Annotated in this window: 102 protein-coding genes, 1 tRNA gene and 1 rRNA gene; 54 read left to right on the forward strand and 50 right to left on the reverse strand. The window is 43.2% G+C overall.

What is annotated here, in order from left to right:
- Positions 1 to 749 precede the first annotated feature (749 nt).
- Positions 750 to 1,046, reverse strand: coding sequence for a thiosulfate sulfurtransferase GlpE (gene glpE, locus GFB48_RS10720; RefSeq protein WP_163935190.1), 297 nt, complete (start codon positions 1,044 to 1,046; stop codon positions 750 to 752).
- A 128-nt stretch (positions 1,047 to 1,174) separates the two neighbouring features.
- On the opposite strand from glpE, the gene GFB48_RS10725 reads away from it, so the two are divergent.
- Positions 1,175 to 1,912: a tRNA-uridine aminocarboxypropyltransferase gene (locus GFB48_RS10725; RefSeq protein ID WP_163935193.1), complete on the forward strand. Its 738-nt coding sequence runs from the start codon at positions 1,175 to 1,177 to the stop codon at positions 1,910 to 1,912.
- A 562-nt stretch (positions 1,913 to 2,474) separates the two neighbouring features.
- Here the strand turns inward: GFB48_RS10725 and tdh are convergent.
- The 8 genes from tdh to gmk all read right to left on the reverse strand — a co-directional run bounded on the left by tdh (position 2,475) and on the right by gmk (position 10,979).
- Positions 2,475 to 3,518, reverse strand: a complete 1,044-nt coding sequence (tdh, locus tag GFB48_RS10730; protein WP_163935196.1) for an L-threonine 3-dehydrogenase — start codon at positions 3,516 to 3,518, stop codon at positions 2,475 to 2,477.
- On the reverse strand, positions 3,515 to 4,714 hold the full coding sequence (locus GFB48_RS10735) for a glycine C-acetyltransferase (protein WP_163935199.1): 1,200 nt from the start codon (positions 4,712 to 4,714) through the stop codon (positions 3,515 to 3,517). The genes tdh and GFB48_RS10735 overlap by 4 nt, the downstream gene beginning before the upstream one ends.
- Positions 4,715 to 4,861: 147 nt before the next feature.
- The gene (locus GFB48_RS10740; protein ID WP_163935202.1) at positions 4,862 to 6,511 is read right to left on the reverse strand and encodes an AMP-binding protein; all 1,650 of its coding nucleotides are present in this window, start codon (positions 6,509 to 6,511) and stop codon (positions 4,862 to 4,864) included.
- Positions 6,512 to 6,717: 206 nt separating this feature from the next.
- A complete protein-coding gene (trmH, locus tag GFB48_RS10745) occupies positions 6,718 to 7,398 on the reverse strand; it encodes a tRNA (guanosine(18)-2'-O)-methyltransferase TrmH (RefSeq protein WP_163935205.1) in 681 nt (226 codons plus the stop codon).
- Positions 7,399 to 7,490: 92 nt separating this feature from the next.
- Complete coding sequence (locus GFB48_RS10750) at positions 7,491 to 7,874, reverse strand: RidA family protein (RefSeq protein ID WP_163935208.1); 384 nt, start codon at positions 7,872 to 7,874, stop codon at positions 7,491 to 7,493.
- 15 nt (positions 7,875 to 7,889) lie between these two features.
- A complete protein-coding gene (gene spoT, locus GFB48_RS10755; protein ID WP_163935211.1) occupies positions 7,890 to 10,001 on the reverse strand; it encodes a bifunctional GTP diphosphokinase/guanosine-3',5'-bis pyrophosphate 3'-pyrophosphohydrolase in 2,112 nt (703 codons plus the stop codon).
- A gap of 17 nt (positions 10,002 to 10,018) precedes the next feature.
- Complete coding sequence (gene rpoZ / locus GFB48_RS10760; protein ID WP_163935215.1) at positions 10,019 to 10,300, reverse strand: DNA-directed RNA polymerase subunit omega; 282 nt, start codon at positions 10,298 to 10,300, stop codon at positions 10,019 to 10,021.
- A gap of 58 nt (positions 10,301 to 10,358) precedes the next feature.
- Positions 10,359 to 10,979, reverse strand: coding sequence for a guanylate kinase (gene gmk / locus GFB48_RS10765; protein ID WP_163935217.1), 621 nt, complete (start codon positions 10,977 to 10,979; stop codon positions 10,359 to 10,361).
- A 157-nt stretch (positions 10,980 to 11,136) separates the two neighbouring features.
- On the opposite strand from gmk, the gene GFB48_RS10770 reads away from it, so the two are divergent.
- The 5 genes from GFB48_RS10770 to GFB48_RS10790 all read left to right on the forward strand — a co-directional run bounded on the left by GFB48_RS10770 (position 11,137) and on the right by GFB48_RS10790 (position 14,678).
- Positions 11,137 to 11,997: a virulence factor BrkB family protein gene (locus GFB48_RS10770; protein ID WP_163935220.1), complete on the forward strand. Its 861-nt coding sequence runs from the start codon at positions 11,137 to 11,139 to the stop codon at positions 11,995 to 11,997.
- Positions 11,987 to 12,544, forward strand: a complete 558-nt coding sequence (locus tag GFB48_RS10775; protein WP_163935223.1) for a YbjN domain-containing protein — start codon at positions 11,987 to 11,989, stop codon at positions 12,542 to 12,544. Before GFB48_RS10770 ends, GFB48_RS10775 begins: the two co-directional genes overlap by 11 nt.
- 2 nt (positions 12,545 to 12,546) lie before the next feature.
- Positions 12,547 to 12,981 carry a D-aminoacyl-tRNA deacylase gene (dtd, locus tag GFB48_RS10780; protein WP_163935226.1) on the forward strand — a complete coding sequence of 145 codons (435 nt, stop codon included), beginning with the start codon at positions 12,547 to 12,549 and terminating at the stop codon, positions 12,979 to 12,981.
- Positions 12,982 to 13,110: 129 nt separating this feature from the next.
- The gene (locus GFB48_RS10785; protein ID WP_163935229.1) at positions 13,111 to 13,353 is read left to right on the forward strand and encodes a DUF2960 family protein; all 243 of its coding nucleotides are present in this window, start codon (positions 13,111 to 13,113) and stop codon (positions 13,351 to 13,353) included.
- A gap of 107 nt (positions 13,354 to 13,460) precedes the next feature.
- The gene (locus GFB48_RS10790) at positions 13,461 to 14,678 is read left to right on the forward strand and encodes an OmpP1/FadL family transporter (RefSeq protein WP_163935233.1); all 1,218 of its coding nucleotides are present in this window, start codon (positions 13,461 to 13,463) and stop codon (positions 14,676 to 14,678) included.
- Positions 14,679 to 14,721: 43 nt separating this feature from the next.
- On the opposite strand, the gene GFB48_RS10795 is transcribed toward GFB48_RS10790, so the two are convergent.
- Together GFB48_RS10795 and GFB48_RS10800 are read right to left on the reverse strand one after the other, a co-directional pair.
- Positions 14,722 to 16,251: a YifB family Mg chelatase-like AAA ATPase gene (locus GFB48_RS10795; protein WP_163935236.1), complete on the reverse strand. Its 1,530-nt coding sequence runs from the start codon at positions 16,249 to 16,251 to the stop codon at positions 14,722 to 14,724.
- Between the two features lie 9 nt (positions 16,252 to 16,260).
- A complete protein-coding gene (locus GFB48_RS10800) occupies positions 16,261 to 16,797 on the reverse strand; it encodes a YSC84-related protein (protein WP_163935239.1) in 537 nt (178 codons plus the stop codon).
- Between the two features lie 87 nt (positions 16,798 to 16,884).
- Between GFB48_RS10800 and GFB48_RS10805 the strand changes: the two genes are divergently transcribed.
- The 4 genes from GFB48_RS10805 (at position 16,885) to GFB48_RS10820 (ending at position 20,272) form a co-directional block, all read left to right on the forward strand.
- Positions 16,885 to 18,285 carry a protein adenylyltransferase SelO family protein gene (locus GFB48_RS10805; RefSeq protein WP_163935242.1) on the forward strand — a complete coding sequence of 467 codons (1,401 nt, stop codon included), beginning with the start codon at positions 16,885 to 16,887 and terminating at the stop codon, positions 18,283 to 18,285.
- Positions 18,286 to 18,334: 49 nt separating this feature from the next.
- On the forward strand, positions 18,335 to 18,622 hold the full coding sequence (locus GFB48_RS10810; protein WP_163935245.1) for a DUF3630 family protein: 288 nt from the start codon (positions 18,335 to 18,337) through the stop codon (positions 18,620 to 18,622).
- Positions 18,619 to 19,602: a serine/threonine protein kinase gene (locus GFB48_RS10815; RefSeq protein WP_163935248.1), complete on the forward strand. Its 984-nt coding sequence runs from the start codon at positions 18,619 to 18,621 to the stop codon at positions 19,600 to 19,602. The genes GFB48_RS10810 and GFB48_RS10815 overlap by 4 nt, the downstream gene beginning before the upstream one ends.
- Before the next feature lie 64 nt (positions 19,603 to 19,666).
- Complete coding sequence (locus tag GFB48_RS10820; protein ID WP_163935251.1) at positions 19,667 to 20,272, forward strand: thiol:disulfide interchange protein DsbA/DsbL; 606 nt, start codon at positions 19,667 to 19,669, stop codon at positions 20,270 to 20,272.
- Between the two features lie 367 nt (positions 20,273 to 20,639).
- Here GFB48_RS10820 and GFB48_RS10825 read toward each other — a convergent pair whose 3' ends face one another.
- Positions 20,640 to 20,873 carry a cell division protein ZapB gene (locus GFB48_RS10825; RefSeq protein WP_163935254.1) on the reverse strand — a complete coding sequence of 78 codons (234 nt, stop codon included), beginning with the start codon at positions 20,871 to 20,873 and terminating at the stop codon, positions 20,640 to 20,642.
- Between the two features lie 230 nt (positions 20,874 to 21,103).
- Here GFB48_RS10825 and GFB48_RS10830 point away from each other — a divergent pair, with 230 nt between their 5' ends.
- The 3 genes from GFB48_RS10830 to GFB48_RS10840 all read left to right on the forward strand — a co-directional run bounded on the left by GFB48_RS10830 (position 21,104) and on the right by GFB48_RS10840 (position 24,718).
- Positions 21,104 to 22,699 carry an ABC-F family ATPase gene (locus tag GFB48_RS10830; RefSeq protein ID WP_163935257.1) on the forward strand — a complete coding sequence of 532 codons (1,596 nt, stop codon included), beginning with the start codon at positions 21,104 to 21,106 and terminating at the stop codon, positions 22,697 to 22,699.
- 924 nt (positions 22,700 to 23,623) lie between these two features.
- Complete coding sequence (locus GFB48_RS10835; RefSeq protein ID WP_163935260.1) at positions 23,624 to 24,124, forward strand: hypothetical protein; 501 nt, start codon at positions 23,624 to 23,626, stop codon at positions 24,122 to 24,124.
- A gap of 117 nt (positions 24,125 to 24,241) precedes the next feature.
- Positions 24,242 to 24,718: a DUF4265 domain-containing protein gene (locus tag GFB48_RS10840; RefSeq protein ID WP_163935263.1), complete on the forward strand. Its 477-nt coding sequence runs from the start codon at positions 24,242 to 24,244 to the stop codon at positions 24,716 to 24,718.
- A 526-nt stretch (positions 24,719 to 25,244) separates the two neighbouring features.
- Here GFB48_RS10840 and GFB48_RS10845 read toward each other — a convergent pair.
- Together GFB48_RS10845 and GFB48_RS10850 are read right to left on the reverse strand one after the other, a co-directional pair.
- A complete protein-coding gene (locus GFB48_RS10845) occupies positions 25,245 to 27,443 on the reverse strand; it encodes a TonB-dependent hemoglobin/transferrin/lactoferrin family receptor (RefSeq protein WP_163935267.1) in 2,199 nt (732 codons plus the stop codon).
- A 188-nt stretch (positions 27,444 to 27,631) separates the two neighbouring features.
- On the reverse strand, positions 27,632 to 28,270 hold the full coding sequence (locus tag GFB48_RS10850) for a TetR/AcrR family transcriptional regulator (protein WP_163935270.1): 639 nt from the start codon (positions 28,268 to 28,270) through the stop codon (positions 27,632 to 27,634).
- A gap of 77 nt (positions 28,271 to 28,347) precedes the next feature.
- Between GFB48_RS10850 and waaA the strand changes: the two genes are divergently transcribed.
- Positions 28,348 to 29,613: a lipid IV(A) 3-deoxy-D-manno-octulosonic acid transferase gene (waaA, locus tag GFB48_RS10855; RefSeq protein WP_163935273.1), complete on the forward strand. Its 1,266-nt coding sequence runs from the start codon at positions 28,348 to 28,350 to the stop codon at positions 29,611 to 29,613.
- Between the two features lie 4 nt (positions 29,614 to 29,617).
- On the opposite strand, the gene GFB48_RS10860 is transcribed toward waaA, so the two are convergent.
- Positions 29,618 to 30,376, reverse strand: a complete 759-nt coding sequence (locus GFB48_RS10860) for a 3-deoxy-D-manno-octulosonic acid kinase (protein ID WP_163935277.1) — start codon at positions 30,374 to 30,376, stop codon at positions 29,618 to 29,620.
- 99 nt (positions 30,377 to 30,475) lie between these two features.
- Here GFB48_RS10860 and GFB48_RS10865 point away from each other — a divergent pair, with 99 nt between their 5' ends.
- The 3 genes from GFB48_RS10865 (at position 30,476) to GFB48_RS10875 (ending at position 33,746) form a co-directional block, all read left to right on the forward strand.
- The gene (locus GFB48_RS10865; RefSeq protein ID WP_163935280.1) at positions 30,476 to 31,504 is read left to right on the forward strand and encodes a glycosyltransferase family 9 protein; all 1,029 of its coding nucleotides are present in this window, start codon (positions 30,476 to 30,478) and stop codon (positions 31,502 to 31,504) included.
- A gap of 30 nt (positions 31,505 to 31,534) precedes the next feature.
- Positions 31,535 to 32,593 (forward strand): glycosyltransferase family 9 protein, encoded by a 1,059-nt coding sequence (locus GFB48_RS10870; protein WP_163935283.1) that lies wholly within the window; start codon positions 31,535 to 31,537, stop codon positions 32,591 to 32,593.
- Between the two features lie 190 nt (positions 32,594 to 32,783).
- Positions 32,784 to 33,746 (forward strand): hypothetical protein, encoded by a 963-nt coding sequence (locus GFB48_RS10875; RefSeq protein ID WP_163935286.1) that lies wholly within the window; start codon positions 32,784 to 32,786, stop codon positions 33,744 to 33,746.
- On the opposite strand, the gene GFB48_RS10880 is transcribed toward GFB48_RS10875, so the two are convergent.
- The 8 genes from GFB48_RS10880 to GFB48_RS10915 all read right to left on the reverse strand — a co-directional run bounded on the left by GFB48_RS10880 (position 33,747) and on the right by GFB48_RS10915 (position 41,940).
- The gene (locus tag GFB48_RS10880) at positions 33,747 to 34,817 is read right to left on the reverse strand and encodes a glycosyltransferase family 4 protein (protein ID WP_163935289.1); all 1,071 of its coding nucleotides are present in this window, start codon (positions 34,815 to 34,817) and stop codon (positions 33,747 to 33,749) included.
- On the reverse strand, positions 34,814 to 35,941 hold the full coding sequence (gene wecB, locus GFB48_RS10885) for a non-hydrolyzing UDP-N-acetylglucosamine 2-epimerase (RefSeq protein WP_205597721.1): 1,128 nt from the start codon (positions 35,939 to 35,941) through the stop codon (positions 34,814 to 34,816). Before wecB ends, GFB48_RS10880 begins: the two co-directional genes overlap by 4 nt.
- 68 nt (positions 35,942 to 36,009) lie before the next feature.
- Complete coding sequence (locus tag GFB48_RS10890; RefSeq protein WP_163935292.1) at positions 36,010 to 36,810, reverse strand: hypothetical protein; 801 nt, start codon at positions 36,808 to 36,810, stop codon at positions 36,010 to 36,012.
- Complete coding sequence (gene rfbC, locus GFB48_RS10895; protein WP_163935295.1) at positions 36,811 to 37,356, reverse strand: dTDP-4-dehydrorhamnose 3,5-epimerase; 546 nt, start codon at positions 37,354 to 37,356, stop codon at positions 36,811 to 36,813. It lies immediately after the preceding gene.
- The gene (gene rfbD / locus GFB48_RS10900; RefSeq protein WP_163935298.1) at positions 37,357 to 38,235 is read right to left on the reverse strand and encodes a dTDP-4-dehydrorhamnose reductase; all 879 of its coding nucleotides are present in this window, start codon (positions 38,233 to 38,235) and stop codon (positions 37,357 to 37,359) included.
- Entirely contained in the window at positions 38,232 to 39,110 is an 879-nt protein-coding gene (rfbA, locus tag GFB48_RS10905) for a glucose-1-phosphate thymidylyltransferase RfbA (RefSeq protein ID WP_163935301.1), read from the reverse strand. Before rfbA ends, rfbD begins: the two co-directional genes overlap by 4 nt.
- Positions 39,110 to 40,231, reverse strand: a complete 1,122-nt coding sequence (rfbB, locus tag GFB48_RS10910; RefSeq protein ID WP_163935303.1) for a dTDP-glucose 4,6-dehydratase — start codon at positions 40,229 to 40,231, stop codon at positions 39,110 to 39,112. The genes rfbA and rfbB overlap by 1 nt, the downstream gene beginning before the upstream one ends.
- A gap of 5 nt (positions 40,232 to 40,236) precedes the next feature.
- Positions 40,237 to 41,940, reverse strand: a complete 1,704-nt coding sequence (locus tag GFB48_RS10915) for a glycosyltransferase family 39 protein (RefSeq protein WP_163935306.1) — start codon at positions 41,938 to 41,940, stop codon at positions 40,237 to 40,239.
- A gap of 140 nt (positions 41,941 to 42,080) precedes the next feature.
- Here GFB48_RS10915 and coaD point away from each other — a divergent pair, with 140 nt between their 5' ends.
- Positions 42,081 to 42,554, forward strand: a complete 474-nt coding sequence (gene coaD / locus GFB48_RS10920; protein WP_163935309.1) for a pantetheine-phosphate adenylyltransferase — start codon at positions 42,081 to 42,083, stop codon at positions 42,552 to 42,554.
- A 9-nt stretch (positions 42,555 to 42,563) separates the two neighbouring features.
- Here coaD and mutM read toward each other — a convergent pair whose 3' ends face one another.
- Positions 42,564 to 43,376: a bifunctional DNA-formamidopyrimidine glycosylase/DNA-(apurinic or apyrimidinic site) lyase gene (gene mutM / locus GFB48_RS10925; RefSeq protein ID WP_163935312.1), complete on the reverse strand. Its 813-nt coding sequence runs from the start codon at positions 43,374 to 43,376 to the stop codon at positions 42,564 to 42,566.
- An 8-nt stretch (positions 43,377 to 43,384) separates the two neighbouring features.
- Positions 43,385 to 43,807, reverse strand: coding sequence for a hypothetical protein (locus GFB48_RS10930; RefSeq protein ID WP_163935315.1), 423 nt, complete (start codon positions 43,805 to 43,807; stop codon positions 43,385 to 43,387).
- Positions 43,808 to 43,867: 60 nt separating this feature from the next.
- On the opposite strand from GFB48_RS10930, the gene GFB48_RS10935 reads away from it, so the two are divergent.
- From GFB48_RS10935 to polA, 3 genes are all read left to right on the forward strand, one after another.
- The gene (locus GFB48_RS10935; RefSeq protein ID WP_163935318.1) at positions 43,868 to 44,707 is read left to right on the forward strand and encodes a PfkB family carbohydrate kinase; all 840 of its coding nucleotides are present in this window, start codon (positions 43,868 to 43,870) and stop codon (positions 44,705 to 44,707) included.
- Positions 44,708 to 44,796: 89 nt separating this feature from the next.
- Complete coding sequence (locus tag GFB48_RS10940) at positions 44,797 to 45,432, forward strand: 7-cyano-7-deazaguanine/7-aminomethyl-7-deazaguanine transporter (protein WP_163935320.1); 636 nt, start codon at positions 44,797 to 44,799, stop codon at positions 45,430 to 45,432.
- Positions 45,433 to 45,821: 389 nt separating this feature from the next.
- Positions 45,822 to 48,572, forward strand: coding sequence for a DNA polymerase I (gene polA, locus GFB48_RS10945; RefSeq protein WP_163935323.1), 2,751 nt, complete (start codon positions 45,822 to 45,824; stop codon positions 48,570 to 48,572).
- A gap of 164 nt (positions 48,573 to 48,736) precedes the next feature.
- Here polA and GFB48_RS10950 read toward each other — a convergent pair whose 3' ends face one another.
- On the reverse strand, positions 48,737 to 49,219 hold the full coding sequence (locus GFB48_RS10950; protein WP_163935325.1) for a WbuC family cupin fold metalloprotein: 483 nt from the start codon (positions 49,217 to 49,219) through the stop codon (positions 48,737 to 48,739).
- 174 nt (positions 49,220 to 49,393) lie between these two features.
- Here GFB48_RS10950 and GFB48_RS10955 point away from each other — a divergent pair, with 174 nt between their 5' ends.
- From GFB48_RS10955 to GFB48_RS10965, 3 genes are read left to right on the forward strand one after another with little or no spacing between them, the layout of a single operon-like run.
- Complete coding sequence (locus GFB48_RS10955) at positions 49,394 to 50,284, forward strand: acyltransferase (RefSeq protein WP_163935328.1); 891 nt, start codon at positions 49,394 to 49,396, stop codon at positions 50,282 to 50,284.
- Positions 50,285 to 50,286: 2 nt separating this feature from the next.
- On the forward strand, positions 50,287 to 51,201 hold the full coding sequence (locus GFB48_RS10960; RefSeq protein WP_163935331.1) for an acyltransferase: 915 nt from the start codon (positions 50,287 to 50,289) through the stop codon (positions 51,199 to 51,201).
- Complete coding sequence (locus tag GFB48_RS10965) at positions 51,179 to 51,967, forward strand: methyltransferase (protein WP_163935333.1); 789 nt, start codon at positions 51,179 to 51,181, stop codon at positions 51,965 to 51,967. Before GFB48_RS10960 ends, GFB48_RS10965 begins: the two co-directional genes overlap by 23 nt.
- A 239-nt stretch (positions 51,968 to 52,206) precedes the next feature.
- Here the strand turns inward: GFB48_RS10965 and GFB48_RS10970 are convergent, their stop codons facing one another.
- Positions 52,207 to 53,097, reverse strand: coding sequence for a hypothetical protein (locus GFB48_RS10970; RefSeq protein WP_163935335.1), 891 nt, complete (start codon positions 53,095 to 53,097; stop codon positions 52,207 to 52,209).
- A 178-nt stretch (positions 53,098 to 53,275) separates the two neighbouring features.
- Between GFB48_RS10970 and recG the strand changes: the two genes are divergently transcribed.
- The 4 genes from recG to GFB48_RS10990 all read left to right on the forward strand — a co-directional run bounded on the left by recG (position 53,276) and on the right by GFB48_RS10990 (position 57,363).
- Positions 53,276 to 55,348 (forward strand): ATP-dependent DNA helicase RecG, encoded by a 2,073-nt coding sequence (gene recG, locus GFB48_RS10975; RefSeq protein WP_163935338.1) that lies wholly within the window; start codon positions 53,276 to 53,278, stop codon positions 55,346 to 55,348.
- Between the two features lie 44 nt (positions 55,349 to 55,392).
- A complete protein-coding gene (locus GFB48_RS10980; RefSeq protein WP_163935341.1) occupies positions 55,393 to 56,241 on the forward strand; it encodes a DUF3014 domain-containing protein in 849 nt (282 codons plus the stop codon).
- Positions 56,222 to 56,557, forward strand: coding sequence for a hypothetical protein (locus GFB48_RS10985; protein WP_163935344.1), 336 nt, complete (start codon positions 56,222 to 56,224; stop codon positions 56,555 to 56,557). The genes GFB48_RS10980 and GFB48_RS10985 overlap by 20 nt, the downstream gene beginning before the upstream one ends.
- 95 nt (positions 56,558 to 56,652) lie before the next feature.
- A complete protein-coding gene (locus GFB48_RS10990; RefSeq protein WP_163935346.1) occupies positions 56,653 to 57,363 on the forward strand; it encodes a glutathione S-transferase family protein in 711 nt (236 codons plus the stop codon).
- Between the two features lie 31 nt (positions 57,364 to 57,394).
- Here GFB48_RS10990 and GFB48_RS10995 read toward each other — a convergent pair whose 3' ends face one another.
- Complete coding sequence (locus GFB48_RS10995) at positions 57,395 to 59,032, reverse strand: electron transfer flavoprotein-ubiquinone oxidoreductase (RefSeq protein ID WP_163935349.1); 1,638 nt, start codon at positions 59,030 to 59,032, stop codon at positions 57,395 to 57,397.
- Positions 59,033 to 59,188: 156 nt separating this feature from the next.
- Between GFB48_RS10995 and GFB48_RS11000 the strand changes: the two genes are divergently transcribed.
- Complete coding sequence (locus tag GFB48_RS11000; RefSeq protein ID WP_163935351.1) at positions 59,189 to 59,857, forward strand: TIGR01621 family pseudouridine synthase; 669 nt, start codon at positions 59,189 to 59,191, stop codon at positions 59,855 to 59,857.
- Here GFB48_RS11000 and GFB48_RS11005 read toward each other — a convergent pair.
- Positions 59,838 to 60,764, reverse strand: coding sequence for an alpha/beta hydrolase (locus GFB48_RS11005; protein WP_163935354.1), 927 nt, complete (start codon positions 60,762 to 60,764; stop codon positions 59,838 to 59,840). The two genes, GFB48_RS11000 and GFB48_RS11005, sit on opposite strands and share 20 nt — an antisense overlap.
- An 86-nt stretch (positions 60,765 to 60,850) precedes the next feature.
- Between GFB48_RS11005 and GFB48_RS11010 the strand changes: the two genes are divergently transcribed.
- From GFB48_RS11010 to GFB48_RS11020, 3 genes are all read left to right on the forward strand, one after another.
- Positions 60,851 to 61,540, forward strand: a complete 690-nt coding sequence (locus GFB48_RS11010; protein ID WP_163935357.1) for a pseudouridine synthase — start codon at positions 60,851 to 60,853, stop codon at positions 61,538 to 61,540.
- Positions 61,541 to 61,597: 57 nt separating this feature from the next.
- Positions 61,598 to 62,062 carry a hypothetical protein gene (locus GFB48_RS11015; RefSeq protein ID WP_163935359.1) on the forward strand — a complete coding sequence of 155 codons (465 nt, stop codon included), beginning with the start codon at positions 61,598 to 61,600 and terminating at the stop codon, positions 62,060 to 62,062.
- 72 nt (positions 62,063 to 62,134) lie between these two features.
- Positions 62,135 to 62,578, forward strand: a complete 444-nt coding sequence (locus GFB48_RS11020; RefSeq protein ID WP_163935362.1) for a DUF3291 domain-containing protein — start codon at positions 62,135 to 62,137, stop codon at positions 62,576 to 62,578.
- Between the two features lie 76 nt (positions 62,579 to 62,654).
- Here the strand turns inward: GFB48_RS11020 and GFB48_RS11025 are convergent, their stop codons facing one another.
- Both GFB48_RS11025 and typA read right to left on the reverse strand, forming a co-directional pair.
- Entirely contained in the window at positions 62,655 to 63,560 is a 906-nt protein-coding gene (locus GFB48_RS11025; RefSeq protein WP_163935365.1) for an acyltransferase, read from the reverse strand.
- A 193-nt stretch (positions 63,561 to 63,753) separates the two neighbouring features.
- Positions 63,754 to 65,577, reverse strand: coding sequence for a translational GTPase TypA (gene typA / locus GFB48_RS11030; RefSeq protein ID WP_163935471.1), 1,824 nt, complete (start codon positions 65,575 to 65,577; stop codon positions 63,754 to 63,756).
- 414 nt (positions 65,578 to 65,991) lie between these two features.
- Between typA and glnA the strand changes: the two genes are divergently transcribed.
- The 7 genes from glnA to GFB48_RS11065 all read left to right on the forward strand — a co-directional run bounded on the left by glnA (position 65,992) and on the right by GFB48_RS11065 (position 73,429).
- Positions 65,992 to 67,401 carry a glutamate--ammonia ligase gene (glnA, locus tag GFB48_RS11035; protein WP_163935368.1) on the forward strand — a complete coding sequence of 470 codons (1,410 nt, stop codon included), beginning with the start codon at positions 65,992 to 65,994 and terminating at the stop codon, positions 67,399 to 67,401.
- Between the two features lie 94 nt (positions 67,402 to 67,495).
- On the forward strand, positions 67,496 to 68,005 hold the full coding sequence (locus GFB48_RS11040) for a DUF4124 domain-containing protein (RefSeq protein ID WP_163935371.1): 510 nt from the start codon (positions 67,496 to 67,498) through the stop codon (positions 68,003 to 68,005).
- Positions 68,006 to 68,096: 91 nt separating this feature from the next.
- A complete protein-coding gene (glnL, locus tag GFB48_RS11045) occupies positions 68,097 to 69,143 on the forward strand; it encodes a nitrogen regulation protein NR(II) (protein ID WP_163935374.1) in 1,047 nt (348 codons plus the stop codon).
- A 9-nt stretch (positions 69,144 to 69,152) separates the two neighbouring features.
- On the forward strand, positions 69,153 to 70,562 hold the full coding sequence (glnG, locus tag GFB48_RS11050) for a nitrogen regulation protein NR(I) (RefSeq protein WP_163935377.1): 1,410 nt from the start codon (positions 69,153 to 69,155) through the stop codon (positions 70,560 to 70,562).
- 284 nt (positions 70,563 to 70,846) lie between these two features.
- Entirely contained in the window at positions 70,847 to 71,539 is a 693-nt protein-coding gene (locus GFB48_RS11055; protein ID WP_163935475.1) for a response regulator, read from the forward strand.
- On the forward strand, positions 71,536 to 72,897 hold the full coding sequence (locus tag GFB48_RS11060; protein WP_163935380.1) for an ATP-binding protein: 1,362 nt from the start codon (positions 71,536 to 71,538) through the stop codon (positions 72,895 to 72,897). The genes GFB48_RS11055 and GFB48_RS11060 overlap by 4 nt, the downstream gene beginning before the upstream one ends.
- Before the next feature lie 55 nt (positions 72,898 to 72,952).
- Entirely contained in the window at positions 72,953 to 73,429 is a 477-nt protein-coding gene (locus tag GFB48_RS11065) for a tRNA (cytidine(34)-2'-O)-methyltransferase (RefSeq protein WP_163935383.1), read from the forward strand.
- Between the two features lie 4 nt (positions 73,430 to 73,433).
- Here GFB48_RS11065 and GFB48_RS11070 read toward each other — a convergent pair whose 3' ends face one another.
- The 5 genes from GFB48_RS11070 to GFB48_RS11090 form a co-directional block, all read right to left on the reverse strand.
- Positions 73,434 to 74,222: a PepSY-associated TM helix domain-containing protein gene (locus GFB48_RS11070; protein WP_163935385.1), complete on the reverse strand. Its 789-nt coding sequence runs from the start codon at positions 74,220 to 74,222 to the stop codon at positions 73,434 to 73,436.
- Positions 74,203 to 74,652, reverse strand: coding sequence for an FMN-binding protein (locus GFB48_RS11075; RefSeq protein ID WP_240464860.1), 450 nt, complete (start codon positions 74,650 to 74,652; stop codon positions 74,203 to 74,205). The genes GFB48_RS11070 and GFB48_RS11075 overlap by 20 nt, the downstream gene beginning before the upstream one ends.
- Before the next feature lie 134 nt (positions 74,653 to 74,786).
- Entirely contained in the window at positions 74,787 to 75,953 is a 1,167-nt protein-coding gene (locus GFB48_RS11080; protein WP_163935388.1) for a porin, read from the reverse strand.
- 122 nt (positions 75,954 to 76,075) lie between these two features.
- Positions 76,076 to 76,636, reverse strand: coding sequence for a tRNA-uridine aminocarboxypropyltransferase (locus GFB48_RS11085; RefSeq protein WP_163935391.1), 561 nt, complete (start codon positions 76,634 to 76,636; stop codon positions 76,076 to 76,078).
- On the reverse strand, positions 76,636 to 77,832 hold the full coding sequence (locus GFB48_RS11090) for a multidrug effflux MFS transporter (protein WP_163935393.1): 1,197 nt from the start codon (positions 77,830 to 77,832) through the stop codon (positions 76,636 to 76,638). Before GFB48_RS11090 ends, GFB48_RS11085 begins: the two co-directional genes overlap by 1 nt.
- Before the next feature lie 139 nt (positions 77,833 to 77,971).
- Between GFB48_RS11090 and GFB48_RS11095 the strand changes: the two genes are divergently transcribed.
- Positions 77,972 to 78,286, forward strand: coding sequence for a hypothetical protein (locus GFB48_RS11095; RefSeq protein ID WP_163935396.1), 315 nt, complete (start codon positions 77,972 to 77,974; stop codon positions 78,284 to 78,286).
- A gap of 64 nt (positions 78,287 to 78,350) precedes the next feature.
- Here the strand turns inward: GFB48_RS11095 and GFB48_RS11100 are convergent, their stop codons facing one another.
- The 5 genes from GFB48_RS11100 to ftsY all read right to left on the reverse strand — a co-directional run bounded on the left by GFB48_RS11100 (position 78,351) and on the right by ftsY (position 83,138).
- Entirely contained in the window at positions 78,351 to 79,058 is a 708-nt protein-coding gene (locus GFB48_RS11100; protein ID WP_163935399.1) for a hypothetical protein, read from the reverse strand.
- A gap of 100 nt (positions 79,059 to 79,158) precedes the next feature.
- A complete protein-coding gene (gene rpoH, locus GFB48_RS11105) occupies positions 79,159 to 80,001 on the reverse strand; it encodes an RNA polymerase sigma factor RpoH (RefSeq protein WP_163935402.1) in 843 nt (280 codons plus the stop codon).
- A 114-nt stretch (positions 80,002 to 80,115) separates the two neighbouring features.
- Positions 80,116 to 81,069, reverse strand: a complete 954-nt coding sequence (ftsX, locus tag GFB48_RS11110) for a permease-like cell division protein FtsX (RefSeq protein WP_163935405.1) — start codon at positions 81,067 to 81,069, stop codon at positions 80,116 to 80,118.
- Positions 81,070 to 81,738 (reverse strand): cell division ATP-binding protein FtsE, encoded by a 669-nt coding sequence (gene ftsE, locus GFB48_RS11115; protein ID WP_163935408.1) that lies wholly within the window; start codon positions 81,736 to 81,738, stop codon positions 81,070 to 81,072.
- Positions 81,739 to 81,752: 14 nt separating this feature from the next.
- Positions 81,753 to 83,138 carry a signal recognition particle-docking protein FtsY gene (gene ftsY / locus GFB48_RS11120; protein ID WP_163935411.1) on the reverse strand — a complete coding sequence of 462 codons (1,386 nt, stop codon included), beginning with the start codon at positions 83,136 to 83,138 and terminating at the stop codon, positions 81,753 to 81,755.
- Between the two features lie 173 nt (positions 83,139 to 83,311).
- Between ftsY and rsmD the strand changes: the two genes are divergently transcribed.
- The 4 genes from rsmD to GFB48_RS11140 all read left to right on the forward strand — a co-directional run bounded on the left by rsmD (position 83,312) and on the right by GFB48_RS11140 (position 86,877).
- The gene (rsmD, locus tag GFB48_RS11125; RefSeq protein WP_163935414.1) at positions 83,312 to 83,902 is read left to right on the forward strand and encodes a 16S rRNA (guanine(966)-N(2))-methyltransferase RsmD; all 591 of its coding nucleotides are present in this window, start codon (positions 83,312 to 83,314) and stop codon (positions 83,900 to 83,902) included.
- A 64-nt stretch (positions 83,903 to 83,966) separates the two neighbouring features.
- Positions 83,967 to 85,526 carry a metal transporter gene (locus tag GFB48_RS11130; protein ID WP_163935417.1) on the forward strand — a complete coding sequence of 520 codons (1,560 nt, stop codon included), beginning with the start codon at positions 83,967 to 83,969 and terminating at the stop codon, positions 85,524 to 85,526.
- 15 nt (positions 85,527 to 85,541) lie between these two features.
- The gene (locus GFB48_RS11135) at positions 85,542 to 86,279 is read left to right on the forward strand and encodes an NRDE family protein (RefSeq protein WP_163935420.1); all 738 of its coding nucleotides are present in this window, start codon (positions 85,542 to 85,544) and stop codon (positions 86,277 to 86,279) included.
- Between the two features lie 61 nt (positions 86,280 to 86,340).
- Positions 86,341 to 86,877, forward strand: a complete 537-nt coding sequence (locus tag GFB48_RS11140) for a lysophospholipid acyltransferase family protein (protein WP_163935423.1) — start codon at positions 86,341 to 86,343, stop codon at positions 86,875 to 86,877.
- On the opposite strand, the gene GFB48_RS11145 is transcribed toward GFB48_RS11140, so the two are convergent.
- The gene (locus GFB48_RS11145) at positions 86,861 to 88,081 is read right to left on the reverse strand and encodes a mechanosensitive ion channel family protein (RefSeq protein ID WP_163935426.1); all 1,221 of its coding nucleotides are present in this window, start codon (positions 88,079 to 88,081) and stop codon (positions 86,861 to 86,863) included. The genes GFB48_RS11140 and GFB48_RS11145 overlap by 17 nt on opposite strands.
- A 262-nt stretch (positions 88,082 to 88,343) precedes the next feature.
- On the opposite strand from GFB48_RS11145, the gene GFB48_RS11150 reads away from it, so the two are divergent.
- A complete protein-coding gene (locus GFB48_RS11150; RefSeq protein WP_163935428.1) occupies positions 88,344 to 88,751 on the forward strand; it encodes a TonB-dependent receptor in 408 nt (135 codons plus the stop codon).
- A 44-nt stretch (positions 88,752 to 88,795) separates the two neighbouring features.
- Positions 88,796 to 89,245: a PaaI family thioesterase gene (locus GFB48_RS11155; protein WP_163935431.1), complete on the forward strand. Its 450-nt coding sequence runs from the start codon at positions 88,796 to 88,798 to the stop codon at positions 89,243 to 89,245.
- Here GFB48_RS11155 and GFB48_RS11160 read toward each other — a convergent pair.
- Positions 89,232 to 90,359: an ectonucleotide pyrophosphatase/phosphodiesterase gene (locus tag GFB48_RS11160; RefSeq protein ID WP_240464861.1), complete on the reverse strand. Its 1,128-nt coding sequence runs from the start codon at positions 90,357 to 90,359 to the stop codon at positions 89,232 to 89,234. The genes GFB48_RS11155 and GFB48_RS11160 overlap by 14 nt on opposite strands.
- Before the next feature lie 232 nt (positions 90,360 to 90,591).
- On the opposite strand from GFB48_RS11160, the gene GFB48_RS11165 reads away from it, so the two are divergent.
- The 3 genes from GFB48_RS11165 to GFB48_RS11175 are packed head-to-tail and all read left to right on the forward strand — an operon-like array spanning position 90,592 to position 93,916.
- Positions 90,592 to 92,046, forward strand: coding sequence for an alpha/beta hydrolase (locus GFB48_RS11165; RefSeq protein WP_163935436.1), 1,455 nt, complete (start codon positions 90,592 to 90,594; stop codon positions 92,044 to 92,046).
- A complete protein-coding gene (locus GFB48_RS11170) occupies positions 92,046 to 92,780 on the forward strand; it encodes an ATP-binding cassette domain-containing protein (RefSeq protein ID WP_163935439.1) in 735 nt (244 codons plus the stop codon). Before GFB48_RS11165 ends, GFB48_RS11170 begins: the two co-directional genes overlap by 1 nt.
- Positions 92,780 to 93,916 carry an ABC transporter permease gene (locus GFB48_RS11175; RefSeq protein ID WP_163935443.1) on the forward strand — a complete coding sequence of 379 codons (1,137 nt, stop codon included), beginning with the start codon at positions 92,780 to 92,782 and terminating at the stop codon, positions 93,914 to 93,916. Before GFB48_RS11170 ends, GFB48_RS11175 begins: the two co-directional genes overlap by 1 nt.
- A 22-nt stretch (positions 93,917 to 93,938) precedes the next feature.
- Here the strand turns inward: GFB48_RS11175 and GFB48_RS11180 are convergent, their stop codons facing one another.
- Both GFB48_RS11180 and GFB48_RS11185 read right to left on the reverse strand, forming a co-directional pair.
- Entirely contained in the window at positions 93,939 to 94,367 is a 429-nt protein-coding gene (locus tag GFB48_RS11180; protein ID WP_163935446.1) for a GNAT family N-acetyltransferase, read from the reverse strand.
- Between the two features lie 80 nt (positions 94,368 to 94,447).
- Positions 94,448 to 94,843: a hypothetical protein gene (locus GFB48_RS11185; protein WP_163935449.1), complete on the reverse strand. Its 396-nt coding sequence runs from the start codon at positions 94,841 to 94,843 to the stop codon at positions 94,448 to 94,450.
- 71 nt (positions 94,844 to 94,914) lie between these two features.
- On the opposite strand from GFB48_RS11185, the gene GFB48_RS11190 reads away from it, so the two are divergent.
- Both GFB48_RS11190 and GFB48_RS11195 read left to right on the forward strand, forming a co-directional pair.
- Positions 94,915 to 95,121 carry a hypothetical protein gene (locus tag GFB48_RS11190; protein WP_205597722.1) on the forward strand — a complete coding sequence of 69 codons (207 nt, stop codon included), beginning with the start codon at positions 94,915 to 94,917 and terminating at the stop codon, positions 95,119 to 95,121.
- Positions 95,122 to 95,189: 68 nt separating this feature from the next.
- Positions 95,190 to 95,414 carry a hypothetical protein gene (locus GFB48_RS11195; RefSeq protein WP_163935451.1) on the forward strand — a complete coding sequence of 75 codons (225 nt, stop codon included), beginning with the start codon at positions 95,190 to 95,192 and terminating at the stop codon, positions 95,412 to 95,414.
- Positions 95,415 to 95,422: 8 nt separating this feature from the next.
- Here the strand turns inward: GFB48_RS11195 and GFB48_RS11200 are convergent, their stop codons facing one another.
- Complete coding sequence (locus GFB48_RS11200) at positions 95,423 to 96,874, reverse strand: dihydrolipoyl dehydrogenase (protein ID WP_163935453.1); 1,452 nt, start codon at positions 96,872 to 96,874, stop codon at positions 95,423 to 95,425.
- A 263-nt stretch (positions 96,875 to 97,137) separates the two neighbouring features.
- On the reverse strand, positions 97,138 to 97,869 hold the full coding sequence (locus GFB48_RS11205; protein WP_163935455.1) for a glutathione peroxidase: 732 nt from the start codon (positions 97,867 to 97,869) through the stop codon (positions 97,138 to 97,140).
- Positions 97,870 to 98,025: 156 nt separating this feature from the next.
- On the opposite strand from GFB48_RS11205, the gene oxyR reads away from it, so the two are divergent.
- Together oxyR and GFB48_RS11215 are read left to right on the forward strand one after the other, a co-directional pair.
- Positions 98,026 to 98,901 carry a DNA-binding transcriptional regulator OxyR gene (gene oxyR / locus GFB48_RS11210; RefSeq protein ID WP_163935458.1) on the forward strand — a complete coding sequence of 292 codons (876 nt, stop codon included), beginning with the start codon at positions 98,026 to 98,028 and terminating at the stop codon, positions 98,899 to 98,901.
- 54 nt (positions 98,902 to 98,955) lie between these two features.
- The gene (locus GFB48_RS11215) at positions 98,956 to 99,714 is read left to right on the forward strand and encodes a hypothetical protein (protein WP_163935461.1); all 759 of its coding nucleotides are present in this window, start codon (positions 98,956 to 98,958) and stop codon (positions 99,712 to 99,714) included.
- Here GFB48_RS11215 and GFB48_RS11220 read toward each other — a convergent pair.
- Complete coding sequence (locus GFB48_RS11220) at positions 99,707 to 100,759, reverse strand: bifunctional transcriptional activator/DNA repair enzyme AdaA (RefSeq protein WP_163935464.1); 1,053 nt, start codon at positions 100,757 to 100,759, stop codon at positions 99,707 to 99,709. The two genes, GFB48_RS11215 and GFB48_RS11220, sit on opposite strands and share 8 nt — an antisense overlap.
- A gap of 177 nt (positions 100,760 to 100,936) precedes the next feature.
- Between GFB48_RS11220 and GFB48_RS11225 the strand changes: the two genes are divergently transcribed.
- A complete protein-coding gene (locus tag GFB48_RS11225; RefSeq protein ID WP_163935466.1) occupies positions 100,937 to 101,824 on the forward strand; it encodes a bile acid:sodium symporter family protein in 888 nt (295 codons plus the stop codon).
- Positions 101,825 to 102,689: 865 nt separating this feature from the next.
- On the opposite strand, the gene GFB48_RS11230 is transcribed toward GFB48_RS11225, so the two are convergent.
- Positions 102,690 to 102,766 (reverse strand) — tRNA-Asp (locus tag GFB48_RS11230).
- Between the two features lie 83 nt (positions 102,767 to 102,849).
- A 5S ribosomal RNA gene (gene rrf, locus GFB48_RS11235) occupies positions 102,850 to 102,965 on the reverse strand.
- Between the last annotated feature and the right edge of the window lie 45 nt (positions 102,966 to 103,010).

Genomic DNA, 103,010 nt, shown 5'->3' on the forward strand with positions numbered 1-103,010 from the left:
CCGTTATTGGTCACTAGAAGTATTTAAGAAGACTCTCCACTATGCTTTTTCTGCCGCGAAGCGGCTTCGTTCAACAAATTGCTCAAGTCGACAGCTAACGTTTGGCGGTTTTGGTTCGGTCAAATTCAGTGATTATGGTGGATTTGTTTAAATATCGTGATGGTTAGCTGCAACTTAGCAAGGCGTTAGGTTTACAGGAATGTCGAAGCATTAAGATGAATTTGAGTAATAAAAAACTACTTATCAGTTTATTAATTACCATTATTACTGGAGCAATATTTTGGAAAATAGCGAAAGATGAAATTTTCTATCTTTGCTCCAATTTTTCGGCTGGAGTAACGAAATCAATTGTAATTAGACAATTAAATACGGCTAACCTATCTAGTTACATGAACACTTCTAATGATAGCGGTTCGACTATTGTATTTAGTAGTAAGGTTTATTTCGTTAGCAATCAATGTGTTATAAAGTTAGATGAAAGTGAGAAAGTTATACATGCCAGCTTTATGTAAACCTAACAAGTGGTTGCATCCGACACCTAAAGCTCCGCTCCCTTCTGGATGCTGTCGCCACCGCGACTCCAAGCTAGAAAAGCTAAACTCTAATCAAAACAGCCGAGTGCAGCAGAAAAATGAGAGGTTCTGCACCCTCATATGTGCAATAACAAGGCAGCAAATGCTTTTAGCCCGTGGAGTTTAGCTTGCCTAAATGACTCGGGTAAAAGCATTAAGCGAACGCAGTTAGTGTGCTTATGAGTAAGCAGAAAAGCCGCCGTCTAGGGAATAGGTGTCTTCATAGCCTAGACCAATAAGATACTGTGCTGCTTGCTTTGATGAGATGCCGTGGTAGCAAACCACTACCACTGGATCATCGAATTCGCTGACGGCCATAAAATCTTGCATGGTTTCGTTGCTTAGGTGAATGGAACCTTCAATATGACCTTCGTTGAAGCTTTGGGGATCACGAATGTCTACAATATGTAGATTGTCATGCTGTTGCATCATTTGTTGTAATTGTTGTTGGTTAATGCAGGTAAAGGTTTGCATATACAGCTCCCACTAATTAAATTTTTTGGCTATTTTACCCACAAATTCGGCAATAGGCGATTGCTGCGGCTTGATTTTTTACTCCTAGGATTTAGCATGTGCGCTTTGATAGCACATTAGGCAGATAAATGACCCAATTACACGCAGTACAGCGACTCTTTTTAGAACGTAAGGCTAAATCTACTCGCCCTTATCTGGCTCGTGGTGCGGGCATTGATCGCTGTCAAGCTTGCCAGTTATCCAAAGCCTATTGCCAGTGCCATATCCGCCAGTCGTTAAATTCTGATGTCGCTTTTTTGCTGATCATGCACGATGCCGAGGTATTAAAGCCAAGCAACTCTGGCCGCCTGATTGCTGATATGATCCCTGATACCCACGCTTATATTTGGAACCGCACCGAGCCCAATGAAGAGATGCTAGCGTTGCTAGAAAATGAGGCTTATCAGCCGTTTTTAATTTTCCCCCACGATTATGCGGTTGATGGCCAAGCTAGGGTATCCAGTGTCACCTTAGAATCCGGTAAAAAGCCATTGTTTGTGATGCTCGATGGTACTTGGCGCGAAGCCAAAAAGATGTACCGTAAGAGTCCATACTTACAACAAATGCCAATGCTGTCGTTCCAACTGGATGGGCCTATTACTCGCTATACCCTGCGTGAGGGCGTTCGTGACTTCCAAGTCGCCACCGCCGAAATTGCCAGCTTAGCCATCGACGCCGCCGGCGAACCGCAAAACGCCAAAGCGCTACAAACCTGGTTCGAAATCTACTGCGAAGCCAGCTTCAGCGCCGCCACCAAACCCACCAAAAGCTACCGCTTGCCCTTAGAGCAACTGCAACAAGAATTTCTTACCCAAATCAAAAACTAAAAAAGCTCCCGAAGGAGCTTTAATCAATAAACTTTAAGATAACTAAAAAAAAGTAGTGGCGAATCTCAAGTACAAAAGCTAGATCGCTAGGCGGCAAGCTTTCTCAGCCCTATGAGCTTAGTTCGCTAAGTGATTAGGGTGAGAAAACGCAGCCAACAACGCGAGGTTGCTTTTTACGAAGAAGAAAGCCCTAAAATAATTTAGGACTTCCTCTAAATCATAGTGCCAGTAGCAAGGCTACAAGCTTTGACAGCCCGGGGAGCTTAGCTTGCCTAAGACTTAGGTGCCAATGCTCAGGAAACGCAGCTAATGGTGCTAGGATGACCCAAAAATATCTGCAATCTCATTGGCTGAGAAACAAGGCACCCGAGGGAGCCAGCCCGGGGAGCTTAGTTTACTAAGTGACTCGGGTGGCGAGCGAGGGTAACGCAGTTAATCAGTCTAGGAGGCCGCAGAAAATACCTGCAATCTCAGAGGCTTTAGAGCAAGGCGGAGATGATTTTTAGCCCTGGGAGCTTAGTGCGCTAAGTGACTAGGGTAAAAATCATCGACAACGCAGCTATTAAGCTTCTGAGGCCGTAGGTGGCCAGGTGAGGATGACCTTTCCGGAGGAGCCTGAATCCATAACATCAAACCCCTTCTGAAACTCATCAATATCAAAATGATGGGTAATAATCGGGCTGATATCTAAACCTGACTGAATTAAGCTGGCCATCTTGTACCAAGTCTCAAACATCTCGCGGCCGTAGATGCCTTTGATGATTAAGCCTTTAAAGATCACCTGTGACCAGTCAATCGACATATCGCTGCCAGGAATACCTAGCATGGCAATTTTACCGCCGTGATTCATGGTATCTAGCATGCTGTGGAATGCCGATGGCACCCCAGACATTTCTAAACCCACATCAAAGCCTTCGGTCATGCCCAGCTCATTCATGACGTCTTTTAGGTCTTCTTTGGCCACGTTAACGGCGCGGGTAGCCCCCATCTTGCGGGCTAAATCTAATCGGTATTCGTTAACATCGGTCACGACCACATGGCGTGCCCCAACGTGCTTAGCTACGGCGGCAGCCATAATACCAATTGGGCCGGCACCGGTAATTAATACATCTTCACCTACTAAGTCGAAGCTTAGGGCGGTGTGTACGGCATTACCAAATGGGTCAAAAATTGAAGCGAGATCGTCTGAAATATCTTCTGGAATTTTAAAGGCGTTGTAAGCTGGGATCACTAGGTATTCAGCAAAACTGCCCTGACGGTTTACACCCACACCAAAGGTGTTGCGGCATAGGTGAGTACGGCCAGCACGACAGTTACGACAGTGACCACAGGTAATGTGGCCTTCACCAGAAACACGGTCGCCAATGCTAAAGCCACGTACTTCTTGACCCATGCCTACTACTTCACCCACGTATTCGTGGCCGACAATCATAGGCGCTGGAATAGTCTTTTGTGACCACTCGTCCCACTTGTAAATGTGCATGTCAGTGCCACAAATGGCAGTCTTACGAATTTTAATTAATAAATCGTTATGACCACATTCTGGCATTGGTGCATCCACCATCCAGATGCCTGGTTCTTTATGTAACTTGCTTAGGGCTTTCACGCGATCACTCCTAGCTCTTTACCCACCTTAATAAAGGCATTAATGGCATGTTCAAGCTGGTGCTTGTTGTGTGCCGCCGACATTTGGGTGCGAATACGAGCCTGGCCTTTTGGTACTACCGGGAAAGAGAAACCAATCACATATACGCCTTCTTCAAGCAAACGCGCCGCAAAGTCCGCCGCTAGCGCTGCATCGCCAATCATTACCGGAATAATGGCGTGATCGGCACCCGCAAGGGTAAAGCCTGCTGCGCCCATACGGTCGCGGAAAATTTCGCTGTTGCGACGCAGGGTTGCCCGTAATTCGTCACCACCTTTAAGCATGCGCAGCACTTCAATAGAAGCCGCAGCAATGGAAGGGGCTAATGAGTTAGAGAACAAGTAAGGGCGTGAACGCTGGCGTAACCAATCGATCACTTCTTTTTTCGCCGAGGTGTAACCGCCTGATGCGCCGCCGAGGGCTTTACCTAAGGTCCCGGTAATAATATCAACACGACCCATCACATCGCAGTGCTCATGGCTACCACGGCCTTGCTCACCCACAAAACCTACGGCGTGGGAATCATCCACCATCACTAAGGCATTATATTTATCTGCCAAGTCACAAATGGATTTAAGGTCAGCAATCACACCGTCCATTGAGAACACACCATCGGTGGCAATTAACTTATGACGGACACCCGCTTCGTCTGCAGCTTTAAGACAAGCTTCTAGCTCTTGCATATCATTATTGGCATAACGGAAGCGCTTAGCCTTACATAAACGCACACCATCAATGATTGAGGCATGATTTAGGGCATCAGAAATAATCGCGTCTTCCGGGCCTAATAACGTTTCAAATAAACCAGCGTTAGCATCAAAACACGATGAATATAAAATGGTGTCTTCCATACCTAGGAATTCACTCATATCACGTTCAAGTTGCTTATGGATATCTTGGGTGCCACAAATAAAACGCACTGAAGCCATACCAAAGCCATAGTTCGCTAAACCCTGTTGAGCAGCAGCGACTAGACGCGGATCATTGGCTAAACCAAGATAATTATTGGCACAAAAGTTAATTACTGGTTGGCCACCAGCAACATTGATATTGGTATTTTGCGGCGAGGTGATCACTCGCTCTGATTTATAAAGGCCTTCAGCCTTTACTTGCTCAAGTTGAGCATTGAGTTGGTCATAAAAAGCGGCGCGCGTCATAGGGATCCCCTCATAAAAAATTAGTCACGCTTAACGGTGCTATTTTACCGAGTTTTGTGAGTCGTCACAGTATTTTTATTTAATCTCGCTCATTACTTTTTCTAATAACAAAAACCCCTGATAAACAGGGGCTTATAGTTAACCATATTAGATTTCGTCTTGGAACTTGATTTGCTGCTTGCGAAGACCATCAACTATTGGATTGAATTTCTCTTCCAAAACATGTCGTTTAATCTTCAATGTTGGGGTCAGAATGTCATTTTCTATTTCCCAATTTTCCGATACGATTACTAATGCATCTAAAGTCTCATGTGACTCTAAAGTAGGATTAACTTCACTAATGGTTTGTGCCAATGATGCACGCACTTGTTCGCGGTCTTGCTTTTGCGCGGCTTCCGACAGTTGCACCAGCGCGATAGGGTGCGGTAAGCCTGAACCAATCACACAGGTCATTTCAATTAAATGGTTCTGCATGATTTTACGCTCGATAGGTACTGGAGAAATGTACTTACCTTTGGCGCTCTTGAAGTTATCTTTAACACGGCCAATAATCTTGACGTAGCCGTCTTCATCTAACTCGGCGCAGTCACCGGTTTTCAAAAAACCATCAGCCGTGAAAGTATCAGCGGTTTCAGCTTCTTGCTTGTAATAGCCTGTCATTAAACCTGGGCTCTTAAATAGCAGTTCTTGGTTGTCACCAATTTTTACTTCACATTCAAGGCCTGGTTTACCCACAGTACCAATTTTTGCTGGGTTAAATGGGTAGTTCAAGGTCGCGTAAGCGCCGTTTTCACTCATACCCCATGCTTCAGTAATATTCATACCAATACGCTGGTACCACTGCAATAGCGAAGCAGGAACAGGAGCGCTACCACAACCTAGCACGCGAGCATCCGCTAAGCCTAATTCGGCACGAATTTTTTTAGCCACAACACCTTTAATAATTGGCAGCTTAAGCAGCAGCTCTAACTTTGAGTGGCCAATCTTGGCAATCACGTTCTGTTGGAATAATGTCCATAAACGTGGCACTGATAAAAATAGCGTTGGCGCAGCACGCTTAACATCGTTGACAAAAGTGTCTAGCGCTTCTGCAAAGCCGATAGTACCGCCATAGTAGAATGATGCGCCTTCAATGTAGGTACGTTCGGTAATATGGGCCAATGGAAGATAGGATATGACGCGATCTTCGGTTGTGGCCGCTAAATCCTTTGCAACCATTGCGCTATTATGGCCGTGGGCGCCATAGGTGTGCATCACTCCCTTAGGGTTACCGGTAGAGCCTGAGGTATAGATCAACGTCATCAGTTCGTCTGCTGCTAACCCTGGGTAACTTTCAGCGGCCTCAGCCATAGCCTGCATTTGCTGCCAAGAGTACTGACAAGGCATTGTCGGATAGGGAAAATCCATACGCAGAATGTTGCCAGGAATCGCTGCTTCTTGCTCTTGGTAATGATCTAATTTACCTATGAAAATAGCTTTAGCTTCACTGTGCTCAATCACATAACTAATGGTTTTAGTATTGGCCGTTGGATAAATTGGCACAGAAATAATGCCACCCATCATGAGCGCGATGTCAGTAATAAACCATTCAGCACAGTTTTTTGAAAGAATGGCTACCTTATCGCCTTTGTGGATGCCAAGCTGATTTAATCCAGCCAACAACTTCAATGCCTGCTGCTTTACTTCACTCCAAGTATAATCTTGATACTCACCATTAATTGGCTGACGAAGGTAAGTTTGTTGTGGCTGAGTTGCGACCCAGTGCTCAAACATTTCTAGGATTGGTTTGGCTGACATTTTGTTACACCCTGATAGTGGAATTTTATAACCTATAATTGATGCCTAGTATGGAGCACGATTATGCATAATCCATATTCACTAATAAGCTCAACATCATAGTGTTAACAGACACACCATAATTGTAACAGAGTGGTGACGATTTGGTTGCTTAATTAAAGATTTTGACTGACTCTGGTACAACCAGAATCAGCCATAGAATGCATTTATGCCTGCTGAATACGTTGCCACCAAGCTTCGTCGGCGACAATTTGGCCTTGGTCATCCAGTTCCGGGTAAGGCAGCCCTTTTTGCTTGCATAATTGGGCAAAAATTGGGTGGCCACCTTCAAATAGTATTCTGTGGCAAATCTCAGCATCTAAGCTACGTTTACCGTACATTCCAGCATTTTGACGTTGTCTTTGTGCTTCATAAAGGATCAGCGCCGAAGCTACTGATACGTTTAAAGACTGCACCATACCTTCCATAGGAATAATGATATCTTGATCCGCAAGGGCCAGCGCTTCGTCAGAAATACCGGTTTTTTCTTGCCCCATGATAATGGCGGTCGGCTTGGTATAATCAATTTCCCTAAAATCGACCGCAGTTGCCGACAGATTAGTGGCTAATACCTGCATGCCTTGGGATTTAAGCTCGGTGATTGCTTCATTGATATTGGCATGCCTTTGTGAATCTACCCACAGCTTAGAGCCACCAGAGCTGTTTCTGGAAACACGGAAGCTTTCATCATCCAATACACAATGCACCTTAGAGATACCTACCGCATCTGCGGTTCGCATAATGGCGGCAAGGTTATTTGATTTATGTACCATCTCTAAACACACTGTTAGATCTGGCTGACGGTTATCAAGCATTTGATTAATTCGAGCAAAACGTTCAGGGCTCATTTCAATACCAATTTCATTTATATAACAATAAAGGCAGCCACAGGCTGCCTAAAAAACTTTTTGTACGGGCGCTAATATAGAGTCAACTGCCCCTACACAATTAGCACACCGTCCATTTCAATTAATGAACCCTTAGGTAGGGCAGCAACACCAATCGCTGCGCGGGCAGGGTAAGGCTGTTCAAAATAACGCGCCATAATCTCATTTACTTTAGCAAAGTTAGCTAAATCCAGCATAAAGATATTCAACTTAACGATGCCAGCCATAGAGCCACCTGATGCTTCACATACCGCTTTTAGGTTTTCAAACACTTGAATAACTTGCTCTTCAAAGTCATCACTTACCATTTCCATTGTCGCTGGCACTAATGGAATTTGGCCCGATAAATAAACTGTGTTAGCTACTTTAACGGCTTGAGAATATGTGCCAATTGCCGCTGGGGCATTTTCTGTCGCAATGATGGTTTTGTCACTCATGTTAGTTCCTTTAATTTAGTTTCTAGAGATTCTAAGTACTTCAGGTAGAATTCGAATTTGGCGCATAACATTAGCTAGATGAACTCGATTTTTAACCCCAATAAGTACATTAATCATATACACTCGACTGTCTTTTTCTTCAGTGCTTAAGTTATGAATGTTGGCTGCTGATTCTGCAATAATTTTTGTTAATCTAGCTAAAGTGCCTGTGTGATTAACAATTTCGATGCGAATTCTAGCCTGATATTCGGATTCTTCATCTTGCTGGGAAGCCCACTCCACCGGGATATATTTATTCGCCTCTGATTCATAACCGCGAATATTCGCACAAGCTTCCATATGCACTACCAGCCCCTTACCTGGACTGACGTGGGCAACAATATGATCTCCCGGTATTGGCCTACAGCATTTTGCAAAGTTAACCAGCATGCCATCTGCACCACGAATAGGTAAGTTATTAGCTTCATCTTCTATATCAAAACTATTTTCTAGTTTTTTACCCAAAAGCATCTGTGCAATCACGATACTCATGGTGTTGCCTAAGCCGATATCGAGCAATAAATCATCAAGGTTATCATGCTTGGAGCGCTCAATAACCTCCTGAATTAATTGGGGTTCAATATCTTCAAGCTGCACATCACCTAAAGAGTGACGTAATAATCTCTTACCGAGAGAAATTGCATCTCTGTCTTCGAGGTTCTTAAGTACATGGCGTATTTTAGCCCTTGCCTTACCGGTTACTACAAAGTTCAACCAAGCAGCATTAGGTCGCGCCCCCTTGGCTCGGACAATTTCAACGGTTTGTCCAGACTCTAAAGGCTGACTTAATGAATAAGGTTGGCGATCGACCTTGGCACCAACACAGGAATTACCGATATCTGTGTGCACATGGTAAGCAAAATCAACAGCGGTAGCACCAACGGGTAATTCAATGATCCGACCATTGGGGGTAAATACATAAATTTCTTCAGGGTAGAGATCGGTTTTCACGTTCTCTACAAATTCAAAGGAGTTACCCGCACTTTGCTGCAAATCAAGCAATGATTGCATCCACTTACGAGCACGTCTTTGTGCAGTCGTATCTACTGGTTCACTGCCTTCTTTATAGAGCCAATGGGCTGCAACGCCTTTATCCGCCATTTGATCCATATCCTTAGTACGGATCTGGATTTCTACCGGCACACCATGCGGTCCCAATAAAGAAGTATGTAAAGATTGATAGCCATTCACTTTTGGAATCGCGATATAATCCTTAAATCGACCTGGACGAGGTTTAAATAGGCCATGCATTGCTCCCAATGCTCGATAACAATCCTCAAGCTTGTCGACGATAATACGAACCGCGTATATATCCATAACCTCTTGGAATTGCAATTCTTTTGAGCGCATCTTGCGATAGATGGATAGTAGATTCTTTTCCCGACCAAGTAGTTGATAATTTATCTGCCATTCCTGTAAGCGAGCATGGATTTCGGCTTCAATGTTATCGAGTAACTCTTTCCTATTACCACGATCTTTTAGCACCCGCTCTTTAATGATTCGATGGCGCATCGGGTAATAAGCTTGAAAACCCAAAAACTCCAGCTCATTTTTAATATCATGGATACCTAGGCGGTTTGCGATGGGCGCGAAAATCTCAAGGGTTTCACGGGCAATACGACGGCGCTTATCGGGTCTTAAAGAGCCTAAAGTACGCATATTATGAGTACGATCGGCCAGTTTGATTAGAATAACCCTAATGTCTTGGGTCATCGCCATGAGCATTTTGCGAAAGTTTTCAGCTTGAGCTTCCGCTTTATCACGAAACTTAAGTTTATCTAACTTCGATACGCCCTCGACGAGTTCCGCAACCGTTTCTCCGAACAACTCAGTTAGCGACTCTTTAGTGATGTGAGTATCTTCGATGGTGTCATGCAGTAGAGCAGCCATAAGGCTTTCGTGGTCGAGGCGCATTTCCGATAGTATGCGCGCTACGGCCACGGGATGGGTGATGTAGGGATCACCACTGGAACGCATTTGCCCTTCATGGGCATCACGAGCAACGACATAGGCGTGCTCAAGTAGCGCTACTTGTTCAGCCTCCAAATATGTTGACGCAGATTCTTTAAGGCTTTGAAACAAGTACAAAGGTGCAACTCCTAAGGCTACAGGCTAGTGCGGCCCTCAGCAATGGCAGCTACCGCAGCAATTTCTGCCGCTTCTTGTTCGCGCAATGCTTGGCGATCTTGATTATCTAAAGTATCAGCGTCCACTAAACCTTTTTCAATCTCGCGCAGGGCGATAACGGTTGGTTTGTCATGCTGCTCATCAACCATTGGGTCTTTACCTTGTACAGCGATCTGGCGAGCGCGGCGAGCGGCAACTAGAACCAGGTCAAAACGGTTACCAATTTTTTCAACGGCATCTTCTACGGTTACACGGGCCATGATGCAAGAACTCCTGTTATTAGGGGGTAAAATGACGCGAAATTATACACGTACTCAATTAGTCTGCCAACAACTGTTTTATCATAGTTTGATGGCGTCGACTTTGTGATTTAGTTGTTAACTTAGTCGCCTTGAGAATGGTTTGCAAGTCATTCAAAGCATTATCAAAATCATCATTAATGATGAGGTAGTCATATTCCGAGTAATGGGACATTTCAGAAATGGCCTCATCCATACGAGCAGCAATCACTTCGGCGCTGTCTTGACCGCGATTTTGTAATCTTTCGGCTAAGCTCTCTTTGCTCGGGGGCAAAATAAAGATACTGACGGCCTCAGGTTGCAGTTTTTTTATTTGTTCAGCTCCCTGCCAATCAATATCCAAAAATACATCGACGCCATTCGCTAATTGACGTTCTATACTTTGCTTCGAGGTACCATAAAAATTACCAAACACCTCTGCCCATTCATAAAATTCATGTGCAGCAATTAAGTGTTGAAAACTGTCTTTATCAACAAAATGATAATGCTGGCCATCCACTTCCCCAGGGCGAGGCTCACGGGTGGTATGGGATACAGAAACTTGTGCTTTTAGGGTTTCTTTTCTCAGTAAGCCATTAATTAGGGAAGACTTACCCGCGCCGCTTGGTGCGGAAACAATATATAAAGTGCCTCGGCTCATGTGGATTCTCGAAATGCGCTATAAAATGAAATATGCATAATTTATTTGCACGTTAGACGAATTATATCATAGCTTTATATTATAAAGCTTGCCTAAAATTTGTCTTTAAAAAGCACCGTAGGTAAGTTATCCACATCACCCATTATTAGGATTTTTAATGATTGAACAATGGCAGCAACACTTTCACCTTTGGATAAAGCAATTTAACCACTTTTGCCATCACCTTTGGCACAGAATTGGCGATGATCAGGTAAAAACGTTATCTGGCCATCTCGCCTTTGTCAGCTTGTTATCCTTAGTTCCCTTAATAGCGGTGATGGTCTCTGTATTGTCAGCATTCCCTGTATTTGCCGACCTAAGAGAAACCATAGAAGGCTTTATCTTTCAAAATTTCTTACCAACTACTGGCGCCAATATTCAAAGCCATTTAGGGCAATTTGTAAGTAATGCTTCCAAAGGCGGTGCCGTCGGTATTATTGCGTTAGTGGTGGTGGCACTGCTGCTTATCGCCACCATAGATAAGGTATTAAATGATATTTGGCGAGTGGATAAAACGCGACCTCAAATTACCTCTTTTGCAATTTATTGGATGGTGCTAACGTTGGGGCCAATTTTAGTTGGAACCTCAATTGCCCTCTCTAGCTACCTACTGGGCATGGCGATGTCGCAAAATAGCCAGCTAGGCTCTGGAATTTCTCTGTTACTTAAGTACCTGCCCTTTTTCTTGTCTTGGTTGTCATTTATTTTGCTTTATATGGCGGTACCAAACTGTAAAGTCAAGTTTAAACATGCGCTAACCGGAGGTCTTTTTGCAGCCATTATGTTTGAATTAAGTAAGAAAATTTTCGCGATTTATGTCAGTCTTTTTCCAACTTATGAAGCCATTTATGGCGCCCTAGCAGCGATCCCTATCTTATTCCTTTGGGTGTATTTATCCTGGGGAGTTTTACTTATCGGAGCTGAAATTACTGCTTCATTAACTGAATGGAGAAAATCTTTTGCGACACATGAAAATTAACACAATATTGATTCTGTTGAGTGCGCTTATCAGTGGTTGTGCCAGCACTCAACCTTCGACTCGAACCGATGTCATCGAGTTTTTAGACTCAGCTCCGCAACAGGCGGTAGATAAGCTTTATCAAGGCTTGCTGCACCATAATTACCTTGCTCAAAAGATTGAAGGTAAAGGCGTAGTAGTACAGTTTGATAGTACTCAAATGATCCTACAACCAGCGATCAGTAATCAAAAGGATGGCATTGATAGAATCGTAGTGAATCAATATTTTGGCGTTCACCCAAAATTTGTTGGTAATCGTCAATTGTTGGCTCTCGTTGCCAATTTAAATCGCCAACTGACTTTTGCTAAATTTGTATTTACCCAAGGGGGTCAAGTGATCCTAGTACAAAGTTCAATGACTTTTATTGAAGACCTTGACTTGGAGGAACTTAGGCGCTTTATGTTATGGGTAGACGAAGGCTTGAGACAAGTAGGCACTAACTTACCTCCTCAAATGGCCACCATTATCATCCCATTACCCCTTATGAAATCAGGACAAGCCTTATAACCATGATTGCACTTATCCAAAGAGTCGCTAACGCTAAAGTAGAAGTATCAGGTAAAACCATAGGCGCAATTGACCAAGGGCTATTGGTTCTTTTAGGGGTTGAGAAGGGCGATACCAAAGCTCAGTTAACCAAGCTTGCTGATAAAATTATGCATTATCGTTGCTTTGAAGATGATGCTGGTAAGATGAATCAAAATGTCCAGCAAATAGGGGGGGCATTATTAGTTGTGTCACAATTTACCCTAGCTGCGGATACTCACAAAGGATTACGACCTAGTTTCTCGAGTGCTGCAGAGCCTGTCATTGCAGAGCAAATGTACCTCGATTTCATCGATTACTGCTCACCTAAAATTACCACCGAAACAGGCTGTTTTGGGGCTGACATGCAGGTCAGTCTCATCAATGATGGACCGGTAACATTTCACCTAAAAAGCTGATTAACTGACAGGTCTGATGAGTAAATAACAAAAGCAGTGCTAGTATTCGCGCCACCAAAATTAGTAGGCAGGTTTTTTACGTCTAAACTTGTCAGATGGGCACATGTTTAATCATTTTAAGGGGAAACTGTGGCGTTTTTTATTGAATATACTTTCAAGGGTAAGAATAAAACCATTGGCTTTGCTAATGATAGGCACCACGATATGTTTTCTGCTGTTTGCAAAGAAGAAGGATTAGATCTCAATCTTTACCTTGATATGGAACAGCAATTGCGTATGAGCACCCGTGACAAAGTGGCCATCAGGAACTTTCGCGACAACTACTTTAAAAATTTGGGATTAACCAAAATACAAGTAATTCGCAAAGAGTAAACATTTAAAAGTCCCCTAGTTTTCAAGGGGATTATGCAAACTTACTAAATACGCCTACTCTTAGTGGGTTAAGTTTGCCTTTAATCAGATATAGGTGATGAGGTACTATGAAAAAGTTAACTCCAATTACACTTGCAATAGCAACTGCAGTAATGGGAACTTCAACAGCATACGCAGCAGGTTTCCAAACAACAACTCACTCTGCCACCGGCATGGGTCGCGCTAACGCGGGTGAAGCAGCAATTGCTGACAATGCTGCGGCGTTAATCCGTAACCCAGCGTTAATGGCTATGTTTAAAGAAACCCAATTTTCAGGTGGCTTAAACATTGTTGACCCGAAGACTAATTTGACCAACATTAATCATTCAGGTCAGCCCCTACCAGATCAAACCAATATTACTGCTGTCACTCCAGTACCAAATGTTGCTTGGGTTATGCCAATCAACGATAGCTGGGCAATTGGTGCTGCTGCATTTTCTAACTTTGCGACAGGTTCTGAATACAGCAAAGACTTTAATAATATGGGTGTTGCTGGTCTTTTTGGCGGTAAAACACAAGTTACTACAGCCAATCTAAACTTCTCTGCTTCATATCGTATAAATGAGCAACTCAGTCTAGGTGCTGGTATCAATGCCATATACGGTGTGGGTGATTTCATGCGCACCGCACCCGCTCTAGGTGGCCTTGCTGATGTTAACTTCCAAGGTGATGGTGTCACTTTTGGTTGGGACGTGGGTGCTGTATATGAAATTAATGCTGATCACCGCTTTGGTGTGAGCTATCGTTCTGGCGCAACCATTGAAGCCAAGGGCAATGGTACTTTTAGTGTTGTTGAACTAAGCAGCTTAAAATTAAATCTGCCTGCAATGGCTGAGTTCTCTGGTTTCCACCAAGTTGCTGACAAATGGGCAGTTCACTACTCAGCCCAGTGGACAGGTTGGAGTGCCTTTGATGCGGTTAATTTCTTCGCCGGTGATGATTTAGCTTATGCTAAGCAATATGGTTGGGAAGATAGCTACCGCGCAGCTCTGGGTACGACTTACTCTTTGAACCAAGATTGGACCCTACGTGCAGGTCTTGCTTACGATAAGAGCCCTGTTCCAGATAGCAAGCGCAGTATTTCTATTCCTGATTCAAACCGTGTTTGGTACTCAGCTGGTTTTGGCTACAAGCTAAATGAAAAGTCAAATCTTGATTTTGGAATTACTTGGATTGATGGTGAAGCAACTCAAATCAATGAAGCAATTCCGGATCTCGCAACTATGTCAGGTATTACTCAAACTGACGCGCTTATCTACGGCCTACAATACAACCGTAGCTTCTAAGCAAACAGATAGGCAAAAGGCGCCCATTGCGGCGCCTTTTTTATTAATAATGTTGGGTCAATCGTAACAATAACTTATCCATAGCTCGATAACTTAAAGCCTGTAAAATATGCTCCCTTTGCACACTTTCCTTATCAGATAAATCCATAATACTGATCGCTACCCGCTGCAAACGGTGATAGCTTCTGATTGATAAGCCTAGCTTCTCCACTGAGCTTTCTAAAAAGTCCAATTCAGATTCGGGTATTAAATCTAACTGCGCAAGTTGTGTTCCGCTCAATCGAGTATTTAAACAGCCCTGGCGACTGAATTGCTTCTCTCTGGCATGATTAACCCTCTCCAGCAGACCACTATCATCTTCGATTTTTTGTGTTTTTTCCCTTGCCTGCTTTAAGCTGCCTGGCGGCAGTTGTGGCACTTCAATTGACATGTCAAAGCGATCTAAAAATGGACCAGATAATTTGTTTAGATATCTTAAAATTTGTTCATTGGTAGCCCTAGAGTTTTCATCAGCAGAACCACATGGACTTGGGTTCATTGCGGCAATAAGCTGAAACTGAGCAGGGTATTTATGCTTATGGGCGGCTCGGGATATATACACTTCTCCTGATTCAAAAGGTTCCCGCAGACTATCGAGAACGCTTTTGGAAAATTCGGTCAACTCATCTAAAAATAGTACCCCATTATGGGCTAAAGAAATCTCACCGGGACTGGCATGGGGACCACCACCTATTAACGCAACCGCGGAACTAGTGTGGTGTGGACTTCGAAATGGAGGCTTCAACAAATCACTAGGGTCAACCTCATAACCACTAATAGAATGTATTGCGGCGGTTTGTAGCGCTTGGGGTAAGTTTAGTGGTGGCAGTAACCTGCTGAGGCTGTTAGCGAGCAAAGTTTTGCCGGTTCCCGGAGGCCCTAGCATCAGCATATGGTGACCACCCGCAGCAGCAATCATCAGCGCCTGCTTTGCATGGGACTGGCCAATAATATGACCAAGCACCTGGGTCTGAGTCAAATTGGACTGTGGGTAATTAAATTCGGTATTTCTCTCTAAGGTTAATTGTCCTGTTAAACCGTGACATACACTGATTAATGACTCACATAATTGCACCTGATTATATTGTGCTAGGTCGTTATCAGCCGCATTCAGTTTGGGAATATATAAGTTATGCTCGGCATCTTGTGCGGCTATGATGACCGGCAACACTCCCTTGCAGTGGCGCACTTCTCCTGCTAACCCCAGCTCACCAATAAATTCGCTATTCTCGATACAAGAGCAAGGTAATTGTTTGGAGGCAACTAATATACCAAGGGCAATGGCTAAGTCGTATCTGCCACCAAATTTGGGTAACTCAGCAGGTGCCAAATTAACCGTGATCCGACGCATTGGAAACTCTAATCCAGAATTAATAATGGCACTTCTGACTCTTTCTTTGGCTTCTTTGACTGAAGCTTCAGGTAATCCCACCAAATTAAATGCTGGTAACCCTGTGCTTAGGTGCACTTCGACTTCAACTAGTGGCGCCGCGACTCCAGCTTGCGCTCGAGTGAATACCTTGGCTAATCCCATTGCAGTTATTTAAAATCCTTCGTAACTAAATGTTTGCCCACCAATAGAGGCTTCGTACATCAAGCCCCCTTTAGCTATGGTGAACACCGCCATACCATTAACATAATGACCAGTCGCATTGGTCTTACCTGCACTGGCAGAATTACCCATGCTGCCGGCATGGGCATTGGCTCCTATAGTAATCGCCACCGCTGAAGCCTGAGCGCCAAACTCAAAGCTTCCACTGACAAATTCATCAAAAGCGGCTTTATTCTTAAAGAAGATAATTTCACTGTAAGCTTGGCCACCAAGCTGAAAACCAAAAGTTATTTGCGTTAAGCTGGTTTTACCTAGCGGTTTGCCTGCTTGATATACCGTGCCTTCACCGTAGGCCCCACCTAAGCCAAAACCACCTTTACCAACCGTTGGGAAGATGGCATAGCCATAAGCACTGCTAAAATAGCTCGCTGTTACCGTTGCCTGCTTGAAGGTTGCAATCGTTTCAGCTTCATCTGCACGAGATACCAAACTTATCAGCGTTGCAACTAATACCAAAAGTATTCTCATTATGATTACCTGTTATCGGTTCACTTCAAGTATAGTCATAAACTAATTTAAGCGATTAAGCTTGATCATGAATTGGGGGTCGCAGACATGCCTTGGCGCTATAACTATCTCACAGCATTACCCCATTTATGTTCTGAAGAGATCCCACAAGGGCTAACTAAGCCAGCTTGGATTCTGCAAAACCAGCAACTGGCTGACGAACTGTCTATCGACTTGAATGCCCCCCAGTGGTTGACACTATTAGCTGGTAATCAACAACGACATAAAAGTTATGCGCAAGTCTATAGTGGTCACCAGTTCGGTAGCTATACCCCTAAACTAGGAGATGGTAGGGGCGTATTTCTTGGTGAGCGACAGCACCAACAAGGTTTTTGGTATGAAGTTTTTTTAAAAGGTTCAGGCACTACCGCTTATTCTAGGCATGGCGATGGCAGAGCCACCCTGAACGCTTGTATTAAAGAATTTTTAGCAAGTGAGGCCATGTACCATTTAGACATCGCCACCACACGAAGCTTAGGTGTCATTCAAGGTAACAACAAGATCATGCGGGATACTCAACATCATGCAGCGATCACTGTTCGCGTCAACCAGAGTCATATTCGCTTTGGTCATTTTCAGTACGCTCGCTGGGGCATGCACAACAACCCTCAAGCCCTGCAACAATTATTAAATTTTACGCTGCGTGAATTTTTTCCTGAACTTGCTTGTGATCAACAGGGGTATCAGGCATGGTTTGCAAAGGTCGTAAAGCGCACTGCCACATTGGTGGCCAAATGGCAAAGTATTGGGTTTACCCATGGGGCAATGAATACCGATAATATGGCCATTTTAGGCGATACCATTGACTATGGCACCTTCGCCTTTTTAGACACTTATAATGAAAGCTTGATTGCCGACCCAAGTGATTATGAAGGACATTATGCTTTTAATATGCAACCCGCTATCGCCTTATGGAATCTGCGAAAATTAGCTGATGCCGTCGATACCCTCATCGATGGCGAAGCCATGCAATCAAGCTTAAATCAATTTCAGCAGCACTTAGTCACGGCGTTTTTAGACCATATGTGCCCAAGAATGGGTTTAGCCCGTCACCTTGGTGACCGGCAACTACTCGATGTTATCGACACTTGGCGTTCGCTATTGCAACAGGCAAAGCTCGATTATAGTTACTCGATGCGACTACTGAGTCAGTATACGGGCAGTAATAGCCAGCAATTATGGCCGCAACTAACACAATTGGCCCCCATGAAATCCTGGTTGCAACAATTCCATCAATTGGTTAAAGCTTTTGACAGCAACTGGCGCCAACAACGGCAAAATTACAACCCTGCGGTTATTTTAAGAAACGGTTATTGTCAGCAAGCTATTGAACAGGCTAAAGTTGGTAACCTAAAGCCTTTGCAGGATCTTTATGTCGCCATTCAACGGCCTTATGATGAGCCGACCCATGCGCCCTATTTAAGTCAGCCACCAGCTATTTCAATATAAGGCTAGAACGACTCCCGTAACCACTAATCAATCAAAACAGCAATAAATTATGAAATTTTTAAGATATGATGCCGATCACCAGCAACTTTTATTCAGTGTAGATGTCGATAAAGTAGATGATCCCAAACAATTGCTTGAATTGGCTTGTGAGCAATTAGGGCTACAACTCCTTAAATATGAGCATGGCGCCGATCGAGCATTTGCTTTAGTTGATTTTGAGGGCTGCAACCTTGAATGGCACTTTGAGCATTATTCCGAAGTAATGTGGTTACATAGCGATACAGAGGAAGGTGCTGACAACCTTAACTTTTTAGCCAATTGGCAGCAAAGAATATGACCGCACAATTTGATTACCAAAATTTAAGTCCTGATTTAATTCTGTATGCCGTGGAACAGCTAGGGATCTATCCAGAAACAGGACTGCTTGCCCTAAACAGTTATGAAAACCGCGTCTACCAGTTCCGCTGTGATCGAGGCAATCGTTATGTGGTCAAATTTTATCGCCCCCAACGCTGGACTCAGCAACAAATTCAAGAGGAACTTGATTTTGCAGTTGAACTCGCTAACCAAGAAGTGCCCATTGCGGCACCTATTGCTATTGATGGGCAAACCCTGCATCAATACCAAGGTTATTTTTTTGCTTTATTTGCATCGGTTGGTGGGCGCAGCTTCGAAGTGGATAATTTCGATCAACTTGAAGGCGTTGGACGCTTCTTAGGCCGCATTCACAACATTGCTCAAAGTAAAAGCTTTCAATTCCGCCCCACGGTCAGTGTGCAAGAATTTGGTACCCAAGCGCTCAGCTACTTAAAACAACAAGGACAATTACCCGCGTTCTTAGAAACACCGTTTTTTACTATAGCAGAGCAATTGCTAAATAAAGCCCATGAAGGCATGCAAAGCGTCAACTATAAAAATCAGCGTCTGCACGGTGACTTACACCCAAGTAATATCTTGTGGACGGCCGATGGCGCAAGCTTTGTCGACTTAGATGATGCGAGAATGGGCCCCGCCATTCAAGATATTTGGATGATGCTTAGTGGCGATAAAGCGAATCAATTAGCGCAACTCGACACCATAGCGGAGGCTTATGAGGAATTCAGTCAATTCCCCCATCAACAACTGGCGTTAATGGAGCCTTTGCGTGCTTTAAGAATGTTACATTATGTGGCGTGGTTGGCCAGACGAGCTAACGATCCTGCATTTATTCAGAGCTTTCCTTGGTTTTATGAAGATAAATATTGGGAACAGCAAATACTAAGCTTCAAAGAACAATTAGCCGTTTTAGATGAACAGCCTTTATCTTTGAGGTTTTAGACTTAGTGCTATTTATGATAAAGTTTTTTACAACAACTACTCCACATGATTTAAGGATTTAAGGATGAAAAAGTTTTTTGCTATTGCTCTTGCGATATTGCTTACTCCAGCAGCTGCTTTAGCGCAATTTAAAGAAGGTGTGCATTATGAAGTACTGCCTACAGCCGCCACCAAGACGCCAGAAGTTAAAGAGTTTTTCTCTTTTTACTGCGGCCATTGTTTCAGTTTTGAAACTGGCCAGTTACCAAAACTAAAAAGCAAGTTAGGCCAGAATGTTAAATTTGAGCAAAGCCATGTAGATTTCATTCGTGGCAACATGGGGGTTGAGGCCACCAAAGCTTTATTAGTCGCCCGCCTGACTAATGTAGAAAAAGACTTTAAAAAGAAGTTTTTCCAAGATATTCACATTCAACGTAAGCCTTTTAATAGCGTTAATGACATTAAAGCTTTATTTGCAGAAGTTGGTGTCGATGCTAAGACTTTTGATGGTGCCTACAATTCATTCATGGTTGACCAAGGTCTTCGTCAAATGCAACTAGCTCAAAAACAAGCCCGTTTAACCGGCGTACCAAGCTTCGTTGTAAACGGCAAGTATAAAGTATTGAATTCTGGCGCCAAGAGCTGGGATGAAATACATGAAATTATTCAGTACTTGACCACTAAAAAATAATTTTCTCAATACTTAGCCAACTGCTTACCTTCAAGGATGGTTTGTGACCTAAACCATCCTTGCCATAACATTTTGATTGAATTGCACTCGGTTCGTTTACTGTCTTTCCCGATCCCTGGTATTGCGATACTTCTGTAAGCCCTCCATCTCAGCAGCAATAATGAGTTTTGAAACTGCAAGCGGCTAAAGCGAGCAGCCTTTGAGTAGGTCTTGGGTCATTAAGGTCAGCTTTGCCGATTGGTTGTTATACCCAAAGGACTGGGCCACGATAAGTCATGGCATTCCAAAAAACTTTCAAAAAAAATCCCTAAGCAGTGGCTTAGGGATTTTTGTATAACAGACAGGCATTTGCTTACTTTTTTATTCGCTATAATGCGTCTTTGACTTCTTCGTTCATACGAGTAACTAACAAGCCAATAGAATCCTTAAATTGTTGCAACTCGGCATTAATGGTTTGTGATTCTGTTTGTAAAGCTTGGTTCTGTAAGCGTAACTGCTCGTTTTGTCGTCGTTCTTCCTCAAGCTCCATTTTTTGTAACTCAATGGTATCTAATGCTGCTTGGATTTTCGTTTCTAGTTGACTTAATAACTCTAAACTCATAATGCTATTCCTTAGTAAACACTAACTTATTGATTGTATCAGGGAAATCAATACTTCAAAGAATAAAATGGTATAAATTGTCATTTAAAAGATTAAAAACACCTCAGTTAGTCCTTGTTGCCACATAAATCATAAAAAATAGGCTAATCTTTGAAAGCAATGGCGAAAAAATGTATAGTGCGCCGGTTTATCAGCAATCACGCTGCTCATTCCATAAGTAGGATCGTCCCTTGATTACAGCATCTAATATCACCATGCAATTTGGCTCTAAGCCATTATTCGAAAATGTTTCAGTTAAATTTGGTGGCGGCAATCGCTATGGCTTAATTGGAGCCAACGGTTGTGGTAAATCCACATTTATGAAAATCCTAGATGGTACCCTAGAGCCTACCGCTGGTAATGTTTCTGTGCCGCCCAATACCCGTGTTGGTAAACTAAATCAGGATCAGTTTGCCTATGAAGAATTTTCCGTAATTGACACTGTAATTATGGGCCATAAAGAGCTTTGGGCAGTGAAGGAAGAGCGTGATCGTATTTATTCTTTGCCAGAAATGAGCGAAGAAGACGGCATGAAGGTGGCCGACCTGGAGACTGAATTTGCCGAAATGGATGGCTACAGTGCCGATTCAAAAGCAGGCGAACTGTTACTTTCTGTAGGTATTCCTACCGAGCAGCACTACGGCCCAATGAGCGAGATCGCCCCAGGTTGGAAACTGCGTGTACTATTGGCGCAGGCGCTATTTTCTGATCCAGATGTATTACTACTGGACGAACCGACCAACAACTTGGACATTAACACCATCCGTTGGTTGGAAGGCGTCATCAACGACCGTAAGAGCACCATGGTTATCATTTCCCACGACCGTCACTTCTTAAACTCAGTATGTACCCATATGGCGGATATTGATTACGGCGAGTTAAAGGTTTACCCAGGTAACTATGATGACTTTATGAGTGCATCAACCCAAGCTCGCGAGAAGCTACAAGCTGAAAATGCCGCTAAAAAAGCGCAAATTGCTGAGCTACAAAACTTTGTTAGCCGCTTCTCTGCCAACGCTTCTAAAGCGCGTCAGGCGACCTCTCGTCAGAAGCTGATTGAGAAGATCAAAGTGGAAGACATGAAGCCTTCAAGCCGTGTTAGCCCATACATTCGCTTTACCCAAGAGAAGAAGCTGCACCGTTTAGCCCTAGAAGTAGAGAACTTCAGCCACGGCTTCGATGGTGAATCATTATTTGCGGCGTCTAATTTTATGATTGAAGCGGGTGACCGTGTGGCTATCATCGGTGAAAACGGTGTCGGTAAGACGACCATTCTAAAATGTCTAATGGGTGAATTAACCCCTAATTCAGGCATGATCAAATGGTCTGAAAACGCCACCCTAGGTTACTACGCTCAGGATCATGCCCACGAGTTTGAGCAAGACATGAACCTATTTGACTGGATGAGCCAATGGCGTCAAGAAGGTGATGACGACCAAGCGGTACGCGCTATCCTAGGTCGCTTACTGTTCAACCATGATGCCATTAAAAAGTCAGTTAAGGTGTGTTCGGGTGGTGAGCAAGGCCGCCTGTTATTCGGCAAGCTAATGATGCACAAAACCAACGTGTTAATTATGGATGAGCCGACGAACCACTTAGACATGGAATCGATTGAATCGATCAACTTAGCGTTAGAGAACTTTGAAGGCACCATTATCTTTGTTTCCCACGACCGTGAGTTTGTATCGTCAATTGCCAAGCGTGTAATTGAAGTAAAAGATAATAAGTTAAATGATTTCCACGGTACTTATGCGGAGCTGTTGGCTTCACAGGGCATCGAAGGGTAGATTTTTTAATAGGATTTCATCCTATTGACCTTGTTGTTAAGGGTATGGAGCTGCGCTCCATACCCTTTTTTTGTTTTCTTTTTAAGCTGCGCTTAGCTGGTGTGGTTTTCATTATTTTATTTCGGGATACCGATATCGGTTTCTTTTTAAAGCTGCGCTTGGCTTTTCGAGCTGGGAGTCGCGGTGGCGACGGCACGTCAGGGGAAAACAACAGCTTAATACTTCAGGCATCCCTGCCTTACGCCCTCCGGGTCTGCTAAAGCAGCACAAAATTGTTCCTGACAATTTTGTCCCCGACACCCCCTGAGCCGCCCCTTACTTTGCTTAACCAGAATTTTTCATTCGTCATTACGCTGACGGCTATATTCGCCATCCTTGGCTCTAACTAGCCTTACAGGCCATCCATGGCCTGAACAGCTATTTCTCAATCAAATTCTTCGCAAAGTCAGAGGGGAATTTGAGTAACAATACGGTTTCAAAGCCGATACTCAAACACGCTTTTGCCCCATTCCGAGTTACGAGTATCGAGCAACGAGAGCGGGCTTCGCCCTTCGAGGGATGAGTTATGAGCACATCGAATAAAGACAAATTGTCTATTACTAACAGGTGAACATTTCCACAGTTATTACTGTTCCGCAGATTAATTGGTGGCAAACATAGCCTAAATAAGCTTTTGGAAGGCTCGATAATCTTCCAATATTTAACTAAGTTATTGATTAACTTAAAAGTAGCCAAGGTATGTAGGGAAACCCTACATCAACAGGCTTGTTTTGCCGGGTGTGATTTTTAGTTTTTCCAATCTTCGCTGTAAATTTGTACTTTATTTCAACAAGTTAAAGTGACATAGTATTTGTAAGTTAAATTTTGTGCGGAAGATTATCGAGCTTCCGCTTAATAAGCTGTTAGAAATCAATCAGGATTAGCATGGACATCAATTGGCAGGGCTTAATCACGGGCGCAATAACAGTTTTTGTGATTACGTACTTTACAAAAAGAGCTACCTTCGCTGCGCAAGAAGGTGAATTAAAGTTCGGGCTATTTATAAAGGGCTTGGGCTTGGTCTGTTTGTTGTTTTCGGTAGTTCCATTTGTTGTATTAATAACTGGAAATTATCAGGTAGAGAAACCTGGAGAAACAACAGCTCTTATTGGTTTAACCATAGGCTTTGGCGTCGGTGCTATTTATACCATGGCTGAAGGGTTCTTTGTAAAAGGCACTTACGATGATACTACGATTCTCTTTTCAACTCCTTGGTCTGGCAAGAAAAGCGAGAAATGGGATGATCTTGAATCAGTAAATTTTAATGGCTGGTGTTATTGGTATGTGCTCAAATTCAAGAGCGGGAATGTAATTCGGTTGTCTTCATATTTGGGCGGTCATGGCTATTTATTAGAATTTTTGCAGGACCGTGGTTATGATTTCTAACAAGTTGCTGCACGCTGACACATATTGCTACGCTCGTTTTTGTGTGTCGCTGCGCTCCATAATACACAAAAACGCTCTCCCCAATATGTGCAGGTGAGCAAGGCGTTAGGCATCTAAATGAGAAACGAAGGATTAGTTAAAGTTCACGTATCTTTACCCAATCACTGGATGATTGGTGGCGAGTCTATGTGGGCAGAGCCGCTAGGGAATAATATTTATCGGCTTGAAAACGTTCCATTCTTTTCGTACTCGTTAAACTTCAATGATGAAGTAAAAGCTTTTGAGGACGATAACGGCATATTGGAAATTGAAAATGTCATAGCAAGAAGCGGTAACCGCACTCTCAGAATTATTTTTGACAAATCAATTGATAGAGATAAACAAGATTTTTATATTGAAAAAATTCGCGATTTGGATTGTTCATTGGAAAGATGGGATGAAACATACTTAACTGTCAATGTTCGTAAATCTGCTTGCTATTTAGATGTAATCAAAAAGTTTGATATCTGGGATGCGGAAGATATTTTTGCTTATGAAACATGTGACGAGCAAATTCCAGGATCCTTCGATGCTGAGCCGAATGACGATGCCTAACAAATAAGGATAGGCCGCAAAACGCTTGGCTTGCGCTCCTTCGTCGCTAATTTTAGCCAAGCATTTATGCGCCCATTAGCAAGGCGTTACCTCTCAAATCGTAAATCATTTTTGTCCAAAACTGAGTTAGGCTGAGCCACTATTGATAACGAACCGCTACTCAATTCACCCCTTCATTCTGCGCTTAATTTGATTGAGTTAATAGAGTTGCTAGGCATGGATGCCTAGTAAGAACTGTTGGAGGCAGGACGCCGAATCAGTTCGTACTCGACTATTAACGAGTGAAAAATTAAGACGAAGCAGATTGCGGGGGCAGGAGGGGAGTCCAGAGGGGAAAACTGGTTTTCCCTTCTGGGTGCTGTCGGCACCCCGACAAGTCCGTGGATATACTAGAAAAGCCAAGCGCAGCTTAATAAGAAATCAAACAGCTACACCTTATAAAAACCAACCACTAAATCAGAACAGCAAAGTAACCAGTGCCACCGTCACCACGATAACAAACAGGTCATAGGACGAAGTCCTATAATTAGAACTTATAACCCAACTCAATAGAAAAATGACGCCCTGGTTGGGTAAAGCGATCCAGTTCTTCAGCGCCTTGTTCAAAACCGCGAATATCTTGGAAATACCAGTATTTGGTATCGAACAGGTTATAAACCCCAGCGCGAATGGTCATGTCCTTCATTGGCGAAAAGTAGGTGGTAATGTCCATCACCGCATAGCCGGGGGCATTGGCAGGGGGGGCCGATTCATTGCTGTCACGACTTTCTAGCAGATCATAGGCCTTAGGTGGCTTCACGTCGTTTTCCCAGCCACGGTAGTCGGTACTGGCTGCCATGGTTAGGTTCATCGCCATGCCCCAGGTTTGTGCTTCGTTGTCGTAACCTAAGCCAAATACCGCTGACATAGGGGCAATGGAATGCAGCTCTTCACCGGTACGCTGATTGTTACCCTTAGAATAAGACACGCTTAGGCGTGAGTAACTGCCCTTAGGTAAGCCCACAGACTTGGCTAAATCGAGTTGGCCTTTAAATTCAGCCCCATAGATCTCAGCCTTGGCAATATTACGGTTAGTAAAAATGCCATTCGGGTAATCTGGATCGGTTCTATCAACGATCATTTCAATAAAGTTATGGTAATCGTTGTAGTAAGCAGACACTTCAAAGTGTGCCGCTGCTTGTTCATGGCGTAGACCAAACTCGTAGGTGCGGCTTTGCTCAGGCTTTAGCTCTGGGTTTGCTATCACTTCCCAGTCAGCCCCCTCAATGTTGTAGTACAGCTCGTTTAAATCTGGCGAGCGGAAACCTTCTGAATATTGGAAGAAGTTACTCCAGTTTTCATTGTAGTGATATACCCCGCCTAAACGGGTAGTAAAGGCATTACTGCGGTGATCTTTTAATTGGTTATTGCCTTTAGGGCGGGCAATATATTGGTCATAACGAACCCCAGCGGTCACCACTAAATCGTCATCTAAAAAGAACATGTTGTCCTGTAAAAATAGGGCGCGCTTTTCTGACTCTGCGGCAGGGGTTTCTGGATTCACCACATCGACGGTGCCACTGTCAAAGTCATGGTTTTTGTAATCTAAGTCGAAGCTTTTACGGATGTAGTTCGCCCCGTAAGTCAGCTGATGGCGACCATAGTCAAAGTTCAGTTCTTTATCGAGTTGTAATTCAAACTGCAGGCTAGAGTCATCACCATTACGCTCACGGTTGCGATTACCGAGTAGCTCAGTTTTATCATAGGAGTTGTGCTCACTGCGGCTGGCTTGGTAGGACAACTGCCAAAACAGCTTGTCGAACATGTCGCTATTGCTGTACCAGCGGTGGTTTAAGCCTACTCTAGCGCGGCTGTCGCGATCTTCACCGCGGGCGTTAGTATAGGTTAACCCTGGGAACCAGCTTTCCCCTTCTTTAGACAGCTGGGTAATGCTTAAATCTTTCCAGTGGAACTCATTGATCAAACCCAAACGGTGATCATCATTAATATGCCAATAGTTTTTAATTAAGAAATTATGGCTTCTAAAATGCAATGGATCCGCCTGGCCTCGGGCTGGGCCGTTAATGTCTTTGCCACTGGAATGGGTTTTGGTTTCATGGCCATTACGCAGGGTATAGATCATCAAACCTTCCCAGATGTCGGCGGATTTGGCTAATTCTAAGGTTTGCTTAAAGCCATTATTTACCCCTGAATAACCGGTTTTTAGGTTAATCGCATAATCTTGGCCTGCCTTGATCACATCTTGTGGATCTTTGGTTTTTAGCATCACCGTAGCGCCAAGGGCATCACTACCAAATAGACTAGAAGAAGGCCCTTTATTAACTTCCATGGCAGTGAGGGTGTCAATCTCATAGACATTGGCGCCTTTGTTCATCACATCGGCACCTGGGTTATAGGCATTCGGCTGCTCGACACCATCGACCATCAATTTAACCCGATTGCCTTCCATCCCACGAACATTAAAGTTACGGGTACCAAAGCGACCTCGGCCATTAGTCATCACCCCTGGCTCATACTTAACCGCATCAGCAAGGGTTTGTGCCATCTGCTTTTCGAGTTGCTGAGAATTAATTGCCGAGATACTGGCAGCAACATCACGCAAAGCTTGGTCACCACGGGTGCCCGTTACCACAATCACATCAAAGGCTTTTTTAGGTTCAGTTTGGTCTTGCTGCTCGGTGTTTTGTGCAAGCCCCCAAGGACTGGCAACGAATGCAGATAACATACTAAAAAGCCTAAACTTCATCATGGATAACCTAAAAAATAAATTGCTCAGAATAACAATAGCAGAGACAGCTAAATCTGAGATAAAGATAGCTCACTGTGTTTGAACTGGCCACAGTAGCAATTGATGTTATTTAAACAAGCAGTTAGGTGTAAAAATGAGGCCTTTGGTTTATGAGTTTACATAAGCTAATCCATAGCCAGATGATTAAAGTGCTGTGCCAGCTGTTTAAACTCTGCTTTGGCATCACCGACCGCATGCAACTGGAACAACTTAATCACTTTTTCGACCCCTTGGTAAACCCACGCCTGCTGGGGTTCTGAAGTATTGGCTTGAGATAACTTGTAGTTGAGCCAAAATGCCACCAGCATGCGACTGGTATCAGCAAGTTCAAATGCTTCGGTTTCATTTAACCTCAGCTTTTCTTGGCGCACTAAGTCCTTTACCATTTTAATGGCTCGTTCCACTAACTCATTTTGTAGGCTCTGGTATGCAACTTTAAGCTCATCATATTGGCTTAGCAGCTCAGTTAGGTTGAAGTATAAAAAGCGATAATCCCAAACCGCATGGAACATTAACTGAAAATCACTCCTTAAAGCGCCAATCTCATAATTCTTAGTCGACGGCGTTAAGAAATGTTGCTGCAGAGAATTTTGATAACCTTCAAAGATAGCCAGAATGATCTCTTGCTTATTAGAAAAATGATAGTAAAGATTACCTGGGCTCATTTCTAGGGCAGAGGCTATGTGATTGGTTGTTACATTTCGCTCGCCTAATTCATTAAACAATGCTAATGATTTTAAAATAATTTTATCTCGAGTCTTCACTTATCACTTTCCATGATGATTCTTTATGCAAAGCTATGTTAACATTAGCAACAAATGATACCAATAAAGCTTTACCCATGGCGCGGATAGTATACAGCACCCTCCTATTTATCTTAACTCCCTTGTTATTAGTGTATTTGCGGTCACGTTCTAAAAAAGACCACGCTTACAATAAGCGTAAATCAGAACGTTTTGGACTCAAAAAGCTTCAACAAACCGATTTACTGATTCATGCTGTTTCTATGGGGGAAGCTCAAGCAGCATTTAAGTTATTGGAAAAAATAAACCATCATTTTCCGCAGCTGTCAGTCACATTTACTTGTTCATCACCTACCGCATCAAGCTTGATCCAAAGTCAATTAGGTGACAAAGTTCAGCACTGTTACTTACCCTTTGATGTCAATTGGTGTGTTAAACGTTTTGTGAAACAAGTAAAACCGAAAGCTTGTATCATTATGGAAACTGAATTGTGGCCCAACTTGATCCATCAACTAAAAACAAATGGTTGTCATGTTGCCTTAGCCAATGGCCGCCTATCTGAGAAATCGTTTCATCAATATCAAAAGTTTTCCCGGTTAACCGCGAATATGCTGAAAAAAGTCGATTTACTATTGGTGCAAACTGACACTGAAGTAAAACGCTTTGTTAATTTAGGTGCAGACCCGCAAAAGTGCCATAGCTGTGGCAGCATTAAATTCGATATTAGCCCCAATAAACATCAAGCTGCGCTAACTAAAATTCTCAAGGCCAATTTAAATCGCCCTGTTTGGGTTGCAGGCAGTGTTCATCCGGGCGAGTTTAAATCTATGCTAAAAGCCCATAAAAAGCTTTTAGAAACTCAGCCCAACGTTTTATTAATTTTATGCCCTAGGCATCCAGAGGCTTTCTCAGAAGCACAGCTGGATATTATCGCCTCAGGTTTAACCTATACTAGCCGCTCAGTAACCGCGAAATTACCTAATGACGTAAATGTTATCCTTGGGGATAGCATGGGTGAGCTAATGGGATTTTATGGAATTGCCCAAGCTGCGTTTGTGGGAGGAAGCTTAATCAACAATGGTGGCCACAACCCTCTCGAACCGGCCGCTTTTGGGATCCCTGTCAGTGTTGGCCCATACCATCATGATTTTCTAGATATCGTTGAACAACTCGAGCAAACTGGTGGGCTTCAGGTATGTCCATATGTGGATAGTTTCGAACACTGGTTGTTATCAAACTTTGAAGACCAGCAACTAAGACAAAGCCGAGGCTTGCAAGCGATGGAAGTGGTTGCCCGTAATCAAGGCGCTAGCCAAAAGCAATTTGATGCTTTGTTACCGGCATTAACCACCGCTGCGGGCTAATCCCTTAAATAGATTGGTAACCCGCTAATAAGTGTTGCCAATCTGACTCTTGCCAGTGAAACAAAGGTAATTTGGCTTTTTGTTTGCGTAATGAACGCAAAAGTCTGTCTAAATTCGTTTGCTGCCAAGCCCCCGGTTTAGCTTTAAAGTGGCAGTTATCAAAATCGATTAAATATATCTGCTCACCATCGAATAAAATATTTTTAATATTTAAGTCACTATGAAAAACTAATTGTTGATGAAACTGAGCAATGGTTTTCCCCAACAAATGCCATGTCGAAGCCGCCACTGGTCCTTGCTCACACCAGGCTAACATATCTTGAGTATCGGCAATTCTCTTAATAATAATGTCACCTGTTACCCATAGGCCATTTCGAATACTCATCGCCGCCACAGGCTCAGGTACCGGTAAACCTAATTGGTACATTTGTTCTAGCATGGTAAATTCAGCCAGCGCACGAGAGCTCTCGAAACCTGTAAACAAGTACTTATCTTTACTGAATTTTTCCATTAAGCCACCACGATAGTAATGACGCAACACCCATTGCTGCTCTCCATGCTCGATAAAAAATGCCTGAGAACGCCCAGATGAATGGCCAACTACTTTGCCCTGTTGCTGCCAAAATTGTGGCTTAAACCAAGATTGATTCAATTGCACAGGTGCGAGTGTTGAACGTTTAATTTTAATAGCTTGCACTGGAATGTCTTTATTGCCTAAAGAGACTATTCTAACTAATTTCTTACTATTTTGTAGCCGTGGCATAAAAACTATTTAAATTCAGATGCCTTGATGGGTAAGTTTCATTAGCCTTTAGATGGCGGTTTATGGATAATAACCAACAAATTTCTGCAAGCTTTTATTATGAAAGAATCCATCTGCTTATTTAGGTTGTCAGCCATTGGTGATATTTGCCACGCTGCAGCTATGATCAAAGCGCTAAAAGCGAATAAACCCAATGCCAGTATTACTTGGATTATTGGCAAAATTGAATATCAACTCGTACGACATATTGAAGGGGTTGAGTTCATTATTTTTGATAAGAGCAGAGGTAACAAAGCTTATTTTGATTTATGGCGCACCCTAAAAGGCCGTAAATTTGATGCGCTGCTGCTTATGCAGGTGGCTTTACGTGCCAATATCGCCAGTTTAGGTATTCGCGCCAAGCGCAGAATTGGCTTTAATAAAGAGCTCGCCAAAGAAGGCCATTCTCTGGTGATTAATGAGACCATTGATAACCCAATCAAGCCCCACGTTCTCGATGGCTTTTTAGCCTTTGTAAGGCGACTTTGCCACAACCCTAATATTCAATTTGATGGCTGGGACTTGCCTATTCCAGAAGATAATCTGCTACAGGCTAAACAATTACTTAACTCAGAAAAACCCGCGCTAGTGATTTGTCCTGCTGCCAGCAAGGCTGAGCGTAATTGGTTGCCAGAGCGTTATGCGCAAGTTTGCGACCATGCCAGTGCCAACGGTTACCAAGTCTATATCTGTGGTGCCCCTACTGAACTTGAAAAGCAATTAGCGACAGACATCATCAGTCACTGCCAACAAAAGCCTGTCAATCTAGTAGGTAAAACGCCACTGCTAACGTTAATGGCTGTTTTAAAGCAAGCCAAAGCTGTGATTGCCCCAGATACCGGACCATTGCATATGGCGGTGACTCAGGGCACCAAAGCCATTGGCTTATATGCCCACTCAAACCCTGATAGAACTGGCCCCTATTTAAACCGAGAATTAACGGTCAGCGTATACCAGCAATGTATCGAACAACAAACCGGGCAGCCCCTAGCGGATATCCCGTGGGGCAAACGTGCTAAAGGCGAGCAGTTAATGGAATTAATCAGTTGTGAACAAGTGATCAATTCCATGGCCAAAATAACCAACTAAAATTAATAAATATTGCTATTGGAAGCCCCCATGTCTGAGCCTAAACGTTTCTTATTTGTGCCTGTATCATCCAAAGAAGGCATCGGCGAATATATGCGCTCGCTGATTATTGCTGATGCCATTAAACAACAGTGGCCAGATGCGCAAATCCAGTTTGTGCTATCACAGCAGGCCCCCTATGCCAGCACTTGCCCTTACCCAAGTCTAATTACCGAAAAGTCACCGACTAAGCATGTAAAAGAAGTTAATCAAATTGTCGATGCTTTTAAGCCTGATGCCGTCTTCTTTGATGCTTCTGGTCGTAAAGCTCAACTGAAGCATGCCTATTTAAGTGGTGCTAAGGTGATCTTTTTGTCTCAGCATAAGCGCAAACGAGCAAGAGGTATGAAGATCAGCCGAGCGAGGTATACCCATTTACACTGGGTAGTACAACCAGATTTTGTCATTGGTGATATTCACCCATTACAAAGGTTGAAACTAAAGCTGTTTGGCTTAAAAGAACCAACCAACATTGGTGCCGTATTTGCTCAGCCACAACCACAACAAACTCAAAAGTTACAACAAAAGCATGGCTTAGAATCTGGCAAATATCTGATTTTCAATGCTGGCAGTGGTGGTCATTTGGCGCCAGATGGCTCGTTAGCCGCTGATGTGTTTTATCAAGCCGCCAAACAAACCACCGCCCAAACAAAACACAAATGCGTGATGGTATTCGGCGCCAATTACCCTAATGAACTGCCCCAAAATGATGAAATCATTTGCATTAGTTCGTTGGATAACCAAAGCTTTATTAACCTTTTAAGTGACAGTGCCGGCGCAGTGTTAAGTGGCGGTGACACCTTCTTGCAGTCGGTGGCTTTAGGGGTGCCCACATTAGGAGTTAAAGTCGCCAAAGATCAAGGACCAAGGGTTGAGGCTGTTTGCCACCGCAGGTTATCCCGTGCCAGTTTATGCAATGCGGTTGAGATAGCTAAACAAACTGGAAATATGCTCGCTCAAAGCGACTCAAATGTGCGTAAATCCCAAAATGGATTGGACTTTGCTATGGCTGATTTAGTCACACTATTGGCAAACAAACAGCACAAGTAACCTATAGCTTTTATACTAGATATAATAAACTTGGCTATTAAGCAAACTTAACTATTAGCCGCACTATAATTTAGAAATTGGTTGCACAATTATTAGCATAGGCTACATCACATTCAAATTAATGAAGATGGGCAAATTGCTCTATTGGCGTTTTGTTACACATCTAGTCAAATATGTATTTAGGTAACGCATGGGTAGTTTTACTGTTAATTTATCAGAATTAGATAGACCTAGAAAACCTGGCATTAGTGGCATTATGCGCATTAAAAATGGGGAAGATTTTTTGGCGCTAACGATCGAGAAGCATCTGCCATATTATGATGAAATCATCGCCTGCTACAATGATTGCAGTGATAATACTGTTACTATTTTGAAGCGATTACAACATAAGTACCCTAATAAGGTAAAGGTCTTCCACTATGAGCCCAAGGTTTATCCGCTGTTTAGTGAGGAGCACGCCAGTGCTGACATGAGTGACATTCATAGCATGGCAAATTACTATAACTATGCTTTGTCTCAGGCTAATTATTGTGTGGCCACCAAATTAGATGATGACCATTACCCAGTAGAGGAAACGCTAGCGTCGTTGATCAACACCGTTCGTAAAGATATTGCAGAAGGAAAGCAGAAACTTTATACCTTTTCTGGCATTAATGTGGCTGATGACGACAATAAAACAATCGGCATCCCAATGCACGCCCCTATCGTAGGTACTGGTGATCACATGTATTTTCCTGTCTGCTCAAATATCTACTTTGAACAAGGACCTGAGTTTGAGCACTTTGTGTTTAAAGGGCGTAAACTTGAAAAGAAATATTATGGGCTTGCATATATTCACTTAAAGTTTCTTAAGAAAGACTTAGGTTACTTAAACCTTCCTATGGAGAAGCAACTCGCGTTTAAGCAAATGTTTATGGATGCGGGTGGCCTAGCTCGCTTCGATCGCCAGGGCATGCAAAAAGTTTTAGAGCACTTGAAGGGGGCGCACTGTCGTGCAGAGTTATTCTTGTATGATCTTTTATGCTTTAAAAAGCTTCTTTATCTGCTGTTCAAGAAAAACCCTCCCCTAAGAATCGAGAGAATTCAACGTTTCGAATCTGACTTTAATTCATTGGATATCAAAGCACTATTAGAAGATATGAGAGCTGGCTGACTACAAGGTCAGCCACCCTTTAAGCTTACTTTTAGCGATGTTTGCATCATTTTTGATATTTTCAAGTAGCTGCTTGTTATGTAAGCAAATAGTATTTAGCTTATCCTGATGAAGCTCTCCTTTTATAAAATCTTCAACTGATACATGCTGGTATCCATAATCATTAAAGTCACCTATATTTTTTGATAATGTAATAGGCACTACATTACACTCTATATACTCAATTAACTTTGTGGGGCAGGCTACATTATTAACGGCAATATCATCACGTAAAATGAACCCATAATGTGACAATTTAAGTTCATTAATCACTTGATTTTTAGATACGCTGGCAATGTTTACGTTATTTAAAGCTGCGATTTCAGGATAACGTTTTAAGAATTTTTTCTTTGAACGCTCAGGAAAGAACAGATTAAATTGGTAATTATTAAATTGTTCTAGTTGGCACGCCTTTAACAAAAGAATCGCCTCGCACATCATGGGGATATTTTGCCAAGCATGAAGTCCGCCAGCATAAGTAAAGGTTAAATGGTTATTTGTGTTGTCTGTCGTGGTATGTATTTCATCATCAAATATCGGCACAACAATACCTGCGGCAATATCAAAAGATGGATATTTTTTTTGATAATGTCTGAGCATATTATGAGTTACAGCAACAAAGTTTGTTACCTTCGTTAACGCATCGCTTTCATAAGCGGTAAAGGCTTTAGCTTTTGAGTTTTTTCCTGACAACTCAAACTCTTCTGGAACGATACCATGTAGATCCAGAATTGAGCGCTTTCCCTTAAGGTGATGTGAAACAAAACGATAATTAAATAAGGAGTGAATGTAGACCACATCTGCTTGTTGGATTAGTGACTTAATTTTAAAGTAGTGTACAAAAAAGTTGAGTTTGTACACCGTAACCCCTGGTTTCGGTCTATTCACCTGTTGATGTATATGCCTCTTATAGGAAATATCTAGATAAATCCTGTCAGTTGCAGCAGCCAATTCATCAATGGCATATATTCTTTGCATCATCCCTTCTCGGGAATTTTGCTCGTTAGGGTATTCAGCTATAAAAACGATCATAGCGAGGCCTCTTCTAGGATTGCATCAATAATACGCGTGCATGCATGCCCATCGCCATAAGGATTATGTGCAACACTCATCTTTTCATAATGGTTTGGATCATCGAGTAATTTACTGACCTCTTTGAATATACTATGTTGTGAGGTGCCTACTAGCTTGACGGTTCCTGCTTCTACAGCCTCTGGTCGCTCTGTTGTTTCCCTCATGACCAGAACGGGTTTGCCGAGCGAGGGAGCCTCTTCTTGAATACCGCCAGAATCCGTTAAAATAAGATATGAACGGTCCATTAAATAGACAAAAGGAAGGTAGTCTAAAGGTTCAATCAAGTGAATGTTGTCTTGTCTACTTAAATAAGTTTCAACGGGACCTTTAACATTGGGATTCAAATGCACGGGATATACAAATTCGACATTTTTATATTGCTGCGCTAACTGCAAGATGCCTTGGCAAATGTTTTTAAAACCATCACCAAAACTTTCTCTGCGGTGTCCGGTAATTAAAACGATTTTGTTGGCACTATTGAGAAATGAAAATTTTTGCTGGAGTGTGTCTCTAAGGCGTGGATCTTCAGTTATTTTACGTTTAGCCATTAACAAGGCGTCAATAACAGTATTTCCTGTCACAATAATGGATGAAGGCTCAATGCCTTCTCGGAGTAAATTAAGCTTTGAGGTCTCTGTGGGCGCAAAATGCAAGTTTGTAATGGCTGCTGTCAGCTTTCTATTGCCCTCTTCTGGCCAGGGAGAATAGATATTATTTGTTCTTAAACCAGCTTCAACGTGTACAACTTTAACTTGATTATAATATGCAGCTAACGATGCAGCAAACGTTGTAGCAGTGTCACCGTGAACAGCGACATAGTCGGGCTTAAAATCTTCGATAACGTCTTTGAGACCTAATAGTATTTTGGCGGTTATATCGTTAAGTCCTTGCCCAGATTTCATAATATTAAGGTCATAATCTGGGGTGATATCAAAAATAGATAATACCTGGTCTAACATTTCACGATGTTGTGCAGTTACGCACACCTTGCCTTCAATCTTGCTATTCGCAGTAATTGAAAGAACGAATGGTGCCATTTTAATGGCCTCTGGCCGAGTGCCGAAAACTGTTAAAACTTTCATAAAAACAATTTTTTACCTTAAAGTTGTGTGTGGTAAACCATCAAGAGTATCGCTTCAGTTCATGGTTTCTAATTTTTTTGTTTGATTGAATGCCAACGCCTGCGCAACCTATTGAGTGAGCGCATCCAACGGTATGGATGAAACGAAATAAGCTGCATTCCCTGAGCTTCAGCAGCAGCTGAGAGGGTGATCTCATTAATGATGGCATATAGTTTCATTCGCTTAAGCTGCTCACTAGCACCTGCGTTATACCAGCCCTTGTTCGCTGTCGGGAACATATAATCTTGTAAATGCTTAACCATCCCTTCACTGGAGTCTTTTAGATCGATCACTTTATTAGTCAAGGTGATATTTGAGTGCCAGTTATAATGGGGGATTTTATCAAATGGTAAAAGTTTTTTTATTTCTTTAGAGTTGCAGGAAAATAGATAGGAAGCCATCCAGCGCTTTACCTGCAGTCCCATCAATTGCTCATTATTCTTAAACTTCTTAATATCGCCGATAATTTGATTATTCTGTTGCTTATCAATGGCTCTGCTGATTAGCTCAACATTTATCCATGAAAATGGCCAGTGTTGACAAAAAGTATCATTTACAAAAATGACCTTATGGAACAAAGAAGGATCCTTGATACTGTCCCAACCTTCATCCCAAGCAGAAAATTCCCAGCCGTTATTTGTCCCTTTTATGACCTTAATTGATTGGCTTTGAAACGACAATGCCGCGCTGTATGCCTTATCATTATTAGCAACAATAACCAATTCAAAAGGTAATGCCAGCTTGTCCAAAATTTTACTGATCCAAGTAATCGCATCAGCAACATAATTAGGATAATAACAAACTAATACGGCAAGATTTTTTTTACTCATCTATAATCCGAGGCTGGTTTCAAAGTGAATGCCATGCTGATCTTTGGCGGATAGAAGTGGTGCCTCTTGTAAAGGCCACTCAACACCGATACTGGGGTCGTCCCACTTAATCGATACTTCTGCGTTCGGGTTATAGTAATCCGTACACTTATACACAAATTCTGCCTTATCACTTGTCACATAAAAGCCATGAGCAAAGCCCTCAGGCACCCATAGCTGGCGTTTATTTTCTTCTGATAAATACACCCCAACCCATTGACCAAAGGTGCTTGAGCCTTTGCGCATATCGACAGCAACATCAAATACTTCGCCGGATACCACACGCACTAATTTACCCTGAGTGTTTTCAGTTTGGTAATGAAGACCACGAAGAATACCCTTTGCTGACTTAGAATGATTGTCTTGCACAAAAGGGGTGGGTTTACCGGTAACCAGTTCCTCAAACTGTTTTTGATTCCATGTCTCCATAAAAAAGCCGCGCTCGTCACCAAACACGGTGGGTTCAATGATTTTCACATCGGCTATTTTGGTATCTATTACTTTCATTTAGCAATATTCCTTAATTTGCTCTAGCGCTAACTGCCAATCACTAGGGTTAATGGCAAACGTGGTCAATATCTTTTCGCAGTTTAAGCGGGAATTGGCTGGCCTTGGCGCAGGCAATGGATAAGCGGTTGCCGGTATTTCTTTTACCTTAGGAAGCGCCTTTAAAGCCCCGTGTTTGCCAGCAGCGTCAAAGATAGCGACTGCAAATTGATACCAACTGACATGGGGGCTACCTGAGAAATGATAGATACCCGATGGACAGCTTTGGTTAGTATGTACTTGTTTGGCAATATTAATTAGGGCCGCTGCAATATCACCTGCATAGGTTGGACCTCCATATTGGTCGCCAATAATGCCAAGCTCATCGCGGGATTGCCCCAGTTTCAGCATGGTTTTAACAAAGTTATTGCCATGCTCACAAAACACCCATGCCGTACGCAAGATAATATAGTTATCACAGTGTTCAATAACGGCTTGCTCACCGGCTAATTTACTTTGACCGTAAACCCCTTTAGGGTTCGGCGTATCGATTTCTTGGTAAGGTGCTGCTTTATCACCATCAAACACGTAATCGGTGGATATATGCAGCAGTATTGCACCTACTTTTTTAGCAGCCATAGCAAGATATTTAGGGCCCAGCTCATTAATGGCGTGTGCAAGTTCAGGTTCCGACTCAGCTTTATCCACTGCAGTATGAGCGGCAGCATTAATAATGATATCTGGTCGAAATGTGTCTACTGTGCTAATTACGGCTTCTTCATTTGTAATATTCAAAATATCAGAACCCGTACTTAAAGCCGTAATGTCTGCATGACTCTGTAATTGTTTCTGTAGGCTATAACCTACTTGGCCATTCGCTCCGGTAATTAATAATCTCACCTAGCTTCTCTCACTAAACGTTCTAAATACTGACCATACTCATTTTTCATCATTGGCTTAGCAATATGTAATAATTGCTCATCGGTTAGCCAACCATTTCGCCATGCAATTTCTTCTAAACAAGCCACCTTTAAACCTTGAACATTTTGAATAGTTTGTACAAAGTTTGATGCTTCATGCAAACTTTCATGGGTGCCGGTGTCTAGCCAAGCAAAGCCTCGCCCTAACAATTCCACATTTAAATTACCTTGCTTAAGATACATTTCGTTTAATGTGGTAATTTCGAGCTCACCACGCTCAGAGGGCTTAACCTGCTTTGCCATTTCTACGACATTGTTGTCATAGAAATAAAGGCCTGTAACAGCATAGTTAGATTTGGGCTGCAGTGGCTTTTCTTCAATCGATATTGCCTTCATGTTTTCATCAAACTCGACCACGCCGAAACGCTCTGGGTCATGTACTTGATAACCGAAGACCGTTGCCAGACCTTGTTCTGTTAACTCGTTTGCCCTTTTGAGTTGCTGTGAAAACGACTGGCCATAATAGATGTTATCCCCCAACACTAAACAGACGGAATCATCGCCAATAAATTCTTCGCCAATGATAAAAGCTTGAGCGAGACCATCGGGACTTGGCTGAACAGCATATTCAAAGTGAACCCCAAAATCCGAGCCATCACCGAGCAAGCGCTTAAATCCTGCTTGGTCTTCGGGGGTGGTGATGATTAAGATATCTTGTATACCCGCCAACATTAAAGTGGATATCGGGTAATACACCATGGGCTTATCATAGATAGGCAGCATCTGTTTTGATGTGCCACGGGTTAACGGGTATAAACGTGTGCCACTGCCGCCAGCAAGTACAATGCCTTTCATTATGCTTCCCCTTCTGCAATAGCACCTTCGATACCCAAACGCTCACGTTGGTAGCTACCATCTTGCACATTCTTGCACCACTGGGCGTTATCTAAATACCATTGAACGGTTTTTTCTAGCCCTGTTTCAAAGGTCTCTTCTGGTGCCCAACCCAACTCACGCTGCATTTTACTAGAATCAATCGCGTAACGGCGGTCGTGCCCTGGGCGGTCGGCAACAAAGGTGATTTGCTCATCGTACTTCGTTTCTTTGGGAACCAATCTATCCAATGTGGCGCAGATGGTTTTTACTACTTCGATGTTTTGTTTTTCATTATGGCCGCCAATATTGTAGGTTTCACCTACCTTGCCTTCCGTCACCACCTTGTACAAAGCCCGAGCATGATCTTCGACATACAGCCAATCACGGATTTGATCCCCTTTGCCATAGATAGGTAACTCTTTGCCTTCTAACGCATTTAGAATTACCAGCGGAATAAGCTTTTCAGGAAAGTGATAGGGCCCATAATTGTTTGAGCAATTGGTCACAATGGTCGGTAACCCGTAGGTTCGCAACCATGCCCGCACTAAGTGGTCACTGGATGCCTTAGACGCCGAATAAGGGCTCGAGGGTGCGTATGGGGTCGTTTCTAAGAACATTGGAAGGTTCTTTTTCTCACCACACGCTGAAGGCTCTTCATCTACCCATTCGTCGGGGTGAGGCAGGTCGCCATACACTTCATCGGTAGAAATATGGTGGAAGCGAAAGGCTTGCTGCGCGTCTGTATCTAGCTGATTCCAATAAGCGCGTGTCGCCTCTAGCAAGGTATATGTACCTACTACGTTGGTTTCAATAAAGGCGGCGGGGCCGGTAATTGAGCGATCAACATGACTTTCAGCCGCTAAATGCATGACAGCGTCGGGCTTATGAGCAGAAAACACTCTGTTAAGCTCTGAGCGGTCGCATATGTTAACTTGCTCAAATTGATAGCGCTCGCTGGTATCAATTGATGTCAGAGACTCTAAGTTTCCTGCATAGGTAAGACAATCAAGGTTAACAACACTGTCATTTGTGTTTTCAATAATATAACGAACAACAGCTGAGCCTATAAAACCTGCACCACCCGTAACTAAAATCTTCATAAATACTACTTATTCTCTATTGCTTTAACCCAGTAGAGGCCTTCACCTGTTTTATTGGAGCGAGGGTGCCCTTCAGCTACTATCTGCAACTCTTCCTGTGCTAGATAGTCAAAAAATGCCAACGCACCCTCTGCATTAGTATCTGTGTCTATAATAATAGATTGATATTGAGGATCATTTCCGCGAACTATGTCTAATATTCGTTGTTCATCTTCAATTAACATAATTTCCCAATCGCCATAAAGCTTTAACGCCGCCAGGGTGGTTTCTGAAAATCCATAAGCGGCAATGGTTGGGCGCTCAGCAACAGGGATTTGCTCAACAAATTTGATGGTATCAGCACGCATAGATTTAGCACTATCAATACCAGGAGCTGCTACTGTCCACAAACCGTAATACAGTACAAAGGTCAATGCGGCGGTCCATTCCAGTTGATTGAATTTCTGCTTAGAACACCAATAAACAAAAGCAATACCTGCGACTAAGAACACTGGCTGTTGCCAATGCCATTGCAGCAGGTGATCAGCCACATGGGGTGGGATAGATAGGTCAAGTAGAGGCAAGATCAACGGCATAAAGATAAGCAATGCCATCACCACTGTAATCAACGCTCCCCAGAAGTAGTTAAAAGCGCTATACCACTTAGTGTCTTGCCAACGGATCACCATATCAGCGATGATGATTGCCAGCATAGGTAATAGGGGTTGAATATATAGACTGCGTTTAGTATCAGAAATAGTCAGCACGATTAAACATAAACTTAGGCCGGCAAATAGCGCTAGCATAGGCCAGTTATACTGCTTCGCCTTAACCTGTTTAACCGCCATCACCAGCCATGCCACCAGTACAGGCAGCCAAGGTAGGGCATATTCGGCGATGGATTTTAAGTAGTAATGGTAATGCCCAGGGTAAATATGGCCCAGCTCTACCGAAGTACCATCCATGCGGCCAACTTGGTTATCCCAGAACCACTCTTTCCATAGCGCTTCGCCATTATCATGGGTGTATAGGCTGTACATCCAATAGCCCGATACCGCAGACGCAATCACCAATGTCAGTACAGCATCTACAAGTAAGCGCCAACGTAAGGTGCCATTAAAATAGCCCACCACCATCAAAGGAACGTACAGGCCACCTAAGAAGATAATACCAATTGGGCCTTTACTTAAAAATAAAGCCCCCACAGATAAGCCAGCTAGTGGCACTAAAGAAGACTGCTGTTTCTCTTGAATACGATAAATAAACCAGAAGCTACTAATTAAAAACAGCAACAAGATGTTATCGACGCGGCTCCAATGCATATTCAGCATAAAGCCTTCCATGGTCGCCAGAACCACTACTGCCGCAACAGCTAAGCGCCTGCCCGCCATATCTTTGGCCAATAAGTAAGTAAACCATAGGGTTAATATCGACAGTATAGTATTGAGCGCTCGCACTGCGGTGCCGGGCTCAACAAAGGGCAGGGCTGAGATCGTGGTTGCCGCAGCCATAAAATATAGGGGTGGCTTTTCAACAAAGGGAATGCCCGATAGCATAGGCACCACATAGTCACCAGTTTCACTCATGGCTTGGGAAATGGCCACTACTCGGGGCTCATCAGGCGTCCATAAATCGTGGTTAAATTGGCCGTAGCCGCACAGTAAAAGTGCTAAAAACAACAGCACGCCATGAAAGCTATTGCTGTTTGCATCAGTTGAGGTTATTTTCATGGTATTAACACTAAGCAGATATCCTGCCCGCCATAAGTTAAAAGTATAAAATAGCGATTCAGTTAAGCTATAACTTTAGCTGCTATTAAAAATTATGGCTCGCATTATACCGCCAGTTAACTTAAAACTAAGAGCTTTTTATGAAAACCGCCCTATTTGCAGGTACTTTTGATCCTATAACTAATGGCCATTTAGATATTATTGAAAGGGCCTGTGCGATGTTCGACAAGGTCATTATTGCGCCAGCGTCCAGTCCCTCTAAACAACCACGATTCAATCTTGAACGTCGGGTGCAGCAAATTCAGCTGGTTTGTCAGCATTTAGACAATATTGAAGTGATTGGCTTTAGTGGCCTGCTGGCGCAATTCGCCGCCGATAATAATGTCAATGTGTTGGTGCGTGGGGTACGTACCACCATGGATTACGAATATGAAATGCAGCTGGCTCAAGTGAACCGTAGTCTTAATCCAGTTCTAGACACCATATTGTTGCCTGCTTCCCAGCAGCAAAGCGCGATCTCTTCAACCATAGTCAAAGAAGTAGCACTCCATGGCGGCGATGTCAGTAAATTCGTTCATCCAGAAATCGCAAAAGCATTAACTGCCAAAAGCTAAAAGCCATTGTTAACTCTGGCAGTTTTTACAAAATACCGTTGCCCTTTGGCCGAGTTTAATCTCGGTTAACGGTTTGCTGCACTGCACACAGGGCTCACCGCCTTTGCCATAAACATTCAGCTGCTGCACAAAATATCCCGGCTTACCATCGGCTTTGGTGAAGTCTTTTAAAGTGGTGCCGCCTTGGGCGATGGCTTTGGCTAATACCTTTTTGATCTCATCCACCAGCTTGCTAATTCTCGCCTTACTGACAGAGCCGGCTTTACGGTTAGGATCAATACCCGCTGCAAATAAGGCTTCATTGGCATAAATATTACCCACCCCCACCACGATATGATTATCCATAATCGCTAACTTAATCGCCTTGGTTTTGCCTTTGAGTGCTGCGTAAAGCTGCTCAGTATTAAAGTCTTCAGTTAATGGTTCTGGCCCAAGTTTCGCCAGCAATTCATGCCCCTGTTCAGGTAATTCTGTCCATAGCCAGGCGCCAAACCGCCTAGGATCGCGATACCTTAAAACCTGCCCACTGGCGAGTTCTAACTCCACATGGTCATGCTTATCTAATCGGGTATCAGGAGTAACGAGCCTTAACGATCCCGACATGCCTAAATGCACAATGGCGGTACCCGCTGCAGTGTCGATTAACAAATACTTGGCTCTTCTTCTTACGCCTGCAATGATTTGCCCTTCTATTTGCTGTAAAGCATCAGGAATTGGCCACCTCAAGCTTGGGTTATGCACTCTGAGCTGCTTCACCATTTGTTTGCTCAAATGGGGTTCGATACCTAAACGGGTAACTTCTACTTCTGGCAATTCCGGCATGGGGATTCCTATAATAATTGTTCTACTTTAGGGCTTATAATCTTATAAACTCGGTGATTTGGACTTATAAGCAAGGCTTGCTTAGGATACAAACGCCACTTTATTGTTTGGTCAATATCGACAACGGTCATTTCTACCTCAACCGCCTCCCCCTCTAGTAATGGTAGTGATTCAATTTCACGCACCATCATGGACAACCAAGCCTCTATTTTTTCGTGGCATTGTGGTTGCTGGTTACAGTGCCATTGGGGTAAACGCTGAGCTTGCCAATTAGGCAATTGCAACTTTGAAAGCTGCTGCGGATCTTCAAATAAAGCTTGCGCTTGTGCTGCGGCAGTATTGAAATGTCGATTAATAAAAGTTAATACCGCCAGCATTAATACACAAATAATAATAATGAAATTATTTTTCCTTTTTGGCTTGCTTACCATCGCTCTACCCATTGTCATTAAAGTTGGCTATGCTGTTACAAAATCAAATAGAGAAACAGCATGCCTAAGCTTTTATTATTGGCCAATCTGAATATCGACAAGGTACTTCATTTGCAGCAGGATTTGCAAACAGGAGGACGGCACTATTACCAACAACAATCCAAGAGACTTGGAGGCGGTGGTGCGAATACAGGAGTTCCGCTGGTTTGGGCCGGTTTTGATGTTTCCATTCAATGCCAATTGGGGAACGACAGTAATGCTGATTGGATCATTTCAACATCCAACCAAAATGGATTGGATTGTCGCTATGTGCAAAAAATTGAGGGCCCTAGCCGAGAACTGCTGTTAATGCTAACCCCTGATGGCGAGCGTACCATTGTCAGGCCTGACCAAGCACCATTTTCCTTAGCAGATCGCATCACCAGTAAAAATTGGAATGCTATTTATTTTAATACTCATGCCCAAAATGCACCTGAGCTCGCTAAAGCTGCCTGTCAACAATCGATCGTATTTGCCCAGTACCTAAAAAAATGGGATCGACTTAGCTGCCACTACTTATTTGTATCGCTAAATGACCTGTCTCCCGAACAAGCGCAAAATCCTTGGGCATTTGCCCAAAACTATGCCGGCGAACATCTAAAGGGATTAATTTTAACCAAAGGCAATCTTGGGGCCGAACTTATCACTAAGGACTCATGCTACCAACAAAGCGCGCCTAATGTCGAAGTTGTCGATACCACCGGTGCTGGCGATGTCTTTGCTGCCGCAGTGATCGCAGCAAGGGTTAATCAGTTACCTCCACAACAGTGGTTAATCCAAGGCAATCTTTGGGCTTCCTATGCATTAACCAGCTCAAGTTCTCTACCCTCAGAGTCACTAAAGACGATCTTGTGCAAATAAACACCTATTCGGTTTGCAGTGAAGGTTGTTATTGCGGTATAAACTGCAACCAATTTAGTGGTCACCCCTTTTTCAATTCTGGTAGAACTATGCAACTGCACTCCAATTTAACTCGAAGTCTTATTGGCTTACATATAGTTATTATCACGCTGAGCAATTTCTTAGTGCAGCTGCCTTTTGAGCTTTTTGGGTTTCACACCACTTGGGGAGCATTCAGCTTCCCATTAATTTATTTAGCCAGTGACCTAACTGTACGCCTTTACGGTGCTCAATTAGCTAGAAAAGTGATTTTTTTCGCCATGTTACCGGCACTGATTATTTCTTATTTGGTGAACACTCTTTTTCAAGGAGCGCTCTTCCAAGGCATGGCCGCACTCAGCGAATTTAATGTTTTCTCCTTTCGAATTGCCTTCGCCAGTTTTGCGGCTTACGCTTTAGGGCAACTTGTTGACATCAAAGTTTTTAGTCAATTAAGAAACTTAAAGGCTTGGTGGCCAGCGCCAGTTGCATCCAACATTATTGGTAATCTGATCGATACCATAATTTTCTTTAGTGTCGCTTTTTATGCAAGTTCTGATGCTTATATGGCACAGCACTGGCCTGAAATAGCGACTGTAGATTACTTTTTCAAACTGTTATTTAGTTTATTATTATTTATCCCTATCTATGGTTGGCTTATGCAACGATTAACGCAAAAGCTTAAAAACAGCTACCGAAACGATTAGTTATAACCTTATAACAAATGCGTTTTGATAGATTAAAAATTATCACTACCTTTTGTTGCTTTTTTAATCTATATTGATTGCTCTGCTTAATTTCGCAGACAGGTTCAGGGATAGAACTTACGCCTTTCTAAGAACATCCCCAGTTAAAAACTCACAATCTTTGATTTTTCATGAACTTGACTAAAAAACAATGTGAACAAAACTTTTTACAAACTAAAACAATAGGTTACCAATAACACAAAAAGGTGACACAAAATAAATCCAGTTGTTTTTAAACCTTAATACACAGACTTATCCACAGGTTAAGGCTGCTTTCATGCTGCATTTTTACTGACTATTTCTGCTACCTGTGTCATCCTACAGACAATTATTCACAACGGTTATTTACAATGGCTCAAATCCCTAATAATCCACTCATTCTTGTTGATGGCTCTTCTTATTTATATCGTGCTTACCATTCTCCACCGCATCTTACTAATTCAAAAGGCGAAGCTACAGGCGCGGTATATGGCGTGATCAACATGCTGAAAAGCTTGGTAAAACAATATAATCCAAGTCATATGGCAGTGGTATTTGATGCTAAAGGCAAAACCTTCCGTGATGATATGTACCAAGAGTACAAAGCCCATCGCCCACCAATGCCTGATGATCTTCGTAGTCAAATCGAACCGTTACATAACGCCATTAAAGCCATGGGCTTTCCACTAATAGCCATTGGTGGAGTTGAAGCCGATGACGTGATTGGCACCATTGCCAAACAAGCTTGCGCTATCGGTCGTCACTGTTTAATTTCAACCGGTGATAAAGACATGGCGCAATTAGTGAGCGATAACATCACTCTGATCAACACCATGACTGATACCGTGCTTGATCGTGAAGGCGTGATTAACAAGTTCAATGTTACCCCAGAACAGATCATCGATTTTCTGGCATTAATGGGCGATAAAGCCGATAACATTCCAGGGCTGCCAGGTGTCGGTGAAAAAACCGCTGTAGCGCTACTAAATGGTTTAGACAGCATTGATAATATTTATCAGAACCTAGAAAAACTACCTGAACTGAACTTTCGTGGCAGCAAAACTATTGCCAAAAAATTTACTGACTTTGAACAAGAACTGCGTTTATCTCAAGCCTTAACCACCATCAAGCTTGATTGTGAAGTACAACAATCGCTCGATGATTTAGCGGTAAAACCAGCTGACCATGACACCTTAATTGAACTTTACAAGGAGCTGGAATTCCGCCGCTTCTTGCAGGAGCAATTGCGTCTAAAAGACGGTGGTGACAGTGAAGCTACTGTTCAAGAAGAAAAGCCGGCAGCCAAGGTAGAAACCAACTACCAAACCATCCTAACCGAGGAAGAATTAGACAGTTGGATTGCCAAGCTAGAAGCTGCTGAGTTATTTGCTTTAGATACCGAAACCACCAGCCTTAACTATATGCAGGCTGAGCTTGTGGGTTTATCTTTTGCTACCGCCCCTGGTGAAGCGGCTTACCTACCATTAGGCCATGACTATTTAGGTGCGCCAGAGCAGTTAGATAAAACCGCAACTCTAGCTAAGCTAAAGCCATTACTTGAAAGCAATGATCACAAAAAAGTAGGTCAAAACCTTAAGTACGATATCAATGTACTAGCCCGTCAGGGCATTAACCTAGCAGGGGTTGCCTTTGATACTATGCTAGAGTCCTATGTGGTTAACTCAACAGCATCACGCCACAACATGGATGATTTAGCCCTTAAATATCTAGGCCACAAATGTGTTAGCTTTGAAGAAATTGCCGGTAAAGGTGCTAAGCAAAAAACCTTTAATGAAATCGAATTAGAGCAGGCCAGCCATTACGCTGCCGAAGATGCCGACATCACCCTAAGGCTGCATCAAACTCTACAGCCATTGCTGGCTAAACATGAGCAGCTACAGCATGTGTTTAACGATTTAGAGCTGCCATTGGTGCCGGTGTTGGCTCAGGTTGAACGTCAAGGGGTGCTCATTGATTCTATGATGTTGGCTCAGCAAAGTGACGAAATCGCTGCGGCTGTGGCAGATATTGAAGAAAAAGCTTATGAGATCGCTGGCGAAAAGTTCAACTTAAGCTCGACTAAACAGCTGCAAGCAATCTTCTTCGAAAAATTGGGCTATCCAATTATCAAAAAAACGCCAAAGGGTGCACCTTCTACCGCTGAAGAAGTACTTCACGAACTGGCCCTAGACTACCCACTGCCTAAATTGATTCTTGAACACCGCAGCTTATCTAAGCTTAAGAGCACCTATACCGATAAGTTACCACTTATGGTCGATGGCCATACTGGCCGTGTTCATACCAGCTACCATCAGGCGGTTGCCGCAACCGGACGCTTATCCTCAAGCGATCCAAACTTGCAAAACATTCCTATTCGTAGTGAACAAGGTCGTCGTATTCGCCAAGCTTTTATTGCCCCAGCCGGCTATAAAATAGTGGCGGTGGATTACTCTCAGGTTGAGTTGCGTATTATGGCGCATTTATCTCAGGATAAAGGCCTATTAACTGCCTTTGCTGAAGGTAAAGACATTCACCGTGCTACCGCCGCTGAAGTATTCAATTCAGACTTCGAGCATGTGACCAGCGAACAACGCCGCCGCGCTAAAGCGGTAAACTTTGGTTTAATTTATGGCATGTCGGCCTTCGGTCTTGCCAAACAATTAGATATTCCCCGTAACGAAGCCCAACAATATATTGATACCTATTTCGATCGCTACCCTGGTGTGCTTAAGTATATGGATGATACCCGCACCCAAGCCGCCGAGGATGGATATGTCCAAACTCTTGAAGGCAGACGACTGCATCTACCTGATATTAAAGCCCGCAATGGCATGCGTCGTCAGGCTGCTGAACGTGCCGCCATTAACGCGCCAATGCAAGGTACCGCGGCAGATATCATTAAAAAAGCGATGATCTCAATTAATGATTGGATCAACAACCAAAATAATGATGAGGTAAAAATGATCATGCAGGTGCACGATGAACTGGTATTTGAAGTCAAAGAAGACTGCGTGGATCATGTTACTGCGACTTTATGCCAATTAATGGAGCAAGCTGCTAACCTTGATGTGACTTTAGTAGCGGAAGCTGGTGTGGGTGATAACTGGGATGAAGCCCACTAACACAAATAATTCAATAAGTTATAAATTAATTAAATTTATTTATAATTTTTTGGGAACTAATCAACGGGGAAGGCCTCTAACAAAGTGTACCTCATCAGTACATCTTCCCTGTTTAGTGATATTTTACTTCTCGCCCTACTTTTAATAAGTAGGGCTTTTTTTATTTATACTAAAGATTCACCAATTTTCAGTGTTCGTAACTTTTCTCTAAACACTGGCGCTTCTGGGGTGTTTTCCGCCGGCGACCAAACAGCAAAGTCTTCCTCAGATGTTGGAATATAAGGCCCATGTTTCACTTCAATGGCTAAAGTGTTGACACCTTCAACAACATAAGTGTGCCAAGTACCTTGAGGCACCTCAACCGCTCTGACGTTATCGGGGGTCATTTTATGGCGCTCCGTTAGCGTGCCTGCTTCATCAAAAATCAACAGATCTATTTCCCCTTGCAGCACCATAAAAAACTCCCATTTTCCTTGTTCCACATGCCGATGTGGACGAATATAAGTATCAGGTTCGGTTGCAATAAAAAGGCGCTGGATGGCATCTTCTGAGCTGGCATGCACATTTAAGTTTGAACGACGACGCGGCGCATCCATCGCTGCTTGATTGACGCCTATTAATTGTTCTGCTGTGATCACTTTTGTCATGAGCTAATTCCTTATTTAATTTCAGTCATAATTGTAAACCGCTACCAATACCGATGCCATAACTGAAATGCTTAATCACATTCAGGTGTCACAAAGTCTTGAGCCGTTATCCTATGCGAAGTAACATACGCAATTGCATTAAAACAATAAATGCCTACTCAAAAAGGAAGTAATATGGCCACCCTACTGCGCTCACTGCGTGCGCTTTTCGCTCTAAGTCTGTATGTAATTAATACAATATTTTGGGCAACACCAATATTTATTTTCGGTTTAATCAAATTGATTCCGATCACCCCAGTCAGGGATTTTTGCACATTAATCGTCGACACTTGCGCTGCAAACTGGGTATCAGTTAATACCGCTATCCAAAAATTAAGCCATAACTATCAGCTTGTTATTGATGGAGATCTAAATTTATCGCCAAAACAGTGGTATATGATTATTGCCAATCACCAGTCTTGGGTCGACATTCTAGTTCTGCAAAGGGCATTAAATAGGCGCGCTCCTTTCCTTAAGTTTTTTCTCAAAAGAGAACTCATCTATGTGCCGGTATTAGGCATTGCTTGGTGGGCATTAGACTTTCCATTCATGCAACGTTATAGCGCTCAAACCTTACGAAAAAAGCCTCATTTAAAAGGTAAAGACCTAGAAACCACAAAACGTTCTTGTGCCAAGTTCAAAAGTAAACCCGTATCGGTTATGAACTTTGTAGAGGGTACCCGCTTTACTGAGACTAAGTTCGACTCTCAAAAGCCCCCTTTCACAAACCTACTGCGCCCTAAAGCAGGAGGCTTAGCTTTTGCTCTTGAAGCCATGGGAGATCAAATTGATACACTACTTGATATCAGTATTTATTATCCTAATGGTCGCCCTAGCTTCTGGGATTTTTTAAGTGGCAATTTAGGGAAAGTTGTTGTTCATATAAAACGTATAAGTATTGATGAATCAATGCGTGGCGATTATGCTAATAACAAAACATTCAAAAACGAATTTCAGGCACAACTAACTGATTTATGGCAGCAAAAGGATAAGCAGCTAGACTTAATGAAAGGAGAACATTTGTAACTATGCTTCAAGCCCTACCAGCACCAATTTTATTTTTAATAAGTTTAACTTTATTATCAATCAATACGGCTATTTGCGGCTCCATGGTAATACTCATTAGCCTGTTAAAAGTGCTCATGCCAACGGCAAAACTTAGGGCATGGATAAGTGTTCGAGCAACTTGGTTTATGAAGCTTTGGGCGATTGGTAATGCTTGGATTGTTATGTTGGCGGGCAAGATTCAATGGCAAGTTGAAGGGCTAGAAAACCTAAGTAAGGATGATTGGTATCTGTTAATATCAAATCATGTTAGTGGCTTTGATATTGCAGCACTTTGCTATGCCATTCGCAATCATATACCTATGCTTAAGTTTTTCTTAAAGCACGAGCTGCTTTATGTGCCATTTTTAGGTATGGCCTGCTGGGCACTAGATATGCCCTTTATGCGTCGCTATAGCCCAGCAAAACTAAGGAAAAACCCAAATTTAAAAGGCAAAGACCTTGAAAGCACAAAAAAATCCTGTGAGCGCTTTCGTCACTACCCCACATCTGTCATCAATTTTGTTGAAGGTACTCGCTATACTAAAGGCAAGGCTGAAAAACAACAAAGCCCCTATAAACACTTATTAAAACCAAAATCTGGTGGCGTAGCTTATGCCTTAGCCACGCTGGGTAATCAGTTTAATAAATTACTTAATATCACCATTGTGTATCCCGATGGTGATGAAATCCTAAAAAAAGCCCTCAGTGGTCGATTAACCTTTGTAAAAGTGATCATAGAAACCATCGAGGTACCAAAAATCCATGCCGATAAATACACCAATGATCCTGCTTACCGAGCCGAATTCCAGCGTTGGCTAAATGAACTTTGGCAGCAAAAAGATCGTCTTATTGAGCAAGAGTTACAAACCATTAATGCGCAAAAAAGCCCACAATAAACCCGAGTCTGTTGATAAAAATTTTGACACCCTAGCCAAAACCTTTAGCCGTAATATCTATGACAGCCCTAAAGGGCAAATTAGAGTCGAAGTATTACTAAGGGATTTAAAACTGCATACTCCACTTGAGCAACGCAAGCTGCGTATTTTAGATGCGGGTGGTGGCTTTGGTTACCTCAGCCAGCAATTAGCGGCCATGGGCCATGAAGTGGTACTTTGTGATATTTCAAAGGAGCTACTTGATAAAGCCCGTGAGCAAATCAACCAAAGTGAACAAGCGCTCGATATCCAGTTAATCCATGGTGCCATTCAAGAACTTGACCCAGCCTTGGGCAAGTTTGACCTGATTTTATGCCATGCGGTATTAGAGTGGCTTGCCGATGGTGAGCAAGTGATTGCCGGTTTGAAAGACTTTTTAACCGCTGATGGCCAATTATCACTGATGTTTTTTAACCGTGATGCGTTATTATTTCATGCCTTGGTTAATGGTAACTTTGAGTATGTGGCCAACGATTTAAAAGCCAAGAAAACCGTCAAGCTAAATCCCAATCACCCACAAACCCTAGCCAATGTAAGTAGCTGGTTTAACAACTGGCAAATGCCAATTGTGTGTCAGTCTGGGGTGCGAATTATGAATGACTATATGCGCCGTCAGCTTAAAGAGGGCGAGTTTGCCACCTTGCTGGAATATGAACTTAAGTACTCAAGCAAACCCGAATTTGTCAGCGTTGGCCGCTATATCCACCTCATCGCTAATAACCAATAAGCCCTATCAAATAGGGCTTAAAGTCCATGATTTTCGATTAAAAACGGCCGATTAAACCAATTCGATATGAAGCACCAACATCACTTATATGCTCATGCACCACCACAAAGGGGCAGAGCCATACTTAATGCCAATAGTTTAGTTTTCATACAACCTCCTTATATAGAGTTAACTTCCATTTATAATCAGTAGCTTATAATTTATTGATACCACAAACTCACAATAGTTCAATAAATAACCTAAAAACGACCAATAACTCCTAATTGGTAAACAACACCAATACCATAATCTCCATCTTCAAAATCCGTTTCAGCTGCAGCCCTTAAAGACAATGAATCAGTTAAGGGTTGCTCATAATTTACCCCTGGCGTCCAAGTATGACCATTACTTGAGTAGCAATAACGGGCTGAAACATCTAAAGACTTGGTAATATACCAAGCAAGATTGACCTTAAACCTAGCGCTGGCTTCTAGTGACATATAAATATCATAGGCTTTTTGAACAGAGATTATGTTACCGCCTTCGTCATACTCAGTTCGCGTAGAATATTCAAAACTAGCCATAGAGTGGCGATACACACTGCCATCAACACTAAATTTTAGGCCCTCGGTAAAATCTGTTTTTAAAAACTTAGAGTAATAAAGGTTAAACTCATGCCTAACATCTATCCCGTCTCCCCTAAGGCCGCTTCTAGCATAACCAATACCAATTCGGCTGCTATCATCAATAAAATAACCAGCATCAAAATGGTATAAACTCCAACCTTCATAACGGGCATTGCCAGAATGCTGATCGACATAGGCAGAACCTCTAATATAGATATTATTATCAAATACATAGCGCCCACCAAAGTGGTAGTCGTTACTATAAAAGTCATGATCTGTAGTGTATCTGCTATACCCCAGCAAAAGCTGGTTGCCTTGGCTAAAATAGCTGTCCAAAGCATAAGGTGCATCGGTTTTGCCTAACGCATCTTGAGAATATAAATAACTCGCGCCATAAACCTTGGCAGCACCGGATTGTGTGCTAGAGGTGAAGTCTAAGCTAACTTTGTTATGGTTTGGGGCTGCAGTCAAAGCAGTGACTGGCAATGCTAGCCACAGACACACTGCGGTGAATACTGATTTCATATTAACTCCTTTTAATAAGTATCTATTTATCAATACCTTGCAATAACATAACACTCTACCCCCAGATGTACAAAAAAACAACAACACAAAATAAGGAGGATAACTTGCTCGATTGAGCAAACTGTGCAAAACTCTGTTAATATATCTGGATGAATTTACAGTAGTTTAAGGCAAGCCATTGCTAAACCTAGAGAAATTACCTATCACCGAACTCAAGGGCGTTGGTGATAAACTTGCAAGCAACCTCACCAAACTGCACATACACACGGTGCAGGATCTACTGTTTCACCTGCCTTTAAGGTACCAAGATAAAACCCGCATTTGCCCCATAGGGCAATTGCAATTGGGCATGCATATCAATATTGAGGGAGAGATCCTAGCTAATCAAATTGTCCAAGGTAAACGCCGCATGCTGACCTGCACCATCACTGATGGTACAGGCTCAATTACCCTTAGGTTTTTTAACTTTACCATGGGTCAAAAAAACGCCCTTAGTGCCGGCAAAAGACTGCGCGCTTTTGGTGAAATTCGTCGCGGCAGTTTTGGGTATGAAATCATTCACCCTGAATACAAAATTATTGATGATATCCCGCCACCTCTTGAGACCAAACTCACCCCCATCTACCCGATGACAGAAGGGATCAGGCAGGCAACGTTAACTAAGCTTAGCGACCAAGCTTTTAAGTTGATGCATAGCTGTGGAATCCAAGAATTACTGCCCGCCAACTTACAGCCCAATAATCTGTCCTTAGAGCAAGCATTAACCATTATTCATCATCCTGGGGCCAACGAAGACCTATTAGCCTTAAGCGAAGGGCAACACCCAGCCCAGCAACGGCTGGTGTTAGAAGAGTTAATTGCCCATTCGCTGAGTATGTTAGCCCTCAGGCAGAAAACTAAGCAACTTAATGCTATCGCCTTAAATTCAGCTTCTAACCTTAAGCAAAGCTTCCTCGATAACCTGCCATTTAGCCCAACAGCTGCTCAGGCTAGGGTTAGCCAAGATATTGCCAATGATCTTGCCAAGCCCCAGCCGATGATGCGATTAGTGCAAGGGGATGTTGGCTCGGGTAAAACTTTAGTCGCGGCATTAGCGGCGTTAACGGCGATTGATGCTGGCGTGCAGGTGGCGTTAATGGCCCCAACCGAACTGTTGGCCGAGCAACATGCAAATAATTTTAAAGCCTGGTTTGCACCATTAGGGATTGAATGTGCTTGGGTCAGTGGTAAACAAAAGGGCAAAGCTAGGGCTGAAGCTTTAGAAAAAATTGCCTCTGGCCAAGCCAAAATGGTCATAGGTACCCACGCCATTTTCCAAGATGAGGTGGTGTTTCAAAACCTCGCGTTGGCTATTATTGATGAGCAGCATCGATTTGGTGTGCATCAGCGCATGGCATTAAGGCAAAAAGGGGTGGATGCCGAAACTAGCCCCCATCAACTGATTATGACGGCGACACCCATTCCTAGAACACTTGCCATGACCGCCTATGCCGATTTAGATACCTCTATCATTGATGAATTGCCGCCAGGGCGAACCCCGATTACCACCGTTGCTCTACCCAACAGCCGCCGCCAAGATATTATTAATCGAGTAAAACAGGCCGCCCTACAAGATGGCAGGCAGGCATATTGGGTGTGCACTTTAATTGAAGAATCTGAAGCACTAGAGTGCCAAGCGGCAGAGGATACCCACCAAGAACTGCAAGCAGCACTGCCAGAGCTGAACATAGGCTTAGTCCATGGCCGAATGAAACCGGCTGAAAAACAATCTATTATGGCTAGGTTCAAGCAAGGTGAATTACATTTATTGGTGGCAACCACAGTGATTGAAGTCGGAGTTGATGTTCCTAATGCCAGTTTAATGATTATCGAGAACCCCGAGCGCTTAGGCTTAGCTCAGCTGCATCAGCTAAGGGGCAGAGTAGGTCGAGGGTCGGTCGATAGTCACTGCGTATTGTTATACAACCCGCCGCTTTCCAAGACCGCCCAATCTCGTTTAGGTGTTCTGCGAGAGTCCAATGATGGTTTTGTGATTGCTCAAAAAGATTTGGAACTAAGGGGGCCTGGTGAAGTCCTAGGATCAAAGCAAACTGGTCTAGCGGATATGAAAATTGCCGATTTAAGTAGGGATCAAAGTCTTATTCCGTTAGCGCAAAATATCGCTGGAAAAATTCTTGGCCATTATCCCCAAAATGTTCCAATGTTAATTAAGCGCTGGCTGGGCGAACGTAATCACTACACCCAAGCTTAAGCCAAATTGAATTGGCATGATTATTTGCCATCCCGGAGAGAAGCATGACAGAAGAAATTAAGTCCAACAATAAAACGACCATAATGCTCGCCATTGTTGCGACAATTGCCGTAATAATTGCTGCTACTGTGTTATTTCACGAAGAGCCAGAACCTGAACCAGCGATTATAATTGCGCCTGAGACACCATTAGAAGTAGAAGCCGTAGTGGAAGCTGAGCCAGAGCCTGAACTAATTGAAGAGCCTGTTGTTGAAGTTGCGCCAGTTGTTGCACCTGAGCCTGTTCTTGAACCTAAACCGCAGCCTGAAGCTGTCATCACCCTTGACGAGTCTGACGACTATACCAAACAAGTGATAGCAGCAGCAGTTGATGGCCTAGCTCTAGATAATTATCTAAGCCACTCAATAGTTAGGAAATTCGTGGTTTTTGTTGATAATACCGCCCAGGGAGAATTAGCACAGAACTTAAGCCCTATTAGCAATCCAAGAGGCAAGTTTAGTGTCATCGAAACCAGCAGTGCAATCTTCCTTGATGAAACCAGTTATCGTCGTTATGACTTTTATGCACAATTGATTGAACAATTTGACCAACAGGCACTGGCCAAATCGTACAGCAAGCTGGAACCTCTTTTAATTGAAGCTTATGCCGAACTTGGATACGAAGACCGCACATTCAAACAAAGCCTGAATAATGCGATTAATTTACTTCTGAAGACTCCTGTAGTTGAGGGGCCTGTTGAACTCATCAGTCACTCTGTCGCCTATAAATTTGCCGATCCTGAACTCGAACAGCTTGAACCTGTGCAAAAGGTTCTCATTAGAATGGGGCCCGAAAACCGAGCCAAATTCGAAGCCGGACTCAAACGGTTACAAGATGTCATTAATAACCAATAATCTGCTAACGAATTTGCCAGATGCGCTGTTAGAGGAACAATTCGAAGACATTGTAAAAACTGAAAATTGTCGCATCGAAAGGATAACTTCCCAAGGTCAAGTATCTGCTGAGGGATTTTATTATGATCAGGATGAATCTGAGTGGGTAACTCTATTACAGGGTAGTGCTCAGATTCAGTACTGGCCAAATATGCAAATTATTAATCTCAAAGCTGGCGATCATTTATTGATTCCTGCCCACCAAAAACATAGGGTGAGTTGGACTGATCCCAACCAAATAACGGTATGGCTGGCTGTCTTTTTTAGAAACAACTAACTAGAAAAAAATTTCAATTTTCAGCTTGGGCTGCCGATATTTTTACTATGCTTACTGTATAACAAAATTATCAAAAAAATTTTTCAAGGATGGCAATGGACTTTAATACCGATTGCGCTTTAGAAGTATTCTATAGCCCAGCATGCAACTATTCCCAAGCTGTACTTATCGCTCTTCACGAAAAGCGCCTCACTTTTATCGGTCATAGTGTTGATGTTGAAGACAAAATTGATATTCGTCAACTTGGTAGTTTAAGTCCCTTTGCGGAACTGCCGATCATCAAAATTGCGACAGACCCAGTGAAAGTGCTGCATCAGCATGCCACGATTATTGAACACTTAGATGCGCTATTCCCTTACAGCACATGTTTAGTACATGCTGACAATCTTGAACAGGCAATGCATATCAGAGCCACAGAGCGGGATATTGATAGTTATTACACCCAAAGCCTGCTGGCCTACAAACAAGAAACCAGTAAGTTTTTACCTCAACAAGATCAAGTGTATCTCGCCACCCTTAAGCAGAGAATTGACGCCAGTGTTGCTATTCTGGATAAAACCTTAGAAAAAAACCACTGGATCGCCGGAGAAAGCTTTACCATGGCGGATTGCTCTCTGATCCCGAGTTTAGCCTTAGCGACGACCTTAATGCCTTTTACGGATGCCAAACACCTCTGTCGCTATTGGTTCCAAGCGATTCGTCGCGGCTCCTACAAAAAAGTCATCAATCAAGAGCTCGAAATGACCGCTACTGAACACCTTGATCTACAAAGTAATCACAAACTAAAAAAGGTCATGCCCCAATAGGGGCGCCAATGAACCCTTATATCCAATAAAATCACATATTAGGGTAGTTAGGACCACCCGCACCTTCTGGCACCACCCAAGTGATATTCTGACTTGGGTCCTTAATATCACAGGTCTTACAATGCAGACAGTTTTGGCCATTAATCTGCAGCTGCGACTCACCATCCACTTCAACGATTTCGTAAACCCCAGCAGGGCAATAACGTTGCGCAGGCTCATCAAATTTGGCCAAGTTGACGCTGATAGGGATACTGTTATCTTTCAGAATTAAATGGCAGGGCTGATCTTCTTCATGGTAAGTATTAGATAAAAATACCGAAGACAATTTATCGAAGCTCAATACGCCATCGGCTTTAGGGTAATCCTTGGCTTTTGCCTCACTCGCCAGTTGCATGCCTTCATGATCAGGGCGATCATCTTTTAGAGTGACTGGCAATTTACCGTTAAACCAGTTTTGATCGATATAGTTAAACGCGCCACCGGCTAAAGTGCCAAACTTGTGTAAAGCTGGGCCAAAGTTGCGGCTACGGTATAACTCATCATATAGCCAGCTTTTCTCGTATTTTTGTTGCAAGCTTTGCGCATTGTCGCTGTCGGTTAGCGCCTCAAAAATGGCCTCTGCTGCCAGCATGCCTGATTTCATGGCGGTATGGCTGCCCTTAATTTTAGAAAAGTTTAAGGTACCAGCGTTACAACCCACAATGGCGCCACCAGCAAAGCTCATATCCGCGATCGAATTCAAGCCACCCTTAGCGATGGCACGAGCACCATAACTAATACGCTCTCCACCTTTTAGGTGTTTAGCAATTTGGGGGTGATGCTTATACTGCTGAAACTCATCAAATGGGCTTACATGAGGGTTGGTATAGTTAAGGTCAATAATCAGGCCTACATACACTTGATTATCATCCGCATGATACAAGAAACCACCACCACTGAGACCATCGGTCAAGGGCCAGCCGGCGCTGTGTACCACTAAGCCAGGTTGATGCTGCTCTGTCGGGATTGTCCATATCTCTTTAAAGCCCAAACCATAATGCTGTGGTGATCTGCCGTCGGTTAGGGAAAACTTTTCAATCAGCTGCTTACCTAGGTGACCACGACAACCTTCAGAAAAGATGGTTTGCTTAGCTCGTAGCTCCATCCCCGGCATATAACCGTCTTTTTCGCTGCCATCCTTGGCCACCCCCATATCACCAGTGAGTACGCCAGCAACCGAGCCGTCATCGTTAAACAATAATTCGCTGGCGGTAAACCCAGGGAAAATCTCAACCCCTAAACCCTCTGCCTGTTCGGCCAACCAACGACAAACATTCCCTAGACTGACAATATAGTTACCATGGTTATGCATAGTCTTGGGGCAAAATGCATTAGGCAGCTTGGTTGACTTGGCTTCATCGTTAAACAGATAAATTTCGTCTTTGGTCACCGCCGTATTCAGTGGCGCCCCCAGTTCTTGCCAATTCGGAAACAGTTCATCTAAGGCGCGGGTTTCTAAAATGGCGCCCGATAAAATATGAGCACCAACCTCAGAGCCTTTTTCTACGACACACACGGTTAATTCTTGTTGTGTGTCGTTTGCTAACTGCATTAAGCGACAGGCACTGGCCAAGCCCGAAGGGCCTGCACCAACAATCACCACGTCAAATTCCATGCATTCACGTTCCATACCAAATCCCTAGCATTTTTGTTCTATTTTCAACCAGATTACAAAAAATTAATGCGTTAAGGTAGCTATTTTGTATTTTAGTTAGGCCTTTTTGTCGAATGCCAAACGGTCTAACTCGTTATACAATAACACCAGCCTTTCAATCTGAGTTTAATCATGTACGACATTATTAGCGATCAACCTGACTTTATCGTCATCAACAAAAATCCATTTGTGCATTTTCATTCACAGGATGGCAATGCTGGAGTGATTGCCCAACTCAGTGATGATATTGACCAAGATTTATTCCCCGTTCATAGACTAGATACCATGACTTCGGGAGTGTTGCTCATTGCCAAAAGCTCAAGCGCTGCAGCCGAGTTGAGTAAAGCCTTTAGGGATCGCCAAACTCAAAAGTTTTACTTAGCCATAGCCCAAGGTAAACCGAAAAAGAAGCAGGGGTTAATTAAGGGAGATATGGCCAAAGCCCGTCGCGGGCAATGGAAGTTAATGAAAACCAATGGCAATCCTGCGATTACTCAATTTTTTAGCCACAGTCTAGGGCAAGGATTACGCGCCTATTTGCTCAAGCCCCACTCGGGCAAAACCCACCAGCTTAGGGTTGCTTTAAAAAGCTTAGGCACGGCCATTTTAGGGGATGAGCTCTACGGAGGAGGCGATGCTGATAGGGGCTATTTGCATGCGTGGCAGCTGTCTATTCCTTTTAAGGGAGAGCTGCTGCATTTTGTGGCACCATTGCCTAATAGCGACCATAGCCCGCTAATTAATCAAGGCTTGCCACAAGATTGGCAAACCCCAAATGATCTTAATTGGCCTTCACTTTAAAAAAGAAATTCAGCGGGTGATGTAAGCGCTCAGCCCACGCAGTTTCGTCATGGCTATGGCCTTTGAAGAATAAACTTTGCCAATTTTGCTTAGCAAAACCCTGCCCAAAGGTCTTATCCACAGCTCGCTGCAAAGGAGGGTACAGCGCATCTAAAGTTTGATCACCATAATCAAAATAGATGCGTTTATCTTGTAACCTTGGTAATTGGGCTGCTAAATACTGATTAAATGCATCAGCAACCACTCCATCTCGATTCATGGTGCCCGGCCAATGAGTCGATAAACACGCTGCCCCGGCAAAATACTGCGGATACCGGCTCAAACCATACCAAGAAATTAACCCGCCCATACTTGAGCCCATCAGCACTCGAGCCTCGCTATTTTGTTGGGTAGAATAGTTAGCATCAATATAGGGAATAAGCTCTTGGGTGATAAATTTTAAATAGTTATCAGAGTCAACGGGCTCATAAAACAAAGGGGCATCAGCACTGCGTTGCTCGGCGAGTACCTGCTGCTGATATTCTTTAGTAAACCCTTCAAACACTGCTTGTGGGAAGTATTCGCTATGGCGGCGTTTAACTCCTCCATTATGGATGCCCACTACAATTATCGGCTCAATTTGACCATCAGTAATTAGCGTTGATACCACCTCATCTACGCGCCACTCTTTTTTATTCCAGGTGGTATTAGCATCAAACAGCATTTGGCCATCATGCATGTACAACACTTTATATTTTTTTGCCTCGGAATAGCCCTGTGGCAACCACACATCCACATGTCTGGCAGGAATAAATTTTGATGGCATATTGTCGATTCGCTCAAGCGAGCCACTGCTGACCTGTGGCATGCCAGCAAAGGCATGAGTCACCTGTACCAATAAAGCCAAGCTAACTAACCATTTTTTCATTATAATTCCCTCAATATGTCGTTTCGTCAGCATAACTAACTCTGCTAACTAAGCCACCATGAATTCGTATACAGAAGGTTAATTCAATGCGCCTTGATAAATTTATCACCCAAGCCACAGAGCTGACTCGCTCAAATGCCAAAAAAGCCCTGCACCGTGGTGATGTCACCGTTGATGGTGAAGTAGAAAAAGACTCCGGCTTTAAACTAAAAGCGGGGATGCAGGTATGCCTTGAAGGACAGGTGCTTAGCCTGATTGGCCAGCGCTACATCATGATGCATAAACCGGACGGCTTTATTAGCTCGACGGTTGATGAACAATTACCCAGTGCATTAAACCTCATTGATATTATTAAAAAAGATCAACTGCATATTGCTGGTCGCTTAGATGCCGATACCACCGGACTGCTGCTGTTAACCGATGATGGTAATTGGTCCCACCGAATCACCTCGCCAAATAAGGCGGTAGGTAAGCGCTACCGAGTACAGCTGGCTGACGCCATTACCAACGAAGCTATCAGTGAATTAGAACAGGGAGTAATGCTTCGAAGTGAAGACAAACCTACGCGGCCAGCAAAAATTACTGTTATTGAAGATAAGCTAGTACTGTTAGAGATAAAAGAAGGAAAATACCATCAAGTTAAGCGCATGTTCGCCGCAGTTGGTAACAAGGTCATTGGTTTACATCGAGAAGCGATCAGCAGCATCGAACTTGATGACAGCCTTGAACCAGGTCAATGGCGCTTCTTAAACGAAGATGAAATCAACGCATTTTAATTGACAATTGCAGCCAAATATTTAAAGAATAGTTAAAATTGTTAAATATTTGGTTGTATGAAAATTAAAACAATAATTAGCCTAATACTTTTAGCCTCTCTTGGCGCATGCTCAACAACAGCACAAAAACCATCAAAAAAACTAATAGAGCTGCCCTTTATACCTGTTCAAAACTTCCATACCCAAGTACTGGACAATGGCGCTAAGTTGTTTTTCCTGTCCATTGAAAACCCTGTTAGCGCCTCCATAAAAACAACCGGCAAGAGTATTGTGATTGATAAGCGCCGTACGGTTCACCAAATCAAACAACAACTAGGCTATGTCGACCCTGAGTATCTACAATCGGCACTTATGCAAAGACTTCATATGCGTTTAGATAGAATCGATTATTGCCAAGCTGGCTATCTAATTTTAAACAAAATCACCAGTAGCAGTTATGCTGAAATCAGGGGTGAGTGCCATGATGGAGCTTCTATTGAGCAAATTTCAGAGTTAAGAAACCACTACACCCATAAAAAGTGATAAATTTAGACTAACATCTAAGCTTATGCTGTCGTTGAGCCATCAATAATGGCTTATCAAGGGATGGATACTATGCAACTTGCTCAATTAAATATCGCCAAAGCTAAATACCCGTTAGATTCGCCTGAAATTAAAGAATTTATAGCCAATCTAGATAGGGTGAACGGCATCGCAGAACAAAGTAAAGGGTTTATCTGGCGACTTAAGGATGAAAGTCCAGACACGACTGATATTCAGCTTTTTGATGACCCTAGGATCATCGTCAATATGTCTGTATGGCAATCCATCGAGTCACTAAAAGGGTTTATGTTTAAGACTCTACATCGAGACTTTATGCGTCGAAAATCCGAATGGTTTGAGCGTATCGATAATAATCTGGTACTTTGGTGGGTTGAGGATGGCCACACTCCAACTCAGGTTGAAGCCCTCGAACGCTTAAGGTATCTAAGTCGCCATGGAGCTAGTCGATATGCCTTCACTTTTAAACAAAGCTTTGAAGCAGTGGCGGCCAAGTAATATTAATGGACTATCCTTGGCTAATACTTTCCATTTTTGATATAAAAAAGCCCAGAATAAATCTGGGCTTGTAAGTCTATGCTGCGTTCTTATCTTGAGACTGATTACCATAAATGGCATCTAATTCCTCGTCTTTAACCTTCCAGGTATCATTTAACCAACCATGGAAGCGACGCTTAAAAGCTTTATCGTTAAAATAATCACCTTTAAGATTGTCGTCCATTGGGTGGACTTTAATACGCACCACAATTTTAGTCAGCTGTCCCTGCAATAAATCTTTGAAGGGTTGAGTGCGGTTTTCTGGGTAAGCAAGAGTTACATCAACCACACCATTAAGCAGATGATTCATCGCATTTAAGGTAAAAGCCACACCACCGGTTTTAGGCTTTAATAGATTATTATATGGCGTTTTTGCTGATGCTAACTTTTGCTTGGTGGCGCGAGTGCCTTCGACAAAGCTGATCATGGTAGTAGGCACATGCTTAAACTTATCACAGGCTTTTTTGATGGCATCAAAGTCGTCATTACGACGCTCAGGGTTTTTTAGCAAAAAGTCAGCACTATGGCGATACATAAATGGCATGTCTAACCCCCAACATGCCTGCCCAACAAACGGTACATACATTAAACTGCGCTTTAATAAGAACTTCCCCATCGGGATTTTATCTTTCATCACACAGGTTAATACCACAATATCAGACCAGCTTAAGTGATTAGAGAGCAACATGTACCATTGCTCACGAGATAAGCCTTCACCACCTTCGATATCCCATTCAATATTGTTATTGGCATTCAAAAGCCACAAGTTAAATGTCGCCCATAAGCGCATATGCCCATTAGCAGCAGTGGAGCCCCAATACTGAACGATTTTAAAAGGAAGTAATAATCGGATCACCGCCAAGATAGAAGCGGTTACCGCGATTAATGCGGTATTGATGGTTACTAGTAATACTACTAGCACCATTCTTATATTTTTAAGCATAAATTGGTACTGCTAAGCATAAATAATGCGCACATCATACCGAGTTTAGTAGATAACGCACTCGAAAAATCACTGATTAGACCTTTTTGACTTCATCAAACATGATTAAAGGCAACTAATGGGCTAACTATTGTCAATGTAAAGATACAAAAAAACCGAAGCACGATGGCTTCGGTTTTCATAAGCGACGGGATTACCCCTTAGCTTGACGACTCGCGCGCTTACGCTCGCTTTCAGTAAGAAGCTTCTTACGAATACGGATACTTTCTGGAGTCACTTCTACTAGCTCGTCGTCATCGATGAACTCAAGCGCTTGCTCAAGAGTCATCACAACTGGTGGCGTCAGAACCTGTGCGTCATCAGTACCTGATGCACGAACGTTAGTTAGCTGCTTACCTTTAAGGGCGTTAACGGTTAGGTCGTTATCACGGCTGTGAATACCGATAACCATGCCTTCGTATACTTCAACACCGTGACCAATCATCATGCGGCCACGCTCTTGTAGGTTAAATAGAGCGTTAGTTAGGGCTTTACCCGTTGCGTTAGCAATTAGTACACCGTTAATACGCTGACCGATTTCTCCACCTTTGTGAGGGCCATACTGCAAGAATGTATGATAAATCAGACCTGAACCAGAAGTCAGCGTCATGAACTCAGTTTGGAAACCAATCAGACCACGAGAAGGCATGATGAAGTCCATACGGATACGGCCTTTACCGTCAGGCGCCATGTCGGTTAGCTCTGCTTTACGCAGACCCATTTTCTCCATGATCGCACCTTGGTGCTCTTCTTCAACGTCGACAGTAACCGTTTCATAAGGTTCTTGGAGTTCACCGTCTACTTCGCGCATAATTACTTCTGGACGCGATACCGCTAGCTCGTAACCTTCACGACGCATGTTCTCAATCAGAATACCTAAGTGAAGCTCACCACGGCCTGATACTTTAAACTTATCTGCATCTTCTAGTTGCTCAACACGTAGTGCTACGTTGTGTACTAGTTCGTTTTCTAGACGCTCTAGGATGTTACGTGAAGTTACGTATTTACCTTCTTGGCCAGCAAACGGAGAGGTGTTTACCTGGAAGGTCATGGTTACTGTTGGCTCATCTACGCTTAGTGCTGGTAGCGGCTCAACTTCTGACGGGCAACATACGGTGTCAGAAATCTTCAAATCGCCAAGACCAGTAATTGCAACGATGTCACCTGCTTGTGCAGTGTCTACTTCGTAACGCTCTAGACCTAGATAACCTAAGATGCTACCAACTTTACCATTGCGAGTATGGCCATCCGCACAGTGTACAACCACTTGCTCATTTACTTTTACTTTACCACGACTGATACGACCAACACCGATTACACCCTTGTAAGAGTTGTAGTCCAGCTGCGAGATTTGCATTTGGAAAGGTTCTTCAGTGCTACCTGCAGGGCAAGGTACTTCATCAACGATAGTTTGGAATAGAGCTTCCATATTGTCAGTTTGGACGCCTTCTTCATCAGAAGCCCAACCATTAATTGCTGAAGCGTAAACCACTTTAAAGTCTAGCTGCTCATCAGTTGCACCTAGGTTGTCGAACAAGTCGAATACTTGATCCATAACCCAATCAGGACGTGCGCCTGGCTTGTCAATTTTGTTGATAACAACGATTGGCTTCAGACCTTGAGCAAATGCTTTTTGAGTTACAAAGCGAGTTTGCGGCATTGGGCCTTCTTGGGCGTCAACAATCAGTAGTACCGAGTCAACCATAGACATCACACGCTCTACTTCACCACCGAAATCGGCGTGTCCTGGGGTATCTACGATATTAATACGGTAGTCGTTCCAGTTAATCGCTGTGTTTTTGGCAAGAATGGTAATACCACGCTCTTTTTCGATGTCGTTGGAATCCATCGCGCGTTCATCTAAATTTGCACGCTCATCTAAAGTTTGTGACTGCGATAATAGCTTATCAACTAGGGTAGTTTTGCCATGGTCAACGTGCGCGATAATGGCGATGTTACGTAATTTTTCCAACACAATGATTGCCTCAAATAGGTCTATGCTCAGGAGCAGAATTTAAGCCTTAAGCGAGCGCTTAAACGGCTTTAATAGCTTGCTAATTTTGTTAGCAAATTTAAAAAACGCGACATTCTACTCTAGATAGCGGTTTTGCACAAAGTATAGATTGTCCAAGCGGGCATTTTCACAAAATTTCATAAATTAATTATTCAATCTTACCTGTGGACGATTGCACAACCAACAACAAAGCACCAACATGGTGCAACAGCAGATCAATCATGGTGCAACCACGATTCAGAAGCCCCTTAACAAAAGCTCAAAAACCATACTAAACAATAACTTGCAAAGTAGGCACGGTTCTAGCATTATGCTTGCCAGTAAAAGATAAAAGACCTTATTACAATTATAAATCGCTACTGGAACCCGGAGAATAATATGTCAGTTGAGAATGTATTTAACCTTATTGAAGAACATGGAGTTAAATTCGTAGATTTGCGCTTCACCGATACCAAAGGTAAAGAGCAACATGTATCTGTTCCAAGCCACCAAATTGATGCTGACTTCTTTGAAGATGGCAAAATGTTTGATGGTTCTTCAATTGCTGGTTGGAAAGGCATTAACGAGTCAGACATGGTGCTTATGCCTGACGCTGCTACCGCTAAGCTAGACCCATTTACTGAAGAGCCTACGCTAAACATCGTTTGTGACATTCTAGAGCCTGCTACAATGCAAGGTTACGACCGTGACCCTCGCTCGGTTGCTAAGCGTGCAGAAGAATACATGCGCTCTACTGGTATTGCTGACACCGTATTCTTTGGCCCTGAACCAGAGTTCTTCCTATTTGACGATGTTAAATACAAAACTGATATGTCAGGTTCTATGTACAAAATTGATGCTGATGAAGCGCATTGGAACTCAGACAAGTCATTTGAAGATGGCAACACTGGCCACCGCCCAGGTGTTAAAGGTGGTTACTTCCCAGTAGCTCCAGTTGATTCATCACAAGATCTACGTTCTGCAATGTGTCTAGTTCTTGAAGAAATGGGTCAAGTGGTAGAAGCGCACCACCACGAAGTAGCTACTGCTGGTCAGAACGAAATTGCCACTCGCTTCAACACTCTAGTAAATAAGGCTGATGAGACTCAAGTACTTAAGTACGTTATTCATAACGTAGCTCACGCTTACGGCAAAACCGCTACTTTCATGCCTAAGCCAGTCGTTGGTGACAACGGTTCTGGTATGCACTGTCACCAATCTCTAGCAAAAGATGGCGAGAACATCTTCGCTGGTGACCAATACGGTGGCCTATCTGAAACAGCACTTTACTACATTGGCGGTATCATTAAGCACGCTCGCGCAATCAACGCTTTTGCTAACGCTTCAACTAACTCTTACAAGCGTCTTGTACCAGGTTTTGAAGCACCAGTAATGCTAGCTTACTCAGCACGTAACCGTTCTGCTTCTATCCGTATTCCTGTAGTGCCTTCTGCTAAAGCGCGTCGTATTGAAGTACGTTTCCCAGATCCAACAGCAAACCCATACCTAGCGTTCTCTGCAATGCTAATGGCTGGCCTTGACGGTATCCAAAACAAGATTCACCCAGGTGAAGCAATGGATAAAGACTTATACGACCTACCAGCAGAAGAAGCAGCTGAAATCCCAACAGTAGCTTCTTCTCTAGAAATGGCTCTAGAAGCGCTTGATGCGGACCGTGACTTCCTAACGGCTGGCGGCGTATTTACTAATGACTTCATCGATTCATACATCGCACTTAAGTCTAACGACGTACAACGCGTTAACATGACAACTCACCCAGTTGAGTTCGAACTTTACTACAGCGTTTAATCGTTAATTAAACGTTTATTAGCCCGCCAATTGGCGGGCTTTTTTGTATGAACTAAACTTACCATTGCAACTTTTTAGATTGGTATGGTGCACTATGCTAAGAATATTAATATTACTAGTAACTTTAGGGTTCCTTACTCAGCTTGATGCAAATCAAATCTATTTCTGGCGAGATACCAATGGTGTTGCACATTACTCAGATACCAAACCCGTTGGTATTGAAGCCCAGCAAATAGAATTGAGCAAATTAAATACCAATGAATTTAAAATTAACCCCATCAATACTCCCTCTGAACCCACTGTCGCTAATAACAAACAGCTACAAATTAACATCAGCACGCCCACCGACCAACAAACCATTAGGAATAATAACGGTAACTTCTTGATTGTTGCTGAGCTTTATCAACCCTTGGAGTTTAATCAAAAAATTCAATTGGTCATCGATGGCTCAAACTATGGTAAAGCACTTGCCAGCAGCTCTTTTAACGTTACCAACCTAGATCGCGGTAGCCACACGATAAAACTTCAGCTAATTGACAAAAACGGCAAAGTTATTGCATCTAGTAAACAAATTACCGTTTATTTGCACAGAGCGCACTTATAAAGCCCTTATCTGCACTGAATTAGACATTATTTGCAAAGACAAGCAAAACGATGCACCATAATGGTGCGATTTAATAGTTTTAGGGAATACAATGCAGCCTTTATCGATACTGGATAACATCGTCACCGCCGTTATGGTCATCAACAGCGACCTAAAGCCTGACTATGTAAATAGTGCGGCAGAACAGTTGTTCCGACTTGGCAAACATCGGCTCATTGAACACAATTTGGAAAGCAGCTGTCAGGAATTAGGTTTCGCAGTCACTCATTTAAAACAAGCAATTATCGAACAGCATAGTATTACCATTAATGCCGCTCCTTTAATCACATTAGAAGGAGAGCATACCTTAGTTGATATTACCATCATTCCCTATGCCACTGAGCCTGCCACAGCGATTGTCGAGTTCAAGCAAGTTGGCCAGCAGTTAAAGATTCATCAGCAATTACAAAGTGACTCTCAGCAGCAAGCGGCACGCCTGCTGGTGCGCTCATTAGCGCATGAAATAAAAAACCCCCTCGGCGGCTTAAGAGGAGCGGCGCAATTGCTTGAGCGGGAACTAGGCGATGATGATCTTAAAGAATTTACCCAAATGATCATTGAGCAAGCTGACCGTTTGCGCAACCTTGTTGATACACTTCTAGGGCCACAAAAACCTACCGCACATAACTTAGTGAATATTCACCAAGTATTAGACAAAGTTGAACAATTGGTTCGATTAACACTTAACCAACAGCAACGAATCAGCGTCGATTACGACCCTTCTATTCCTGCTTTAATGATGGATAGCGATCAAATCCAACAAGCATTACTTAATGTTGTACAAAATGCAGTAGAAGCAAGTAATGACGAGGCCATTCATATCAGGTTACAAACCCGAGCCCACTCACAGGTTACTATAGGCAATATTCGCCATAAAACAGTAGTCGCCATCAAAATCTCTAATGACGGGCCACCAATCCCCGCCGAGATGCTTGATACTTTATTTTACCCAATGGTGACCAACAAAGCCCAAGGATCAGGTATGGGGCTTTCAATCACTCACAATATCATTCGCTTACACCAAGGAAAAATTGAATGCCAATCTTTTCCTGGTGAAACAAGTTTTACCATTTTACTACCGTTAGTCAGTCATAAATAAGGAAAGGTTATGAGTGAGCAGGTTTGGATTTTAGATGATGACAGCTCAATAAGGTGGGTGCTTGAACGCGCATTAAAAGGCGCCAAGATAAGCTCTGCTAGTTTTGCTTCAGCAGACTCTTTGCTAGAAGCAATTGAACATGAACAACCTCAGGCAATTGTTTCAGACATACGCATGCCTGGTACTGATGGCATTGCCCTATTAAAACAACTGAATCAAGACTACCCTAATATTCCGGTCATCATAATGACGGCCCACTCTGACTTGGACAGTGCAGTAAATGCTTATCAATCTGGGGCTTTTGAATATTTGCCTAAGCCCTTTGATATTGATGAAGCGATTGAACTTATCAATCGCGCTTTAAAACACTACCAAGAACAGCAGCAAATCCGTCAACCTGAAGTGATGCCGTCACCAAGTTCAGAAATTATTGGTGAAGCACCCTCTATGCAGGAAGTGTTTAGAGCGATTGGGCGACTTTCTAAAAGCTCGATTAGTGTTTTAATTAATGGTCAATCTGGTACAGGTAAAGAGTTAATCGCAGCAGCACTCCACAAACACAGCCCCCGCGCGAATAAAAATTTCGTGGCATTAAATATGGCGGCCATTCCCCATGATTTGATCGAGTCAGAGCTATTTGGCCATGAAAAAGGCGCTTTTACCGGCGCCAACAATCAACGTCAGGGCAGGTTCGAGCAAGCGGATGGCGGCACCCTATTCCTAGATGAAATTGGCGATATGCCATTGGCGATACAAACTCGACTTTTAAGGGTCCTGGCCGATGGCCAATTTTACCGTGTTGGTGGGCGCTCACCGGTAAAAGTCGATGTTAGGATAATTGCAGCAACTCACCAAGATTTAGAGACTCGCGTTGCTGAAGGCAAGTTCAGGGAAGATTTATTTCATCGCTTAAATGTTATCCGTATCCATGTGCCTGCACTATGCGAGAGACGTGAAGACATTGTTCGTCTCGCAGAGCATTTCCTACAAAGGGCTGCTGTAGAGTTAAGTGTTGAGCCTAAAACATTAACTCAAGCCACTGCCAATACGCTTAGTAAGCTGCCTTGGCCTGGTAACGTTAGACAGCTCGAAAATACTTGTCGTTGGTTAACGGTAATGGCCTCTGGACAAGAAGTTGAGCCGAATGACCTGCCACCAGAGTTATTGTCAGATAAAAATCCAACCAGCGACTTGAATAAGTCGAATGATTGGTTAGACAACCTCAAAGTTTGGGCAACAGAACAATTTAATGAAGGGCAAGAGCAAGTTCTTGCTGAAGCCTTACCTGCTTTTGAAAAAATAATGATTGAAACGGCCTTAAGTGCAAGTAATGGCCACAAGCAAGAAGCCGCTAAAAAACTGGGGTGGGGCAGAAATACCCTGACAAGAAAACTCAAAGAGCTCTCTATATTAACTTAACTGTGTGCGCTCAAGGCCAGCGGCCTCTTTACTCACATACAGACAGCCATGTTGTGAAAGCACCTTCACTATCACACCTGGCAATTAGTCTTAGTTATTTACCATGTAAAGATGTTGTAAATTTTATAGTTTCGCTCGGTAAACTCTGATTACTATTGTAGTGACACAAGGCTTCCACTAGGTTAATTTAGTTCTTACGATGGACCTTTATCAAGCTAGACCAAACTTTGTATTAATAGCGATTGGGATCTAAACGTTCTCATAGTGCCAGGTAACTGTTAATGATGAACAATATTTTAATTATTGAAGATGATAAAGAATTAAGTAATTTGCTTTCGGAACTACTGCAAATTGAAGGCTTTCAATGCCAGCAGGCTTTTGATGGTGAGTCAGGGTTAACAACCGCCCGTACTCAAAAGTTCGATATCATTTTGCTCGACATCATGCTGCCAAAGCTCAATGGCCTTGAACTTCTTAAACATCTGCGCATCAACAATAATACTCCGGTATTAATGCTCACAGCAAAAGGCGGCGATATAGACAAAGTCGTCGGTCTGGAAGTTGGCGCAGATGATTATTTAGCAAAACCATTTAATGATAGAGAGCTCATTGCTCGGATTAAGGCCTTGCTCAGACGCACGTCGGTTGCAATTGATCATCCAACCCAATTCAGCCCAGTATTGGAACATGATGATATCTCGCTAGATAACGCCCGCCAAGAAGTCATCTGTCAAAAAAATTCCATAGAACTTACTGCGACTGAATTCTCCCTACTCAATGAGCTGATCCGTGATAAAGGAACCGTCCTCACTAAAGAGCATTTAAGTTTACAGGTGCTTGGTAAAAAACTAATGCCATTTGATCGCTCTATCGACATGCATTTATCTAATTTAAGGAAAAAGCTCCCTGAAAGAACAGACTCAAGACCACGGATTAAAACAGTCAGGGGTAAAGGGTACTTATGGATTAATCAATGAGATTAAAAAATACCATTTTTGTTAAGCTGCTACTGTCTTTCTGGGGCGTCAGCAGCTTAATTGTTTTAACACTCATCGCTGTAATTACTGCTACTCAGGCTGATTTTCTAGAAGATGCTGATAAAGACTTAAACAAGCGACTTAATACTCAAGCCAAAAAAATCATAGGGGCAGCTGACGCCTCTCCCTCTGAATTAGATAGCGTTTTGATTGACCTTGCTAGAGCAGAGAATTTTCGCTACTTTTTAATCGACAGCGAGGGGCACTTATTCTCTAAAAATATTGTTCGGGTACCTAAAAACATTCTTCGCTTTCAAAATTATTACTATCTAGAGCAGCTTAATGGGGTAAAAAGATATCTTGCCAATAAAGATATTATTTTTGGCCCTTTACCTATCACCATTGATAGTCAGACTTATGAAGTTTGGGGCAGCTTTAAAAATCCTGATGGACAGCAATCCCTTCCCCAATGGCATCAAAATGAAGAAGTCATACTAGTTTCAGCGATTATTTTTTCAGGATTGATTTATGCTTTCATGTCTTGGCATATTGGCTCTGGATTAAGACAATTAAGAATTAGCTCTATGGCTTTAGCCAAGGGAGATATGAGCGCCAGACCTGAAGCTAAGCTGCTTAAAAGAAGTGACGAGATTGGTCAGTTGGCTTCCAGCTTTAACACTATGGCTGACAGCATTACGAGAATGATCACTAACCAAAAGCGCTTGATTGGTGATGTCTCGCATGAATTGCGCACGCCCTTAACTCGGCTGCAGCTGGCAATCGCTATTGCAAATAAAAAAGGTCAGAATAGCAGCGAGCTGAACCGCATCCAAAAAGAAGCAGAAGCGCTAGAGGATATGATTCAAGAGTTATTGCAATTATCTAAAGCTGAACTCTTCAGTGAACAAGCAAAACAAAATTTCACTATAGCAGACGTATTAGAGCCATTAATCGACGATGCCATATTTGAAGCAGAGCAACTGGGCAAGCATATTGAGTATGATTATTTACCCTTTGAGCTTATGGGTTATCCAGGATTGCTTAGCCATAGCATTGAGAATATTATCCGTAATGCCTTAAAATACGCCAACTCTTGTATAAAAATCACTACAGAAATAGAAAGCGATTTTTACCAAATACGCATCTCGGACGATGGCCCAGGTGTAGATGCCAATCAGTTGCACATGATCTTTAAACCCTTTTATCGTCCAGAGGAAGACAGAGATAGAAATACCGGTGGTATCGGTCTGGGTTTAGCAATCAGTAAAAGTGCAATTGATGCCCATAAGGGACTAATCACTGCCTTAAATAACTACCCTAGTGGGCTCTGTATCATTATAAGACTACCAGTGAACTAGCATTTTCAATCTTGCTGTATATACTAACGCCCAAATTTAATCAGGATTAACTCCCATGTTTCACATTGCCCTATATGAACCTGAAATAGCTCCCAATACTGGCAATATTATGCGCTTAGTTGCTAATAATGGCTGCCAATTACACCTCATCGAACCACTTGGTTTTGATTTAGATGAAAAGAAGCTTAGAAGGGCAGGCTTAGATTATTCAGATACCCAAAACCTGCATAGACATAAGGATTTTTCCAGCTTTTTAGAAGCGATGCAGGGGAAACGTATCCATGCTTGCACCACAAAAGGCTCTCGTCCCCATGACCAGATTGAGTTTCAGCCGGATGATGTGTTGTTGTTTGGTCCAGAGACTAGAGGATTACCGGAAGCGTTTATTTTTTCATTGCCGCCAGAGCAGCGGGTGCGTATTCCGATGATGGCCAATTCTCGCAGCCTAAATTTATCCAATTCTGTAGCCATTATTAGTTATGAAGCCTGGCGTCAACATGGCTTTGCAGGCTCATTAGACGCCACAAATTAATGCCTCAATATTTTTTTTGACGAGAAAGGTAAAGCCCTGAAAATGCTAAGAAGATTAGTCCAAGGGCAGACAAATCCACCAGCCACACCCCTAGCGGTCCAAAAAAACGGCCGCTATGAATATCTTGTAATAGGCGTTCGTGGGTAATAAATCGCGACCGATAGCGATCAACATAAGGCGCGATCGCTTCTCCTTTAAGCTCAATTACGTTACCTGGTTGCAGCTTATCCTGTGCAGCTTCTATAAAGCCATCAACCAGCTGCCAATGACCATATTCATCATCAAAACTAAGTTGATTATCATTAACCGAAGCTCTAATAATGGGGGCTTCTAAACTAAAACCTACCTCTAAAGAATCAAATAATTGGCCCCGGGCGTCATAGTATTCAATGCTATTAGCTGTCACCACTATGATGCTGTCTTGCCCTAAGCTATGGGCGAGCAATACTTGCTGTGGATAATGACCAATAAACACATCCTTTAACCATACTTGATTATCCATAACCACCAATTCTAATTGGCTGGCATCAAATTTTTGCACATGAGTCGGTGGTTTCACTTGGTAATGATCTAATATCCAGCCACTACTGACATAACTTTGTCCTAAATTAAGGCTGCCAGTATGGTTTAATCCAATCCCCGTCAATGATACTAAGCTAATGATTACCGCGATAATAATACCTAAGCGCTTATGCCATTGACGATATTGACTGCGACGCTTTTTGGCTGCATTTTTCCGCTTCCGGTACTCATATTTGTCATACTTTTCTGATTTATCGAGATTTGTTGTCATTTTGTACCTGAGCATCTAACCAAAGTGCTACACGGGCAATTTTACTCATAGCCCGCACCGAATACGTCGCTCCGGTGATGCCATCAACATGCTGATCTAACTGCGCATCTTCAGTAAGTTTTAATCCCAAAAACTGTTGCGTGTAAAAAGGATGTCGAATTTCATCACCTCTGCTTTCTCTAAAAGCAAGCACCTCAATATTTCTAATCTGGTTATTGACCACATGCACCCCAAAGCTAATGGGCTTCTCTTTGCCAATTTCATCTAATAACCAGATACTGGCTTGGGGGCCAATCCAGTAACGCACACGGGTCTTAAGGTAAGGGTGCGCCAATATTTCACTCATGCCATCCTTGAGTTCTTGATTAAGCCATAAAGTCCTAGATTGATAGTCTTGGCCATGCTCAGCCACATAAGCTTTAGGAGTCATATAAACCCCTTTTGCCATGGCTTGCCAACTCAAAACAATGAAAAAGATAAAACAGTACTTATTCAAATGATTACGCTCTTTAAACCAAAAAAGGAGGTAAGCATAACTTACCTCCATGTTCGCTAAACTATAGCTTAAAATTGATAACCCACACCTAAATTAAAGCCCTTATTATCAATGACATTGCCGCCAATATCATGACCGCTATCTACTTGATAATCTGCTTTAAATACCACATCTTCATGCAGCCAGTAATTAATACCAAAGTGACTTTGTTTAGTCGCACTGTTAAATTCATTATTAACGGCATTATCCCATTCTGCATAACGTGCAAATACACCTACCGTTGATGTAATTTTATAGCTTGGCTCAACAAAGTAACCATACTGCTGATCTTTGCCCAGTGCTTTAACTTCATTACCGGCAATATCCCAACGAGCATATAAAGCTTTAACTGTGAAGTTATTGATAGTATATACACCATGAACTTCTGTTAGCCATGCAGAAGCCACATCGGCTCCTTTACCTTGACGAATATCTTCCTGGTGTTGAATCGTGGCAGATAATTTTAAGCCATTAATGGCGGTGTATTGTGCTCGAGTGGTATAAGCAAGATCATTAGCGGTCGCCTTAGCAACCTTTTGGCGTCCACCACGAATATCAAAGTTTTCATCTACATATAAACCTGAAGTGGCGGCACCATCTAAACTAAGGCCCGGTGCCAGTTTGAAGTTAGCCGCAGCACCCGCTTCCCACCAAGTAGTAGGAATAATGTATTTTTCTACATTGTTACGCTCTACACCATAAAATGTTGGTGGCTCATGGGTTTCATTTAACATACCGACTGGAATTAAGAATAAGCCTGCTTTTGCCGTCAAACTGTCATTAACATCATGCTCAACATAAGCTTGTTCTAACTCCACTTCACCAGGTGCACCATCACCAGCTAGAGAATGTTCAATTTCGATCTCAGAGAAAAAGCGAGTTTTTTCATTAAATTCATGGCCAACAAAAAGAACAAAGCGATGGAAATCTATTTTAGCGTCTTTACCTTGGATGTTGTTGTAGTGCAACTCTCCGTAGCCACCAATGCTAACCCCTTTAGTTTTACCTTCATTACTTGAATCAACCACTGCTGCAGTTGCATCTAAGCCCTGCTCAGTTTGCTCAAGTCGACGCTCTAACTCAGCTAGTTGCTGTTTTTGTTTCTCTAATTGAGTTTTTAAGTCTTGCTCATTTGCCATGATATTGGCTGATGCAAAAGTAGAAAGTACCGCTAAAGCTGTAATAGATTTTTTCATTGGGGTTCATCCACTAAACATTGAATTATTTAACGGTGAGGATATTATTCGATCAAAAACCTAAATGCAAATCATTCTCAATAATATTTATAAAAAAAATATAACCCTTATGATCGATGGTCTTATCTCGCCATAAGTTGAATTTGCTGTTGCATAAAGGCTTCAAAGCCAGATAACCAAGGGCGAGCATCAAAGCTTTCTATCGCCTCTAGGGCGAAGCAGGCCGCCTCCAAGGTAGATAAACTGTCTGCTCTAGGGGCTTTGCGGATATGATAACGCCCCTTGGGCGCATTAAAACTGACTTTTGGGAGGGCTTGCAGCCAAGGGTTAAGTTGCAAGATTTTATAGGTTTTTTTCCAAGTGCCATCTAATAAAATAAGGGCATCGAGTTGTGGCTTATCTGCCCCATCAAGAGAGACTGCTTGTTCATCTGGGTACAGCAACCCAACTTGTATGCCTTGTAACTGTTGCTGCAACTCACTAAAGTCAGCTTGGCTTTCACCTACCCAGACTTCAATATTCTGACTCATCATTTGCAGCAACTTTACCGTTCCCTTAGCGGCTTTTAGCTCGCTGGGGTGTTGCATGATAATCAGCTTAGTTTGATGTTTTAACGGCGTGATAAAAGGGCAAAAGCAACGCACCTGGGGTTGATTACAGTTATCACATTTTGCCCTAGCCATTAATGCTCCTCGGTGGTGTCTTTATGCCATACATTCAGTTTTTTTGAAGCCATTAGTCCTAAAAACACCAGACTAGGTGCAATACAAGCAAAAGCAACGGCCTGCTCTGGTGCGAGGGAAGTTTGCTGGATAACTGCCACCATCACGGCAGCCAATGACATCTGAATACAACCCAGCATCGCTGAGGCGGTACCTGCACGTTCGGCAAAAGGCGCCAATGCCATCGCTGTTGCAGGGCCCAGTAATAATGCAAAGCCACAACATAGCAGCAGCATAGGCAACATAAAGGCAAGTCCTGATGCGGGCCATAGCTTTACACTGATTAACTGTAAGATACCTGCCCCCATAAACAGCAACATTGACCAACGCACCGAATCGACATTACCAATACGCTTAACGATAATCGGTGCAATAAAGCAGGCGGCAATATTAATAATAGCGTTAAAGCCAAACAGCGCGGTAAAGGTCAGCTCAGAGATACCCAGCTCGCCAATTAAATACATAGGCGCATAACTGACGTAGCATAAAATGGCTGCCATTGCTGCCATGCAGCTTAGCGCATAAAACAGGAAATTACTGTTACTAAGCACTGGCTGGTAGCGCGCCCAAGCATACAGCTTTTGGCTTTTTGCCTTTTCATCGGGCGCCTTAGTTTCAGCAAATTTACCGAAAATAACACTAAAAATAACCACCGCAAACAGAGCCATAAACACGAAACTTGCACGCCAACCCCACTGTATAGCCAACAAGCCCCCTAAGGTTGGTGCAAGCGCTGGTACCACACAGATGGCACCATTTAGGTAGCTATAATAAGTACCACCTTCTTTGGCTGAAACACTGTCTCGTACTGCACTGAAGGCCACAATCGAAGTGGCGCAAGCTGCAAAGCCCTGTAAAACACGACCAATCAGAAGTTGTTCATAGGTCTGTGAAAAAGCATCAATCAGCGCAGCAACTGCGTACAAGCTAATGCCTGCTAGCGCCACTGGGCGACGACCAAACTTATCCGCTAATGGACCAATGAGGATCTGCCCCAAGCCCATAGCAAATAAGAAGATCACAATTGTCAGCTGAATTGCAGCATCTGAAGCAGCAAAATCGGCAGCCATGGCAGGCATTGAAGGTAAATAAATATCAATTGCCAAAGGGCTAAATAGCACTAACAGCATTAATAGTGGCAGTAACCGAGTTTGCATGTAATTTTCCACATTGCATAAAAAGGGGGGGGATAATAACGGATTTATATGTTTAGATAAATAATAATCAATAATGTGTGACTTTACCCAATGGATTAAAGCCAGTATAACTAGTATATCTAATTGTAAGGGTGGACTTATGGTCAGCAAATTTTTAAAACAGCTACGTAGTGGCCATTTCAAATTTCAAAAGCGTTCAACGGGCTCTTTAGTTGGATTTGCTACACTAGCCATTCTTGTGATGTTATTTATCATTATGTTACCAATTTTCATCGGCATATTTCTGCTTTCGATAGTGATTATGCTACTCATTGGACGCAACCCTATCAAACAAAACCAGCAATTATGGAAGCAATGGCAATCCCAGCGAGACTTCCCCGGCGCCGCCAGACGCCGCCATAAACAGCAGGACCGCTATTCTGGACGCACTTTCGACCACGACCCTAACGAATAACCATTAACAAAAAGCCCCGCATTTACTATATGCAGGGCTTATTACACTTCCTAGCTTCCGAGGTTTAAGCCTCCTTAGGCTTTGGCGTCACCATATAGATGCGGTATAGCGCGATCGTCACAAACAGCGCAATAAAGCCAGATAGAGCATTCAGCAGAATCATCGCCACTGCTGGTAACTCACCTAAAGACTGAATAATGTCTGCCGAAAATACTGCAATTGGGAACAATAGCGACATCACCGCTAGGGTTGGCCATTGAACCGGTGCAGAAAACTTAAAACTGTAATTAATCGCTTTAAGTGGTGTAGCACCATCAATAATCATAAAGTTTACATAAAACAGCCTTACCCCAATCCAAATTGGCACAAATATTAATGGTAAAAATTGAGTCAACATCATAGGTAAAGCCGATAGCAATACAAACACCCCTGAGAATACTGTCGCTGCTAGTAGCGCTGGTACATAGGGTAATGCTGCAAACCACACTTGTAATGGCTGCACCTTACGCTCATTGCTGCGGGCCATAATAAACAAGGTCACACTGGCGTACATTAACATCGCTATCAGTAGTAACCCCATTACCCCAAGATAATGTTCGGTAGTGATCTGTAATTGCTCGGGATTACTAGCATCAAAACCTGCCATTTCATTACCTAACCATAACTGTACCGCGGATTGCGCCACCAATAATGGATAGGCAACACCCAATAAACCCCAAAATTCCGTTCTAAAAAAAGTCCAAGCTTCTTTTAATACATTTGCTAATGACATATTTGTCCTAAAAATTACCACGTTTGTATGGGCCTAGAATAACCAATTTCTAGGCATAAAAAAACCGACCCGTAGGTCGGTTCTCAATAATCTGTATGGATTACTCCATTGCGCTTTTCAATTTCTTCATCGCATTCTTTTCTAGCTGGCGAATACGCTCAGCAGAAACGTCAAATTTAGCCGCTAGCTCATGCAAAGTTTGCTTTTCATCGTCCAACCAACGTGCCTTCAAAATTTCTTGAGCACGACCATCCAGTGTAAGCATTGCTGAAGTGAGTTTAGCTTGGGCTTGATCTTCCCAATTTGCTTGCTCATAGCTGTAAGCATGATCTGAAGAGTGATCTTCTAAATATTGAGCCGGGGCAAAAGCGGTTTCATCATCACTTTCGAAAGTAGGATCAAAAGACGCGTCTTGAGCAGTCATTCTTGATTCCATTTCTAAAACTTCTTTGGATGATACCCCTAAGTTATCCGCAACCATTTCAACTTCATCTTGGTTAAACCAGCCTAGACGCTGCTTACTCTTACGCAGATTGAAGAATAACTTTCGCTGTGCCTTAGTCGTAGCCACTTTGACAATACGCCAGTTTTTAAGCACATACTCATGGATTTCAGCTTTGATCCAATGAACCGCAAATGATACCAAGCGGACCCCGATTTCTGGATCAAATCGCTTTACGGCCTTCATTAAACCGACATTTCCCTCTTGGATAAGATCCGCCTGAGGCAAACCATAACCAGAGTAACCTTTCGCGACGTGCACAACGAAGCGAAGATGAGACATAATAAGAGTTTTGGCTGATTCAATATTACCGGTTTCTCTAAGATCTTTAGCTAAGCGCTGTTCTTCCGCCGCTTCAAGCATTGGAAAACTGCTAACCGATTGAGTATATGCTTCAATACTACCTGCAGTTGGTACTATTAATGCCATATTTTGAGTCATCTGAGCTCCTAAAATTTCATATCAGGTTAGATATTGGGCTAACCGCACAATATTTCAACCTCTAGATGCAATATATACCAAAAATCAGACCCGTATTCTAGAGTAAAGTTCCCATTATTTGGGTTCAAACTGTTTAATGTGTCTCGAAACCGAATTAGTGCTCGCAAGCCAACTTAACGTTAAAGTAATACCAAGTAAGTAGCCAAGATCCGCCAAATCTAACGCTTTCAGAGTATAGTCGTTATGATACAAAGCCAACATTGGATCCAGTTTATCTTGGATAATTTGAGTCAGCCAATTAATCAGTAACCAAGCAAAAAATCCTGACAGCATCCCCAACCAACAACCTCGATAAATAAAGGGTCTACGGATAAATGAGTCTGTGGCACCAACCAGCTTCATTACTTCTATCTCACTGCGACGATTAACAATTGCTAAGCGCATGGTATTAGCAATAACTAGCCAAGCTGCAATCAACAATAAACTTGCAATAATCATAGCCAATTGCTCTAACAGTAAGACGAGAGATTCTATTTTTTTAAGCCATTCAACATCTAATTTCACAAAATCAACACCGCTGATTCTGCTGATTTCTTTTTGCAAGGCTAATAATGATTTATGACTTTTAAGTGAAGCCACTGGTTCAACAATAGCGACTGCTGGTAATGGATTACTATCAAGACCTTGAAGTACTTTTCCCAATGTACTACTTTGCTGAAAATCTAATAATCCCTGCTCAGGAGAGATATAGGTCACTGCTGCAATTTTGCGATGTACTTTAAATTCAGTAATAAGTTTATCGATAGCTTTAGAAGATAAGTCGGGCTTAAAATAAACCGTTAATTGCTGCTCAGATTTCCAATTTGACGTCACTAACTTAGCATTATCAGTAATAACAAATAACACCCCAGGTAAAGTCAAACTAATGGCCAGCACCAAGATAGTCATAACTGATGCCATTGGGCTCTGAATCAATTCTGCAAAAGTCAGTTTGGCTGTCGCCCAATGCTGACCAATACGCACACCTAAACGAGGCTTGTACTTATTTTTGTTAGATACTACAGCCACTTATATCACCTTGGGCACTGTGTTAATGGTACCTTTTCTTAAGGTAATACTGCGATACTTCATTCTTGCGATGATCCCTAAGTCATGGGTCGCCACTAGCACCGTCGTACCTTTTTGATTAAAGGTCTCAAATAGCTGCATGATCTCTGCTGATAATGTTGGATCCAAATTACCCGTTGGCTCATCAGCTAACAACAGGGCGGGTTGATTTACAATTGCTCTTGCAATGCCCACTCTTTGTTGCTCCCCGCCGGAGAGCGCGATGGGCTTAAACTTCTCTTTACCAAACAGACCAACCATATCCAAAGCCGCCATCACTTTACGCCTAATTTCAGTATTATTTTGACCACAGATGACTAAAGGCAAAGCAACATTATCAAATACCGTTCTATCCATTAACAGTTGATGATCTTGAAAGATCATTCCTATATCTCGTCGAATATAAGGCACATCTTTGTTTTTGATTTTGCTAAGATCGTGACCATTGATACTGATTTTACCGACCCTGGTGCGTTCGATAAGACTAATTAATTTGAGCAAGGTACTTTTCCCTGCTCCAGAGTGCCCAGTTAAAAATGCCATTTCCCCTTTTCTAAGGTGAAAACTCACATCCGTTAGGGCTTTTTGTCCACCAGGATAAATTTTGGAGACCTGCTCAAATTGAATCATCCGTGAAGTTCCTATTACTTTTTACTAAATAGGGCGTCAATAAAGTCATCAGCGTTAAATGGGCGAAGATCATCTATTTGCTCACCAACACCTAAATGTCTAATAGGTATACCAAATTTATCTGCGATCGCAAAGATAACCCCCCCTTTAGCTGTACCATCTAATTTGGTAATGGTGATGCCTGACAAACCTACGGCTTCTTTGAATAACTGTGCTTGACTGATCGCATTTTGACCTGTGCCAGCATCTAGAGCCAGCATGACTTCGTGGGGAGCCGAATCATCAAGCTTTTTCATTACCCGTACGACTTTTTTCAGCTCTTCCATCAAATGAGCTTTGTTTTGCAAGCGCCCTGCAGTATCGGCAATCAGTACATCAACACCACGGGCTTTAGCCGCTTCAAAAGCATCAAACAATACAGAAGCAGAATCGGCACCAGTATGTTGGGCCACCACTGGAATATCGTTACGCTCACCCCATACCTGTAACTGCTCAACTGCGGCGGCACGGAACGTATCACCAGCAGCTAACATTACCGATTTACCCTGGGCCTGATACTGCTTAGCTAACTTACCAATAGTGGTCGTTTTACCTACTCCATTAACACCCACCATTAAAATAACAAATGGGCCGTCAGAATTTTCTATCACTAAAGGCTGATCCACCTTAGCAACCATTCTATGGAGTTCTTGTTTTAAAAGCTCATGCAATGCTTCAGCATCTTTAAGTTGCCTACGTGAGGCCTGTTCAATTAATGAATCGATTATCTTGGAGGTGGTTTCTACTCCCACATCCGCCATCAGTAAATGTTCTTCAAGCTCTTCAAACAACTCGTCATCAATTTTCTTACCAGCAAAGATATTGATAAAGCCATCGCTTAAGTTTTCACTGGTGCGCTTTAAGCCCTGTTTAAGGCGCTGGAAAAAGCCTAATTTCTTGTCTTCGGTGTTGGCTTCTACTTCAGCGGCTGCAGGCTGCTCTGCACGTTCAGCCTCTACGCGAGCTTGCTCGACACGTTCAGCCTCTACGCGAGCTTGCTCGACACGTTCAGCCTCTACGCGAGCCTGCTCGGCACGCTCCGCCTCTACGCGAGCCTGCTCTGCACGTTCCGCTTCTACGCGGGCTTGCTCGGCACGTTCCGCTTCTACGCGAGCTTGCTCGGCACGTTCCGCTTCTACGCGAGCTTGCTCAGCACGTTCCGCCTCTACGCGAGCTTGCTCGGCACGTTCCGCTTCTGCGTGAGCTTGCTCGGCACGTTCCGCCTCTACGCGAGCCTGCTCAGCACGTTCGACCGCTTCTTCAGCCTGTTGTGATTCTATACGCTTCGCTTCTTCTAATTGAGCTTGCTCATCATTTTTTTGATCCCGTTTAAACCAGGAGAAAAAACCTTTTTTTGCCATTTGCAATTACCTAGAGTTCTTAGGGCTAACACTGCTAAAATACTTGAGTCTGTTTATTCCAGTGAATTATTGTCGCAATTTAAGGTCGACAGACCGATAACAATATCACAGTGCATAGTTAATTTTTGCGCTAGTCTATCATTTCTTTAAATGGCAATACATATAAGGTCAGCATGAAGCAAGCACGATCACCAAAAAAGTCGATGGGAAGCGGTCAGATTCGCATAATTAGTGGCCAATGGCGCGGGCGTAAACTGCCTATCCATGATCTTGAAGGTTTAAGGCCTACCACCGACAGAGTAAAAGAAACCGTTTTTAATTGGTTAGCACCTTATATGCTCAATGCAAAAGTCCTAGATGCTTTTAGCGGTAGTGGCAGTTTAGGCTTCGAAGCTTTATCAAGATACGCCAGTCATGCTACTTTTTTTGAGCTTCAGAGACAGGCGGCTCAGCAACTTAAAAGTAATTTAGCACTACTGAATTGCAGCAACGCAGAAGTTGTTCAAACCGACACCCTAAAGCAGCTGTTAACCCCACCAGAACAAGCTTTTGATCTGATATTTATTGACCCACCTTTTAACAAGGGGTTAGTCGAACCTTGTTTAAAGTATATTGCTCAAAATAAGTGGTTAACTAGTGATGGCATCATCTACCTAGAAATTGAAAAACAGTTACAGCTACCTCAACTGCCAGTGAATTGGCAAATCATCAAAGATAAAACCGCCGGCCAAGTTCGTTTCTTGATCATTGCAAATCAAGCCTAACAAAAAGTGTGCCTGTTACAACTTACTGATACAATTGACAGATCGAATCTAAATACCAATCATCATGCTGCTATTATTGATTAGCTCATTTGCTTTACTGCTTGGGCCTATTTGCTACCAGTTTTTGGCTCATCGCCAAGGCTTATTAAAAGCCATAGATGGCTTCATCTTTGTCACTTTAGGTGGCATGGTGTTGACTCACCTATTGCCAGAACTTATTCATCATGGCGGCTTAGCGGCCATTTTTATGGTGTTGGTGGGTTTATTTGGTCCAACCCTTAGTGAACGTATATTCAAGCGCTTTTCTAGGACTACCCACAACATTACTCTATTTTTAGGTGTATTTGGGTTGATGCTTCATACCCTTACCGATGGCAGCGGCCTATCTTTATCTAATCATGGCGGTAGTCTGTTTTTAGCCCTTGGAATCATTATCCATAGATTACCAGTAGGTTTAACAATCTGGTGGTTAATACGGCCTCAATTTGGCGTTGCTTGGGGCAGTATTACGATTGCGATGATGATACTTTTCACCGCAATTGGCTTCACTGCAAGTGAACACTTTTGGCACCAATTATCTCTTGATAACACAGTACTTTTACAAGCTTTTGTGACGGGTACTATTTTGCATGTGGTTTTGCATCAGCCCCATGCGCATGAACACTCTCACCACCATAGCCATCAACACCAAGATGACCATAAACATAAGGATGCTAAACCTCAGCACGAGTACCAAGCTGGGGTTGGCAGCTTAATTGGACTCGGCTTTTTAGGTTTATTATTTTTGATGCCCGAACAGGGCCATGATCTCCAACACCATCATCAACATCGTTCAGGTGAACAGCAACTGATAGCTTGGGCAGCGCAACTGGCGCCATGGATATTAGCCTGTTATGTTCTAGCCAGTGTGCAGTTTAAGCTTCAATTACAGCAGACCAAAGGTCCAGTGTGGCAATGGTTACAACGCCTAACAGGGCCAGAAGCCATTCTGTTAGTACTGTGCTTACTTGGCCCCTGGTGGGCACTGATTCAACTGGGCTGTGCCCTTGCGATTAGCCTGTTATTAAGCAAATTAAATGTAACCATGTTGCCATCAGCGAGACCCATGCCGACCAATATGATCGATTTTAGTTTGCATTTTCAGGTACTCAGAAGCGCTCCATGGATAATCATCAGCTTGCTTACTGTAAACCTTATTGGCCACCCAGAACTGCCAATTGATGCCCCTGCGTTACAGGTATTGCTGGTGCTGGCTATGATTTTACCTATGCGCTTTTGCCATATCGGTGCCACGGTACTAGCCATCAGCCTAGCTTGGTCGGGCTGGCATCCACAGGCGGTGTTATTGCCATTAATTGCTGGACCACTGCTTAACCTAAAACAGCTAGGCACAATGAATGGCCAACAGGGGGCTACGCTCATGGCGTTAACCCTAGTGCTAACCTTAGGCGGTATTCCACTGCCAGCGCTTGAGCATAATCACCAGCACCACATTGAATCTTGGCAATGGGCCGCGCTAGGCGGATTACTGGTGCTGTTTGGTCATAACCTGCTACGCACTGGACCACGCAAGTTTTTATCAAACTTAATGGCCATCAAGATCAAAAATCCCCATAGCCATTAGGGTATAACATAAGCCATGTGTATCTTATTCATCGCCATTGATCAGCACCCTGATTACCCAGTCATTATTGCCGCCAATCGCGATGAATTTAAGGCCAGACCCACCAGCCACCTACAGCAATGGCCCGAAGGCATTATTGCAGGTAAGGATCTACAGGCCGGGGGTACTTGGTTAGGGGTGAACCAGCAGGGTCACTTTAGTGCTTTGACCAATATTCGTCAGCCCCAAAAGCCGGACTTTACCGGCCCCTCAAGGGGGGAGCTCCCCCTTTACACACTGAGCAACTCTATCCCCCAGAGTAAGCAATATCTGCTCTCTAATGCCCCCCTTTTTCAGGGCTTTAATCTGGTATTTGGTCATATTAATGAGCTGTATAGGTTTAACTCTAATGAGCAACAGATACAGCCACTAACAGCAGGCATTCATGCAGTTTGTAATGGCCCTTTAAATACCGACTGGCCAAAGATGAGCTTAGGTAAGCAATTGCTGCAACAAGTATTAGCCAAGCCGACTCTACCCATCGAGCAACTATGGTCGATACTTGCCAATAAACAACAGGCTCAGGATCAGCATCTACCGCAAACGGGGGTCCCCTACCAATGGGAAAAAGTGCTTTCGAGTATTTATATTGAGGGTCTAGAATACGGCACCCGTGCTAGTAGCCTTATCCTGCTCGACCGCCAAAATATTCTGCATATTTACGAACGTTCAGATGTAAAAGCCGGCGACTCCTCTTTCACTATCGCGATTTAAATCCTTTAAAGTTTTCCCTTTTTGTGCTCAAAATAGAGTATTGAAGCAAAAGGAAATTAGTATGAGTAAATGGATTTTAAAGCTGCTCGGCTGGCAGATACAAGGTCAACCTAGTACCACAAAATATGTCATGATTTTAGCCCCCCATACCAGTAACTGGGACTTTATCATTGGTATTTTGGCTCGCAATGCGGTTGACCCGAGCATCAAATACATGGGTAAATCTCAGTTGTTTAAAGCCCCTTGGGGCTGGTTATTTAGAGCCCTCGGTGGCATACCCGTGTATCGCGATAGCCATAACAATATGGTGCAACAAATCGCCGAGCGCTTTAATCGCCAGAGTGACTTCAAAGTAGTGATGGCGCCTGAGGGTACTCGCAGCCCCGTTACTAAGTGGAAAATGGGCTTTTATCATATTGCTAAACAGGCTCAAGTGCCTATTTTAGCGGTAGGATTAGACTACCAAAACAAAACCATTTCGATAAAAACTGAACAACACACCAGTGACGATATGGCAGCAGATTGTCAGCAGTTACTTGCCTTCTACCAGGGTATAGCAGGCAAGTACCCTAAAGCTTTGCCTAAGTCATTGACTTAAAGCTGGAATCACTAGGGCGTTGATACGCTCTAAGGCCAAACTCCGGTAACACCGCGAAGATATGATCGAAAATATCCGCCTGAATGGCCTCATACTGGGGCCAGCGTATGTCATTACAGAATACATATATCTCTAACGGCACTCCCAACTCTGAAGAAGGTAACTGTCTGACAATAAAGGTCATATCTTGGCGAATGTTTGGATTAGCCTTTAAATAATTAACCAGATAGGCACGAAACGTACCTAAGTTGGTCAAACGCCTTCTTCTGGGATCCGATTGTTGCAATTCTAATTCTTGAATTTTGTCATCCAAGTATCTGGTTAGAAGAGGGTTACCTTTTAATTGCTGTAGCCATTGAGCATCAAGAAAGCATACAGAGGATATATCAATATGCACGGCACGCTTAATACGACGTCCCCCTGCTTGAGTCATCCCTTGCCAATTTTTAAATGCGTCAGAGACAAGTGCATAAGCAGGGATCATCGAAACGGTTTTGTCCCAATTTCTCACCTTTACTGTCGTTAAGGTCACTTCTTCAACTTCACCATCAGCGCCATACTTTGGCATTTCAATCCAGTCACCACGACTCACCATGGCGTTGGCGGTTAGTTGCACTCCTGCAACAAAGCCTAAAATCGTATCTTTAAAAATTAACAACACTAAACCAGTCGCCACACCCAAGCCACTTAAGAAGTATATGGGCGACTTATTCGTTAATAATGAAATCACCAAAATAGCGCTAACAAAAAATAGGAACAGCTTCGTAAGCTGGACCACGCTCTTGATAGGTAATTTTTTACCGACAGGATCGCTATCTGCTATGTCGTTTATCGCGGTTAATAAGCTAAAAACAACTCGAGTCAGTTGTATCACTATCAACAACTCTAAAACCTTTGCCAACAGACTCTCAAAAGGATTGCTATCAACATATAATATTGGCAGGGTGATGTACGCCACCCCCCAAAACACTACTATTGCTAGCTTTTCCAGTGTTTTGTTCGCGATTAAATGGTCATCCCAATCGGTTTTTGATGCCAGTATTAACTTATGTAGCGATGGCACCATAACCATACGAGCAAGCAGGTACCCCAGTAAAGTGACAATTAAAATAATCAGTAAACCTGCTAAAGAACCCTCTTGAAGTTGCTGTTCCGCCCCTAAGGATTTTAAAATTTGCAGTAAATTTTCACGAAAAAATTCCATAATAAAGCATCCTAATCCTTACAAAATTGTTATCAAGCTCACAGAACAGTCAGCCAACGCTCAAATATCGCCACTATCATCTATTCTATAGTGCAAAATACCACCTAAATTTTCCATTAAGTAGTCATTTATGTGTTGCCGTCTTGTTTATTTGTTACTTACTTTTGTGAGTTTTTCTAGCTGCGCCCAAATTGCTAACAGTAGCGTTAAAAACAAACCCTATACTTTACTCACTTTAGACATATATCCAAATGAAAATCAAATGCTTGGATTTACTCTGGCACCTTATCATTTTGATCAAAATTATGATAATTGGGGTTACTATATTGGCTTTGCTCGCGGCAAAACCGAAGAAGTAAAAAACCTAGGACAACACCAAAGTGGTGAGTCTCAACATTATCGCTATCGTTTCGGTTTAAGCTATAGCCTGACCAATAACATCAGTATTTATGGGGGAGCCATCAGTGATACCCGTGAGTTAGATATAAAAACTCGAATCGCCCCCTTTATGGTAGACGCAAGCCCCATAGAAGTCAGTAAAAATGATAAAGATACCCAGTGGGGTGGAGAAATCGGAGCCCGCATCGCTCTCGATTTTGGCTTAGCGGTATCCATTGGCTACAACAGCATTTCTAATGGAGTGATCGGTGGTATTGGTTTTCGTTTTTAGGTAGCATCAAAATCTGTTAACTCTCTATATTACAAGGAAGTTCAATGATTTGGTTTAAACGTCCCACTCTAGAAGTTTGTCAAATGCTTGATAAAGGCTTTACTGGCAAAGGCACCTTAATGGAAACCATGGGCATTAAAGTCACCGAAATAGGTGATGATTATATCACTGCCACCATGCCTGCTATTCCGGCTCATCATAACCCTATCGGCATGGTTCACGGGGGGGCCAATGTGGTACTCGCAGAAACCGTGGCCAGCTATGCCGCCAACTTTGTGGTGGATACCGACAAATACTTTTGTGTTGGTCAAGAAATCTCAGCCAGTCACCTAAAAGCTTCTCGTAATGGCGAGTTGATTGCCACCGCTCGCCCGTTACATATCGGCAAGCGCAGCTCGGTTTGGGATATCGAAATTAAAAACAGCGCCGGCCAACTATGCTGCAGCAGCAGAATGACTGCCGCCGTAGTCGAGAAGAAAGCTAATTTTGCTTAATTAGCGGCTGTAGCACTTCCAGTTTGCCATCAATTTGATGTTCAATCTTTAGACCCAATAATTCAGCGAGCATTGGGTATACGTGAATATTAAGGGCCTCTTTTACAGTTTTATCTGAGAAATTTGGCCCTCTCGCCATCAGCATAGTGGCCATTTCAGGCACATGATCAACATGATAACCATGCTCCCCTTTGGATGGCGGACGATAGCCAGTAAAGCCTAAATACAGGCTTTCTGTTTTAATCAGCACATCACCAATAGCAGGGATATCAGAGTAATGCAGCGAAGCGGGAATATCTTCACGAGCCAGCGCCTGTAAACCTTCAACCCCAGCTAACGTCTGCAATAACGCTTTTATATCAGCCTGCTTATCCATCCCTTGGTGATAAACATTAATAAAAGGCCCTGAACCGACAAACTTGAACTGAGCTTTTACATGTTTGGGGATGAAACCATCTAAATTGAGTAATTCAAACTGACTGCTATCAACCATGCCATGATCAGAAGTAATGATCAGGTTAACTTCAATCCCCTTGGCTTTGAGTAAAGCATCAAGCTTAGCGATAGCCGCATCTACCTTATGCACAGCTTGGCGCGTCTCAGCTGCGCTAGGGCCAAATTTATGCCCCGCACTATCAACCTCGTGAAAATACAAGGCAACAAATTCGGTCGTATTTGGTGTACTCAGCCAATCCACCACCTGATTAATACGCTGTTCAAAATCTTGATGATGCACATAGGCTTTAAATTCAGTTGGCCGCTGGCCTGCAATTAAAGCTTCGGAACCCGGCCAAAAATAGATCGCCGTCTTTTTGCCTTGGGATTCAGCCAGCGACCAAATCGGTACCCCCTGATAAAAGCGACCATCAGTCACGGCGGATTTATCTGAAATTTTGTAGTGTTTTTCAAGTGTTGGCGAATAAAAGCGATTGGCAATAATGCCGTGATGATCGGCATATAAACCGGTGACCAAACTCAAGTGATTAGGAAAAGTTTTACTTGGGTAAATCGGCTTTAAGCGCTCAACTTTAGCGGCCCCATCGGCGAATTCATTTAACCATTTAGGTTTATGCAATTGATTGTAATCATAGCGATAACCATCGATTGATATCATCACAATGGGCGCTGATATACTTATAAAGCTCGTTATTGCCAGAGCAAGCAGGAGGGCAGTCCTGATTATCATGATTCTTTCCATAAAACATTTTTGCTGATTTTACTCATCATAACAGCGAAACATGACATAAAAAAAACCATCTAGTACATTTTTCTTACATATTAATATTGACCGACCAAGGAGCGTTGCTGTTAAGCTTATGTTTTTAATTAGCAGCACGGACAGCAATATGCCCTTAAAAAGATGTATTCAAAGCAGTATGTTAGCCGCAACGATAACATTGAGTTTATCCGCACACTCTAGCAATATGGAAGATTGTTACTTAAACGGTTTAAGTGACAAGATTCAATGTGGCTCTTTAGCCCTTCCCAAAGATTACCAAGATCCAAGCCTAGGCACCCTAGACATTCATTTTAGCGTTATCCCCGCCACCAAAAAGGTACCAGGTAATGCACCACTTGTCGCGATTTCAGGTGGTCCAGGTCAATCCGCGATTGAAAGTGGTGCTATGTTTGAGCGTACCTTTAATCGTGTTCGCCAACAGCATGACATTTTATTAATTGACCAAAGGGGAACGGGTAAGTCGAGCCCATTACAATGCCAGCAACCTGACTTTGCGGAAACCTTAGCTCAGGATGATACCAAGCTAGATATCCATGCTGAAATGCAAGCCTGTTTTGAACAACTCCCCGAGCATCCTAAGTACTTTTCTAGTTATGCCGCCACCCAAGACCTGGAAGCCATTCGTAAGCATTTAGGCTACGACAAGCTGCATTTATACGGCATTTCCTATGGCACCCGTATGGCGCAAATGTACAGCCAGTACTACCCGCAAAATGTGGTCACCCAAACCTTAGATGGAGTCGTACCACCTCAGATCAATGTTATGGATGTCAATTTGGCGGTGGACCGCGCACTAGACAAACTCATTGAAGACTGCCAAGGGATCAGCGGCTGCCAATCGCAATTTGGTGATATTAAATCTCGCCTACATACGCTGGTTGCCAAGCTCAAACAGCAACCTATTCATACTAGGGTTGCCCATCCAAGTACAGGCCAAATCGTCCCTATGCTATTAACCCCAAGTAAGTTTTTAGGCTCATTGAGAATGGCATTATATTCTCCCCAGTCTAAACAGCTTATTCCCTACTTAATCAGTCAAACCGAACAGGGGAATTACCAGCCATTATTGGGGGTGATGAGCCTATTTAGCGATGGAGCAGGAATAAGTATGGGTATGCACTTTGCCATTGTTTGTGGGGAAGATTATCCGCGCCTAACCAAGCAAGAAAAAGCTTCTATGCAACAATCGCTCATTGGTGCTGATATGCTTAACACCATCAGCAACGCCTGTGATATTTGGCAAGTCCCTGATAACACCGCCACATTAGGTGGAGCACCACAGCACGATATCCCAACTCTGTTATTATCGGGCGACAAAGACCCAGCTACGCCACCAGCATGGGGCGATATTGCTATGGAAAAACTCACCAATGCTCGCCATTTAGTCGCCGCCCACGGCACCCACGGCATTGCCCAACAATCCTGCGGCAATAAGCTGATTGCACAGTTTATCCAAAACAAAGATGCCAACGCTCTAGAGGCAGCATGTTTAGACACCCTGACCTCTGAATTCTTTAAAGATGCCAACTCTCTCGCCAGCCATGACAAGGAGTCTAAATAATGATCGAAGTAAAAGACTTACATAAAACCATCGGCAAGGTGGATGCCTTAAATGGCTTATCCTTTTCCGCTCAAAATGGCACCATTACTGGTTTGCTAGGCCCTAATGGTGCAGGCAAGACCACCTGCTTACGAACCATGTTTAACCTGTTAAAAGCAGATAAAGGCCAAGTCCTTATTGATGGCATTGATAGTGCTAAAGACCCGGTAAATGCCAAAAAGCAACTGGGACTATTCCCCGATCCTTTCGGCCTTTATGAACGTCTCACCCCAAGACAATATATCGAGTTTTTTGCCGAGCTTAACGGCCTGTCATCTAAGGATGCCAAACAAGCAACCATTGACGTGATTGCCAGCCTCAAACTAGAAGATATCAGCGATCGTCCTTGCAAAGGCTTCTCCCAAGGCCAGCGCATGAAAACCGCTCTGGCTGGTGCGATTGTTCATAAACCGCAAAATATCATATTAGATGAACCGAGTCGTGGTCTGGATGTGATGAGCACCCGCACCCTCAGGGCGACACTCACCGCCCTCAAAGAGCAAGGTCACTGTGTGCTGTTTTCCAGTCATGTCATGCAAGAAGTTGCCGCGGTGTGCGATCAAGTAGTGGTAATGGCGAAGGGCAAAGTGGTGGCCATTGGCAGCCCACAACAGCTTTGCCAGCAAACCGGAGAAAGCAGTTTAGAAGAAGCCTTTATAAAGTTAATCGGCTCAGACGAAGGGATTGCAGCATAATGAAACAAACATGGACGCTAGTAAAAAAAGAAATCTTAGATGCCCGCAAAGACAAACGCTCTTTAATGGCCGCTTTGTATTACGCCTTTGGCTCACCAATCATTTTTGCGCTGTTGATGGTCTTCATGATTGATAAGTTTAGCTCTCCCGATGCGCTTTATATCGACATGCAGGGCCAAGAGTATGCCCCTGAGGTGGTGTCATACTTGGCCACCGAAGATATTTTTCCTAAAGAAGAGGGTAAACCAGGCAAAGACATTACATTGATATTCAGCGAAGATCACGCCGAGAACTTAAGTCTAGGAAAGCCCAGTAAAATCATTATTCAAGTTGATGAATCTGAAAATGATTTAAAAAGCAGCCACCGCCGTATCGAGCTCAATTTACAGAGATACAGCCAGCAAATTGCTGGATTAAGGTTAATCAACCGTGGCGTCAACCCACAGTTGCTGAGACCATTACAGGTGCACACCCAAGATACCGCCGCACCTTCTGCCAAGGGCGCGTTTATGGTGTCGATGGTGGCCTTTATGATCCTTTATAGTGTGTTTGTGTCTGGCATGAACCTCGCCATCGATACCAGTGCCGGTGAGCGTGAACGCAACTCTTTAGCATTACTGTTATGCCAACCAATCTCTAGTTTGCAAATCGTACTGTCTAAGGTATTTACTGTGTGCTTACTCAGTTGGATAGGGGTGATTCTCACCTTAGCGATATCCAAAATTGCCATGGGCTATGTGCCTTGGCATGAATTTGGAACCAACTTGAATATTGATGCCCAGTTTATTGCTATCGCGATTTTAGTGAGCATTCCTAACGCCGTGCTGGCCGCCAGTATGATGATATTTGTGGCGTTTATGGCTAAGTCATTTAAGGAAGCCCAAAGCTATTTGGCATTTGTGATGATGGTGCCAGGCATGTTGGCCATGGCCTCGGCCTATGGGTTTGGCGAAGATAACCTAAAATGGCTGCCAGTATCCGGCCAGCATCTTGCATTAATGGATTATGTTAAGCAGCAACCCGCCGATTGGATGCCAATTTTCAGCAGCAACCTAGGCGCACTAGCCATTGCAGCAATATTAATTTTAGCAGTGAGTAAAATGCTAAAAAGTGAAAAGGTGGTGTTCGGTCTGTAGCGGTTAGTAGAAAGCTAAAGCCCTAGTCAGCTAGGGCTTTGCTGATCTTAATATGTGGCCCTACACCAGCAATATCAAACACCTCTGATGCCTGGCTATAACCTAATTTAAAATAGAATCGGGCCGCGCCAGTTCGAGCATTGGCCCATAACAAGTCCGTCAACTTAGCGGCTTGCTGCTCAACTTGGATTAACAACTTAGCCCCTAGGCCTAGCCCTTGGTAATGTTCTAAAACCGCCATTCCCCGCAGCTGCAATCCGGCTTTGCCCTCTAACTTAGCCTGATACAAAGAAGCAATGGCCACCACTTCTCCCTCATCAATCAGACCAAAGTGATGGGTCGTCGCTAAATCATCCCCCTCAAACATACAGCTCTCAATAGCAAGCCCTGGGCGCAGTACCGCCGAGCGCACTGGGTACGTTTGATGTGGACTAAGTTTACTAAATTCCATAGAAAATCACGTTCAAAATAAAAAGGTCAGCCTATCTTTTCAGCCTTTGAAGTGCGACTGATTTATTGCCGCAGTAAAGCTTAGTGCTCCCTAGTATTCACCGTTAAAATAGGAAAATCACTCTGGCCAAAGTCGGCGGTCAAAGTTAGCGTTTGGCCACCTTCAAAATTTAGCTTCGTCAGTTCGGGAAAGACTCTAGAGCCATCTGCTAATGTTGCTAGTAAATGCTCTGCTTGAAGACTACGCCTACCCGCGGCATGATTAGTTAGCGTAATCACGGCCTGTCGCAAACCTGTCTCACTGCTCATTAACACAAAATGTTCAATTTTAAAATCACTCACTTCAGCATAGATTTTATCTTCATTTTTAAAAGCTAACTCTAAGTTTGTCGGAATATATCTATCTACACTGTAAACTTCTTCTGCAGTAGCAGTCGTCATACCCCACAGCAACATGCTCAGGTATATTGGTTTCATAATAGCATCCTTGATTAAAACAGATTGAATATTGTACAGTTAACAATGATTTAACTTATCATAAAGGAATAATGATGAACATTAACGCAACCCTGTTCGGTCAAATAGCGCTTGTATGGATGATAATTGCTACTGTCATTGTTGGTTATCTAGCCTGGAAGAAAACAGATACGCCTGTAATAGTGACTCTTGTTGGCGCATTGCTTAATTTAATCCCAGTATTAGGGTTAATCTTTATGGGTTACCTTGCACTAAAACAACCTCCTAAAACAAATTAAATTCACTTTAACACTGGGTCGCTTGTCTGTTATTAATGGTTAAAAATAATAATAAGCAAGGATAAGCGATGATATTTGAACAATATTCTTTTGAAATAATCTTTAGTCTATGGGTGCTATTTTCTGCAGTGCTATTTGGCATTTTAGGGGCTAAGAAAAATTACAATCCTGTGCTAATGTCAGTCGTTGGCGCTGCTGCAGCCTTTATCCCCTTCAGCGTATTAATTATTGCGGGCATTCTAATCGTTCAAAAACCTGCCAAAGGTCAGCTTGCATCGGCAAGCCAACCTTGAAGTCATATTCAGCAGCCTGGGCCACAATCTAAACAATGTTTAATCGTTGCGGGACCTAGGTTCAATTTAGCATTTAAATCCCGCAGCGCAGTTCGCACGCCCTCTTCAATAACCGGGTGATAGAACGGCATCTCTAGCATTTGTGAAACCGTCATCTTTTGCTGATGCGCCCAAGCCAGTAAGTGTGCCAAGTGTTCAGCATTAGGGCCCATCATTTCTGCACCTAAGAAACGCCCGGTTCCCTGCTCACCATAAACGTGTAGCAAACCTTGGTTGCGCAGCATCACCCTTGAGCGACCTTGGTTTTCAAACGATACCTGACCCACCTCAAAACAACCACAGCTGCCTAAACGCTGCTCAATTTGCTTGCGGGTTTCGCCGACCATTGCCAATTGTGGATCAGAGAATACCGCTGCAATACTGCTTCTGCGTAAGCCCGCACGAATATCAGGAAAGCGACCCGCATTATCTCCGGCAATACGCCCCTGATCGGCCGCTTCATGCAATAGCGGTAACTGGTTGCTGGCATCACCGGCGATAAAGATATGCGGTTGGCTGGTTTGCAAGGTATAAAAGTCCGCCGTTGGTATGCCGCTCTCATCAAGTTCTAACCCGGCGTTTTCAATCGCCAGCTTATCCACATTAGCGCGACGACCGGTAGCAGCTAGCACGTAATCGGTGCTAAAAATTGCTTGTTCGCCATCTAGGTTAGTAAAGTGAATCTCAACTTTATCACCGACACGCTGCATCGATTGCACCCTAACATCTGGATCTAGGTAGAACTCTTCTTGGAAAGCCTTAGTGGCGTACTCCATTACGGTTTTATCGGTAAATGGACCAACTTGCCCACCTAGGCCAAACACTTTTACTTGCACGCCCAAGCGGTGCAACGATTGCCCAAGTTCTAAACCAATAACACCTGGGCCAAATACCGCGACGGATTCAGGCAAATCATCCCAATCAAACACATCATCATTAATGATCAAGCGATCCCCTAGCTCATGCCACACCTGTGGGTAGGCAGGGCGAGAGCCAGTGGCAATCACCATACGTTTGGCGGTAACCTGAGTATGATCATCCACTTGTAAAGTATGGCTATCAATAAACTTGGCAAAGCCAATAATTTTATCTTGGGCCGGGATCTCATCAACGCCCTCCAGCACAAAGCCTACAAAGCGGTCACGCTCAGACTTAACCCTAGCCATGACTTGCTTGCCATTAATATCAATGTCCCCTGAAGTATGAACACCAAATTTAGGAGCTTTCTCAATTTGATGCACACTTTCAGCGGCAGCGATTAGCAACTTTGAAGGCATACAGCCAACTCGGGCACAAGTAGTACCAAATGGGCCACCTTCAATCAGCACAACCGAATCCGTATAAGCTTTGGCACTGCGATACGCCCCAAGGCCTGCGGTTCCACCACCAATGACGGCTACTTCAACGTTAACTTGTTTCATCTGCTGTCTCTCTTATTGGGTTACTAATTGATTGGCTGATGCAATTAGTATCGCCCCCCCTTTTAAATAGTTCCAATCGTTTTATTTTATAATATTGATAGCTTTTACCTATCAAGTCGAGTAGTAAAAAAGGCATGACTCACTTTTATATTAGAGTGCGTCAATGCCTTTGTGCTTATTTACACAGCTGATCGCCGTAGTAATTGTCTGAGTAGTTACACTGCTTAGTTTGACTCATCGCTTTGCTCCTTATTTTGCACTCTTTATTTTGAAAAATGCGCTTCAAGGTCATCTGAACCACCAATGTGTTTCCCACCAATAAACACCTGTGGCACTGTGGTGCGACCGCTAATGGCTTTCAAGCTGGTAATGCTGGCATTTTCACCCATTACAATTTCTTCAAAGTCATAGCCTTGTGCTGTTAGCAAGTTTTTCGCTTTCACACAGTATGGGCAACCAGGTTTAGTGATAATGCTTACCGGCTCTTTTTCTGCAAAGTTTGGTGCAATGTAGTTAAGCATGGTGTCTGCATCTGAAACTTTGAACGGGTCGCCCGGCTCGTTTGGCTCGATAAACATTTTCTCTACCACGCCATCTTTAACCAGCATGCTGTAGCGCCATGAACGCTTACCAAAACCTAAGTCATTTTTCTCTACCAGCATACCCATGCCTTCGGTAAATTCGCCGTTACCATCTGGAATGACAGTAATGTTCTCTGCTTCTTGGTCAGCTTTCCAAGCGTTCATAACAAAGGTATCGTTAACTGAAATACAAACAATCTCATCCACACCTTGGCCTGCAAATGTGGCCGCTAACTCGTTGTAACGTGGTAAATGGGTAGATGAACAAGTCGGGGTGAATGCACCTGGCAGACTGAAAACAACCACTGTCTTACCTTTAAAGATTTCGTCAGTAGTAACATTAACCCACTCATTGTTTTGACGAGTTGGAAAAGTAACTTGTGGTACTGCTTGGCCTTCTTTTGATGCGAACATAATCATTTCCTCATAGGTGATAAATCGATACTTTAAAACTTGTTTCAGGGCTGCTCCCTGTTGATGTGTGTATTATTGAACAACTAAGTTGATAGCTCCAATCGTTTGAATCTATACTATTGATAGTTAAAAACTATCAACATCAAACCAATACCCATGAACCTAAAAGACTTTGAATACCTCATCGCCCTGCATCGACATCAGCACTTCCGCAAAGCGGCAGAAGCCTGCTTTGTGTCTCAACCCACATTGAGTGGTCAAATAAAAAAACTCGAACAAGAGCTAGGGACGGTAGTACTCGAGCGTAATAATCGCCAAGTATTGTTTACAGAACTTGGTGAACAACTTGTCGAGCAAGCCAAAAAGATTCTAGTTGAAGTAAAAACCTTTAAAGAACTCGCAGATACCAACTATCAAGAAATGGTAGGCAGGCTAAAAGTAGGCTTTATCCCAACCGTTGGCCCTTACCTACTACCTAAGTTTATTCCCCAATTAAAACAAACCTACCCTGACTTAAAGTTAGAGCTGCATGAAGATAAAACCAGTAATTTGGTTCGTCGCTTACAACAAGGGGAACTAGATTGCTTAATTTTAGCCGCAGTGGCCGATACTCAAGTTCTCAAAGAAATTCATTTGTTCCATGAGCCAATGCTGATTGCCGTCAGTAGCGATCATCCCTGGGCCGAGAAAGACAGTATCGATTTGACCCTACTTGCCGGAGAGAAGGTTTTGGCCTTAACCGAAGGTAACTGTTTTCGCGATCAAGCCTTAGGCTTTTGCATGAAAGCCGGTGCCATTGAAGACAATAGCTATCAAAGTACCTCTATTGAAACATTAAGGAATATGGTCGCTACCGGGGCGGGCTTAAGTTTATTGCCGCAAATGACTACTCCAAAGGAACGCCAAAAAGATGGCGTCAGCTATATCGCTATTGCTGAACCCGCACCTAGCCGAGAAATCACTCTAGCCTACCGCCCTGGAAGCCCATTAGCGACTAAGTTCAACAAGCTGGCTGAATTAATAACTATTTGAAATTAGATACTTTACTGACTACATTGAACAATAAACAAACAGCAAATAAGGTTAATGATGGCCAGTAACTATTCGGCAATAGGGATCCCTGATGACTCCAATGAATCGCTGCAGCAGTTTATCCAGCAAGTATTAGAATCTGGCGACGTTGACGTTAATGATACCCCTGAGGGTAAGTATTACATTTGGCAAGAAAACAGCGGCGGTCAAGCCTGGCTGCAAGTGACCCATGATAATGAGCTGCTAGGAGTGGCACCGGCCTTTATAGGGCAGTCTCAATTAACCGCGCGCATTAGCCGGTTTATTCAATCGGAACAGGACAATGACCTTGAAGGTGCCATTTATGCCTGGGCCAATCCCCAAGATGACAGTGAGGACTCAGGGGATTACCCTTTCCTTTGTGATGTGGTGAATGCCGGTGCAGTCAACGAAGCCAATTTACCCATCACATTAACCCTTAATGTTTCCGCTTTTGCCCACGAACTAACGCTATTTGCCGATGAGCAGGAATTTAAACAGGCGCAACAACAGCAAGATGCAATATTTAGCTCACAATCCTTTATTCCAACCGGGCTGTTTAACGATGAACAATATCCCGATGCTCCCCCAAAACCCCTGGCTTATTTTATTGGTCATATTGTCGATCATAAATTATGTCGCCACCCCCTCACTAACAACCAATATTATTGGATGTTAGTGAAAACCCTTGGGGGAACAATTGATGTTGTCAGCGCCACGGAACTGATTGAAGAACCTATTAATAATGGTGGCATTATTTCTGGTAGGTTCTGGCTAAGCACTATTATTAGCTAAATTTGGATTCGTGGTCTAACAACCACTGCTTACGAGCTAAACCGCCGCCATAACCAGTTAACGATCCATCCTTACCTATTACTCGGTGGGAAGGAATCATGATCGCCACCTTATTGGCACCGTTGGCATTCGCCACCGCTCGCACCGCTTTGGGGTTATCAATGCGATTGGCTTGATCTTGATAGCTCGCAGTAGAACCATATTCAATCCCTTGTAAGGCTGACCACACCTGTTGCTGGAAAGCACTGCCAGGGGTATCCAAGGCCACCTCAAAAAATTGCCGCTCACCGGCAAAATACTTCGTCAGTTCAGATTTGGCCTGCTTGATATGTGGGTTTTCACCATAACGAATGGTGGCTTTGAAACGCTTTTGTAAATCAGCAAATTCGGTTTCCAACATGCGCCTATCAACAAACTCTAGCAAACAGATGCCGTTATCACTGGCACAAATAAACATAGGTCCAATCGGGGAACTATAGCGGCTAATCACAATCACATTTTGTTTTAGTGCCGCCTTAGGTGCCTGACCTGTCACTTGCTTTACGGTATAACCAAAGCCACTTAATGATTGGTAACCAGCCTCTAGGGCACTGTCGATGGTTCTCGCTCCTTGTTTTAACTCTAATATAGCCGCATTAACCCTCAACATGCGCTGGTAAGCTTGAAACGTCATACCATAATGCTTATTAAACCAACGTCGTAGCATAGAAGGACTGATCCCATGCTGCTGCAACTGCCAATCAGAGAGCTTTTGCTCTGGCTGTTTCGATAATAGTTGTAAAGCGATCTGTACTGGATTAGGCGCCTGGTTAGCGTTTTCGGTAGGGCGACAGATCTTGCAGGGACGAAAACCCGCATCCAAAGCCGATTTGAAATCACTGTAAAACAACACATTTTCAAACTTAGGTTTACGGGCTCTACAGCTCGCAATACAAAAAATAGACGTGGTTTTCACGCCGACAAAGAAAGTCCCATCAAACTGACTGTCCTTTGAGACTAAAGCTTGGTAATACTCATGTATTTTGTGTTTATCTTGTATATGCATGGTCAGATCGAAAAATCATGTTGTACGTTCAAAGTACCCCTAAGGAACCGCAGCATACAACCGAAAACTGAACAACTAAATATAAATCTACCAGTAAATTTAATTGCTTATCACTTAATGAGTCCGTAATTTAAATAAATACACATAGAAAATCAGTAAATTTAATAGGGAAATATAATGCAAACGGATGTAGTCACTAACCTTATACTACCGATCTCGCTATTCATCATTATGTTTGGCATGGGGCTATCATTAACCCTTAGTGACTTTAAACGAGTAGCTAGCCAGCCTAAAGCTGCGCTAGTGGGAATAATTAGCCAGTTCATCGCTTTACCCATAGTGGCATTTATTATCGCGAGTGCTGTTAACTTATCCCCAGAACTGGCGGTAGGGTTAATGATCATCGCATTTGCACCTGGTGGCGTCACCTCCAACATGTTTGTCAATTTAGCGAAAGCAGACCTGGCCCTGTCAATAAGCTTAACCGCAGTGATAAGCCTACTGGCTCCCTTTACCATTCCGCTATTAACCTACCTAGCGATGAACCACTTTATGGAAGCAGGGCAGCGCATAGAACTACCTATTATTAAGACCATCATCCAACTGCTAGTGATAACAGTGCTACCTGTCAGCTTAGGCATGCTAGCCAGCAGACAATGGCCTAAGGTCGCAAACCGTTTAGAGCAAAAACTTAAGCTGTTTTCAGTATTGTTCCTATTCTTTATTGTGCTTACTATTTGTATCCAAAACAGGGCAGAGCTAGTTTCATTCTTTATCGAAACAGGCATTGCAACTTTGATACTCAACATAACAGCCTTAATATTAGGCTACTGGATTGCCAAAGCTTATAGGCTTAATAAAGCTCAAACAATCACTATAGGCTTCGAAGTCGGTATCCAAAATGGCACTTTAGCCATACTCATCGCAGGCACCTTACTCTCTAATGCCACCATGGTGATCCCTGCCGCTACTTACAGCATCTTTATGTTTATCACTGGCTTTATCTTCCTGCAAATCATCAAGCCCAAAAGCCAGAGAATATTAGATACAAAAAACCACGCCTAATACCCAGTAAAAAAGGCGAGGGCTTATCTGTAGTCTCGACAAAAGTACAGGAAGTACTTTTGCACAGCGTTAGCTGCCTGTAGGGTGAGCTACAGGGATGTAGCGAATGAACCGGGCGAAATGGACCGAAGCGTAGCTTCGCAGCCATGTGGCGGAAGACAGGACGTCTTCCTGAGGGATCTACCAGGGACGGGGCAGGGCGTAAGATCCAACAGCCCAACTACGTAATTAACAAAGATCGATGTGAGCGACCGAGATTGCGCAGCAATCAGGGCTCGGGTGAATGTTTCGTCCAAGCTCCCCATAACAGCCAACGAATTTCAGATACAAAAAAGCCCTCGCATTGCTGCAAGGGCTTATCTGTAGTGGCGGAGCGGGTGAGGAAGACCGAAACGAAGTTTCGCAGCTGACGAACACTTGCCATCGACGGCAAGTGGAGGGATCCACCAGGGACGGGTCAGGGCGTAAGATCCAACAGCCCAACTACTTAATTAACAAAGATCGATGTGAGCGACCGAGATTGCGCAGCAATCAGGGCGTCGGGACAAAAGTACAGGAAGTACTTTTGCACAGCGTTAGCTGCCCGAAGGGTGAGCCACAGGGATGTGGTGAATGAATGTGGTCCCGTCCAAGCTCCCTGTAAAAGCCACCAAATTTAAGATACAAAAAAGCCCTCGCATTGCTGCAAGGGCTTATCTGTAGTGGCGGAGGACACGGGACTCATACCCGCGCTCCCCGTCGTGACAGGCCGCTGCTTCTAGGTAAAGAGTCTAACTAACTGAACTACCGCTCAGTGCTGTAAGCACTTATTTAGATTCACATACGAAAAAGGCTCAACCTTTCGGTTGAGCCTTCTCGTTAATAGTGGCGGAGCGGACGGGACTCGAACCCGCGACCCCCGGCGTGACAGGCCGGTATTCTAACCAACTGAACTACCGCTCCTTTAGACCGAAGTCTAAATCCTTTTTAAGTCGCCAAGGTGTCATACTTGGGAGACTCGTTTACCTTAGTAAACTTAATTTAGAGCCTGGCGATGACCTACTCTCACATGGGGAGACCCCACACTACCATCGGCGCAATTTCGTTTCACTTCTGAGTTCGGAATGGAGTCAGGTGGGTCCAAAATGCTATGGTCGCCAAGCATAATTTGTTGTTAACTCGCTGTTTTAGCGCGCTAATCTAATCT

The sequence above is a fragment of the Paraferrimonas sp. SM1919 genome (assembly GCF_010993985.1).
GTDB lineage: Bacteria > Pseudomonadota > Gammaproteobacteria > Enterobacterales > Shewanellaceae > SM1919.

Excerpts from the sequence above, each read along its gene's own strand:
- glnA (WP_163935368.1), top strand. The coding sequence starts at position 65,992 with ATGTCAGTTGAGAATGTATTTAACCTTATTGAAGAACATGGAGTTAAA.
- GFB48_RS10915 (WP_163935306.1), bottom strand. The coding sequence starts at position 41,940 with ATGAAAATAACCTCAACTGATGCAAACAGCAATAGCTTTCATGGCGTG.
- GFB48_RS10800 (WP_163935239.1), bottom strand. The coding sequence starts at position 16,797 with ATGAGAATACTTTTGGTATTAGTTGCAACGCTGATAAGTTTGGTATCT.
- glnL (WP_163935374.1), top strand. The coding sequence starts at position 68,097 with ATGCAGCCTTTATCGATACTGGATAACATCGTCACCGCCGTTATGGTC.
- GFB48_RS11010 (WP_163935357.1), top strand. The coding sequence starts at position 60,851 with ATGCGCCTTGATAAATTTATCACCCAAGCCACAGAGCTGACTCGCTCA.
- GFB48_RS11145 (WP_163935426.1), bottom strand. The coding sequence starts at position 88,081 with ATGGAATTTTTTCGTGAAAATTTACTGCAAATTTTAAAATCCTTAGGG.
- GFB48_RS10740 (WP_163935202.1), bottom strand. The coding sequence starts at position 6,511 with ATGTCAGCCAAACCAATCCTAGAAATGTTTGAGCACTGGGTCGCAACT.
- GFB48_RS11075 (WP_240464860.1), bottom strand. The coding sequence starts at position 74,652 with ATGACTCCTAAAGCTTATGTGGCTGAGCATGGCCAAGACTATCAATCT.
- GFB48_RS11215 (WP_163935461.1), top strand. The coding sequence starts at position 98,956 with ATGATGGCCAGTAACTATTCGGCAATAGGGATCCCTGATGACTCCAAT.
- GFB48_RS10790 (WP_163935233.1), top strand. The coding sequence starts at position 13,461 with ATGAAAAAGTTAACTCCAATTACACTTGCAATAGCAACTGCAGTAATG.
- GFB48_RS10940 (WP_163935320.1), top strand. The coding sequence starts at position 44,797 with ATGCAACTGCACTCCAATTTAACTCGAAGTCTTATTGGCTTACATATA.
- GFB48_RS10735 (WP_163935199.1), bottom strand. The coding sequence starts at position 4,714 with ATGACGCGCGCCGCTTTTTATGACCAACTCAATGCTCAACTTGAGCAA.
- rsmD (WP_163935414.1), top strand. The coding sequence starts at position 83,312 with ATGAAGCAAGCACGATCACCAAAAAAGTCGATGGGAAGCGGTCAGATT.
- GFB48_RS11025 (WP_163935365.1), bottom strand. The coding sequence starts at position 63,560 with ATGCTTAAAAATATAAGAATGGTGCTAGTAGTATTACTAGTAACCATC.
- glnG (WP_163935377.1), top strand. The coding sequence starts at position 69,153 with ATGAGTGAGCAGGTTTGGATTTTAGATGATGACAGCTCAATAAGGTGG.
- GFB48_RS11005 (WP_163935354.1), bottom strand. The coding sequence starts at position 60,764 with ATGAAAAAATGGTTAGTTAGCTTGGCTTTATTGGTACAGGTGACTCAT.
- wecB (WP_205597721.1), bottom strand. The coding sequence starts at position 35,941 with ATGAAAGTTTTAACAGTTTTCGGCACTCGGCCAGAGGCCATTAAAATG.
- GFB48_RS10870 (WP_163935283.1), top strand. The coding sequence starts at position 31,535 with ATGTCTGAGCCTAAACGTTTCTTATTTGTGCCTGTATCATCCAAAGAA.
- GFB48_RS10825 (WP_163935254.1), bottom strand. The coding sequence starts at position 20,873 with ATGAGTTTAGAGTTATTAAGTCAACTAGAAACGAAAATCCAAGCAGCA.
- GFB48_RS11070 (WP_163935385.1), bottom strand. The coding sequence starts at position 74,222 with ATGACAACAAATCTCGATAAATCAGAAAAGTATGACAAATATGAGTAC.
- GFB48_RS11090 (WP_163935393.1), bottom strand. The coding sequence starts at position 77,832 with ATGCAAACTCGGTTACTGCCACTATTAATGCTGTTAGTGCTATTTAGC.
- GFB48_RS10865 (WP_163935280.1), top strand. The coding sequence starts at position 30,476 with ATGAAAGAATCCATCTGCTTATTTAGGTTGTCAGCCATTGGTGATATT.
- GFB48_RS11055 (WP_163935475.1), top strand. The coding sequence starts at position 70,847 with ATGAACAATATTTTAATTATTGAAGATGATAAAGAATTAAGTAATTTG.
- GFB48_RS10985 (WP_163935344.1), top strand. The coding sequence starts at position 56,222 with ATGTCATTAATAACCAATAATCTGCTAACGAATTTGCCAGATGCGCTG.
- GFB48_RS11095 (WP_163935396.1), top strand. The coding sequence starts at position 77,972 with ATGGTCAGCAAATTTTTAAAACAGCTACGTAGTGGCCATTTCAAATTT.
- GFB48_RS11130 (WP_163935417.1), top strand. The coding sequence starts at position 83,967 with ATGCTGCTATTATTGATTAGCTCATTTGCTTTACTGCTTGGGCCTATT.
- coaD (WP_163935309.1), top strand. The coding sequence starts at position 42,081 with ATGAAAACCGCCCTATTTGCAGGTACTTTTGATCCTATAACTAATGGC.
- GFB48_RS10880 (WP_163935289.1), bottom strand. The coding sequence starts at position 34,817 with ATGATCGTTTTTATAGCTGAATACCCTAACGAGCAAAATTCCCGAGAA.
- glpE (WP_163935190.1), bottom strand. The coding sequence starts at position 1,046 with ATGCAAACCTTTACCTGCATTAACCAACAACAATTACAACAAATGATG.
- GFB48_RS11220 (WP_163935464.1), bottom strand. The coding sequence starts at position 100,759 with ATGCATATACAAGATAAACACAAAATACATGAGTATTACCAAGCTTTA.
- GFB48_RS10810 (WP_163935245.1), top strand. The coding sequence starts at position 18,335 with ATGAAATTTTTAAGATATGATGCCGATCACCAGCAACTTTTATTCAGT.
- rfbA (WP_163935301.1), bottom strand. The coding sequence starts at position 39,110 with ATGAAAGGCATTGTACTTGCTGGCGGCAGTGGCACACGTTTATACCCG.
- GFB48_RS11200 (WP_163935453.1), bottom strand. The coding sequence starts at position 96,874 with ATGAAACAAGTTAACGTTGAAGTAGCCGTCATTGGTGGTGGAACCGCA.
- GFB48_RS11155 (WP_163935431.1), top strand. The coding sequence starts at position 88,796 with ATGATTTGGTTTAAACGTCCCACTCTAGAAGTTTGTCAAATGCTTGAT.
- GFB48_RS10770 (WP_163935220.1), top strand. The coding sequence starts at position 11,137 with ATGATTGAACAATGGCAGCAACACTTTCACCTTTGGATAAAGCAATTT.
- GFB48_RS10835 (WP_163935260.1), top strand. The coding sequence starts at position 23,624 with ATGGACATCAATTGGCAGGGCTTAATCACGGGCGCAATAACAGTTTTT.
- dtd (WP_163935226.1), top strand. The coding sequence starts at position 12,547 with ATGATTGCACTTATCCAAAGAGTCGCTAACGCTAAAGTAGAAGTATCA.
- polA (WP_163935323.1), top strand. The coding sequence starts at position 45,822 with ATGGCTCAAATCCCTAATAATCCACTCATTCTTGTTGATGGCTCTTCT.
- rpoZ (WP_163935215.1), bottom strand. The coding sequence starts at position 10,300 with ATGGCCCGTGTAACCGTAGAAGATGCCGTTGAAAAAATTGGTAACCGT.
- GFB48_RS10845 (WP_163935267.1), bottom strand. The coding sequence starts at position 27,443 with ATGTTATCTGCATTCGTTGCCAGTCCTTGGGGGCTTGCACAAAACACC.
- GFB48_RS11080 (WP_163935388.1), bottom strand. The coding sequence starts at position 75,953 with ATGAAAAAATCTATTACAGCTTTAGCGGTACTTTCTACTTTTGCATCA.
- rfbC (WP_163935295.1), bottom strand. The coding sequence starts at position 37,356 with ATGAAAGTAATAGATACCAAAATAGCCGATGTGAAAATCATTGAACCC.
- GFB48_RS11205 (WP_163935455.1), bottom strand. The coding sequence starts at position 97,869 with ATGTTCGCATCAAAAGAAGGCCAAGCAGTACCACAAGTTACTTTTCCA.
- GFB48_RS11100 (WP_163935399.1), bottom strand. The coding sequence starts at position 79,058 with ATGTCATTAGCAAATGTATTAAAAGAAGCTTGGACTTTTTTTAGAACG.
- GFB48_RS10725 (WP_163935193.1), top strand. The coding sequence starts at position 1,175 with ATGACCCAATTACACGCAGTACAGCGACTCTTTTTAGAACGTAAGGCT.
- GFB48_RS11000 (WP_163935351.1), top strand. The coding sequence starts at position 59,189 with ATGTACGACATTATTAGCGATCAACCTGACTTTATCGTCATCAACAAA.
- GFB48_RS10840 (WP_163935263.1), top strand. The coding sequence starts at position 24,242 with ATGAGAAACGAAGGATTAGTTAAAGTTCACGTATCTTTACCCAATCAC.
- GFB48_RS11150 (WP_163935428.1), top strand. The coding sequence starts at position 88,344 with ATGCTTGGATTTACTCTGGCACCTTATCATTTTGATCAAAATTATGAT.
- GFB48_RS11225 (WP_163935466.1), top strand. The coding sequence starts at position 100,937 with ATGCAAACGGATGTAGTCACTAACCTTATACTACCGATCTCGCTATTC.
- GFB48_RS11160 (WP_240464861.1), bottom strand. The coding sequence starts at position 90,359 with ATGATATCAATCGATGGTTATCGCTATGATTACAATCAATTGCATAAA.
- oxyR (WP_163935458.1), top strand. The coding sequence starts at position 98,026 with ATGAACCTAAAAGACTTTGAATACCTCATCGCCCTGCATCGACATCAG.
- GFB48_RS11185 (WP_163935449.1), bottom strand. The coding sequence starts at position 94,843 with ATGAAACCAATATACCTGAGCATGTTGCTGTGGGGTATGACGACTGCT.
- GFB48_RS10875 (WP_163935286.1), top strand. The coding sequence starts at position 32,784 with ATGGGTAGTTTTACTGTTAATTTATCAGAATTAGATAGACCTAGAAAA.
- GFB48_RS10860 (WP_163935277.1), bottom strand. The coding sequence starts at position 30,376 with ATGCCACGGCTACAAAATAGTAAGAAATTAGTTAGAATAGTCTCTTTA.
- GFB48_RS11190 (WP_205597722.1), top strand. The coding sequence starts at position 94,915 with ATGATGAACATTAACGCAACCCTGTTCGGTCAAATAGCGCTTGTATGG.
- GFB48_RS10750 (WP_163935208.1), bottom strand. The coding sequence starts at position 7,874 with ATGAGTGACAAAACCATCATTGCGACAGAAAATGCCCCAGCGGCAATT.
- GFB48_RS11140 (WP_163935423.1), top strand. The coding sequence starts at position 86,341 with ATGAGTAAATGGATTTTAAAGCTGCTCGGCTGGCAGATACAAGGTCAA.
- GFB48_RS11065 (WP_163935383.1), top strand. The coding sequence starts at position 72,953 with ATGTTTCACATTGCCCTATATGAACCTGAAATAGCTCCCAATACTGGC.
- GFB48_RS11195 (WP_163935451.1), top strand. The coding sequence starts at position 95,190 with ATGATATTTGAACAATATTCTTTTGAAATAATCTTTAGTCTATGGGTG.
- rpoH (WP_163935402.1), bottom strand. The coding sequence starts at position 80,001 with ATGACTCAAAATATGGCATTAATAGTACCAACTGCAGGTAGTATTGAA.
- mutM (WP_163935312.1), bottom strand. The coding sequence starts at position 43,376 with ATGCCGGAATTGCCAGAAGTAGAAGTTACCCGTTTAGGTATCGAACCC.
- GFB48_RS10990 (WP_163935346.1), top strand. The coding sequence starts at position 56,653 with ATGGACTTTAATACCGATTGCGCTTTAGAAGTATTCTATAGCCCAGCA.
- GFB48_RS11085 (WP_163935391.1), bottom strand. The coding sequence starts at position 76,636 with ATGGCTAGGGCAAAATGTGATAACTGTAATCAACCCCAGGTGCGTTGC.
- GFB48_RS11170 (WP_163935439.1), top strand. The coding sequence starts at position 92,046 with ATGATCGAAGTAAAAGACTTACATAAAACCATCGGCAAGGTGGATGCC.
- GFB48_RS10995 (WP_163935349.1), bottom strand. The coding sequence starts at position 59,032 with ATGGAACGTGAATGCATGGAATTTGACGTGGTGATTGTTGGTGCAGGC.
- GFB48_RS11135 (WP_163935420.1), top strand. The coding sequence starts at position 85,542 with ATGTGTATCTTATTCATCGCCATTGATCAGCACCCTGATTACCCAGTC.
- GFB48_RS10930 (WP_163935315.1), bottom strand. The coding sequence starts at position 43,807 with ATGGTAAGCAAGCCAAAAAGGAAAAATAATTTCATTATTATTATTTGT.
- GFB48_RS10890 (WP_163935292.1), bottom strand. The coding sequence starts at position 36,810 with ATGAGTAAAAAAAATCTTGCCGTATTAGTTTGTTATTATCCTAATTAT.
- GFB48_RS10950 (WP_163935325.1), bottom strand. The coding sequence starts at position 49,219 with ATGACAAAAGTGATCACAGCAGAACAATTAATAGGCGTCAATCAAGCA.
- GFB48_RS11165 (WP_163935436.1), top strand. The coding sequence starts at position 90,592 with ATGCCCTTAAAAAGATGTATTCAAAGCAGTATGTTAGCCGCAACGATA.
- ftsE (WP_163935408.1), bottom strand. The coding sequence starts at position 81,738 with ATGATTCAATTTGAGCAGGTCTCCAAAATTTATCCTGGTGGACAAAAA.
- GFB48_RS10795 (WP_163935236.1), bottom strand. The coding sequence starts at position 16,251 with ATGGGATTAGCCAAGGTATTCACTCGAGCGCAAGCTGGAGTCGCGGCG.
- rfbB (WP_163935303.1), bottom strand. The coding sequence starts at position 40,231 with ATGAAGATTTTAGTTACGGGTGGTGCAGGTTTTATAGGCTCAGCTGTT.
- trmH (WP_163935205.1), bottom strand. The coding sequence starts at position 7,398 with ATGAGCCCTGAACGTTTTGCTCGAATTAATCAAATGCTTGATAACCGT.
- gmk (WP_163935217.1), bottom strand. The coding sequence starts at position 10,979 with ATGAGCCGAGGCACTTTATATATTGTTTCCGCACCAAGCGGCGCGGGT.
- GFB48_RS11060 (WP_163935380.1), top strand. The coding sequence starts at position 71,536 with ATGAGATTAAAAAATACCATTTTTGTTAAGCTGCTACTGTCTTTCTGG.
- GFB48_RS10815 (WP_163935248.1), top strand. The coding sequence starts at position 18,619 with ATGACCGCACAATTTGATTACCAAAATTTAAGTCCTGATTTAATTCTG.
- GFB48_RS11020 (WP_163935362.1), top strand. The coding sequence starts at position 62,135 with ATGCAACTTGCTCAATTAAATATCGCCAAAGCTAAATACCCGTTAGAT.
- GFB48_RS10820 (WP_163935251.1), top strand. The coding sequence starts at position 19,667 with ATGAAAAAGTTTTTTGCTATTGCTCTTGCGATATTGCTTACTCCAGCA.
- GFB48_RS11180 (WP_163935446.1), bottom strand. The coding sequence starts at position 94,367 with ATGGAATTTAGTAAACTTAGTCCACATCAAACGTACCCAGTGCGCTCG.
- GFB48_RS10970 (WP_163935335.1), bottom strand. The coding sequence starts at position 53,097 with ATGAAATCAGTATTCACCGCAGTGTGTCTGTGGCTAGCATTGCCAGTC.
- GFB48_RS11015 (WP_163935359.1), top strand. The coding sequence starts at position 61,598 with ATGAAAATTAAAACAATAATTAGCCTAATACTTTTAGCCTCTCTTGGC.
- GFB48_RS11175 (WP_163935443.1), top strand. The coding sequence starts at position 92,780 with ATGAAACAAACATGGACGCTAGTAAAAAAAGAAATCTTAGATGCCCGC.
- GFB48_RS10955 (WP_163935328.1), top strand. The coding sequence starts at position 49,394 with ATGGCCACCCTACTGCGCTCACTGCGTGCGCTTTTCGCTCTAAGTCTG.
- GFB48_RS11040 (WP_163935371.1), top strand. The coding sequence starts at position 67,496 with ATGCTAAGAATATTAATATTACTAGTAACTTTAGGGTTCCTTACTCAG.
- GFB48_RS10935 (WP_163935318.1), top strand. The coding sequence starts at position 43,868 with ATGCCTAAGCTTTTATTATTGGCCAATCTGAATATCGACAAGGTACTT.
- waaA (WP_163935273.1), top strand. The coding sequence starts at position 28,348 with ATGGCGCGGATAGTATACAGCACCCTCCTATTTATCTTAACTCCCTTG.
- GFB48_RS10965 (WP_163935333.1), top strand. The coding sequence starts at position 51,179 with ATGCGCAAAAAAGCCCACAATAAACCCGAGTCTGTTGATAAAAATTTT.
- GFB48_RS10980 (WP_163935341.1), top strand. The coding sequence starts at position 55,393 with ATGACAGAAGAAATTAAGTCCAACAATAAAACGACCATAATGCTCGCC.
- GFB48_RS10805 (WP_163935242.1), top strand. The coding sequence starts at position 16,885 with ATGCCTTGGCGCTATAACTATCTCACAGCATTACCCCATTTATGTTCT.
- GFB48_RS10960 (WP_163935331.1), top strand. The coding sequence starts at position 50,287 with ATGCTTCAAGCCCTACCAGCACCAATTTTATTTTTAATAAGTTTAACT.
- ftsY (WP_163935411.1), bottom strand. The coding sequence starts at position 83,138 with ATGGCAAAAAAAGGTTTTTTCTCCTGGTTTAAACGGGATCAAAAAAAT.
- GFB48_RS10775 (WP_163935223.1), top strand. The coding sequence starts at position 11,987 with ATGAAAATTAACACAATATTGATTCTGTTGAGTGCGCTTATCAGTGGT.